The organism is Exiguobacterium acetylicum (assembly GCF_019890935.1).
GTDB classification, from domain to species: domain Bacteria; phylum Bacillota; class Bacilli; order Exiguobacteriales; family Exiguobacteriaceae; genus Exiguobacterium_A; species Exiguobacterium_A abrahamii.
The window spans coordinates 1359585-1473038 of the sequence record NZ_CP082333.1; the positions used below are offsets into that span (position 1 = coordinate 1359585).

Sequence of the window (113454 nt, forward strand, 5' to 3'; positions counted from 1 at the left end):
TGGGAGCGACAGTAGCGCGCCAGGCGTGAAAAATAATACGTCTGGCATTAGCGAAGGTAGTGCGACGAGTATCAAGGAAACGACGAGCGACAGGATGCCGATCGGAACAGCGCGTCGCAAGAAAGTGCTGATCAGTAGTGTCAGACTGACGACGAATAACGTCCAAAGACTAAAATCGAGGATGATACGTAGTGCAAGCATCGGTGAGAGAAATCCGAACCAATAGACGGTCAAACAGTAGGACGTGAGGGCGCCAATCAGCATCCCGAATAAACTAATCATCCCGTGACTGAACCATTTCGACAGGAGATAGACATTCCGAGAGACAGGGCGCGTCAGAATGAAATCCTGCATACCGGTTTGTCGGTCTGAAGCGAGCAGTCCCATGAAGCTCATGATCAGGACGATCAAGCCAAGCTGATTGAATTGCCCATGGATTGTTGCGCTGAAGACGTCAAGTGGTTGTGGAGCAGGACGATTCGGATCAACGATGATTCCGTCCGCGTTTCCGACGTGTGCGAGCAAGACATCCATATACATCAACAGCAACGGTTGTGTCACCCCGAGGGCAATGAAGAACAGCGGTAACCAAACGATCTTCCATTCTCTCCATGCTTCCAACCACTCGGTCCATGTCAGCGTATAAAAGGTCTTCATACGTCTGCCACCATGTCGAGGAACCGTTCCTCGAGTCCGATCGGTTGATAGGCAATCGAGGCAATCGACCATCCCTGTTGAATCAGAGTGATCGCTAACTGTGAGAGATCAAGCGGCTGCTGTGCGGAGAACTGATAGCAGCATGGGTTGATTCGATCAATCTCGATTCGTGGAAATCGTGTAGCAGAAAACGAAGGGGCAGCTGTAAGCGTCTCGACTTGAATCCGGTATTGATCCACGTTGCGTTGATTGTCGAGTGGACCTAACAATTTTCCGTGCTTAATGACGAGGAAGCGATCGCAACACGTCTTTGCGTCTTCTAACAGGTGCGTTGAGACGATGATCGTCATCCGTTTCTTTAAGCGGAGGATCAATTGATTGATATCATGTCGACCACTCGGATCTAGGGCGGAAGCTGGTTCGTCAAGAATCAAAAATGTCGGTTCATGTAAGATCGCTTGGGCGATTCCGAGACGTTGGCGCATGCCGCCGGACAGGCGTTCGACGACTTCTGTTTGTTGGTCGTGGAGTCCAACTTCATGTAGAACAGCTGGAATCCGCTTATTTAACGTTGCGCGATCGAGACCTGACAAGCGACCGAAAAAACGTAGTGATTGTTCGCACGTCATCCAAGACTTGAAATCTGTTTGTTGTGATAAGTAGCCGATCGATTGCTGCTGTTGACGGATAGGGCGCGAAGACATCGTGATCGAACCACGGTCACTCTCAATCATGCCGCTCAGACATTTCAAGAGTGTCGTTTTTCCGGCACCATTCGGACCAATCAGTCCAAGACATTCATGTTCGTGAATCGTGAAGGAAATATCGTCTAGGATAAGACGTCGTTGAAGGGAAAGCTGGAGATGAGAAATCTGAATCATGCTGTCATCCTCCTTCCGAGGACGAAGTAGAGAATCGAGCCAATCGGCTGGACGAGGAGAATGATCAATAACCAAGTAGTCGGTGTCGCGATCCGGTCCTTCCGTCTGAACCAATCGATACAGGCGCAGCTAAGTAGAATCAGGTTGATGAAGATGTAAATCAATAATAGGGGCAGGAATCGTTCCCAGTCGATGTGTGATAAGGCAGAGAAATCTGTGTTCATAAAAACCCTCCTTTTCTATTACCATTATCAATAATGAAAATAGAAAAGTCAACGCCATAGACGAATCATCGTTAGTTCTCAATCAGTTAGAGCTGTGATAAACTTCTCTTATCAAAATTTTCCAAATGCGATTTGAATCAAATCGTGTAGACGAAAGACGAACCATCAAACGAATCATGATGTCGAGGAGGATTATATGCAGATTTATCAATTCAAAAAAGAGATGGGCAAGAAAATCACAAAATTCGATTCGAACTTTGTGATGTCACGGATCATGCAGACGGAAAAAGTGACGCATATCGGATACATCCATTTAGAAAAGGATGGCGTGGTCGGTTATCACCAGGCGGTCGTGCCGCAACTCTTGTTAATCGTAGAGGGTGAAGGATGGGTGAGAGGAGAAACGGATGATTACATAAATGTTCAGCGTGGGGAAGCGGTGTTTTGGAATCAAGGAGAATGGCACGAAACGAAGACGGATACGGGGTTAACAGCGATCGTAATTGAAAGTGAAGAACTCGATACGTCAGCACTCGTTTCCATATGACGAAACCAAGTGGGATACATAAAGAGGCTGACTCAAAAAAAGAATGATTCGTTTTCTCACGCCCTTTCCTCAGGCGAGGCACAAGCCAGCTTTCCTGCTTCATTCAAGCAGGAAAGCGGGTCTTGTTTGTCTCTGACAGCGCAAAAATGCGCTTATTCCTGTAGGAGTGGTGTGTAAAGCCTCATTCTTTTTATCTTTGTAGAGACTAAAGTTTGCGACAGTCTCTACTCTGATTTCGTACACCGACTTTCTAATTCTTCGAGGCATAGATGTAACCGAGCAGTGATCATTTCTCGATTTCCCATCTGTTGCGTTGTTTTATGAGTGAGATGAGGCTGATGTAGAATGTCGAAGTGCTCATACGCTTCTTGCAATACCCATAATGTATATTCATCCAGTAATCGTTGAATTTGAATGGTGCGTTCGTCTCCAACAACGTTAAAACAATATCCGCTTATAAATCCATCAGCTATGTTATTTAGAATATTACTTTTTTCTTGGTACGCTTGATTTATGTATCGTGGAGCATTTGAGAAGGATGGTAACAAAAATTTGTAACAAAAAACAAAGTAAGCCGCGTATTTTAAATCAAAATCCAATCTTGGAAACGGGTCAATGATTGCAATGTGTTCATCAGTTAAAATTAAATTTTCTGGTGTTACATCTTGATTCACGAGCGAGATGTTTTGAACCTGAGTTCGTCTATTCTCAATTAAAGCATGAATATGCTGACCGACTTTTTCTTTATCAAAGCAAAGACTAGAGTGAATGAGCATATTTAATGCGGTTAAGACGTGTTCATTTTCTTCCAGCCATAATTCATCCTCGTTTCTTAAATCACTACCTTGTAAAGTTTCCCCTTGCCAGTGCAGTTCCCCGAAACCAACAATAGAGGTTTTCTGATTGTGTATACGATGAAAAATTTGTCCTAATTTCGTACCGTAAGAATGGGCTTTATTCTGATCGAGTAACAATAAATCTGTTCCACGACCCATGAACGTTTCTACTGTAAATACTGTGCCATCTTCAATAAAATACTGATAAAAGTCAGGACAGACATTTTGGTCACTTGTATTGGCATGTAAATAGTAAGCTTTCGTAGACTCATACTCTGTAGTCAGCTCTTGTTCATCAATCTGTTGCAACTCCCCATAAGCCTCATTCTTTTTTATACGAATCACAAGGTCTTGATCCTCTAACCTAGTTACTCTATAAACAGAGTGCCAAGATCCTTCACCAATCTTTAGAATCTGTTCTGCTTTTATGTTTAACGTATCCCTTACAATTGCATCAAGATTTTCTTTGATCCGTTTCATGGGGTCTATTTTCTCTCCCTCACAATGTTGTCTCGTTTCAGTTTGGTGAAAATACGCTTCTAGAAACGGAGCGTGTTTAGGGCAAGATGACGAGTGAGACGGTCCGTTCAGTTGCCTGGTCTTCTGCCTCCAGGTGATGATATTTTTCGAGCAGTGCCCGCATGTCCTGTTGAAAATCATTGAAGGTTTCATCCGTCAGGTGCAGTTTCGAGATCGAGAACGTCGAGTGGTCCTGACCTTGCGTTTGAACGGTCTGTTCGAAGTACGTCTGGTACTGCTGTAAGACATACATGAAGTAGAACGAGACGAAATTCACTTTTTCGTCGTACGATGCACTGTTCCAGTCCGCCTCGCTGATCTGGTAACCGCTCGTGTTTAAGGCATAGATTTTTTCCTCGACTTTTCCGACGCGCTGGACAGCGACGACCTTCAACAACTGATCGTCCATCATCGCATTGACTTGCCGGTATAAGGTAGATTGCGGTACATCCGTTAAGCGTTGATTCAGTTGCATGATGGATAAGCCGTCTTCGCGATCAATTAATTCAAGTGCAATCTTAAACCGGGCATGATTTTTGAATAAGTTAAAGTTCACGTCGTGTTTCACTCCTTCACTCAATCGATTCTAAAACTATCTTATCATGCTTTTAGAAACATTCTTAAAAATGATAATGCAAAAAGAGGAAATAATAAGTGAGTAGAGAATAGTCTATAATTACACTAATTGGTAAAGGGGCGTTTCTTATGAAAGATTTAAACTACCGCTATGGTACATATGCACTCATTACAAGCTTTTTCTTATTCTTCATCGTTCAGATGTTCCGAGCATATGTGGAATTATCACCGGAATTTGCTGGCGAAGCACTTGAAGAATATCACTTGATGTACTTCCCAATCATTGCTTTAGTCGTCGGACTCGTCCTATTCATCAACGGCTGGTGGAAATCGACGGAAGCGCAGCATAAAGCCTTATCGAATACAGAGCAAAAATAATATATGCACATCAAAAGACCGAAATGATTTAGCCAAACATTATTCCCCTAATCTATTAAAACATCCATTTCAATTCCCATTTAAAGGTTAAAATAGATATATAAACTATAAATAAGGGGAAAATAATATGAGCATTCCTGTTACTAAGAAGCAATCATTAACATTGACAAAAATGTTAGCGAAAACAATAACATTAATAGTAATGCTAACATTATTATTTTCATTAACATTAATGTTACCAAATTCAACAAGTGCAGCATCAAAGGAGTACGAGGTCTACAAGAAAATAAAGCCTGGTATGACGGTTATCGAAGCTGCTAAATTGATTTACGGTAAGACATACAAAAAGCATCTAAAGAAAGAATATGGAGTCACAACTTTTAGCAAAAGACCTTTCTATCGTGATATTTCTAAAACCGGAAAGAACTATGAATTTGGTTTTTATACACATGATCAAAAGAGCAAAAGTATGTATTCTCATAAGATTGGTTTAGGTTTATTTACAAAAAAAGAAAACAAGGAACTTTACGTTGGATGGAAAGCTTACTCTCCAGAAAATCCTTCGGCAAAAAAATTCTACAATGGCAAGAAGCCGAAATATGGTATGACAATTAGTCAAATCGATAAAATTCTTTCCGGTAAAGGACTCGGAGTTTTTGATCACCTTTATTCAGAAGATTTAACAAAGTTTGGATACGTTGATAAGAATGGCAAGAACATTTACCCTGATAAAGCTTCCTGGATTTACTATCTAGCCAAGAGTCACAGTGGAAAAACAGATTACTACATGTTCTTCAACTATGATTACAAAAAGAATATTTATATCTATGCAAAACAATAATTCTAATCACTGACCTTCGGGTTAGTGCTTTTTTATTTATCAAAAAAAAACCTGAATAAAAGGCGATTTTAACATGGAATAAAGTCCATACAATTATTCATTCGTCATGAATTTCAACGTTTATAAAGCCGTAACCAAAAAGAATGTGGCTGAAGTAATCAAAGACATTCAAAGACAAGTCGCTAAGGTGAATCTCATTTTCACCGCTAATGAGAAAAACTTTGAAGTGATTATGAAGTCATGACAGAGGATTTTGAGGACGTAATTGTCAAGCAAACAAAGAAAATCATTACTGTATTCACGTCATCACTAAATGATGCTCGTCTAGAATATTGACAAGCAAAGACCGACAACGCATTTTCGTTGCCGGTCTTTATCGTTTCATGTGTTCAATTGTTTAAAACGCTTAATCGCGAACGGTCCGATCGGTTCGGTCGTCGATCGTTCCATGATCAATTCACTGAGTACTTTTCCGACTAAGCTGCTGAACTTGAATCCGTGACCGGAAAAGCCGGCGGCAATCGCGATATGCGGATAGTCCGGATGTAAATCGATGATGAAGTCCTCGTCTGGCGTCATCGTATAGAGACACGTTTTTCCGTGAGTTAAAGTATCGATCGAGGGCATGAAGGTGTTCGTGAACTGTCGTAAATCAGCCAGATCACCCGTCTCCTGACCAAATGGACGGCGTAGTTGATTTGGATCAACGGGAATCCCACCGTCGTGGCGTCCAATTTTCAGACCGGCTTGAGCGATACTTGGAAAACCGTAATAATAACCGGCGGGTGTATCAAAGGCGAAGGCAGGGAACACCGCGTCATTGAATACCTCTTCCGCTGCTTCGAACCAGGCGAACGTCTTGCGGACCGGGCGAAGCGGTAAGGAGAGACCAATCTGTTCGAGCAACGGACCAGACCAGGCACCGGCTGCGACGATTAAGGCGTCAGCTGAATAGGTGTCTGTTCCGACGGTTACGTCCACACCATGAGCGTGGGCGGTAAGCGTCGTCACTTTCGCATTCGTCCGGATGTCGACACCGTTCGCGACAGCAAGATCACGGTATGCTTCAATACAATCCTCGCACTTCAACACACCGGACGTCGGTTCAAAACAACCGATATACTCGTCGGGCATCGTTAAGCCGGACCAGCGCGTTCTCATTTCTTCAGCCGTCAGGATCTCAAGCGGTAAATCATACTGCGCTGCACTCCTGATGATCGTCTGCATCGCATGGGACGAGCGGTGACCAGCGTTTAAGACTCCGGTGTTCAGGAACAGGCTCCGACCGCTGATCTGTTCCAACTCGTACCATAAGCGTTGCGCGGCTAACGCCAGCGGCACATAAGCTTCACCTTCTCCGTAGGCATGACGAATGATCCGAGTCTCCCCGTGATGGCTCGCTTGATCATGCGGTGGATTGTGAGCGTCTAATAGTAAGATGTTTTGATCGGTTCGTGAGAGATAGTAGCCGGCTGCCATCCCCATGGATCCGGCACCGACGATGATGACATCATAATGGGACATCTGGTTCGACTCCTTCATATGTAAGTTCACACCAGTATAGAGTGAGAACCAGAAAAGAACAAATGAAAGATTAAATCTCGAAGCGACGGGCTTCCTGTTCTAAATGTTCTGTTCGTGCGTTCAAATCGCCGACGAGCGTATGGAGCGTCGTGATCGTCGCAATCATTTGTTCAGACGCAGCGGCAACTTCCTCGTTACTCGCCGTATGCTCTTCCGCGACAGCGGCAATTTCCGTCAAGGCATTGCGGATGAAACGTTCTGCCTGCAAGACGTCTTCCATCTGTTGCGTCATCTGCTGTGTTGCCGTTGAGACGTGCGTGACTTGATCCGTCAACCGTTCGAACGTCGTATCCGTATCGAGAACGATCTGTTCACCGGCTGCTGTTGCTTCGACCGTCGTTTTAAAGCTATGTTGCATCTGCTGCGCACTGGCTTCGATCGACGTGACAATCGTTGCGATCCCACTGACACTGCTAGCGACATGGCTTGAAAGATTCTTGACCTCGGTCGCGACGACAGCGAATCCTTTCCCTTGTTCACCCGCCCGTGCTGCTTCAATCGCGGCATTGAGGGCGAGTAGATTCGTCTGCTCGGAAATACCGCGGATGATGCCGACGAGCGTTTGGATATCTGATGATTGCTGTTTCAGTAGATCAATCTGTTCAGCAGATTGCGTGACGTGCTGATGAATGTGACGCATCTGTTCGACGGAAGCGGACATTTGCTCTCGTCCGACTCGTGTCAGTGTTGCCATCTGCTCCGTCGTTCCTTGAATTTCGACACCAGACTGATTCGTCGTCTCGATCAATGCTGCGAACCGATTCATCTCATCATTCAATGAAAGCGTGACTTGCGTCTGACTTTCGGTCCCGGTCGCGATTTCCGACATCGTATGAGCGATTTGTTCGGAACCGTCGAGTACTTCCGACGTACTTTGATCGATCGATTGACTCGTCGTCGAGACGAGGGTAGCTGTCTGTTTGATGTCGACGATCATCGTCCGCAGCATCTCGTTCATATCACGAATCGAGATCGCAAGCGCATAGATTTCGTCTTTCGAAGCAATCGTCAAATCGGTCAACGTTTGTTTTGCCTGATCCAGTCGTCCGTCGGCAATCAAGGCAGCGACTTTCTGTAACGTCTCGAGCGGACGTAACTTTCGACCGAGTACGATGTAAAGCAAGATAAGGGTTATCGTCAACAGTAGGAGCATCAACCCGATGAAAATCGGAGCGTTTTGTTGCAATAGATCGGTCGTCAGGGCATCGACTTCCTTCGCCGCGATATCGGTTCCAAGGATGCCGATGATTTTCCCGGTCGCATCCTTCAGCGGAACGTAGACACTGATGTACTGTCCATAAATTGGATCATCAATCACGTCCGTCGTATGTGTTTTGCCCTTTAGGACGTCTTGCATATCGGCAACGGTTGCACCACTTGCCGGGGCATTGATTTTCGCAGCCTTATCTTTTGGTAAACCATCGATTAATAATCGAACCTTATTTTGGTCGATGCGTGCTGTGTATGTATATAAGAGTCCATTTTGCTTTCGTAACGTATCGAGTTCTGTTCGTAACGTTTCGTATTGTTCGGACGCGACAGGCGATTGTAGAAATTCGCTGTAAGCTGCCGTATCGAACGTTTTACTGATGCGCAGTGCGTCCTTTTCAGCGGTCGCTTTCAATGTTGAGACTGCCGTTTGTTTCGTATTGAAGTATAAAGCTAGACTACTAAAAACAAAAAAGGCAATCAAAATCAAACTAATCATTACTAAAAGGCGCGTTCGGATGGAATGGTTCTTGGTTGTGTTCTTCACGTTCAACTAGTCCTCTCAACTCATATTTTCTATCTGTAATTCATTTATCGGTCGGTAAAATACATATTAAACAGGACCTTTTGACGATATTTTTATGAAACTGCCTGCGGAAAGATTGATTTTCTTAAAAAAGGATTTGTAGAGAATGATTCAGGGCACATAATAGTTAGAAAAAAATATAAGTTGAGGGAAGAGGGATTGAGATGGAAAGTGAAGTTGATCATCGAATCAAGGCAAGACATGTATATGAAAATGAATTACGAAGACATGCGGTCAGCACGAAAAAAGCAACCTTCCGATTGATGACATGTTTACGTTGCCAATCGAAGATACTGTTGAAACAGGGACATCAAGATAGTCATCAATGTGACGTGAACGTATCTAGCTGATACGTATGAGAGGAGGAGTTGGATGAAACGAGAGCAACATGTCACGCCACATCCTAAAGGTGGCTATCAAGTGAAAGCTGCTGGTGCGACTCGAGCAACCAAACGATTTGCTACACAGAAAGAAGCGATCGCTGAAGGGCGTCGCATTGCGAAAAAACAGAAGACAGAACTCGTGATTCATAACAAAGAAGGGCAGATTCGCGAAAAAGATTCTTACGGACATGATCCATTTCCACCACGAGGTTGAGCTATCATATACGACACGTTCTGATCATCAGAACGTGTTTTTTAATGATCCTCATGTCAAATGTTTTTGACATGAGGATGGAAGTTCATTACAGTAGAGATGTAAAAAGAATTTGACACGTCGTGGAGGAATGAACATGAGAAACCACATCAAAGAGCGACGTCTAGCGGCAAAATTATCGCAACAAGAACTGGCTGACCGCTGTCAGGTCAGTCGGCAGACGATCAATGCGATTGAAAACAACAAGTATGATCCGACTTTACAATTAGCGTTTAATATCGCCAAAGTCTTGCAGACACAAGTCGATCATCTGTTCATTTCAGAATAGGAGGAATGGGATGTCTAAGAAAAAAACGGGTTTATTTTTAGTGACGCTCGTGATAGTGGCGAGTCTTACCATCATTAGTATGATCATCGAAAACAACGTAACGTTCTTCTCCATCGTGCAATTGGCTATTCTGATGATCATGTTCTTCTCGTATTTTACGTGGGCGCGATCAAAAGAAGACGAGCGTCCTGTGCCAGAAGATGAACTCGGCAAAAAGATTACGACGGAAAGCGGGCTCGTTAGCTACAAAATCCTGATTGTCCTGATTTTTGGATTCATCTGTCTCGATTACTTTTTGCATGAATCAGCGAATCTGTTATTGATCGTCTTGTTCGCGATCGGACTGACACTGTTGCCGATCATAGAATTTTTAAAAGCAAGATCTTATCGATAAAACGGTATAAAAGTCGTTTAGACGGATTCACCCATCTAAACGACTTTTGATATTTCACAGATTATCTTTTTAAGACAGACCACTCACTCCGCAAAATCGAGTACATATACAAATCATCGAACTGACCACGCGAGTTTTCATATTGACGAAGCAACCCTTCGCGCTGAAAACCAAGCCGTTCAAGCAATTGGTGTGAAGCAGTATTTGCTGGTAAGACAAGTGCTTCGATACGATTTAAAGAGAGCTCCTCAAACCCATATGCGATGACCGCAAGTGCGGCTTCTTTCGCGATGCCCTGTCCCTGATGAGCTGGACTCAACTCAAACCCGAGTTCTGCCCGCTGATGGCGTGCCGACTGATTTAAGAATCCGCAACTGCCGATGATGACATCGTTTTCTTGTAACGTGATCCCGAACCGGATGCCCGTGCCATCGCGACGAATCGAAGCGTACCAATCAATCTCTTCGAGCGCGTCTGTTTCCGATTGAAAGGCGTCGAGTCCCATCTGTTTGACGACTTGTTCGTCTGATAAATAGGCGAGGACACTCGTAGCATCTTCGGGTAACACTTCGCGTAAGACGAGGCGGTTCGTTTTAAGCGTTGGGAAAGTATGTAACATTCAAAAAACCCCTTTGCAAGAAAATGTAAAAAGCTGTTGTGCAGTCTTTAAGTCATGTGGTAAGATTCTCCACAACAAGAGCATATCATTTCGTTGACGAGAAAGAGTAATGATTGTCCCTCTGCCTTACAGAAAACCGGGATTGCTGAGAGCCGGTAGCCAGATCAATCATGAAGATCCTCTCTGAGAAGTCACGCTGAACCATTCAGTAAGCGTGACCGGGTGTCCACCGTTACATGGAATGCGCATGATAGTGTGCAACTAAGTGCTGTCGAGAATAAGCATTCTCGGCGGAATATGGGTGGTATCGCGGTGAAGTCCGTCCCTGTCAAAGGGGGCGGACTTTTTTGTATTCTCTTAGTTACCGACAAAGGAGCGAACAAGAGATGACGTCACAAAACCAAGCAGAAACCTTACAACAACGCGAAGCGCGTGTCCGCAACAGATGGAAACAAGACCAAGTCTTCGCACGATCGATTGAACAACGCACGGAAGCGGAATTCGTATTCTACGAAGGACCGCCGACTGCGAACGGCTTACCCCACGTCGGTCATGCACTCGGACGAACCGTCAAGGATACCGTCGCCCGTTATAAGACGATGCAAGGATTCCGGGTCGAACGAAAAGCTGGCTGGGATACACATGGACTACCGGTCGAACTCGGGGTCGAGAAACAACTCGGCATCTCCGGCAAACAAGCGATCGAAGACTATGGTGTTGAAGCATTCATCGCCCGCTGTAAGGAAAGTGTCTTCTCCTATGAAACACAGTGGCGTGTCTTCACGGAAAAACTCGGCTACTGGGTCGACATGGATGACCCTTACGTGACGATGGAGGACGAGTATATCGAAAGCGTCTGGCATATCCTTGGGACGATCCATGACAAAGGCTGGTTGACGAAGGGACATCGTGTATCACCGTATTGTCCGAGCTGTCAGACGTCACTCAGTTCCCATGAAGTCGCGCAAGGCTATCAGGACGTGACGGACTTATCGGCTACGGTCAAACTTCCGATCGTCGGTATGGAGCAGACGTTTCTACTTGCGTGGACGACGACACCTTGGACGTTACCGGCAAACGTCGCGGTGGCGGTTCATCCGGAATTGACGTACGTCACGGTAGCGTTTGAAGGAGAGCGATTCATTGTCGCAAAAGCGTTAGTCGCTGAACTGTTCTCAGAATCCGTCGAGGTCGTATCCGAACAGCTTGGTGCGGAACTCGTCGGCTTGCGTTATGAACCACCGTTTGATTTCGTGACGCCAGAGAACGGTCACATGGTCGTCGGGGCGTCCTTCGTTCAAGCGACGAGCGGAACAGGACTTGTCCACCTTGCTCCAGCGTACGGGGAAGAAGATTACCGGGTCGTCCGGGAAAACGGTCTGTCATTCGTTAATGTCGTCGATGCTGCTGGGTGTTACACGGACGCCGTTCCACCACTCGTTGGTCGATTCGTCAAAGAGTCAGACGTCGCGATCATCCAGCTGCTCGCTGAACGGGGACGCTTGTTTGCGAAAAAACGCTATACGCACAGCTATCCGCATTGTTGGCGATGTGACTCGCCACTGCTCTATTACGCACAAGACAACTGGTTCATCGAGACGACGGCCGTCAAGGAACAACTCCTTGCGAACAATGCGTCTGTGACGTGGTATCCCGATCACGTCAAGGAAGGGCGGTTCGGGAAGTTCCTCGAGCAACTCGTCGACTGGAACATCAGTCGCAATCGCTATTGGGGTACACCACTGAACGTCTGGGAGTGTGAAGCGTGTGACACGACGTTCGTTCCAAAAAACAAGGCTGACTTGTTGCACCGGACGACATCGACGGAATCCGTCGAGTTGCATAAACCATACGTCGATGCGTTATCGGTCTCGTGTCCGACGTGTCAGGGAGTGATGCACCGGACACCAGAAGTCATCGATGTCTGGTTTGATAGCGGAGCGATGCCGTTCGCGCAACAGCATTATCCGTCACGGACGCAGACGCTTAACCGCTATCCAGCCGATGTCGTCATCGAAGGCATCGATCAGACGCGGGGCTGGTTCTACAGTTTGCAAGCGATCTCGACACTCTTCACGGGACAGCCTGCCTATAAGCGCGTCCTCGCACTCGGGCACGTCCTCGATGAGAACGGACAGAAGATGTCGAAAAGTCGCGGGAATGCCCTCGACCCGGTGGCGTTAATCGAAGCATATGGTGCTGATAGCTTACGCTGGGCGCTACTCGTCGACAGCAGTCCGTGGAGTGCGAAACGGTTTGCTGAGCGGATCGTCCAAGAAGCAAAATCAAAGCTAGTCGATACACTGGATCACGCCGTCCAGTTTTATCTGACGTATGCCGAACTGGACGGATTTGATGGCTCATGTCCGCAAAAACGGACGCGTCTCGACGAATGGTTGCTCTCGCGTGTCCATCAGACGACGCAAGACGTGACGAATGCGATGGACGATTATCAATTGACTCAAGCAGCGCGGAGTCTTGCGCAACTCGTCGATGAGATCAGTAACTGGTACATCCGCCGTTCGCGGGAACGTTTCTGGCAAGCTGATTGGTCGCAAGAAAAACAAGCCGCGTACAAGACGCTTCACTTCGCACTTTCGACGACGGCACGACTACTCGCACCGTTTACGCCGTACCTTGCCGATGATGTCTATCAGCGATTAACAGGAATGAGCGTACATGTAGCGGATTATCCGGTTGCCGATCAATCGATGCTCCGACCTGATCTGGAATACGAAATGACACAAGTCGTGTCTGTCGTCGAGTTAGGACGACAAGTACGTAATACGCACGCCTTGAAAGTCAAACAACCGCTTGCTAGCTTAAGCGTCCAATCGAGCGAAACCTTTTCGTGGACGGACTATACAGCAATCATCCAAGAGGAACTGAGTGTAAAAGACGTCAAAATCGTTCCGACGACGCAAGCGACGACACGGTTCCGTCTTAAACTGAACTTCCGCGCAGCCGGAGCGAAATTCGCACAGCAAGCGAACGCGATCCACCAATGGCTACAACAATTGTCTGCACAGGAGACTTCCGACTTGCTCGAGACCGGAAAATTGATCTATCAGACCGCTTCAGGCGATGAAGTCGAAGTGCGTCAAGCGGACGTCATCGTCGAACCAATCGTCCAGACGGGTTTTGCTGCTGCGACGAGTGGTGGACTCACCGTGACGCTCGATACGCGGATCACGGAGGCACTGGAGCAGGAACGCTGGATGCGGGAGCTTGTCCGCTATATTCAGTCGCAACGAAAGGCACAAGCGTTATCGCGGGACGCCCGAATCGATCTCGTCTTGTCGGTCGATGCGACGTTCCAACCAATCGTCGAGACGTTTGAGCCTTTGTTATTCAAACACCTTGCCTTATCCTCCGTGCGAACTGAACCGCTACAAGGAACAGGAGATGTTCAGCTAGGCGGACACGATGTCGGTGTCTCGTTCACACCAACGAAAGAATATTGTTAAGGAGAAGAACATGATTGCATTAGAAGCATTAAAAGGTCGACTCGTCGACGGTTTGTTAGAGGTCCAAAAAGAAGAAGGGGAAGTAGCCCGAGAACGTTTCATCTTTAACCGAGGAGCGACGGACGAACAGCTCGCGCTGTTACCTGCGTGGACGGCAGACGACTATCAGACGTTCTTACGTCAACATAACGGTGCGAAGCTCTTTCAACACGAAACGTTATCCTACAACGATGGATTCGAACTCTTTTCAATCGAGGATTGCCTGACGTATAGCGAGATGTGGGAATGTCCCGAAAACTTCTTAGCGATCGGTGCAGGACCAGACGGGGAGTGGATCGTCTACGAGATGAATCGACCGGCAGGAAATCGGATTTGGAGTGGGGAATTTCTAAATTTCGAGGAATGGGAGGAAGACGCGATGCCGTTCGGCTTTGAGCGATGGCTCGACTACTTGATCGTCGCGCAAGGCACGCTATTTTGGGAATGGTTCCGTTAAGAGAGGAAGAGGTTCAGTGGACATTCAATTACAGACAGCGTCTCTTGCAGACGCTGCGAAGCTTCATACGCTTCAAATCGAGGCGTTTTCAGAGACGCTCGAGCGGTATCAAGATTTTGCAACGAATCCGGCGAACGAATCGATCGATCGTGTCATTCACCGGATCACACATCCGAGCAGTACGTTTCATCAAATCATCGTCGACGATGTTGTCGTTGGCGGGATTTGTGTCGTTGCGAAAGCACCGAGTCGCTACGCGATCAGTCCGATGTTCTTAGATCCAGCCCGTCAAGGTGAAGGGATCGCCCAACGCGCGTTACAGCTCGTTGAAGCAGCGTATCCGGCTGCAACGACATGGGAACTGCGGACGATTCGCGAAGAGACACGTAACTGTTATTTCTATGAGAAGATGGGCTATCGATTGACCGGTGTCAGTCAACCGCTCAACGTACGGGCGACACTCGTTTCCTATCAAAAATCGCTTTCGGAATGAGCGGGTTTTGTCGGAAGGAAGAACCACCACAGATTCGTCAAAAGAGCGGCAAGAACGGCAAAGTTAAACAGATAAAGGCAAAAGAAGAAGACGAACTCGCCGATGTCCTCAAGGTTAGCTAACGGATTATCGACCAGGTATGATTCGTGACTAACGCCGAAGATGAACAAAGGAAAGAAGACATAGAAGTATCGTTTCCAAAAGAATGACGCACGACCTGTTTGAGACATAAGAGCACCTCCTGAAGGAATGGCACGCTTCTTCCAGTCAGAAGAAGCGTGTGTTCGTTTACGATAAAGAGGGTGTACCGACGACTTCGACGTGACGCGTGACCGTATCAAACAGACGTGTCCGCGTATCGTTATGAGACAACAGCAACGGTTCACCGGTCTCGTCATAGATGAAGGCAATCGGAATCGTAAAACCACAGTTGCGGTACGAACCATCGGCATGACTCGTTCCGATCATGAGTGCTTGTTGCGCCTGACTTATACTACGTGCTTCACCGGACCACTCAACGTACTGTTCCTCGCTGAACATGCCGACGCCAATCGGGTTGAAGATGAGATCAAGTCCGGATTCCTCGCGTAGTCCGTCTTTTCCTAAGAAGATTTCACGGCAGAGGACGTATCCATAGCGGAACGACCCGTCGTTTGCTGTTGATGGTGTATAAAGCGGTCCAGCTTCTGGTGTTTTGGCGCGATCCAGCAGAATCGTTCCGGTCGCATCGATGATGACAGCGCGATCGAGATTCGCTTCATCCTTGTAACCGAGGACGATGGCTGTTTCGAACTGTTTGGCAAGGTGTTGCACGCGTTCGAGTTCCGTGACCGTACAATAGCCTTCCGGGTAGACAATCAGATCGACTTCAGGATAAGCGGCAATTTCACGTTCGAATTGCTCGAGTCCGGTCTCGCGTTTTGGTTGAGCGATTAATAATTTCATCAAAACATCCTCTCAGGTATAAATATATCTGAAAAATCAGACTTTACGTTCGTCATGATTTTACCATTAGTGGTAAAATAAAGCATATCGCTTTTTGATAAATTTTACTGCAAATGAAGGAAGGTCATCAGCTTGAACATTTCAAAAACCACTCTTGTGACACGCCATCTACAGAAAATGAAGGCTTTTTACATAAACCAGATCGGATTCCCGCTCGTCTCGGAAACGGACGACTCGTTTACGATGCAAATCGGTACCGATCAGCTGACATATCAACAGACGGACGATGTTGATACGCAGTACCATATGGCGTTCAACATTCCGGAAAACGTCTTCCAACAAGGTAAAGCGTGGCTCGTAGAACGGACACCACTCTTGATCGAAGATGGACAGGACGAGATTTATTTTGACTTCACGGACTCGCATTCCTGCTATTTTTATGATCCAGATGAAAATGTCTTGGAGCTGATCGCGCGGCATCAAATCAATCCCTTTAAAGCGGAACCGACGTTTGATGTATCCGACATCCTCGGAATCGGTGAGATGAGTCTGACAGTGAAAGACGTGCTTGAAGTGGGTGCGCAGTTAGCAGAAATCGGCGTTTTCGAGCGACGGGAACGTCCGCTCAACGGCGCGTCACTCAACTTCCTCGGACCGGTCGCGGATGGAACGCATATCTTGCTCGTCCCAGAAGGTCGGACATGGTTGTTCTCACCGAAGACGGCGAAGGTCAGTCCGATCGAGATGGAACTCGACAGCAGACATCGGGTCCGGCTAGATGCAGCGGGCGTATGGCATCAAAGTGCCGTTTCTTCATAATTCATTATTCTAAAAAGTGAGGGAAGTAAGATGAATAAAGCGGTGAATGCGAGTATCGCGTTCGGATTATTGTTGTTCGTATGTGGTTTCTTTTTTCTGTTTGGCTATTTGACCCGGTCGATGCCGATTCAGCAAGGCGGTGACCCGGTCATCTTACCGGTCGCAGCACTCCTCGTTCTCCTACCGTTCGTGATCCGTGAAGGCATGCGCGTTTTGACGTATGTTACGTTGACACGTCGACAGGTCGGCGTACTCATCTTACTTGCAATCAGTGGAATCATACTAAGTAGTTGGATTGAGGTGCAGCAGAATGTTGCCGTAATCGATTTCCGTTCCCTCTTTACGATTCATACGTTCGTACTGTTCGTTTCGGGCATCATCTTGTTGTGTCTCCTATTGACGGGAATTAAACGGATGCGCGTCCGAACGAGAGTGATTTAAATGGAAAAGGACTGAATGACATGGGATACATCACAGAATTACGCAAACTCGTCGGCACACGACCACTCGTCATGGCAGGAGCGTGTGTCATCGTCGTCAACGATAAACAAGAAGTCTTATTACAACTTCGGCAAGATAACGGATGCTGGGGACTCGCTGGTGGAGCGCTTGAGATCGGGGAGACGCTCGTAGAGACGGCAAAACGAGAATTAAGGGAAGAGACCGGTCTTGAAGCAGAGCACCTCGAATTATTGAACGTCTATTCGGGTGATGCGTTTTACTATAAGTATCCGCACGGGGATGAAGTCTATAATGTCATCTCAGCATTTCTGTGTACGGCTTACACGGGTGAAGTGGTTCGGGATCCGTCAGAAGTCGCAGAATTACGCTTTTTCGCTATGGATCAGCTACCAGAAAACCTTAATCCACCGGAACGACCGATCTTGATGGAGTATGTTCAAAAACAACGGACAGCACATCACTTCTCCATTTGAAGAAAAGGGTAAAACAAAAAATCTTGAATGAACTGTTCATTCAAGATTTTTTGTTGCACTGGGACGCGTTTCAGCCTGTAGCATCAAGAGGACACGAAAAGGAGGAAACGCGATGCGATGCTTTGCGATTGATTTAGATGGAACGCTATTGAATAAGGAACACGGGATTTCGGATACCAATCAGGCAGCCATCAAGAGACGGCAAGCCCAAGGAGATATCGTCATCATCGTCACCGGGCGAGCTGCCTTTGATGCGCGACGGATTTTAGCGCAACACGGACTGGATTGTCCGGTCATTGGTGCGAACGGGGCAGAGGTCGAGGTGGGACAAGGTAGACGATATTTTTTGAATCGTTCCAGTAGTCGAACTGTTTGGGAGATCGTGCGATCTACAAACGTATTCATACATGTTTATCTACAAGACAACATCTTGTTACCGCAGTTTTCGCTTGTTGCCCTTCAAGGCGGAGATCGTGCGTTTCAAGAAGCCATTCAGGCTCAATTAACGCAATACGGTGTTGAAGAAGTTGATGAATTCGCAATCGATCAACTGGACGTCATCAAATTCATGTTCGTCTCACCTGACAGATGGCAGCTCGAACACCTCGAACAACAACTTCTGCAGCTGAAGATCTGTTCCGTGACACGTTCAGGTACCTATAACTTAGAAGTCATGGCAAACGGCGTGACAAAAGGGACTGCCCTTCAAGACATTGCGAGAGCGTACGGGATGACACCCGAGGACATCATTGCGATCGGTGACAATCAAAACGATCTACCGATGTTCGAAGTGGCGGGAACATCGATTGCCATGGGAAACGCGGAAGCGTCTGTCAAAAGAAGAGCGACATACCTTACCAGTGATCATGACGAGGACGGTGTAGCGGAGGCATTAAACGACTTAGAACGATGGGAACAAACGAAGGAGGAACAGCATGGCGAACATCTCGGACATCGCTAAACAAGCGGGCGTCTCAAAGTCGACGGTATCCCGTGTCTTAAACGATCATAAGCATGTATCAAAAGAAAAGCGACGGATCATCTTAGACGTGATGGAGCGACTGGAATATAGTCCGAACGGAAATGCGATCAACCTCTCACGCGGTAAGACGAATACGATTGGTGTCCTCGTGCCGCGTGTCGGTCATCCGTTTTTTCATCAATTAATCGAGGGGATCGGTCAAGTGTGCATGGAACGAAACCACACACTCCTTATCATCCAGACGGAACACGATCCAGCAAAAGAAGAAGCGAGTATGCAATACCTTCGCGATAAGCGGATTGACGGATTGATCATTGGCGCCATCAGTCAGCCGCAGTTACTTAAAACGATGCGGACGCTTGGACCAGTCGTTGCCTGCGAAGACTATCAGGATATCGTGCCGTCAATCTCTTTTAATCATGGAAAAGCAATCACGATGTTGCTGCAACATGTAGAAGAACGAGGAGCACAAACAGTCGGTCTCTGTCTTGGAAATCCAGATAGCGGAGTCGGAAGAGTCAGACGGGAGGCGTTCGACCAGTATCTCAAGACGTCTACGCTCCGCCATGGAATTCAATGGTACGCGGATCGGTGCTATTCTTTCAAGGACGGACAAGCACTAGCAGGTCAACTTCTAACGATAGACTTACCAGACGCCATCATCGTCGGCAATGACGAAGTCGCAGCGGGGCTTATCGATCAATTTCGCAAGGATGGCATTCGGGTGCCAGAGGATATCGTGATTACGGGGTTCGATGATGTACCAATTGCCAGAGTGCTTGGATTGACGACGATCCGGCAACCGGTTGTAATGCTTGGCAGACTGGCAGCAGAACAATTATTGAATGACGCGCTGAATCAGAGTGAAAGAGCTAGTTCTTTACTGGAACCTTCTTTGATGATTCGACAAACAACATAAGAGATTGGGGGTTATACAGATGAATAAGGAAAAAACCGGTGCGACCGCTACCGTGATGATGATGTCTGACGAGAGAGTTCGTAAATACTTCCATGAATCGATTGAAATACAACGAATCATACAGGAATTTCGTATGCTCGAAGAACTCGAGCGGACGGTTGTTCCGACACCAGACGTATATGCCGTTGAATTAAAAGATTCGCCGTTCATTGAGATGCAGCGGGTCGACGGTAGCGAAATGTTAGAGTTGTTTGAACCGGAGCGAATAACAGATTTTCTGAACACCTTCGCGACATTACATCAACGGATTCATCAGCAACAATCGCGTGTAGCTCCAGAATGGTACGATGTCACCCAACAAAAAGTGCATCATCTGCCACCTGCGTTGCGCTTGAAGGCGGAACGATTGCTAGAGAAGCTTCACATTCCCCAACAGCAAGGATTGCTCCACGGGGACTTCCATTTCCAGAATATCCTCGTGACAGCAGATGACACGTTCGTCGTCATTGATTGGCATGATGCGACGATAGGACCACCGATCGCGGATGTCGCGCGGACATTGCTCTTACTGCGGACAGCGGGTGAAATAACTGTACCGGACGAGGTGCGACGATACGTCTGTCGAGAATACCTCGACCGCTATCAAGCTGTTTCATCCATTCAGCTATCGAACCTTGCAGACTGGTTACGACTCATGGCCATTCTTAGGACGCTTGAGCAAGTTCCGGATGCTGAACAAGAACGAATTAAGGAACTGATTGAGCATCCGGATCTTGCTGCGTATTTCAGTTGAGAAGTGAGAGGTAGCGATTATTTTTCGACATATCTCATTTCCTCTGATTCCTGAATGCTGGTCGATTTCGCGAAGAGGTGATCCGTTACGATGACGACGACTGAAAGCGTGAGCGCTCGAAGACGCTTACCCGGAGTTGCACATCTATTATGAAAATCCTTATCCATCGTTCAAAAACGAAAAAAGCTCGGATTAGACATCCGTATCGAAGACGGATTCGTTGAGAATCAGCGCCTGTTCATTCAAGCGGAAATCGAACGATTTCGCCATTTTCCCGATGGACACATCATATTAGATCGTGGTCCGGAGGATCTTGAATTCTACACGCTTCATTATCCACAGATACATGGGCATGACTGGGATATGGAATCTCGTTTAAAGACGGAACTTGAAGCATTAAGAGAATGTCGGTCCGACCAGATTCTTTATTTACGCGAGTCAAACCAACTCTTACAAACGCGTCGGGACGCTGATCAGACAAGAACTCGTCAATCTTTTGAACAACATCAACCGCTTTGGGCACTCGAAGAAAACTGGTATAAACAGTTTCCGGTCTATTCGATTGATACGACAGCGAAAACGCCGGAGCAAGTCCGACAAGCAGCGATTCATCAGTTGTCTGTCACTGGAATCTTAGGAAGGGGGAGCGAAATATGAACTTGAAAGAGCTGACGTATCCCCTCATCGAGGGACAAGACGAAAAACAGGTCTACTGGATAGAACAAGGAGAATCGGTTCAGATTGGACAGACCTACGAAACGATTCGGTTAGAAAAAACAGCACATCAATCCATTTTGGTACGGGAGCAAGAATTGGTTTCAGAAAAAATCGGCAATCGAACGATCCGCCTGACGATGGATGCAGGAAATTATGCACCACTCGAATTCGTCGAGTACCAAGCTGGTGTTCAAACTGTGAATGCGTTGTATCGAGCGGATGAAGTCGTGATTACGCGAGGAAATGAGCAGTCTGTCCTGTCGATTCATGCTGAAACTGTTGATCTATTTTCAATCGAAATGTTGTTGCGAGCATTACCGCTAACCGTCGATTCGACGCTCTCGTTCAACAGCTTTAGTGCCGTTTCCGGACGTGAGGTGCCGATTCAGGTGCACCCTTTGCGGAACGAACTATTGACGACTGAGTCAGGCGAACATGTAGAGACGCTTTGCGTTCACGTTACGTTTGGTGAGCGTGTTCAGTATTACTGGATTGATCCAGTCAAGCGGGAGTTGTTAAAACAGTCCTCCCAGATTGCCGACGGGGTCTCATTGGAATTTCGTCGATGAACAAAAGAGCTGACTCAAAAGTTGGTCTCTACAAAGAAAAGGGTGGCAGAATGATGATCTGCCACCCTTTTCTCGTAAAAATGACGCGTCACACGCCACTCCTACAGGAACAAGCGCATATTTGCGCTGTCAGAGACAAACATGACCCGTTTTCCTGCTTAAATGAAGCAGGAAAACTGGCTTGTGGCTCGCCTGAGGGAAGGGCGTGAAAAGACGCGCCATTTTTTTGAGTCAGCTCCATTTGTTATAGCTGAAAATGATGTTGCATCGCTTCGAAAATCCGTTTACTTGCTTTTGTATCGTCAAACGCATAGATATGGCTGAGATGACGTTTGAACTTTTTAGGCATCTTCGATTCGCGTAGTGATTCCATCAAGGCGTCTCTTGTTTCGATGACGTCTCCCGGTAACAAATCCGTCGATTCGCCGGCGTTATCTTCGCCAACTAAGACAGGTGGGCGGTAGTAGATGACCTTTTTGTGCATCAAGGAGAAATCGAGACCGACACTCGAATAATCGGTAATCAACACATGATGATTTTCAAGTAGCTCCTTGACTGTGAACGCATCCTGACTGATGACATCGACGAAGTCCGAGTGGAACAAGTGGCTGAATTTTTGGAAATTGCGATGAAGATAGAACGAGACTTCAGCCTTGTTGTCCATTACTAAGCTTTTCAACCGTTCGTCCGTGATCAACGCTTGAAACTCCTGATAATAGTCGCTTTCCATGAACTGTTCGTCTGGATACGTATCGAGTTTCGGTCGCCACGTCGGCATGATCAACAGCTTTTTCCGGTTTTTATATCGCTTGAGCCAACGTGATCGTTCCGTGATCAATTGATCGAATCGGGCGAGCCCCGTCACGATGATTTCGTCAGGATGAAAACCGTAATCGCGGGCGATGAGTTGTTTCTCCCGCTCCGAGGAGACGACGAATAAGTCGGTAAATGGATGCGGCATCTTTTTCCCATAAATGTGACTGACATCTTTTGACCCGATGACACCGTGTTGCAAGAACAGCTTTTGTTTCGTTTGGATCAATGCTTCCGTGTGATAGGTAGCGAACGGTAAGGCATAGCTTGAAGAATGCGTATGGCAGAGAATATCTGCTGCTTGAACGACCTCGATGTTTTCTGGTGATTTGTAGAACACGATATGGTTCTCATATCCGACAAGATTTTTGAGGTCCGGACTCGACCGACTGATGATGTAGAAGATATTGAAGCGCTTCTGATGCTGGTCGACGAGATACTTGAAGAAAATCATCCCGTTATCTTGTGCTTTATCCGGATATTCAAAACAGATAATCGTCTTCTTATTTGGATCCAGTCCAAGTAACGGTTGAGGGTCCGCGTAATACTCGACGGTCTCGATCGGCACCGGGATTAGACGCATCGCAAGGCGTTCCGACACGGTTGAATAGGGGCGGACCAACACGTCATGTTGCTCATTAAGCGATAACCAGTGCTCATCGTTTAAGAGTTCTGGGTGATTTTTGAAGTGACGAATCCGCGGTGTAAAACCAGAGATCGGCATCTCACGAATCGTAAATCCGAACATGAGGTCATAGATGTTCGCATTGAATGCGTCGTAGTTATACCGGTCACCGAGTAACTGCTCGACGAGTTTTGGTTCGATCACGGCTTCGACCTCTGTCTTGAAGCGACGGGCATCAACTGGTGTGACGATGAAGCGATTAATCGGCAGGGCGATTTTTTGCTCCTGATGTCTGATTTTAATGAAGCAATGTGGCTGTTTCACTTCGAAATACTTTGAGTGAAACGAAAACTTCAATAGAAGGACGTCGTCTTGACGAGTGATGCCCTCAAATAGGATGTCTTGATCATAAAAATTCATGATGGACGGTTTTTTGTTATAGATCAGACTGAGCTCATCGTCTTGGTCGATGAAAATGAAATAGGAATGTTTCCCTTGTTTGATGTAGCTATTCGGTGCGATAACTAGTGGCTCCGAAAGATGTTTGAACGAGATCGGTGTTCCGGATTCATCGACGAATTTAACAGGATGATTCTTTTTTTTGAAGATATCGAGCAATGTATCAATCGATAGCACAAAGGCTGTCTCTATTTTTTGGAGCGGGATCAGTTGTTCATTGATCGCTAACTGTAGGCTTTGGTGCGGAAGATTCTCGATCAAAAACGTATGATCACGACAAGTGATTTTCATTGGTGCATGGCTTCCTTTCATACTCTGATTCAGTCGTTCTTAAACTACATCACTTACCATACAATATCTTCCGATTTCTGCAAAGATGTAGATTGATTGGAAACCACTGCAGTATAGTCTACTGGCTGAAGGATATTGGGAAAAGACAGATGTTACCGCATCTTCGACAGACCATTGGTTGCAGAACCATGACAATGATTGGATATTATGCAAAACCGATTGACTTTGTTCGTAAAAAAGGAGATAAATAGAAACTGTATTGGTAAATGCGGCTAGTATCGCAAGAGGTTTATGAAAAAGCAAAGTCGGCTATATATAGAGGTTGAACTCACAGAAAAAAAACAGGGATCAATCTTGAAGGGTGAAGGGGAGTAATGACAGATGCTGTATACGGTAACATCGACATTACCACCAAAACACGGTGGTAGAACGAAGTCGTTATTGAGTCGAATCGCACTCATGGAACAAGAACTTGGCGCCGGTTCAACAATCGTTACGACGAACTACAATGCCAACTATATGGAAGTCTACGAATTGTTCCGAACAGAAGAGAAGGTCGGTCCGAAAGTACAATTTGAAAATATCTACGATTGGCTATCAGATTACAAATTGTTAAGTATTCCAACGACTCGTTTTCGTAACAAACCGATTATCAAAGAAACGGAGCGCGAAATCGAAGGATTGAAAAGCGTCGAGAAAAAAAACAGTGATGCCGTTCGTTATTATGATGAGGAAGATGAGTATGTCCTCTACCGTAAATTTTACCCGGAAACGCAAGTCGTCGAATTCGAGGATTTCATGACGAACGCTTCCCGTAAAAAAGTCGAGCGCTGGGAATATAACGTCTACGGTCAATTGCACCGGAAGACGATTTATTCGCCGGTCCATCATGGAAAGATGATGGAAGAGCTATATGATTCGGAAGGCAATGTCTATTGTAAGAAGTTCTACAATGAAATGGCGCGCCCGAAGCTCATCTTGATTCAGTTATACCGGAACGGCAGAATGTACAAAGCGTTCAAAAAAGAGAAGGACTTATTTGAGTATTACTTCAATCGATTGTTTAAAGACGGTGATGTCTTGTTCGTCGATGCGCGTTTACTGGACCGCTCGATTCTCAATATCAAAGCAGATGTCAAACGAGTCATGGTCATCCACAACTCGCACTTGGATGGTTCGACCGTCAAAGGATCATATACGACGATGTTCTCGGAATCCGATAAAGTGACACGTTTCATCAGTCTGACGAATCACCAAAAAGAAGACATTTTGGAGCGGTATAACATCCCGGAAGAGAAGATTTCCATCATTCCGCACTTTATCGTCCCAGAACAAACGCAACGACGCGAACAGGTCAAGGATCAATTCTGTTTCATCGGTCGATTCGGTTTGCAAAAACAGATGGATCATTTGATCAAGAGTTATGCGATCTTCAAACAATCCGGTCACGCGACGAAGCTTGTGCTCTACGGCATGGACGAACAAGGGCAACTGGCGATGATGGAGAGTTTGATCGAGGAACTCGGCTTACAGGACGATGTCGAAATCCACGGCTTCACGTCGAATCCGGCAGAAGTGTTCCGGGAATCGAAAGCCTCACTGTTGACGAGCGAATTTGAAGGATTTGGACTGACGGTCATGGAAAGTATTAATGTCGGCTGTCCGGTCATTTCTTATGACGTCAAATACGGACCACGCGAAATCATCGCCCACGGCGAGAACGGCTACCTCGTTCCAGCGAACGACATGGAAGCTTTTGCTGCCGCGATGGTGCAACTCGTCGAACGACCACTCGAGCGCGTTGAGACGAAGCCATCGCTGTACCTCGAGACGGCTGTAAAGAACTACGGACGATTACTAGAAGAATTAAGCAACTAAACCTACTACTTGAACGATGAAGAGGATGAACGTTATGAAGAAAATCACGAAAGCCATTATTCCAGCAGCAGGACTCGGAACACGTTTCTTGCCTGCGACAAAAGCCATGCCAAAAGAGATGTTACCGATTCTCGATAAACCGACGATCCAGTATATCGTCGAAGAAGCGGCAAAAGCCGGCATCGAAGATATCATCATCGTCACGGGGAAACACAAACGGGCGATCGAAGATCATTTCGATAACCAAAAAGAACTCGAGATCACGCTTGAGAACTCCGGAAAGACTGAATTACTCGAGAAGGTTCAATTCTCGACGAACCTCGCGAACATCTTCTATGTCCGCCAAAAAGAACAAAAAGGTCTCGGTCATGCCATTTTGACAGCAAAACAATTCATCGGGAACGAACCGTTCGCAGTCTTACTCGGGGACGATATCGTCGAGTCGGATGATCCGGCAATCAAACAATTGATGGACGTCTACGAGCAGACGGAAAAATCAGTCATCGGTGTACAAGAAGTCCGTCCGGAAGATACGCATCGTTACGGCATCATCGATCCTGTTTCACAAAACGGACGACTGTATGACGTGAAGAAATTCGTCGAAAAACCGGCTCCGGGTACAGCACCATCGAACCTCGCGATCATGGGACGGTACGTGCTGACACCGGATATCTTTGATTATCTAGCGAATCAAGGAGAAGGGGCAGGCGGTGAGATTCAATTAACGGATGCGATTGAGCGATTGAATGCGGATAGCCAAGTCTATGCGTATGATTTCGAGGGTAACCGTTATGACGTCGGAGAGAAACTCGGTTTCGTCAAGACAACGATTGAATATGCGTTGAAAGATGCAGAGATGCGTGACGAGCTGAAAGCTTTCATCAAGACACTAGACATTTAACATGATGGACCACTCTGATATGATTCAGAGTGGTTTTTTTGTAATTCATGAAACCAATCCGTCTAGTCAAAACGTAGAAAAAGGAGAAGAGAGGTGCTACATATGTTAACGTGGCTCGGTGTGAAGGCTGATAAAAAAGCAGAGCGACAATTTTTCGCAGGTGTCGAAAAGAAAACAATTTTCCTAATCTTGCTTCTATCGCTTGCGATCTTGAAGGGGGTGAAGTGGGGAATGACTGTACTTATCCCAACTGCCTTTTTCAGTGATCCGATTGTTTCGGTGTTACCAGGCGTGCTTAGCGTCCTAACAGCAGTCGTTTTCGTGCTTTTGGTAGAGCGCTCCCTGCAGGATAAGTCGAGTGAAAAGTAAGAGATACACGAAAGACCACCTGAAGTTAGTCGATTCAGAATGAAGACAAAGTGTAATTTTTCTCTAATTGAGAAAGATTGCGCTTTTTCGTTCATCTCGAATCATTTTCCAGGGTCAATCTTCTCGCGGCTACTCCTGCTTGTTTTTCTCTAGAAGGCGATTTTGAGCGAAAAAACTTTTGTGATACCTTTTCTCAATTCATCCAAATCAAACGAGAAATTGATGATTTTGTTCCATAATTTGCTTGGGTAGAACGTAATTGTCTCCTCGTTAAAAATAGGATAAATCTTTTTTTAGTTGAATTGGTAAAAAATAAATGTAATTATATAAATATAGTAAAATAAAATTGTGTTACTTCTATAAAAGTAAAATAAAGTATGAAGAATTGAGAGGTGATACAGAAAGATGAAAAATCAAATTTTAGAAAGTATTTTCGCAGCAATGTTTTTTCTTATTTTTCTAATGTTTTTTGAAGGAATGCCGAAGTCGACGGATACATGGGTCGAATATGGAATAAAGTCTGTGGCAATTGCTGTCATTTTCCTAATAACGGAAGGTATTTTTTCTAAAAAATCTCTCAAAAAAAGCACATCAAATCAATAAAGTATTCAATTGTTCTAATGCTGAGTACACGATAGAAACAAAGCCCACATGTGCGTCATAATGTGGGCTTTCTTCAATGCAAAGTGATCGAGTGAAATATATTACGATATGACGGATCTATTATTTTCACGATGTTTATCTATGCTCTGATCATGATTATTTTTATTTTATTCTAACGATCTCCCTAAAATCAATAAATGTCATGAGTGACGAACTGAACTTGGTACAAAAGACATCAGATATTCAAAGGCGTTTTAGCGCATGACAACTGATTGTTGTTGTAAAATGAGGACAACGACGGAACAGGTAAGGGGCGAACGGACATGACGAAGCGATCGATCCAAGATGCTGCTTTTTTGGGCAAACGAAAACAAGTAATGCGCTGCATCGAACGTGGTGACGATCTGAACGAACTGGATGAAGAAGGATTTGCGGCGCTTCATTGGGCGATTCAGGAAGGGTACCTACGGATCGTCGAATTGTTGCTCGATCACGGGGCGGGTGTCAACCTTCCGAATCAGGACGGGATGTCACCATTGCATATTGCGCTTTATGATCAAAAGACCGACATTGCGTTACTTTTGATCAAGCGAGGCGCTCATCTTGATTTAGATGAACACGGATTCTCAGCGCTTCATTTAGTAGCGGGACGGGGCGGCAATAAAAAAGTCTTACGGAAACTAGCACAGAACGTCGAGTTGTTACATCAACGGACCGATGACGGGGAAGGTGTGACACCACTACATTATGCGGCGCAAGAAGGTAAGTCGAAAAAAGTCCAGCTATTACTGGAGGCAGGAGCAGAAGTCGATGCTGTCGGATTAGATGGATTCACGCCGCTGTATCTCGCAGTCGGAAATAATCATCCGAAAGCGGTCAAAGTGCTTCTAAAGGCAGGAGCTGACATCGAAGCGGAAAACGTCGCGGATGGCGATACGGCAGTCCTCGCATTAGCGAGTGCTTACGGCTATGAACGGGTCGTCCGGTTATTGCTCTCTTATGGAGCCGATCCACTGCATCGAAATGAAGACGGACGGACAGCGCGTGATGCGGCACTGGATAATGAACACCATCAGATTGCGGAGATATTGCGCCAAAAAGAGATTGATGCGTTGTCTGAGGAAGAGAATAAGTGAACGATGGACGACAAGACAGGAAACATCTGCGGATGCTTCCTGTCTTTAATTTTTTGAAGGATTTTCAAATTGCTTTGTCAAAATAGAGATTAAGAGAACACTTATTCGTTATAGAAGGGAAGGATGTATCGTGAACGCAATCGATTGGACGGTATGGAATTTAAACGAAGTGAGAAGAAGAAGCATCAAAGTCTGGCAGTCGATTCCTGAAGATAAATTGAACTGGAAACCGGATGAGAACGCCATGACGTGTTTTGAGATGATCCGTCATGTGTTAGACAGCGAATATTATTATTTCTTAGCGTTACAGAATCGAGGCAGTCTACCGTCGTATGAGTCCCCGTTTGAAGGGCGCGACTTCGTATCAGTGCAAGAGGAACTAGACTTTGCGGAAGCCTATCGTGAGGAATTCATGGCATATGTCGAGCAACTAACGGAATCAGATTTAGCGATCGTTGAGATTGATCGTTCGGAATCAGGATATGTGCGTTCGCTCGGTGATATGTTGTTACGAATTGCATATCACGAAGCAGTTCACACAGGACAGTTACTCGATTACTTAAGAACAGCAGATGTTAAGCGTGTACGGGTTTGGGATTAATGTTGGGAGATGAGAAAATAATATCTTTTTAATGAAGATAAAAATAAAGGAGTAAGATGGAATGATCGGAATCAGCATCGCCACCACATGGGAGTTTGACGCGACACTTGCGTATTTTCATGTCTCGCCTGAAGAAAGAATCACCTATCCATATGGTGAATACTTCACGCGTGAGATGAATGGGAAGACACTTCTGTTTTACAGCACGGGCGTTCGAAAAGTAAATGGTATCGGTGCGAATCAATATATGATTCTTCGCTTTTCATTGACGAAGGTCATCGTTGCCGGAACGTGTGCCGGGATTGACCCGAGATACGACGTACTTGACATCTTCGTTCCGGATCGTGCCGTTCAATATGATTGCACGGTCAAAGAGATTGAACCACTGATCAAACCCTCGTTCGCCGTCGATCTCGATGTATCGAAGTATGGTAACGACTTTCATCTCGGAACGATCGGAACAGCAGACCGTGCTGTCGTCATGTGGCGAGACTATATCGAACTGCGGGATAACGGATTGACGATTGCCGATACGGAAGCGGGGGCTATCGCGTACATCTGTCAGAAAAATGCAGTCGAATGTATCATCATCAAAGGCATCTCCGATTTTCCGACCGAAGAGAAAGAAGAAAATGCTGTCGAAGCAAACGTCGAACAGATGCGGATCTATATCGAAAATACGCCGAAAGTCATGACGAAAATTTTTTCTGATTATTTGATACGATTCATATAAAAAATGCAGATATCTCGTTCATCATCGAACGAAAAGTCTGCGTTTTCACATGTAATGTTTTCGTTTGTACAGCTTATCCTCGATTCACGTCCACATCTTCATCATCTTTTCTCGTAAATAGTTTGTTTAAGTACTTCAATAATGAACATTTAAAATGGAAATATATAATAGAAAATGAAATGGATTGATAAGATTCGGAATAAAACGACGTTCGTAAATCCGGGTGTACGGTTAACGAGCTATTTTGTTCCGCCACCTAATCCAACAAAGGTAATAAATATACCTACTGTGATGGCGGTAGCAAGTACGATGTTTTGATAAATACCAGTTGGAAAAAAATCAACGATGAAGAGTAGTAAAAATAGTGATGCGACAATTAGTCGTGCATCTCGTACGGAAGAATCTAATGTACGCCATTTGATGAAAAGTAAGATGTAAGCTAAAGGTGCAAATAAATAAGAAATAATAAAGAAGGGGATTCTTCTTAAATAATAAGGTACTTTTTCTTCCTTATCTTCCATTATTATCACTCCAAAAACTCATTTTTTTGAATTAACTTTATAATACACCAATTAAAAGTCATGCAACGGATATTTGACGACTACTTATACCGGTTTCTAACGTAATCTTTCATCAGTGCACTTCTTTTACATATTTTCCAAGTTTCTTGCGGCAATATAGTTCAGTAGCATTGTATTTTTTGAAATATGTTCTATCATAGTGAATGGAAACGTTTTCTTAAAATGGTGAGTACATACCGAACTGTACAAGAAATGCGCTGCAATCGTCAGGATTCGTAGGTGTAGAAGTAGATGGAGGGACATAGAAGCATGCAGGAATGGAAAGTATCTGGTCATCCGGGTCAGAAACGGATTGATATTGAAAGCCGGTTTCGCCCGGAAATCGAAGGGCTACGCACGGTAGCTGCTTTACTCGTCGCAATCTATCATATTTGGTTCAATCGTGTCTCAGGAGGTGTCGATGTCTTCTTCGTCATTTCGGGTTTTTTGATCACGACATCGATCATCTCGACGATCAACCGGACAGGGGAGTTCAAATTCCTGCCGTACGTGACAAAGTTGCTGAAACGACTCTTGCCATCCGTTTTGTTCATCTTAGGCGTCGTGTTAGTACTAAGCACATTTTTATTACCGGCATCGATTCTCGGGAAAACAATTCGTGAAGTCGTCGCCTCGATGTTCTTTTATCAAAACTGGCAACTCGCCGTCTCGAGTACGGATTACTTGGACGCGACCCAGATGAAGTCACCCGTTGAACATTTTTGGGCGCTATCGATCCAGTGGCAGTTTTATATGATTTGGTTCGTCTTATTCTCGTTCATCTTATGGCTGATGAACAAGTATCAGATCCGGTCGATTAAAGCCGTCCTCAACGGTCTGCTTGGCTTCTTGTTCGTCACGTCACTCGCGTACTCGATCTACCTGACAGAAGTCAATCAGCCGTGGGCGTATTTCATTACGCCGACGCGGGTCTGGGAATTTGCCTTAGGTAGTCTGTTATGTGTGAACTTATCGGCGATTCGTGTTCCGAAGTGGATAGCGACGATCATCGGCTGGGTGGGACTGATCGGCTTGCTAACGACTGGTGTTTTGTTTAACGTCTCGCAAATGTTCCCTGGCTATATCGCACTCTGGCCGATGACGTGCGCTTTGATGATCGTGTTATCAGGAACGCAAGAGACACGATTCGGATTAAAACGATTCCTCGGATCAAAGCCGATGGTCAAGCTCGGAGGGATTGCGTTCGGGATTTACCTTTGGCACTGGGTGTTGCTTGAGTTCTATCGCTACAATGTTCAACAAACGCCAGGTTTGCTCGTCGGTACACTGATTATCGTTGCATCGATCGGTTTATCCTACTTGATGACGGAATGGGTTGAGAAACCGATTCGCACTTCGACCGTCAATCGGACAGCGTTTAAGAAGCTAGGTGCACTGTTGACGGTCAACGTTTTGTTGATTGGATCCTTACTCGGACTCGCTTATCTGGAAGAGCAAGAGCTGAAACAAGCTGTCAGCAAGAATAAGTATCCGGGTGCTTTAGCGATCGAACAGACACTGCCTGTACCGAAGCAAGATCCGTTCCCGTCTTATGCGAACGTCTTCAATGACTTACCGCTCGTCCATACGGATGGTAGCAACCAAGGGCTGCAAAAGACGGAAGCGAAAGTCGGTGTATACGGGAAGACGAAGGATTATAAAGCGACGATTGCGCTCGTCGGAAGCTCGCACTCGGAGCAATGGTTCGGTGCATTACATGAAGCGATCAAAGGAACGGACATCCGTTTACTCAATCTGACGCGGTCAGGAACACGTTTTTCGACCGGCTATGAACCGGACTCCTTAAAAGGAATCTGGAACCAGAACGTCTTGAACTATTTGAAGGATGCCGATGTTGATTTGATCATCTCGCACGTGACTGCAGCGGATGCTTCAAAAGACAGCATCCATCAACAAATGGTCGACCAGATGCAGTTCGTCAAAGACGAGTATGGGATCGATGGTCTAGCACTCCGGGATAATCCACGGTATGACTTCAACGTACTCGAGGCGCTCGAGACGACAAGCATCGCGGATACGACGAAACAGATGAATACGCAACCGAATCAAACGGATGAGGCGTACTGGAAACAGTTCGAAAAAACGAATCAGTCGCTTCATAAGCTGGATTTGACGCGTTACTTCCATGTCAAAGGTGAGTATCGCCCCGTCATCGGCAATGTCGTCATCTATCGTGACAACAGCCATATGACGAATACGTATGCGGAAAGCTTTGCTCCGATGTTTAAGAAAAAGCTCGACGAAGTGCTCGCGGACAAATTAGCGAGTACAACAGCTAACACGAACCAATAGAAATTGAGAGCGTGTCGTGAAGCTTAACGAGGAGGCAATGAAAGAAACCATGGCAAATGTTAAGGCAAAGTTTAATCGGTGTTTAAAACTAATCGAAAAATACCCGCAAGCTTTCATAGTGGGGAATGGGTCAACGGAAAATGAGATTCTTGAAGTCGAACATCGTCTTCAGGTCACGTTTCCGCCAATGTACAAAGAATTTCTAAAAAAGTTTAGTTATCTGGCTACGCATGATGAAGAGATCTGGGGAATCAGTCCATCAAACAACCAGTTAGATCTTGTATTTAGACTTGAAAAATATAACGAGGAACTCCGTAGCAAATCTCAAAATGAAGTTCCTTCACATTTAATCGGAATACAAATGGAAGACTTTAGTTCGTCGCTCATTTGTCTAGACTTACAAGCCTTGACCTACAATGATCAAGAGGCAAAAGTATGTTTTTACCCAAGTGATGACGAACCTTACTATGCAGATTCCTTCACGGAAAGATTATTTGAGGTGTGTGATAGTGCCGTGTCAACGTATTTAGAGGATACAGAGGACGAATCTTCTACTACGATTGAAAAGGTGAGTGCGATCAAGACGGAGCACAAGGATGTTTATTTCGAAGCAAAAGCGTTGATTCATGCACATCCAGAGTTATCTGAGTTTGGAGAAGGGATTTCGGACGCTGAAGTCGAGGTAATTGAAAAAGAGTTAAACGTCACCTTACCTGAAAGTTACGTGACATTCATGAAAGAATTCGGAGGGGGTATCTTTGGAGACAACCAGTTTTTTACGATGTTCAATGATGAATTAGTAAAAACGAATCTCGAATTGTATCATCCAACAGAATTTGAGCATGCTCTTTCAAAACATCTAGTAGCTGTCTATTTTGATGATCTTGAGGAATTTTATGCGTGTCTTGATTTCAAAAATGTAGTGAATGGTGAGCCTAAAGTAGTGTATCGAGAAGTGAACGTACCGGAAGAAGACTATGATGATCGTGATGCATTCAAATCGTTCTCCGATTTTCTCTACTACATTATTCAAGACACCATTGAGGTCAATAGCTAATATCATCCGATCGACTACGTAAATGCTCGATTTTTCCGTCAAACGAATAAGCAACGCAATGAAACGGCTTGAGTCCAGAATTCAAAAGGACTCAAGCCGTTTTCCTATTCTCAGCATGACTTAACGTATGAACCATGCAGAAGGGCTGAACGAAAACACAGAAAAACTCCCTTCAAAATAAACGGTTGAAAGAATGAAACCGTCTGTTTTGAGAGGGAGCGTTTATTCAACAGATTGAAGCATTAAACGGAATAACTGCCATCCGGTTGCTCACGTAATTCGAGTGCTTCAGTGCGAACCTGTGGATTTGTTCCGAAGTACGCATCGACGACGCGGGAAGCGGCGAAGCCGTCCTCCATCGGACCGTATGTCGCACGGAACGTATCGAGTTGCGCTTGATACATTTTCGTCAGACACGGAATGTCCGATAAGGCGTGAAGCAAAGCCTCTTCTGTCTCTAAGATTGGTCCCGGAAGATCGTTGTAGTAATCGAGATAGAATCCGCGTAGCGTGTCCCGATAGAGATCAAGGTCATACGCATAGAACATCATCGGTCGATTCATGTTCGCGAAGTCGAAGAAGACAGAGGAATAGTCCGTGATCAGCAGATCCGTGATCAAATACAATTCCTGAATATCCGGATAGGCTGTCGCATCGATAAATCGTTCCCGGTGCTGTACTGGAATCTTCGGTTTTTTCGTGACAAGCACGTGCGTCCGAATCAAGAAGACGTACTCATCGCCTAACGCTTCCGCGACCCGGTCGAAATCAAACGGATAGTCGAAGTAGAACTTCCCTTTGCCAAGCGATTGATGATCGCGGAAGGTCGGTGCATACAAGATGACTTTTTTGCCTTCCGGCAGTTGCAACTGCGTCCGAATCCGATCGATCGTTGCCTCATCATTTGCTGTAAAGAAGAGGTCATTTCGCGGATAACCAGATTCGACGACAGGACCGCTATACTGGAACGCACTTCTAAAGATATTCGTCGCGTAAGGACTCGGAGACAAGAGGACGCTCCATTGCGCGATCGAATTCGTCACTCGTTCGACGTAGCCTTCATCCCGTCCATGGATCTCATCTAAGTCAAACAACATCTTCTTCAGCGGTGTGCCGTGCCACGTCTGGATGTACGTCGTCTCTTTTCGACGCGTCATGTAGTGCGGGAAGTTCTGATTGTTGACCCAGAACTTCGCCGTTGCCATGTAATAGAAGTAGGCGGGAGACAGGCGTTTGACGACTTTTGCATTCGGATCACTCAGATAGAGCTTTTTGTTATAGATCCAGACGACTTTATAGCCGAGTGCTTGTTTCTTCAGTTCTTCGTAAATATAGCGCGGGCTGTCCGCGTAATGTTTGCCGAGACCGCTCTCGAAGACGACGAGTTTCGGGTCGACCGGTAAGACGCGTTGCATGAGTCGGTATCCTGCCTTCATCGTCGGGAAGTAGAAACGGCTACGACGATAGACCTTAAAGAGGATGTTCGCCGCTTCGTTCGTCTGAATCTTCTCTAAAAGACTCGTCTGCTTCGTATAGTTCGCGATCGTTTGATAGACCTGATCGGAATAGGTCGTATCTGTTTTCGTCAGGAAGACGTCAGCGCGGCGTTTGAATTCGTCATCCATCTCAAAATGACGGCGTGCTGTTGCGTCGAGATCCTCGAACAAGTCATCGATCGTCTTTGAGATCCGACCCGGTAATTCGTTTTCGAGATCGAGATACGAACCGAGCGGACCGATGAAGCGTTTCGGATCGAATTGCAGGTAATGGACCGGTCGCTTCAAGAAACTGAAGTCAAAGGCGACACTCGAGTAGTCGGTGACAAGCAAGAGGCTCTCTTTTAACAACCCTTGGACATCACGTTCGCCCTGATGGATGACCGTGATCGGTAAGTTCTCGAAGTGACTCGAGTATTGCTGCATGTTCGGGTGCAGGCAAAGGACGATATCGAGACGATGTTGTTTTGCGTATGCATGCAGACGCTCACTCGATAGGAACGCTTGGTACTGCTGATAATATTCCGATTCGAAGAACTGGAGTGGCGTCTGTAGCCACGAGCGCCACGTCGGAATGACGAGCATCTGACGTTTGACTGGGACGTCATCATTCAAGAGGGCATCAAAACGAGACAAACCGGTGATTTTGACCTCTCGCTCAGCGTAGCCCATGTCTTGTGTGACAAGTCGTTTCTCACGCTCGGAACTGACGAGGAACAGATCCGTATCGAAGGCAGCGGCAAATTTCCCGTATTGGTCATTCATGTTCTTCGTTCCGAGAACCCCGTGTTGGATGAAGACACGATCCGCCCGCATCTTCCGTTTGAACGGTTCGGACCGGAGCGGATACAAGTATTCCGCATGATGTGTCCCGATGACCTTCTTCGCCATCAACGAGTGATAGATGTGTTCCTTCGATTTGATCGGCAAGACGTTTCCGAGCGGAGCGACTTGTGCGTATTCGTTCGACGTCGGATCGATGACGTAATAGACCGGTCGCTCCGGATAGGTCTCGCGCATGTATTTGAAGAAATGATACCCGTTGTCCTGCGCTTTATACGGGCGTTCTCCGACGAGCCACGTGTTCTTCTCGGCAAACAGCCGGTAGAGCGGGGCGAACGTCATCAGGTGATTCAGATAGGCGTAATTTTCATTCGTAAACTCGGTCATCTCAAATGATAGATTCCGGTGACCGACCGTGTAGTACGGAATGATGTGCATTGTCGACGTATCATCTTTCCCTAACGCTTCCGGTGTCAGTTGACGCGTGATGTACCGGGCGCGACCGAGACGGTGTAATTTTGGCTCCGACCGGTGATAGAAGTCGAGTGCGACGAAGGCGTCATACACCCCTTCTTGTAATTGCGCTGCTTGATGGAGTTGCGACCAGTGGATCGTCGCCGTGTAGTGATAACGATACAATCCGAATTTTTTCGCGCTCGTCTCATTTTGATACAACCAATCGATCGGGACCGGGACTTGATTGCCACTTTCCCGGTGCACGAGGAGCAACCGTCCCGTCTTGATGAACGCGTGACGCGTAAAGGCTTTCCCGCTGATGATTGTTGTCGCTTTCGTCTCATTGTGGACCGCATCAATCTGAATCTTCGGCTTCGTCTGCGGTTCTTTATTCAACAATAGACGGAGGTTGCCTTTTAAATCCGTATACAACTGGACGAATTCGTTGAACGTCTCATCCATCAACGGCGCGAGCGGCGCAGGAATCTGCGTGTCAACGAAACGTCCTAGCAGAATCTCGCGGGTGAAGACGGACGCGTCGAGCGTAGCGTGACTCGGTAAGCCGTCAGATTCCCATTTTTGTATTTGCTCTGGTGTAAGGTGTTCGACTTTTTTCGTGAACGTCAGCCAGAGTGAAAAACGACCGACTGGATAGGCAGTCTCTTGATCGACTTCGACAGACTCGATCTCAGCAAGACCGTCCTCTTCGACCGTCGGAACGTCCGCATCCTGCATCTGAGCAGCATGTTGACTCAGCTGAGAGACGAGCGTATGCGGCAGTTGGAAAGAGAAGCGATGATCGTGCTGTTGGTTCGGCACTTCAAGGACCGTCTCTTGCAATCGATCGCGAATGAGTAAGGACTTGATCGTCAGCAACGGATCGTTTAATTGACCGGATAGCGTATAGGCTGTCGGCGAGGATTGAATCTGTAACGACTCTTTTAACGCCGATCGTTTAAGTTTCTTTGGTTTCTTCGGAAGTACAGTGTGCCCGAATTGGAGCACCCGGAGAACAGATTTAAACAGCATGGAATCAAGGGACCTCCTACTAGGTGATATTTTATGAAAGCGTTATCTTCCATTAGCATTCTATCACAATCAATAGCTAAAACATCCCAAATTTTGAAAAACAATACGGACTTTGGTGGATAGACGAAAAAAACCTTCTCACAGAGGAGAAGGTCAATAACCGATTAGTCGAGCTCACTCAAAAGCGTTAACCAGTTTGTCGTAAAGAGATCATCAGAAAACCGATTGATCGAGTGCAGGGCGGCTTCTCCCATTTGACGGCGTAGAGCGGGCTGCTCCATCAAGCGGATCGCTGCTGCTGCAAAAGCTGACGTGTCACCGGGTGGAACGATATAACCGGTCGTCCCGTGCGCGATGATTTCACGCGGACCATAACAGATGTCATAGGCGATGACCGGAACACCGTGCCCCATACTCTCAAGGATCGCCATCCCGAACCCTTCGGATTGCGACGTGAAGATCGTTGCGACGGCGCCATGATAGGCGTCTTGAATGTTCGTGATGAATCCGTTGAACCGGATCTGTTTCGTCAGTGACAGTTCCTTAACCAACGCGTGAAGATCCTTTTCGAGTTGATCGTTGTAACCGAAGCCATAGAAATCAAGGAAAGCATTCGGATGCTGGTCGACGATCTTCCGCATGATACGGATACTGGCAGCGACATCCTTTTTGATTTGAATGCGCGAGACGACGATGAACCGATTTGGATCAGGTTCAGGAAGAACCGTATAATCCGCTTCCGGCACCGCACCGACACCGTGAGGAATCGCATGGAACGTCTCCGGATGACCGAACTGATCGGTCATATGTGCTTGTTGCCGAGGGGTTGCCGTGATGACTCGATCCCACTCGTCGATGCGACCGAATAACGTATCCCAGACACCGCTGACCGTTGCCGTCTCGTTGAAGGGGGAGACGAAGTGATTGCTGTGTCCGAAGGCGATTTTTTTGATATTCGGATGCTTGATGTCCAAGATGACTGCGTCTAAATTCTTTTTCGGTAGGTTGGCAAGACGATCCCGGTATTCGGACGAGATCAAGACCGCCTCATGCTGACCTAACAGTTTGTTCAATACGAACGTATTAAAGGTTGCCGGATCATTGAACTGTCTTTCCTGACCGGCTTCGAAATGAAACAGATGACTCCAGTCCGCTGAGTTGATTTTGTGCCAAATCGTCAAATAACATGTCCCGTCACTATGGAAGAAGGAACGAGAGACCGGCTTGTTCGATGTAAACGAATACTGGATCGTCTGCACCAACTGCCCGTTATCCAAGTATTCTTCGCGGCGCAGACGATGACGATTCTCTGAAAAATAATCGATGAAGCTAAGCTGACCGTTAGCATCAAACCGGGCGTACTGGACGTATGTACCATTGTCGAACAACCGATACGAATCTTTTTCGGCGCGACTCGCGTCGAGGAACAACGTATACCGTTTTTCCCAGCGTGGAATCAATTCGGCTTTCGAAGAGACGACAGACCGTTTGTCTGCCTGGCGACGTGCTAAAAAATTGATGACATTGACGACCTGGATGCGAGGATCAAGTAACCGTGCCTCGACCATCTCTTGACGAATCGTTTCGAGATTCGGTTGAATCCCTAACGTCACGAGCGTCACGTTTCGCTCCGGATCCGCCGCGATGATCGCGTTCGCTCGTTTAATGACTGCTTTTGATAAACCGCCACGTTGGGTCGCTAACGTATTCAATGTAAAAAACAAATCTCGTTTCATAGGGCATCTCCTTATATAGCGCTTACAATTTTAATGAGCGTCATGAAATGTGAATCTCTTTGGTGAACCTTGCCAATACTATAGCATACAATGTTGGAATAATAAGGAACCTAGGGATGAAATGAAGATGTCCCTAGGCGTATCGTTAAGCTTCATGAATGGGTTGAACGAATGAACGATTGGCTGTGATGTACGTATCCTGAGCCGTTTTTAAGCGTGGGGTGCCTTTGGATGACAGAACGATCTTCTCAATCGAAAGAACCGTACCCGGTGTATTTTTCGTTGGTAGTTCGTTTTTAAAGTCACGATCAGCATACTGTTTACAAGTCTTTAAAATCCGGACTGTTGTCGGAAGATCAGTCAGATACGTCTCGTCATCAATCATAGGCGGAAGATGGACGTATTTTTTGTTTGCCGTGACGTAAGCACCATCAACCGTGACGAGTCGTGGTGTGCCGGCCAGTGTCAACTGAAGATCGGAAATCGCCAGCAATTGCCCGACTTCAAGTGCTGTCTGCTTATGCTCAAATTCCAGATCGTCATACAAGAAAGCCTTCTCGAGTACAACGACTTGCGTCGGTGCATCGACATGATATTTCGTCGCGTCGATTTTCTGTACAGGTGATCTGGATTCCGCTGGACGAAACTCGACTTTAAGTTGCTGGTAATGCAGATGCATCCCATTGACACTACTCGGTAACGTCATCCGGACGACGAACGGATGATAGTCGTCATGGATCAGCATCAATTGGAATGGATATGAATGTCGTTCGAGTCCCTCCGTCGAAATGAATAATTCAGTCCCTTCGATATGGAATGGAACGACGGTTTCCGTTGCTTCATCGTTAGGCGCGATTAAGAGAACTTGATCGACCGAAGCCGTGTCGTCTTTGAGTAATTGTACGACTTCATAGAAGACACCATCAACGAGACGCGTGCCTGCATACGTGGCAAAGAACGGCTCAAGGACAGGTCCGAGATGGTGTAGTGATTCCGGCATTCTATAAAAAAGACGGTTCTCCGATACATAGCGCCGCGCTTTATGTTTTTGAACAAGCAGCGTGATGAAGGTGACGAAGCTGTCGTAATCTTGTTGCTGCAGCAAGGCGTACTGCTTTTGGAAGATGTCATCGAAAATGAAATCGGATGGATCTGCACCATGTCGTTCAAAGATCGCAATCATCTCGCGGAATAAATCAAAGAAGGTCTGGTGTTGCGGATGCTCAAGGAACCGTTTGTTGTTGAACAGACGGGAGAGGAAATCCATCTCGATCAGACGGCTCAAGGCATGAGTCTTGGCGACTGTCGGAATATCCAGTTCAAGCGTTTTCTCAAGCACCTGTAAATTAAATGTCGTCTTCTCGAAGATGCTCGTCTGTCCGACTAACGAGTCATTCATCGCGAATCGATTGACGTGATAGACAGGTGCCGGATTCATCGAAGCCGTTTGACATTTGGAGATGGCTTCGAAGAAGAAGAGTTTATCTTCACCGAACTTCATTGGACTGAACCGGATGTTATGCTCGATCAAGACGGAGCGCTTCAGGATTTTCCCCGGAGGTCCAACCGCGCGAAATACTTTGTCGATTTCATATGGAACAATCTGATTGGCAGTCGTGAACGATGCGAACCGCCCGACTTTTTGTATCGACGTGTCGGTATGTTTGATCGTTTGACCGAATGCGATATCGGCATCGTTTGAAGCGGCTTGCGCGACGAGCTGAGGAAATCCGACCGGATCGAGGCGATCATCAGCATCTAAGAACGTGACGTATCTACCTGTCGCTTCTTCGATTCCGACGTTTCGCGGATGGGCAGGACTTCCCGTATTTTCGGGAATTTCGATGATGCGAATGAAATCCATCGTTTGTGCAGCCGTATGGAGAATCGACAACGATTCATCCGTCGAACCGTCATCAACGAAAATCGCTTCCATCGTTGAATGGTCAAGCGTGAGTGCCTGAATCGACGCGATACACGTCGAGAGATCCGTCGCTTTATTGTATACAGGAATGATAATTGAAACAATTTTTCCCAACATTAATTCCCACCTTAAAGAAAATATTTTAAAAAATACCATTTGAACTGTACCACAAAATGGATGCTCTTAAGCGTAAGAAAGGTGAGAACATACAAAAAAAGGACGATGACCCAATCAAAGAAGGGAGTCATCGACCATTTAAATGCGGTCATAAAAAATTGAAATTACTTGATTCCAATGTTCTCAAGATATTTTTTTTCAGAGTCATCGATTTTACGGCTGATTTGTTTCGTATACGTCTTCCGCGCGTAAGTAGATCCTTTTTTCTGATAAATGGCTCTTTCTCCTCCAGATGATTGGTCGTAATAGATTTCGATTAAATCTTGATCCTCATAGACGATGACGCCCGTTTCTCCAGAATTTCGCTTTAGTTGTCGATCAACCTGTTGTTTCTTCAAGTATTGATTTTCAGATTTAATGACTTGATTGATAGCTGCATCGTATTTCTGTTTTGCTTTCTCGCTTGTCGTATTTCCGTCTTGATCGTAATCGCTACATCCTGCTAGGCAGGTTACCAGAAAGAGCAGTATCGATAAAAGCTTCACTTTCAAATGCGAACACCTCCGAAATACACTTTTGCTTTAACGATAGTGTACATCAAGGCAACGCTTCATATGTAGCGCACTTGAGAAATAGGGAAGTGCTTTAGAGTAGAATAGGCATATTATAGTTCAATCGCATCGATGACGCCTTCAGGATACTCCCAGACGTTTCCTTCGATGAGCCATTGGTGGTGGCAGTTCGGACAAGCGACTTCCGAAGAGAAGTCATACTGGATTTCAACACCTAATCGCCGCTCCTCGTGCGATACACTATGTAAATCTTCAATGAGAATCTTATCCTTGAATTTCTCACTACAACGTGGGCATTTGAATTTCGAATAATGACTGATGACCGTATCCATTCGATTCAACTCCTAAACAAAGAATTAGTATCGTTTACAGTATAATGATAACGCTTACATATAAACGTGTTAATTTTGAATTGTAATCAAAATGGAATATATCAACTGAATTGGATTTTGATATATAGAGATCTCGAAAAAAATTTTAAAAGGAATTACCCTTACTTATACATCCGTTCAATCCAATTGAGGCATATTTTTCGTCTAGATCAGTAAAAAGTGCCTTAAGATATAAGTTGAAACCACCATATCATTACAACTTTTTAGAAAGGTGAAAATCATGTTAGAACTCGAAGTGTTATATATTGAGAAAAATGCAAATAATGAGTTGGATATTAACTATTTTGATCCAAAAAATGAACCATTGATCTTTATGTTTCAAAGGATGTTGAAAAAATTAAAGGTACAATTTCCGAAATACAGTTCGCTTTATGTTATTTTTTATGAAAGTTTAACAGAAGAAGAAAAACTAAAAATCAGAAGTGAAAATGGTGAAGGACGCGAATATTATTTTAAAGAAACTAAGATGGAGGAATTAAAGTCAAAAAAGAATTTAGATTTTTTAAAAGAAACGTTGAGGACTTTATTAGAAGGAATTAGACATTCAATATTCCGAGAATGTATAACCGATGATGAATTAAATAAAATAGAAAATTATGTGTATGAACAGAACTTTATATTCGTACAGAACATATCTAGGAAAAATAACAAAACGAAAACAATGAGAGCTACTCTAAAAGCAAAATTGACACCTGTTAACCTAAATTTGTTTCTAGTGATTACTGATATGAAGTCTCGGAAAAGCCTATATGATGGATGTATATTTGAATTACCGCAATCAGTCATTATACCGTTAAGAAGTATATTGAACCCTATCTCTTTATATGGATATGAATTGTACTGGGAAAATGAGAATACGATCGACATCATCATAAACACGGTGGGAGATAGATTACGAACGAAAATTTACCGGAAGAATGATGACTCTGTTTTGATTAAGCAACAAAAAATAAAGGCTTAAAGAAAGCATCATTTTTTTCCAAGTGATTGCGACATGGAGTCGCTCTTAACATGCAATTCGTTTCTTCTGTTCACTAGATGCTACACTTAAACCAACTATTACACATAAAAGGATGATATGGATGTGGAAGGCACTATTGTTTAATTCTGTTTGGATGGGTATCACATTGCCGATTCTTTTAAGTATTACTTTTACAATTTTACACCCTCTATTCGTTTCTGGTAATAATGGTGTTCTCATGATTGTTGTTGCGTTAATCATTGGTATAATTGATGTTTACCTATCAATTCGGATTTGGACATGGATCGAAGGAAAGTCCTACAAACGAAAACGGTACATGTGAGTGAATCCTAACGGATGAACACTTTAAAAAGTCGCTTTATCTTTTTACATTGCTATGAGATGGCTTCGGTATTGAACCGGAGTCATTTTTGTCGTTTTCAGATGTCACGATACCCTCCATTAGGAAAAAATAAAAAATCCCAAAATTGTATTATGAAATATATAATATATGGTAGAAGATATTTATTGGAAATGACATTTTTTAATGTCATGAAATGAGGATATAAAAATATGAATTACATAGAACACTTAGAAGCCCATTGTGGTGAAAGTACTGGTCACCTTGAGATGGAAGAATTACAAGATCATGCGATTCAAATGTTGCAGTTTCAAAATGCACCGTTTGCGAATGCGAATACCGTGACATCACTTGGATTATTGCATCACCCATTGCAATTCGAGAACGGTTCCGTTGTCCATCAAGAAGTGATGCTATCTGTCATGCAACAAGATGCCGAGTCGGATTTAATTGAATTGATCTATCGCTTGACGCTGGAAGCATTAAAGACTGGACACGCTTATGATTTAGGCGAGTACTTACCAATGCCGGTTGGGTTGTTATCGAAGTACGACTTCGCTGCTCTATACGTGACGACACCGTTCTACTTTGAAGAATCATTTCAAGTCTATAAAGGGAACGCGGCATTCGGGGAACCGGAGACGGTGTTACCAGTCTGGTTCGTACCCATCTTTGCTTCGGAAGTCGCTTACATCGAACAATACGGTACTGAAGAATTTAATGAGATGTTATATGAAACTGAGATGCAGCTGCTTAATTTAAAACGACATCCGCTCGTGGGAGACAATGAAGAAATTGAAGAATCGATTTTTAACAGGGAGGTATTCGTTTGCGAATGCGAAATTACCGGCGCCCTTTTTGAAGACGATATCCAACGACCATTAGTACTAAATGGACCGCTAGCGAAAGCGTATCACGTGAGTGTTGAATCGGGAGAACAAGGCGATACAGATCAAAATGAAACTTTCCTGTTTGATTTTCTAAATCATCAAAATCGTTTTCCGATCTACGCGACCTTTTTTGCTTTTGAAGAGGAAGACAAGCAAAACAAAGCCTTCTTCATGCAGCATAATATGTCGTTCACTTCACATGTCTTGTCTAGGCAGAAACAATCGAACGGTTGGTTACGTGGAAAACGAACATCGACAAGTGAGAGTCATTTTTTCACGGTAAAGATTGAAAATGCTAGGATGCTCGAACTCATCCTTGAACACGCTTATGGAGTTGCATCGATGGACGAACTGTTCATGTTTTCGTATTCCGATCGCTTGTCGATTCAACAAGAGGTCGAAACGACGTACCGAAAAACACGTGTCTTAGAAGATCGGTTCGTTTATCCGGAAGATACGACCGTCGTGATTGTCGGCCATGATGGAACAATGCTTTATCTGCTCTCGAACGAAGAACACTTCGCTTATGATCTTCGGACGGACTGGGCGAAACGACTACGACAACAGTTACCGAACGATACGATCATTCGCCAGCTGAATGGCGAATTGTTCGCAGACCTATAAGAGTGGAGGGAACTTCATGCAACTCATCAAACCAATGAACGGTCAGAATCATTTTTGGCTGTTCGAAAAGGATGGACGGACACTCTACACGTTTCACGGCATCATGGGAGAGAGATTGAAAGAATCAATGAGCGAGCAGAAGTTCTCGCGTTTTTTTAATCTAGATGCCTATATCCGAGAGCTCGTAGCTGAGAAAGAAAAGGACGGATACTCGGTCGTTCAAGAAGCGGATTACCACGAAGTTGTCGTCGAGATCTTTTGTCAGGATACAGAGTATGACGTCATCTTTGAGCGCCGTTCGAGCATTGAAGAAGACCTCAATGAATTTCTTTTTGAAATCGGAAATGGGTATTTTGTTGAAGATGAATATGGTCCAGAAGCGATCGAATTCGTCCTTCATATCTTGGAGCCGTCTTATATCGTTGAACCCGTCATTGATTATTTTAAGGATCAGTTTAATCTGAAGAAAATCCGAATGGGGCAGGCAAAAGTTCATTACGGCAGACGTTTGACCGGACTTTATCCCGCAGGAAAGAATTTTAACCGGAAAAATTGAACGATGACGACACAGATTGGAGATACAGTATGAACGAGCTGACAATCGACGAATATTCTTTTCAGTCGAAGAGTATCCAACATATGCTTCAGACATCCGAAATCAACGTGCTTGGTCCATTGCAAACTATTTACGAAATCATGTGTTATGACCATACAGTAGGTAGCTTTACCAGTGAATTGACGGAGGAAGTATTATATGACACGCTGGTTCGCTTCAATCATTTTCCTTTATATATCACGACTAATTTTGATGAGATTAGAGAAGATGAGATGGACCTCTTAGAGCGTTTAAATTCGCGACCATTCGTATGCCATGAACATCCACGGTACGAAGGCGATCAGCGACGTACCAGTTTTTACTGTTGTATCGAAGTGCTGAATGCGAATGATCTGCGTTTCGTCTTAAAAGAGTCCTTCTTTCGAGCTGCTTATAGTGAAACGTTCCTCATCACGTTTGCACGACATACGTTTGAGTTGAAGACTTCTGGGAGAGGGATCTTTCAAGAAGCGAAATACACGCATGTAGTTGATGCACGTGATGGATTGCCGTTTATCCTTCCATCGCATGATGCGCTCGGTTTCATGTGGTTTTCGAATGGAGATGCCTTTCAAACCGTCGATCAGCTAAAAGCGATCTTACCAACGGATTATCAGATGGATTATGCACTAAATACCTACAAATAATTTAATTTAAGATCAAAGGAGTCATATAGATGACACATCAAATCGGTTTACCAGGCGTTACAGAAGAGAGATTACAAGAGGTGGAAGCAGAACTTGGCTTCGAGCTTCCGAAAGAACTACGAAATAGGTACAAGCACGAAAATAAATTCAGCATCGGCGAATGGGAGTTTCATCCGATCAAGGACGAGCAGTATATCAAGCGGACATGGGACGACCTTGTTCGTGTCAACACGACAGATGCGGAGGACTACCCATCCGGTTTCTTACGAATTGCCAGTGACGGAACAGGTGATGAACTCGGATATCAGCTTCCGGACACAGAGACGATCGTCTTGTGGGACCACGAAGAACAAGAACTATTTCCGGTAGCACCGACGTTAAATGCATTCGTTGAAAAGGAACAACAAATGGAACAGAGTGCTGAACAAGCAGAAGACTTCTTACAGACAGTTCTCGAGACAGGTGCTGTCTATGGTCTATCGAAGTTGGAACAGTCGGGCTGGGCGTACTGTCCGTCGAATCAAGAGGAAACAGACGTCCTATTATTCTTTTCGACGGAAGCGGCGGCAAAAGCACTGCAGACGAAGGAATGGTCAAACTATCATCTGATTCGATTGGATTTGGAATTGTTTATTAACGGTTGGTTACCGAACATGATTGACGACGGACTGTATTGTGGCTTGGATTGGGGACCGGAGCTCGTCGGACTTGAGCTAGATCCAGAAGATGTCCTAGCAGATCTGGAGGGTTAACGTGATTCAGACACTCAGTAAACAGGTGGATGGCATTACGTACTTTTGGTACTTGTATCGTGATGGTCGAACAATCCAGATCTATCACGGTGTCACCGAGCAATGGAAGCTTGATCAAGATGTCAGCGATGAGAAGGAAGAACAGTACTCGACGAGGCGTCAAGCGAAACGACGGATGGAGGAACTGATTGCCGAGAAACAAGCGGAAGGATACAAGCAGGATGATATTTACGGGATACAACCTGGACGAAAGGAACGCGAGAAGTTTCGACGACGGACGTCCTGGTTCGCCTATCTTCTGGTGGGACTTGGTCTGTTTCAGTTCGTGACACCGTTCTCTGTCTTACCAATTGTAGTATTTGGAATGGGTATTCCCTTGATGTTTTTAGCTTTTATCGGTAAAGATTATCTTCCTACATGGCTTCGAATTGTCTGCTTCATTAGTTACTTTTTCATGCACGTGATTCATCAGCAGGAATCGTACATCCCGTATCTTTTCCCGGTTCTTTCGATAGGCACGGGAATACTATTATGGTTTCATCTTCGAAAAACGAGACAACAAATGAAAGTAGAGCAATGACATTTTTAAAAGGAGATGCAACATGTCGCTTCTAGATAAGTTATTACAAGACCCTATCGTTTCTGATCTACCACGTCTTCACACCGCTCTTCTTGCCAAAAATCGTGGCTTACGCAAAGAGTGGTTAGTACATATGGATAGATTCATTGAAGAAGCGAATACGTGGAACTTCGAGCGACAACGGAAGTTTGTGAATTGGTTATTGTCCACCTGTGAAGGAGAGACAGACGCTTCGTTTCTATTGATTCATCCGCTAAAAGAACGTCTTCTAAAACCGACTTTGAAGAAGTGGATGAAAGAGTTGCCGGATGACGTCCGACCGTATCGTTGGTATGGTCTTTTCTTTGATGAAGATGATCGCTTCATCTATTTACAAGAGGCGATTACACGTGGTGGAGGACAAGAGCAGTTAGCGATCGAGAGAATGATTGATCATCACTTGTATGGACTTTGGTATTCTTTCCACCATCTCGATGAAGACTTGTATTTAGGAAAAATAGAGGAAGATGCAGCAACCTTAACAGAAGCTTGGTTACTAATCGAGCAACTCGATGATGCGGTTTTGAAATCGGAATGTATTAACGAATGGCAGAAGATGAATCAAACCTTAACGGATTGGATTTGTTTCCGGCAAGAGCAAACCACCGGATTCATGGAGTGGCGGATGCAACAAGAATTAAAGGGTTGAGTTACAACAATGCAATGACCTCAGCTGTTTAGAAAGGGCGGAAACGCGTGGGATTCATTACTCTCGGAAATCGGCAGATGATGATACAAGCGATGAAAACGATCATGGTGCCGTACTTACGAGCACATGGATTCAAAGGAAGCTATCCTCATTTTAGACGTAAACAAGACTCCTTTCAGGAAATCTTGATGATCTATATAACGAAATATAGTGAAGATTTTTATATGGAAACGAGTATCGTCCCATTGACTGGTTATGTCGATTTTGAAGGGGACACGATTCTCCCAAATAAAGTGAAAGTATCTGATTTAAAAGTAGAAGAACGGTTTGTCGTCGGAGCTGATTTAGTTGAAACGCCTGACGGTGATGGAAAATCTTTCGTGATGAATGGGCTAACGACAAAACAAGAACATGAGGACTTAGCGAAAGACGCATTAACCTACCTGAACATCGAGGATCCGAGTTGGATGAAGAGAACTGTCGCATGGCAGAGAGCGCTCTATCGATCGTTTGATGAAGAGAAAGAATGAGCGACTATCCGTTCCGGTATGATAGAAATCTGTAAGAAAGAGGTATACACCATGAAAAAACTAGGCACGTTTACAAGTCACAAAGGGAATTTGATTGTCTCGGATCCGGCTTTCCTTGAGCCGGATGTAGAATATAACGTGACAATTCCAGTCGAACAAGGTTCGATTTGGACGGTCTTCTATGACGAAGATAAGTTCGAATCAATCAATTTGCTTTACCTAACAATGAATCAAGAAACGAAGATGGATCCATCCAATTTCGAACCGTTATCCGATCTAGTCGTCGTCGATTCAGCGCAGCTCGTCGTCATGAACACAGCGGATTACGGGAGACGGGAAGCCATCGATTGGGAGATTCGAAATACGCTAGAGTTCGACGAAGAAATCGACCCGTTCTATATCGCGATCTCAGACGAAATGATGGAAGACGAGATATTCCTGTTTCCGTTCGGTGTCGCCGTTCAGTTAATGGGGGACGGACACTATGAAGTCCTTGTCCGACGAGAAGACGGTAACGTGACAGGGATCGCAATCCTCCTCGGAGAACATGAGGCTTTTGAAGAACACGATGACGAGGAAGACGTGTCATTAGAAGACGTTGAAATGCCAATCATCAAGAAAGAAAGAAATCCATCAGGAGCTGATGATAGGTTTCTGGCGAATGTACTAGCTTCCATGGAGAGATTTTATGGAAAAGACCACAAAAAACTAAAATACAGTATTCCAATCAAGGGGCAAAAGGTAAGTCACGAGCTTTGTTTGTATGATCGCTTACCAAAAATTCAAAGCTACCGAGTGTCCGTGGAGAGTCCTTGTCCGGAAGCCCGTATTCAAGCATTCGAGACCGATCATTTCGCGATTCCGGAGTGGTATAAAGAGATTTTGAGAGTCTGTAACGGTATGCGTTTTTCCGAAGAGTTGAACTTATACGGTATACCGCTGACGAGCTGGAACGGGTTATCGCATGAGATCCAATACAATCTCTCGGTTAGTCTTGATGAATACGCGTTAACCGATTTCGATGCGATCCGCGACAAATACTTCTTTTTTGGTTCGTCGTTTAAACAGGACGAATACTATGCGGTATTGAAAGAGCGTCCGGACGAAGCCGTCTATCGCTTCGATTATAGAACGTTAAAACTCAAACCGAAGGCAACGACTTTCCAAGATATCGTCCGTGATGCATGGCGCGCGTGTAATCTGAAAGCACTCCATAAAAGAATGTGAGGATGATCTCATGAAAATAATCTATTCCCATGAAGACTTACTCGCTCTCGAAGATCCCTTTGAATATGAAGTGGGTCTGCCGATTCGCATCAGAGAACTGCCGGCTTCCGTCATCGAAGAGGAGCTTCCGGATAGCCGCGAACAACTGAACCATCTTCTGAAAGACGGCTATACCTTGGTCATTCAGAAACCGCGAATTCCGAACCTTCCCGTATTTGCGGGGTTACCCGTGATAGCGGAGAATACGGTCATGAAATTATATGTCTACGAGACGAATCATTGTGAGGAAGCGTTATGGGAGGCTCTCTCCGAGAATGAATACGATTGGCACTGGGCATCCTTTTTACTGAAAAAAATCGAAAGTGTCAGATTCGAATTGCCTTATACGCATGAAGCTCAAAGTTCGCTGAAACTGTCTAATCTCAAAACAAATGAACTCGTACATCTACGATTTGAAACCAATCAAAGCGTAACGTGTCAATGGGAATGAAAAAGGAGATGCTTCATGAAAACGTATCTTGAAGAGCATAGCGATACGACCCGCGTCTACCCTTGACTTGCGGATGCGAGTTCATCAATTCGCTGACTATGTGTGGTCGGTGAGATGCTTTTGTTTCCAGAAGATATCGTCCAGTTCAAACAAATCAGTAGTGAGATGTTCCGTAACGAGCTAACGCAAAAGCATGCGCTAAGCACGTATCGCTTTTATGTAGTAGTGTGTGTCAGAAATGAGTTTCAGTCCAAAAGAATCTTTGATTATTACAAGCTGTGGCGTCTACTCGAACGAGAAGAGACGCTCGAGGGCTTCACCTCTCGAAAGAAGTACTGGTCCAAGTGGGGAAAGAACCGTACTACGTTGGGATTGCTGAATTTGGCATCGAACAGCTCACAACAGCCATCGAGATGATTAGTGATTCTCCAGCTATGTATACCATTATTTGTGCAAATCATGATCGACCGTCACACTGTCAGGAGTTACTTGATCAGGTGCTCGACATCGGCTTAACAGGAAGTGGAGGTTTGCCAGTCGTCGAGATGGTCACGACACTGACCGCACAAGGTTATGCCGTCTGCACGTGGGGAAGTTCGAGTGAAGAACAGGAACTACAGTGTTTTTATACGGCAGCCTTCTTATAACAATGTAGAAAGAAGGAATTCGATGAGTCTGCGTGGCGTATCGTTTAAAATCCCGAATGAACCGGGACGTGTCTTGCTCGACATATTAAGTGCGATCGAGATGAACGCGTATGACTGGTTTCTTCGTAACTTTGATTTTCCGATCCAAACCATGGATGGGGACTTGTATGACAGTTTAGAAGAGTTTTCAATCGATCGGAAAGCGACAGGACATGAACTAGCGAAATGGCTAAGGGGACCAAGCAATTACCTGATCTTTGCTGAATTGTTTGCATTTCAAAGTGGTCAGACTGAAGAAGTGGGAACGACGTATGAGTGGTTTCAGGAAAGCAATTGTCAAATCGCGATTTTGGTGTACGACTGCACGTACGTCGATATCTATTGTAAGGAGCAGCACGTATCTGAAGCGTTTTATGAGAATGCGAAGAAACGTGGGTATACCGGAATCAAGTGGGTGACCGATGATAATGATCCTCGGACTCGTTTGTCGGTATGGGCAGAATAAGACACTGTTCAGACGAATAGATGTAATCGGTAAGCGTTCAAGATGAGAGGTATGAACTACGAACTGTTGATAAAAGGAGAGAAAAATCATGAATCAAGAGATGGAAGAGTTTGTTCAAGCGGTCCATCGGACGGTCGTTCAGGACGGTATGGCAGATTATAAGGACATCTATGAAGAAGAAGTCGATCCAAACGTCAATGACTATACGGCCTGCATCGCGTTTTACCAACAGTCGAGCGAAGCGGATCAAAAACGAATGAGACAGATGATTGAACAGACGATCATCGATACGGTTTCCCATGTATTTAGTATCATTGATGGGAGTTCAGGACTAAATGGATCTGCGCTTGAAGCGAAACTGGCACTTGTCCGAGTCGACGAAGCAGGAGATCCGGTCGATACCGTAGAGACAGATGGTGCATTGCAAGATACGTTTTTAGGCTACATAGAAGATCGTGACTTGAACGCATTGTGATGGAGGGAGCGAAACCACTCATGATCCAACTGACAAAACAAGGCGAATCCGGTACGTTTTACCAAACAATCTATACGGAGGGACGCCTCATCGTTCAACATCAAGGAATCGTTGGAGCATGGGTGAGAGCGGAAGACGTAAGACAGATGCGTGTCTCGCGCTTCAAACGATTAGGTGTACAGATTTTGCAGCTGATCGAGAAGTTTGAACGTCAAGGCTATCGCGAGCTGAACGAGACCGATTATACAGAACTGGTTGTCCAGTTTTCTTATGACGAGGGTCAGGCAGAAGCAGCACTCGAGCGACGTCACATGATGGAAGAAGTAATCAATGATGGTTTGCTTCATACGGGGAACGGCTACTGCGAAGGGGGAGATATTGGTAGTGGTACGACGAATATCTTTTACCATGTCCTTGATGTCGAAGCAGCCGTCTCATTGATCTTTGAAGAAATAAAAGCACGCGATGTACAGGACGAACTGAAAATCGCAGTACAAGAAGGAGAAAAATACACCGTTCTGCATCCTGAAGGAGCGACGTTCGAACTGATTGGCGAGGGGAAACCGTGGAGCTGGATTCCGATGACGCAAGAGGAGGACGAGAAGGTATGGCACGTCATCGATCAACAATTTCAGTTCGCACCCAGTACAACGGTTTTCCCCTCATACCATGCCCCGAGTCCGTTCATCACATACGAAGTGGATTACGAGAAACGCGAAGAGATCGAGCAAACGTTAAAGCGTATTCTGACCGACCTGACCGTTGAAGGAGAACGCGTCATGGCACTCGATTGGAATCATCAAGGATACTGGATCGACCCAAGACGTCCGTTTCTTCGCAATGAAGAAGGAGACTGGATGATTCCAGCAGTTCCAGATGGCGATTACTCCTTTTTCATCGCTCGTGATTTTCGCTGGGGATATCTCGGTCATCCCTGGGAGGGTAGCATCACGTTGTTTGGAGAAGACATGATCTCTGCGTTTCAAAGAACGGAGAGTTTTTCGAATGAAATCCGAAGAGGATAAAAGGAGGACCGGAAGTGAGAACACCATACGACGAGTATCACGGAACCGCATTATGGCAGGTCATCTCGGAGACAATCAATGAATTAGTCGACAATGATGATCTTGAAGAACGGACGACGCATGAACATATCGTGGGCTATCTTTGTAGCAAACTAGAAGGTCGGATGAAAGATGAAAAATAAGAATAGGATGCTACTTGACCGAAACGACTGGATCGATGTGTTCCGGGAACTGCTATCACGCGATGATTGGCAAGACCTCGTTCGTCTTCAAGTAAGTCAGCATTCGTATCCATTTGAAGTAAAGTTACTGGAACGACCAATCAAGCAGAATCCAAACATCGACGGTTTTTCAGATTGGACGGTCCGATCTCATATGATTATGACCGACGACTCACAGCTTGAAAGATTTCTCGAACACCTTGTCATCGAACAGCAGGAAATGGCGACTAAAGCACAAGTGACGCTCATTATCCAAAAACAAGGACAAGGAATCGTCCGGGTCACGAACGATTGTGTCTCGATGTATGGAGTCGCGTATGAGGAACTTGATGACGTTGGAACAGAGTATGAGAACTTTTTCGATGCAGTTTTACCGAATGCCTCGTTTCCGGTCGAGGTCGTCTTTTGTTGTCGGGATGTTCTAGATAATGACGATTCGATTCACGTGATGACGTTGCACGATTCCAATTGGCAAGCGGTATTTGAAGAGCAATTATTGCATTTACTGAATCGAGGAGAAATAACGACAGGATTATTTTCGAAAGATGCACGTCCCACGCAGCAAACGCTTGAGGACTTCATGTCTGAATTCTCGTTATTGATGCCCTATAACTTCATCGTGACCCGCGATGCAACAGATCGATTTGGCATGCTCGATCACTTTTGTACGAATGGAAAGATCGCGCATTTTGGAAAGATGAACAATGGAAAGACGTCTTTCAACTACCGATGAAAACATCACACATAAGGAGGAAGCACAATGAGCTTAGCATCATATATTTGTATGGAAAGACAAATTCCTGAACAGTATCTCAATTTAGATGAAAAAGATGAAACTGTTCCTTTATATATCGGTCCCTGTTTTGCGGATGAAGACTGTCTGTATGAAGTAAAAACGAAGCATTTTCATAAATGGTATGTATATGAAATTTCGAGTCACTGGGGCATCGAGATTGTTGAACCTTTTGATTCCGAAATTGCACTGGAATCGAAAGAAAAGCTGCGTTATCTGTTTACGTTCATGAATGACTTCTTAGACGAGGGTGAATCGTTCGAATTGTATACTTGTTGGATTGGGGAAGAATCCGATCCGCAAGTGAAAAGTATGACGTTATCATTGGCACTTGATCAGTTAGAAGACATTGAGATTCCTGAAAGAACGCATATTTTGATCACGAAACAGAGTAAAAACTAAAAAGCCGCTGCTTCACAGCGGCTTCAGTTTATTTGGTTCACTCTTGTGCATAGACGATGTCTGCGATGGCATGGACCTGAGCAAGCGTCATTTCGGAATAGAATTCGATCGACAAAGGATGATCCGTCGGCTCGAGTTCAAAGAAAGGGAGTTGACCGGTTCCTTCATCATGAACCATCACTTTTAAGTTGACGGTATCCGGGTAAGCGGGTAGATCGCTTGAAAACCAGCCGAACATCGGCTCCTCGATGCGAGGACGTTTCTTCTCGATGAAGCGAGCGAAGTTTTCGGGGCTCAGGCTAACCCATGTAATCCACCAGAAGGGTTCGTCTTGTCCAGCAATCGGAAGTTCAAGAATGCCCTTCACGAAATAATGCGGACCGTTCAGTTCTAAGACACACCACGTATCATGCATCTCGCTTTTCGTTTCTTGCTCTTTCTCAGACATTTGTTCGTAGTAGACCGGTCCGAGTGTTTCATATTCAGTAGGGAGTTCGTCGTGGCGTTCGCCACAGATGGCGCAAGGCATAAGTTTTTTCACTGGAATCACCTCTAAGTTGAGTTATGTATGTCTCGTTATCGAACGTTAGTAGAGAGCATACTTGTAGTGTAACACCCGTTAGTAGAGAATCCTGATGGAGACCGTGACAATCCAGAGAAAGTGAGGGGATTAGGGTGCATATTTACATCGAAGAACAGCAAAATCATGCGAAGACGATTAAAGAATATCATCTGACAGTGAAAGGACAAGACCGAATCACATCCATTTTTTCTTTCGAGTATTATGACGATGATTCAAAAGAAGATGAAGTCATCTCTTACGAAATAGTGTTAACCCAGTTATTCTCGCGGTTAAATCGTTTTCCAATCTATCTCTCTTTTGGATTCCATGAACTGACTGATTTAGAAAAAGAAGATTTGCTGTCTACGGTTAAGCACAAACAATTACCATATACAGAGATCCTAATCACTAAGCGTGAAAGATACATGACCATCGAAGTGAATCAACCGACTGACTTATTGCAAATACTAGCGAAGACCATTTCATTGGCTTGGAACAACGGTTACTATTTGATTGCTTTCACTGATGTATTGAAGTTTGAAACGAGGAGAGTAAGACGCTGGTTGATCAAAAAAGAGAGAGTAGTGCCAGTAATCGATACGACGAAACCGACGACATTTTTTAAAACCGGCTTTGATTTCGAGAATGTCCTGATCTTTTCGAATGAAACAGATTTCGATACGTTAGAAAAAATAGAAGCACTGTTTCCAGAAGATGAAATCGAGCGGTAATAAAGTGATTGAGAGAGGAGTGGAATCGTGTTATATGTCTATTTTGAGAAGCATATGAATCACGCACAAGTGTTCAAAGACAGATACTTGTACGTTGATCGACCGGAACGTATCGATTTCATCTATTCGATGGGGTGTCTACCGGATATGGAAACTAAAAGAGACTATCAAGGCGATTCAAATCGAGTCTTAAAACAATTTTTGACGCGTCTCAATCGCTACCCGATTTTCATCACGTTCGGTGGAGGTTTTACGGACGAGGAGGTCGAGCCGTACTTTCAAAAGCATGATCTATCGTATACAAAGGTTCGACCAAACAAGAACCTATACTATCACGTTCAAGTGCATGACGCGACCGAACTGGAGTTGTTGCTAGATGAGACCTATTGGTATGGGGCTGTGAACGAAGACTTTTTTATATCGTTTACGAATCTCCTGACATTTGAGCGGAGAATGGTCAAAGGATGGTTTTTCAAAAAAGAACGTACCGTGCCCGTCATTCGTGTGAAAAAAGAAATGTCGTTCATCACTATGGAACATGATTTCATGGGCTATTACCTGTTTTCGAATGAACCCTGTTTTAATACCGAGGACAAGGTGAAAGCCATCTTTCCTGACGACGGTACCATTGAATTCTATTGATGAAACCAGCAACTCGATTTAGTTGGATGATGTAGATGGATCAAGCAGAATACGTGGAGGGATTTCCATGTTATACATCGATCTCGAAGAACATACGAATCATGCAAAAGTGATCAAAGACCGTAATCTCGATATTGATCAACCAGGTGCTATTAAGTCGATTTATTCGATGGGATGTCTTCCGAATGACGAGAAACGCGACTATCAACATGATTCCAATGAAGTACTGAAGCATTTTTTGACGCGTCTAAATCGCTTTCCAATATTCGTCACGTTCGGGGGTGGTTTTACGAATGAAGAAGTGGAACCGTTTTTTCATAAGGAAAACCTATGCTATACAAAGATTCAACCAGATAAGAGCAGTCTTTTTTATAGCGTTCAAGTGAACGATGCGAGCGAACTTGAGCGTCTGCTGGATGAAACGTATTGGTATGCGGCAGTAAACGATTTTTATTTCCTATCCTTTACGAATCTCCTGACGTTTGAGCGGAAAATGGTCAAAGGGTGGTTTTTCAAAAAAGAACGTATCGTTCCAGTCATTCGTGCGACGAAAGAGATGTCGTTCATCACGATGGAGCATGATTTCATGGGCTATTATCTGTTTTCGAATGAAGCTTGTTTTGATAGTGAAGACAAGGTAAAAGCATTTCTTCCAAAAGGAGAAGGCATCGACTACTATGATTGACATTCATAGGAACGATATAAAGGAGGACGATCATGTTTGGGATTAGTACGAGTTTAAAAGAAGTGCCAGAAAACGAAAAAGAGATTCTCCCATTTCCGAGTCACGTCCAACGCTTTTTAAGAGAAAAATTCTCAAGTACCTCCAATCGCTGTGACCTCTTGATTGATCTCGATCCTTACGGCGATAAGTTGTTTAGAGCGAGAGAAGTAAATGAGTTGATTGGAATTTGCGAGTTGCTTATTCAACGCTATTGCACACCGAAGGAAGCGTGGATGATGAATCAAGCGAATCATTATGCGAATGAGCCGTGGACGATGCATCAGTCAGATAAACGAATGATGGAATTACATCAATTTTTAGAATTGTTGAAGCGGATGTGCATCGCGTCTGTCGAACAGAATACGTTGGTTTGTTTTTGGGGCGACTAAACGATTGAATGTTGAAGAATATATAAAAATTGGAGTTTTGAAAAGTGAGAAAAAAACTGAAGATAACGGGAATCATAGCAGGTGTAAGTCTTTCGATATATGTCGTGTGGACGATCTATCGACTATTTTTCTTGGTTGATATCAATGTTGTACCAAAAGAAGACTATATCTCAAAAAGCACCTCGCCCGATCAGGCGTACACGATTCGCTTTTACCGCGCGAATGGTGGCGCGACGGTGGATTATGCGATGCTCGGCATTATCGAGAATAAGAACGGAGAAAAGCGCAGGATGTACTGGGAGTATCCTTGTCGCGAAATAAAAGAAGTGAAGTGGACGAAGGATACGGTGACGATCAATGGCACTAAAATCAAGATATGGAGTCAAGTGTATGACTTCAGAGAGGGCATATACGAAGCAGACTAAGAGGAACATGAGGATGATGATATGCATTCAGCAAATTTTGGCGTACGACCACGTGACGTAGTTGTTAGAAACCAAGCATGCAAGGATGAAGATTAACGATTGCTTGGTTTCTTCAACAAATAGCGAGGTGGTGGACCGAAAGATTGCTCCGCTTCGAAATACGCCAATTCGCCTGGAATACAAGAAATGATCGAGGCGAATCCAAAGCCGATGGCGTGTTCGAGTGCCTCACGGAGAGGTAACGTTTTCCCGCTGATCAGCTCGTTTTCTGATAGACAATAGCACGTATCCGGTGCACCATATTGTTTCAACAAATCATACGTATCGTCTGGCCATGAATTAGGTGGTTTGATTTCAATCAAATAATCATTCTTCAGCATGCTTAAATACCGGTGATCTAACCGCTGAAGCGCCATATCTCGTTTTTTTGGCGTGAACAATTCATGTAGAACGCGCTCTTGAACGCGCTTGACAAAAAATGATTGGACGAGCACTCTTTCTTGTTCTTTATCCATGTTTTCAGTTCCTTTCTACTCAATTTAGCGAATCAAATCCATTACATACACTCATTGAATTCATTTTACATGACAAGGAGCCAATTTATGAGCTACCTATCTGCGGGATACTATCTTATTCTGCCAACTCCTCGAAAAGAATACATGGACAAGGCTGTTGTTCATGAGTCCGTTCTATCCGTAAGTGAATGCATCTGTACACACTATCCTGACATCAGTATCTTATGGGGAAACTCGGAATTAAAGAAAGACCGTTATATGGAGCAACTTGGTCTCTCACTTACCACCTTTCAGTTACTCGAACAATGGATAGAAGAACATCGGAAGACAGGAGATATGTTGTTTCCTCAAGTGTTCTCTAACTTAAATGTTGCGCAAACGTTCGTAGATCGTTTTTTGAATCATCTTCCTGAAATACGTATCATTAGCATCGGTTTGCCTGAGCAGTATAAAGTGGATTTTCTGGAAGATGTAGCGGCTTTTAGTAGTAAAAATTCAGAGCCTTATGGAGTAGAAAAAATGGTATCACAACATCTCAGCCCTGACACGGACGGTGCCAAAAAAATCGGGTACGAAGTCTTAGGATTTGATTCGGGATCATTTCATTCGTATTTGTGTAACGGACTGGAACGCGATTTCAGTCACCATTTCAACTTATCACTAAACAGCCATGGTTTGATCCATACGTTCGAAGAAGTGAATCGTTACTCAGACTATTGTAATGAATTAGGCGAGGCGACAGAAAAAGTCTTATGGCTGCCGTGGGCGATTTTTGAATATGAACGCAGTAATTAGAAGTAAAGATGCTACTAATCAAGTAACAATCTTTAGCGTAATGGATCAGGAGGATAAAAAACAATGGAATCGACCGAACAATTAGAACAGCATGTAAATCAATTAAGAAATACACTTTATGAATTCGAAAAGAAGATGGAACGCAAATTTTCGATTGAGGAATGGCGGTACCTTCTGGAGAACGGATTAAATAGTCTTTTGAGCACACGTGAAGACACACAGCAAATGATTTCAAAGCTCTCCATTCGAACGAAAAAAAGGCCTATTCGTTGGAATCTAACATCTGGAGTTGTCTATGCTATTCCGTTACCTCGACTTGGAGGATACGGATATGCAGAGATGAGAATTTCGCAAGATGAGAATCATGAGACTGGAAAGATAGAGTCTATGGATTACATTCAATACTATAATCTTAGAACAGAAAGAATTCTTTCGCTCCAGGAGTTAGACCAAAAGAATCCTGAGACTTGTATCATCATAGATACGGGGTATTACGGGATTACAGAGGGAGAATGGATCGTACTTGGAAAACGGCATCGAGAAAAAGAAACGTTTGAGACGCCATTACTATTTGGTAGTGTACCTAGTTTAAATTCTGATGGGGAAAACTACTATGTTACTCGAGGTATCAATGGAGAAAGAATGTTTGTGGAAGAAGAAAAGGCACGAGAGGTGATAAATCCTTCTGCAACCTGTGGTGATTTATCTGCTGTATACAAATATGAAGAACGATTAAAAATAATGAATGATTTTAAGAATTCATAATAAGTTAACGGGGATACAAAACATTGAAAAATAAAGAGCAATTAGAACTGTATGTAAATCAATTAAGAAATACACTTCAAGAATTCGAAAAGAAGATGGATAACGAATTTTCTGTTGAAGAGTGGTGTTACCTGCTCGAACATGGACTAAATAGCTTATTGAGTACACGGAAAGATGAACAACAAGTGATTTCAAGCGTCTCGATTCGTATGAAAGAGAAACCTTCGCGATGGAATTTATCATCAGGAGTTGTCTATGCGATTCCTTTACCTCGACTTGGAGGGTATGGATATGCAGAAATGAGAATCTCTAAAGATGAGAACCATGAGACTGGAAAACTAGAGTCTATGGATTACATCCAATACTATAATCTTAGAACAGAAAGAATTCTTTCACTTCATGAGTTAAATAAAAAAAATCCTGAACCTTGTATAGTCATTAGAACGGGTCACTATGGTATAAAAAATCGGGAATGGATTGTACTTGGAAGACGCCATCGAGAAGAAGGAACATTTTCAACTCCGTTGTTATTTGACACTTTAGAATCGAATGATGAAGAGTATTTCATCACGAAAGGCTTATGGGGAGAGAAAATTTTTGTGGATGAAAAAGAGGCTAAGGCAGTCGTAAATCCATATGGTTCAAGTGGGGATATAGCTGCTGTTTGCAAATACGAAGAACGATTAAAAGAAATCAATGACAATTTGAAATGACTATTTATGTTGGGATCACAGATTGGTTTAGAAGTATTAAAACGATACTCAAACGGAGGTTGATTTAATGAATTATCTTGATCATTTAGAACAGCATTGCGGAGAATTCACGGAAGCATTTCCAATTGAGGAACTTGAACAAAAGAACGTCCAAATCTTGAAATTCAAAGATGCACCATTTAAGGAAACCTATACGATTGCATCCCTTGGATTACTTTTTCATCCACTCAAAATGGAAGACGGTTCACTGATGCATCAAGAAATAATGATGTCAGCGAAACAACCAGACGTTCAGGACGAGATCATTTATTTACTCTGGCAATTGGCTGAGTACGCTATGAGAACAGGACATGCATTTATTGCAGCAGAATATTATCCACTCCCTGAAGGAATATTTGAAAAGTATCAGTTCTCCTCTGTTTATGTTACAAGTCCTGTGTACTTTGATGAATCCTTCTTCCTATTTGAAACAGATTCTAATGTTGGGAATGAGCCAGATACCGTATTGCCAGTCTGGTTCGTACCGATTTTTGAATCTGAGGAGAAATATATTGAAAAGTATGGAGCAGATCGATTCGAAGATCTTTTGTTCGAGACAGATGAGTTAGTAGATTTTAACCGTAAGCCTTTAATCTAAAGAAAGTAGAGATGCAAAACACCTCTGATGTTAGTACTTTTTTTAAAGTGTACTATTCAAGAGGTGTTTCGTATTTCCTCAAAATTTAAGACTAGATCACTTTAAACGTACGTAAGTTCTAGTCATCTTATTTATAGATATCCCTACGATGTCCGATTTCAAGAATCAAGATTATGACTTTTTCATCTTGGATGTCAGCAATCAGACGATAGTCTCCGATGCGATACCGCCATTCACCTGAGCGATTCGAAACGAGTCCTTTACCATGACGACGCGGATCATCCGTCCCGACCAGATTCTTCTTGATCCAGGACATGATGATCCGCGCTTGTTGGGGATCCATTTTCTTGAGAGATTTTTGAGCCCCGCGCTCGAACTCTACATTATAAGCTGTCATTCTAAATCAAGTTCCTTCATCATGTCGTCGAAAGAGATCGCTTCTGATTTTTTACGGTGTTCTGCCATGGAATCATGATAGAGTTGTAAATCGATTTCGTCTTCGATACGGTCGAGGACGGCATCGCGAACGAGTGTAGAAATCGTGATGTTCTTTGCCTTCGCATATTCCTTGATGAGTCGTGTATCCTGATCATCCAGACGTACAGAAATGGTGCTCATAATTATCAGCTCCTTTGTAATACATTGTAATACAAAATGAGGTTTTAGTACATAGGATTGAGCGATAATCCTAAATAAAGATTCTTTGAAGTGCTGAAATTCGATTTGTAAATATCCTAGATGAGTACGATTGAGTCTAAAAAAGTGAATGAAATTATGTTCAAATTAAAGTAAATATAGTCATTTATCTTCAATTTGACCATGTTTAGGAAGGTGATGATCATGATAAGTTCTTTCATTCTCCTCGTTTGTGAAAACAGGATATGCATCAGACGACGCCGTGTATCTATTACAAGAAAACAAAAAGTGTTTTAAATTGAAGAAAGATCAAGGTACAGATCTGTTTAAAGCAACTGTATCTTGATCTTTTTTGTCATAGATATTGGTCCATATTAAGATGTTATTGAGCTCGCTAGAGAAATTTCCTTACTACACGTAAGCTGTTCTTGTTATTTCATCTGTCTGTTTTTTTGGAATGTATCAAAAATATACTTTTCTCACTGAAGTAACTTTTGGTATTTGTACCCTTTTAAAAGATCAGCTTCATTTTTGAAAGACCATTCCTCTATTTTAGAATCTGGGTGTAACTTAAAATAATGGTCGAGGATATCGTGTCCTAAATTGTAGTTACTCCACCGGGGGATGTCTTTTTGAGGACTACCGCCTACAAGGTCCTCGTAAGTAGCTTCACCAGTTTGAATCAACTTTGCGACATGTTTGATTGTCGTATCATCCATGGGTTCATCCCACGGGGCCTTCACATTTTTTAAGACTCGATCAGCAAAAGCATCTGCTTTTCCCTCAACAATGACCGAATCGAGTAATTTATTCATCTGATATTCTGGTCTATCTTGAAGGATTAAATGATGGTATTCATGTGCAACGGTATAGGCGAGAGCATCCTTATCGAAATCTTCCGCCAGATAGAGCACGACCGCATCTTTGTACGTTCCTGCTGCTACTCCACCCATCGGTTCGGTCATCATCGTATATTCCGAGTTGATCGGTACGATGAAAATCGTACTCTTTTTCTTTGGAAGGACTTTATGCGCAGCAGTGTAGTTTTTTGTGATGATTTTTATAATCTCGTCTTGTCGTTCTTCCAGAGCATCGATTCGATCAAGCAGTGCTTGCTGATAAGCAGTCGATTGCAGCATGAAGAAACCTTTTAAAGAAGTAGTATCAAAATCTTCTTTTTCACCCGTTTTATCGATATCGTTTAGAACATATTTTATGTAATTTTGTTTACTCACTTCAATATCATTATTTTTTAGTGAAGCTTTTAAGTATTTTTGATAGGGGGAGTAAAGAGGAACGATATTCACTTCACTGTCATTGTTGATTTCAATGGACTCCGATTTAAATTTTTCGCTTTGACTTTCTTCTGAACATGCGGTTAAAACGACTAAAGGAACACATAAAAAAGGTACAAGTATTCTTTTCAACATAAAATCATCCCTTCAATACATAAATGAATATCCTGGAATATTATTTAAAAAATAAATAATTGCTGTAATTAAGATAACATTCTGTCTCTTTATAGTCAAAATATGTAATTTTAGAGTCGAAAATACATGTGTTATGTTTCTATATACTAAGTGAAGGGATAAGAACTATTACTACTTGTCTTAGACAGGATGGCTATCTCTTCGACCTTCATGTAAGTAAAAAAGCCACCTTGTACGGTGACTTTTTTACTTACATCTACAGCTTTATGAATGTGGATCACTCAACTCTTCTGCTCTTCGTTAAAAAATCTTCGTGGATACCTGTGACACCGTTTTGCGCCCAATTTCCTGGGGGCATTTCTCGAATAAGAATCAATATCTTATCTCCCGGTGCATGGGTGAAAAGCGAGAGAACTTCAGTTAACTTATTCACCCAAGCATCTTTTGTTTCTTGATCGAACGTATCCCACACATCGATCGTCAAGATAGCCATTCCTGCGACCAGAGCGGCGTCAGTTGCATAAGACGTTCGTGTCTGCCAATTTGTTATGCGACTATCGGAAGAAAAGGTTGGGTCGGATGCCATAGCACCCGCTTTTCCAAAGTTTTCTGGTTCTTGTTCGTGAATCAAGACTTGAATCTTGTCAGGAATCATGTTCAATGTCTCGACCGTTGTATTCGTCAGTTGATGGATGAGTTGTCGTTTCGTATCACGTGACATCGCTGGCCAAGTATTTAGAGAAAGTAATGGCATCAATGCACCTCCCGTTCGTTTAGATAAGTACGCAACGCATTTACTACGATCGTATGATCTTCTTCAGGAGTTAACCCTGAAACTGTGATCATTCCAACAATTAGTTCACCATCCAGTATGATCGGGAAAGAACCACCAAAAGCAGCAAAGCTTGAGTCTAGTCGATGTTCTTCGTTATACGTCATCTCACTAAGTGCAGATCCTAACTGCATGAAGTAAGAACTGTGAAGGTGATAGTCGACGACTCGTTTTTTTCGTTCGATCCATTCCTCGTTGATGCGGGTCGTACCTGGCATCTTATAATGGAACATCGACGTACCATTGACGGTAATATCAATGGCGATGGATACGTTGTTTTTCTGTGCTTCTTGTATCAAAGTCAATCCTAACGGAAAGATATCATCGTGTGTGAATCGCTTAAAACGTAAAGTATGTTCTTCGTGTTGTGTTTGTTGTAGCAAGTCTTCGATCGACATCGGTAAGCTCCTTTTCAGATTGGATAAAGTGTCCATGTTGATTAAAAGTCAAACGTATCTGGATCCGGTCCACTCCGAAGATTTTCATTCAATTGGTTTAATCGTTCCATATCATCTGGAAGGATTTCGAAATCAGTAATGCGTAGATTTTCTTGCATCCGTGAAGGCGTCATGGACTTAGGAATCGTGATGATATCCTGCTGAATATCCCATCGTAGAATGATTTGAGCAGCTGATTTCTTGTATTGTGTAGCGAGCTCCTGAACGACCTCATTTTCTAGAAGTTCCGCATTCATAAGCGGTGACCAGGCTTCAATTTGAATCCCATGTTCGCTACAGAATTGACGTAACTCTAACTGAGTTAGCTTCGGATGGAGTTCGATTTGATTGACGACTGGTATGATGGATGCATGTTGCAGTAAGTCCTCGAGATGGTTGATTTGAAAATTACTCACACCAATCGCGCGGACCTTGTCCGTTTGAACCAATTCTTCAAGTGCTTTCCAAGGAGCTTGATACTTGGCTTTCCCTGGCCAATGGATCAAGTAGAGATCGAGGTACTCCAACTGCATTTTTTCTAAGGATTCTGCGTAAGCATCAAGTGTTTCTTCATATGATCCATGTGCATTCCAGACTTTTGATGTCACGAATAGTTCTTCGCGTGTTACGAGTCCTTCTTCGATAGCTTTCGCAATGCCTCTTCCAACACTTTGTTCGTTACCATAGATGGCTGCAGTATCGATACTACGATAGCCTTCGCGAATCGCAGTCACGACCGCTTGCTCGAGATTCGCACCGTCCTCTACACGAAATACGCCATATCCGACTTGTGGCATGTCCACACCATTGTTTAACCGTACTGTAGAGATTTTCATATTCATCTAGCTCCTTTATCAAAATTACAGCAAAAAAATTATGCTGTATGTGTGACATCATCATAGCGGGAGCAATCAGAAATAAGAAGACGGCACTTTAAAGTTCCATAGTCACCAAAAAGTGACTTTTCCTAAATCACAAGGACGAGGGAAGTAAAAAAAATCAAACAGCAAACAGCCCTGCATTCGAAAATGCAGGGCTGTTTAGGGAAGTACGGAAACATTAACAGCTATTCTTCAAGTGTTCATTTTGGAGATGCTGCTCTCCCCAGTCACATAAGACATCCATGGTCGATTTTAACGATCGTCCATAGTCCGTTAACTCATATTCGACCTTAGGTGGAGCTTGGTGATAGATGACCCGTCGAATGACACCGTCCTGTTCTAATTCTCTTAATTGCTGGACCAGCATTTTTTGAGAGACATTCGGCATGAGACGTTTTAACTCACTTGTCCGGTACTTATCTTTAAACAAGTGGCACAAGATGACGACTTTCCATTTCCCGCCGATTACTTTTAAAGCAGCTTCGACAGGGATGCTAAATTTACTCAACACGATAACTCCTTCATCCATAAAATTAAAATACAAAGACTGATTCCTTCGTTAAAAGAATTACCAAAACGAAATATAGCATAAGTTGTACTCTATTCAAAAGAAGTGAACTCGTATGACTATATCAACTAGTACTGAGCATTACTCGTGTTGTAAAGCAGGACGTTAGCAAAATATCCGATGTAGTAGCTGTACGTTATTTTATTTTGTTGCCTCTGCTTCATACTTCTCTAAAAATTCATCAACAGAGACCTTCTCATTTACTTCACTCGTTGATTTACTCGAGGAAATGGTGTGAGATGATCCTTTCAAATCATCTGGACTTGATTGGATTTCAAGCACTACTGTATCACCTAAACCCGTTTCAAGCCCACTTCCGAAGTTAAAAGTTCGTGTTACATAAGCTTCAGCATAATTTCGTTGATTTTCAGAGTACACTTTTACGTTAGAAATCTTATAACTAAATGAATGTAGCTGTTGCTTATCCACTTTTGTACTAGAGAGAAAAATTAATACAGCCTCGTCGCGAGAAGATAATCTCGATTGATTGGTGTGTGCTAACGGCGTATTGTTTAAAAAATCCGCTTTTTGTTGTTCCAGGACGTTCGTGAAAAAAGTAAAGGCTTGCTCCTTTGAAATCGCGCTTTCAGATCTTTCCTGTGAAATATTAGAAGTCGCTATTGCGTTACTGATCAAAAAGCCAGAAGATAGAAGTACACCTAAAGAGAGTGATAATAAAATAGTTTTCTTCAATATCAAAACCTCTTTCTGTTGTATGGATAATGTTACTATATAACAAAAAAAGCCAATAAAGGAAAGGTTGAAAAAGATGGGTAAATCGAATTCTAAGAAAAAGAACAGAAAGAAAATAGTCCTGATATGTTTCGGAACGCTAGCCATCATCGTATTACTCATGCCGATCCTATCACCGGTTCTGTTTACGGATGCTTCGCCGAGAGGTGCTCTAAGACACGAACTTTATAAAGAAGGCTATTTCTATCAAAGTTACTTTGCAATCATTACGGAACAAGATCCACAAGCGGAGCGTTACCATATGTTTTGGTACCATTGGAAAAGTGAAACAGGCGGAACTCCTTTTGTCTGTTATTCGAAGAAAGTGAGTGAAGAAAAGTACGCGGTCTCTTGTGGTACAGGTCCATGACCTGATTTTTCGGAGAAAAATCTTACATAAGAAAAGTAGATACATCATGCGAAATAGGAGTGCAGACTGGTGCGATGGAAGCGTACATAGTTCTGCACTCCTTTTGTAAAAAAGAAGATGTAAAAGAAAAAATCATACATATAAAATTTTTCAATGAAACTTAATAAAGGAAAATATCGTAATTATTAGTTGTATAATAGCTTCATGAAATAAACATATTCAAAGAATACATATGTCGGAGGAGACGTCTATGGTAATATCGTTTCTTGGACTTGGTGTCGGGATATTCTTGTTGACGTTAGGCATCTATTTCATACGCTCAAAGCATGCGAAAAAGACACCGTTAGAAGGACACGGGGATAGTGTCGACACGGTAGATTCATTCGTACTCGGTATCATTTTGTCAATTGGCGTCATCCTATTTTGTTCGTTGACCGTCAGACATTATGGTTACGTCTGTGTTCTAGGTGGACTATTCATACTATACATGGTCAGCGCAGCATGGTGAGATCTGTAGGTATTTAGAAAGCAAGATAGAGGGAGCTCAAATCATGATTCAATTAGTGAAACAAGTCGACGATCGTGTGCATCACATCGTCTTTCACCAAGAGGGGCGTACTTTATTCTGCCGGGAAGGTGTTGCCCGAAAAGAGCAGGCAATCGATAGCGAGGATATGATGGAAAGGAATGAAGAGTCCGCAACGAAGCGGATTGTTTTTAAAAATCCGTTCCTCGCGTATCGTCAGAAAAAAACGTGGGTTCGTGAAAAATTAGACGATGGTTACATCCGGTCACCTTTTGCTCTGTCTGAAGCGATGGATTTTCGAGCCGACCGACGCATCATAAAGTTGCGTATGTTTAGCGCTTTATTGATCTTGTTCAGTGGATTACTGACGCTGACAGGTAGATTACCGATTCCAGGATACATAACACTCGTCGTTCTGATGATTTTCTGGCCGATGCATCTCGAAGGAAAATCTGCCCGTACTCGCATGTATCGCTGGTCAGGAACACTTTTCATGTTCGCCTTAGCGGGCTCATCAAAAAACTATCTATCACCAATCAATCTCTCGATTAACGGAGCGGTCTGTCTCATCTCAGGATTCATTCTCCTGTTGTATGCGTCAGAACAATTACAGGAACTTGCGACGAAAGGAATCACATATCATGACGAATCAAAAAGCCAAGGTGATTGAACTCAAGCGTAATAATGGTCAAACGACCGACTACTGGGTCAGTTACCGGATGGGACGCACGCTGTATCAGGTATCCGTGCAAGAACAAGCGGATGGTCAAACGGATGAAGGGGAGGTCGTCAAAGAACGTTTTCCGTTTTATTTCGGGATGAAGAAACGAATGCTTGAGTTAGCGGAAGCGAAAGAAGCCCTTGGTTTTCGACCGTTGACTGAAGCGGAGAAAGCAGTGCCCGTCATCGAGGAAGAGGAAGCGCAGCTCGATCCTGCTTTCTTTAAGCCTGCAATCCGATACGCTTGGTTGATGCTCGGTCTCGGCATCCTTCTATTTCTCCTGCCTTCGCCGATCCTGAACGGTCTCGCGTTCGGACTTGGCTTATACGTCTGGTATGAGACGTTCGGTCAGCCGGGAATGCCGCGCAACTATCAGCGATATTTTCACGGCATGCTTGCGGGATTGACGATCTTACAGGTGCTATCAGCGTTAGAGTTCGAGCGCGTCGCGCAACCGTACTATGCGACGATTTGTGTGATTTCCGCGATCGTGTTAGTGTTGCTCGTCGTTCAGCACCGCTTGAAAGAGACCGATCAAATCGGTCAGGAGGAAAGTGTTCGGGTTAGGAAAATGAAAGACATCGATCTCGATCGTTTAGATGATTGAACACGAGTAAACAGGAATCGTTGGATGAACGAAAGCAGGCAGAGCGATTCGCCTGCTTTTTTCTTTGTGTTGAAACAAGTCTATTTGTTTAGTAAAATGAGTTCACATTTTACTATTGTTCAGAGGAGTGAGGAAACATGGCAAGTATTCGAGAGGTGGCAAAATTAGCTGGTGTGTCGATTGCGACGGTTTCGCGTGTGTTGAATGCGGATGAGAAGTTATCAGTCAGTCCAGAAACCAGAGATAAGGTATTGCAAACGGCAAAACAATTGAACTATAGTCCGCGGCAAAAAAAATCGTATAACCAGCGGATTGCGACCGTTGGCTTAGTGACGACGGTCAACGAAATGCAAGAAATCGATGATCCTTATTTCAGGTCAATTCGTCGCGGCATCGAAAGTGAAGCAGAACGCCAAAAAGTAAATGTTAATAAGGTCATTCGTCTATCTGAAAAAAAGGCGGACCTCGAAGGATTGAATCATCTAGGAGCGATTTTAGTTCTAGGTACCGTTGCGCCAGACATGTTAGAAGTCTTATATCAAAAAAATCCGAACATCATCGTGATTGATGACTCCCAAGCAGATGCACGGTTTGATGCCGTCTATTCTGATTTTAAAAGTGCGACGATTGCGAGTCTCGAGTACTTTTATGAGCTCGGTCATCGGCAGATCGCGTTCATCGGTGGCCATCGTGTCATCATGAATCAGAACGGTGAGTCGTTCATGAGTGAAGAAGAGGATCGCTATCAGACGTACGTCTCTTGGATGAAACAAAAAGAGTTGTCTGAGCATATACATGGGCTGCTTGGGGAATGGAAGACACTCGAAGGACTTCGTCTAGGGGAGCAGCTGGCTGAACACCAGGAGGTCACCGCGGTACTCGTCGCCAGTGATCCGATGGCAGTCGGTGTGTACCGAGCATTCCAGCGGAACGGTCACCAGATACCGGAAGACATCTCCATCTCGAGCTTTGATGATATCGAAATCGCCGAATTTTTAACACCTTCCTTGACGACAGTGAAGGTTGAAACAGAAGAGTTAGGAAAGTTCGCCATTAAAATGGCTTTGGAACGAATTCGTGGCGAACGTCATCTGCCCATCCGTCTCATGATTCCCGCACAACTAATCAAACGAGAAAGTGTATCTCCTAAAAATTGAAAATAGTGTTGACAAAGTGTTTACTAAACTTTAAGTTATAGATATGTTTAGTAAACGCTTTTTTCTTTTGTTTCAAAATGAAAGCGTCATCAATTGAGGGGGTTGGGTTTTGGAACTGATTCATGTTAACGAAACAGAAGGTATATTTCACTTAACAAATCGTCATTACAGCTATATCCTTCGGATCGAAGAAGGACAGATCGTCGCCCAGGAGTATTTCGGTCAACCCATCAAAACGTATCATGGAGCACGAAAATACCCACGGATTGATCGATCGTTTTCACCTAACTTTCCGGATGCTACGGATCGATTGTTCTCGCTCGATACGCTTCTGCAAGAGTATCCCGGTTATGGGACGGGGGATTATCGTTCACCAGCGCAACAGATCAAACACGAAGATGGGTCAGATGTAACAGACTTTCGCTATCGCTCATACGAACGAATCAACGGAAAACCGAAGCTGGATGGTCTTCCCGCCACCTATGTCGAAATGGAGGAAGAGGCGGAGACGCTTGTCTTGATATTAGAAGATGCAAAGGAAGAACTCGAGTTGCGTCTAGCATATACCGTCTTTCAAGATCGACCGATCTTATCGCGATCCGTTCAGTTGCATAACGTCGGTACGAAAACACATGACATCCAAAAACTGATGAGTCTGTCACTGGATCTCCCGTCTCAACAATTGGAATGTCTGACGTTGAATGGTACGTGGGGACGCGAGCGGATGATAGAGCGAGAGACGATCACACGAGGCATCAAAGTGTTTGACAGTAAACGTGGTTCGAGTAGTCATCAAATGAATCCATTTCTCGCGATCGTCTCACCAGAGGCGACGGAGTACAGCGGGGAAGTCGTCGGGTTCAGCTTGGTCTATAGCGGGAGTCATCAAATGACGGTCGAGAAGGATCCTTATGGACAGACGCGGATTCAACTCGGGATCAATCCATTCGGTTTCCAGTGGCAACTGAATCCAGGCGAGTGTTTTCAAGCGCCCGAAGTCAACATCTCCTACAGCCAACACGGCATGATGCAGATGTCACACGCCTTTCACGCACTGTATCGCGAGCGCTTGGCGCGAGGAAACTTCCGTGACACTGATCGTCCGGTTCTGATCAATAACTGGGAAGCGACGTACTTTGATTTTGATGAAACGAAAATCAAGCAAATCATGGAGGAGAGCGCGGCTCTCGGCATCGAATTGTTCGTGCTGGATGACGGCTGGTTCGGACGACGAGATGACGATTATTCCTCACTCGGAGATTGGTTCGAATATCAAGAAAAGATACCGAACGGGCTGAAACATCTCGCGGATCATGCCCATGCTCAAGGGATGCAATTCGGATTATGGTTCGAGCCGGAAATGATTTCAAGAAGCAGTCAACTTTTCAGAAATCATCCGGACTGGACGATCCATATTCCAGGTCGTGGACGATCCAAAGGACGAGATCAGTACGTCCTGGATTTCAGTCGAAAAGAGGTGCGAGACAATATCATCGAACAGATGACGGCTGTGCTTGATGAAGTCGAGATTGATTACATCAAATGGGACTTCAACCGGAACGTCACGGAAGTCTTTTCGACCACGTTACCAAGCGAGTTGCAAGGCGAACTGTTGCATCGCTATGTACTCGGACTCTATGAAGTACTAGAGTTCTTGACTGCGCGTTATCCGCATATTCTGTTCGAGAGTTGTTCCGGCGGTGGCGGTCGTTTTGATCCCGGGATGTTGTATTACATGCCGCAAACATGGACGAGTGACAACACGGACGCCGTCGCGCGTCTGAAGATCCAGCACGGAACGAGCATGGTCTATCCAATCTCGTCGATGGGCGCTCATGTCTCTGCGATCCCGAATCATCAAACGCATCGCAAGACGAGTCTTGAAATGCGAGGTCACGTTGCGATGGCGGGTGTATTCGGATATGAACTTGATGCGACACGGTTATCGGAACAGGAGAAGACAATCGTCAAACAGCAAATCGCGTTTTACAAAACGCATCGGCGTACGCTTCAATACGGAACGTTTTATCGGTTGGAGAGTGCGTTCACGAGCAATCATCCAGCTTGGATGTTCGTCTCACAGGAGCAAGATAAGATCATCGTCTGTGATGTCACCGTCTTGAGTGAAGCTGCTGCACCGATCCGGACACTAAAATTGAACGGTCTCGATCCTCAAGCGATCTACGAATTAGAAGGAACTCGTTACGGCGGAGATGAGCTCATGTACATCGGGTTGTATGTGCCACCAACCGTCAACGGAGATTTTGACAGCCGGTTATATGTCTTAAAAAAAATACAAGAACATTCAGGAGGCAATCATGATGAATAAGTCGATGAAATTAGGAATGGCAGGCATTCTCTCGTCTTCGTTATTGTTTGGAGCAGGCTGTACGATGGGAGCGAATTCGGATCAGACCGAGATTGAGTTCTTTTCACAAAAAGTCGAGATGAAGGCAACGTTAGATCAAATCATCAAGGATTTCGAGAAGAAGAATCCCGACATCGATGTGAAGCTGACGAGCGTCAGCAATGCCGGTACCGTTTTAAAAACGCGGATTGCTGGTGGTGATGTCCCGGACATCGTTCATACCTATCCACAAAACGCGGATTTCAAAGGGTGGGCAGCAGACGGGAAGTTCGTTGATTTATCGAAGGAGTCGTTTTTAGGAAATCTCAAGGACGGTGCTGCCGAGTCGTATGCTGTTGATGGAAAAGTCTACTCGTTACCGCTGAACTCGAACGCTTGGGGCTTCTTCTACAATAAGACGAAATTCGATGAGCTCGGTCTACAGCCACCTAAAACGTGGGATGAGATGAAGGAAGTCGTCGCAAAAATCAAAGACGCGGGAGAGACACCATTTGCGAGCGCATTGACGACAGAGGACTCGTGGACAGTGAACGGATATCATCAACTTGCCTGGGCGACGGTCACAGGTGGATTCGAACAAACACAGGATGCACTCAAGAACAGCCCGAAAAATGGCATCAAAGTCGGAGATCCGAACTTTGAAGCAGTCGCGAACGAACTGAGTCTCGTCAGCGGAAATACGCAAAAGAATGCGAACGGTGCTTCGTATAGCGATGCGGTCGCTGTATTTGCGAATCAAGAAGCGTTGATCTTCCCGAACGGCATCTGGGCACTTCCAGTCATTCGGGACCAACAGCCTGATTTCGAAGTCAGTATGTTCGCATACCCGGGAAAACAAGCAGGTGAAGAGATGACGGTCGGAGCAGCCGACTTGGCGTTATCCGTCTCAGCATCAGGATCGAAAAAAGAGCAGGCAGCTTCGAAGAAGTTCTTGTCGTACTTAACGGAAGGGGACGTCATGCAGAAATACTATGATAAGGATGGCTCTCCAACGTCCGTCAAAGCCGTGAAAGCAGACGGATCCTTCAAAGAAACAAAAGCCGTCTCGGATCTCGTCTTCTCGGATAAACAAATCATCTGGCTGCATTCCGAGTGGCCGTCGGAAGAAGAGTTTTGGCATTTGACGGTGGATTATATGAACAAAGGGGATAAGAAGAAGCTTTCGAATGATCTCAACACGTTCTTCAATGAAATGAAATAATCGAAAGGGAGTTGCCTCCATGAAAGAAAAAGGATTCGTCAACCGCTACTGGCCCTATCTCTTCATCATCGTGCCGCTCTTACTTCAAATCATATTTTTCTTCATTCCCTTGGTGCAAGGTGTCATCTTCAGCTTCACCGACTGGACAGGGCTGACTAGCTCCTATCACTTCATCGGGATCGATAATTATATCTCGATTTTATCAGACACACGTTTCCGGGATAGCATCGGCTTTACATTACTCTTTACGATTGGTCTCGTCGCTGGTCAAATCGTGCTCGGCATCGCGATTGCTAAATTATTGAACCGTAAGATCAAAGGAGTCGGGCTGTTTCGGACAGCCTACTTCTTTCCTGCGGTCATCAGCACCGTGACGCTCGGCTTGATTTTTAAGCAGTTCTTCAACTACGGTCTCGTACCGCTCGGTGAATACTTACAGATTGAATGGCTGTCGCAAAGCTTGATCGCAAACGAAGGAACTGCCTTCTGGGGTCTACTCTTCGTTGCGCTTTGGCAAGGGGTCGCGATTCCTGTCGTCATCTTCTTAGCGAATCTTCAAAGCATTCCAAACGAGATTCGTGAAGCGGCGTCCATTGACGGAGCAAATGCATGGCAGACATTTAAAAAAATTGAACTACCTTTTCTATCGCCAGCGATCAGCATCGTCTTGATCCTTGCCATGAAGGCGGGTTTGACGGCGTTTGATTTAATCTACGCGTTAACGGGTGGAGGACCAAGTGGCTCGACGACATCTCTCGGACTACTCGTCTACAACTATGCGTTCAAAAATAACCAGTTCGGTTATGCCAGTGCGATTGCGATCGTACTGTTCATCATCATCGCGATCGTTTCGGTCATTCAAATCAATTCGTCCAAACGGTTCGAAGTTTAAGGAGGGCATCATGAAAAAAGATCGCATTCATATTCCGACCTATCTATTTTTATCCATCGGACTCGTATTGATTGCTCTACCGATGTATCTGACGATTTTAAATTCCTTCAAAGAAACGCGTCAAATCACCGGCGGATTCTTTGAATGGCCAGATCCATTCACGTTCAATAACTTCCAGCGTTTATGGGAGGATGGTGTCGTTCAGTACTTCGCGAACTCGATGCTCATCACGACTTCAGCGATCGCGTTGATCATCCTGATTGTGCCGATGGCTGCTTTTGCGTTGGCACGTACGATGGATCGGAGCCGTGTGTTTCAAGGCATCTACATCTTTTTAATCATCGGGATTTTCGTTCCGTTTCAAGTCATCATGATTCCAATTACTTCGATGATGTCAGGACTCGGATTATCTAGTAAATTCGGCTTGATTCTGTTGTATTTGACGTACGCGGTACCACAATCGCTGTTCCTTTACGCAGGATATGTAAAAACCGTCATTCCGAAAGAACTCGATGAAGCGGCAGCGATTGACGGGAGCGGGAAGTTCAATACGTACTTCAAGATCATCTTCCCGATGATGAAACCAATGCACGCGACTGTGTTGATCTTGAATGCACTCTGGATTTGGAACGATTTCCTCTTACCGTTGCTTCTGCTGAACCGCGATGAGTCAACTTGGACCTTACCTTTGTTCCAATTCAACTATCAGGGTCAGTACTTTAGTGATTTTGGTCCTTCGTTCGCGTCGTATGTGGTCGGCATCGTATCGATCCTCGTCGTGTATCTCTTTTTCCAGCGCCATATCATTGATGGGATGGCAAACGGATCAATTAAATAAGGAACTAGGGAAGCATGTATTTGACGCGCAAGTCGAATACATGCTTTTTGTATGAGGAAATAAAAGGAAAACAGAATTAGAATGAAGAATAGATTACGTGTTATAGAAGCGAAACCACAAAACATTGAAAAGAGGAAAAAGAGACATGGAAGTACAGTGGAACGATAAGACTATCCTTGAACTCATACTCATCGTCTGGGTGATCGGTGCCATCATCATCATCGTGAGTCAGGCGCGGAGTAAGAAAAGTTTGAAAGCCAGCTTGATTAGCGGAACGATCATCAATCTTCTTTATACGACGGGCATTTCATTACTGTGGTTTTACACAATTGCTGTCGATGGGATCAGTCAGGTGTTAGTCGTCTATTTCTTCGTCGGCATCTTTACGGTCCTTGAGTTTCTGTTTGTGATCGTTCTTTTGATCGTCAAACGCAAAAAATCGACTGTCTCTTGAGGAGTACAGTCAACACTCATAAATAAAGATTTAGTTTACATAATGAAGTAGAAGGAGGCATGTGTCTTCTTCTACTTTTTTTGTAATTATGCAATCGATTGCATTCGTATGCTCACTTAACATCCAGGAAAAGGAATCATATTTCTTGCAAAAAACTAGTTTTTATTTCACACGATTTATGCAAAAATAGAACACAACAAACTGCGAGAATTTTTAGAAAAGTGAATGACTAGACTATTCATCCTTTTGAGTAGAAGAGAGAAGTCATCGTTTTTCGAATTCTAAATAACTTATTTTTCGAAAGCCTGGAGGGGAATGTATGAAATTGTTGAAGATGTGGAACCAAATCAGTTTAGTGAAACAAATCGCGATTGGCTTGATCGTAGGGATTGTTTTAGCCGTCACGATTCCTGAAGTAGCGAGTTCTTTGACCATCTTTGGAACATTATTTGTTTCCTCACTAAAGGCAGTCGCGCCGATTTTGGTCTTTTTCCTAGTTATGGCTTCGATTGTGCAACACAAAAAAGGTCAGCAAACGAACATGAAATCCATCGTCTTCTTATATCTACTCGGTACATTCTTAGCGGGTGCGATTGCGGTCGTCGTCAGTTTCTTGTTCCCAGTGACGATTACACTGACAGAAGGCGCAGAGAAGCTGTCAGCTCCTGGAAACGCCATCGAAGTCCTTAAGAAACTTGTCTTGAACATGGTCGACAACCCCGTCAATGCGCTCATTCAAGCGAACTACATCGGAATTCTGACATGGGCGATCGTCTTAGGACTCGCATTAAAAAATGCTTCCGACACGACAAAAACGTTCATCTCGAATTTCTCAGACGGTATCGCTAAGATGGTCGGCTGGATCATCAAACTAGCACCCCTCGGAATCATGGGTCTCGTCATCGGTTCAGTCACAGAGAATGGAATTGGTTCTCTCGGTAAGTATGTAGGATTATTGGGCGTATTGATTGGTACGATGCTTATCGTCGCACTCATTGTTAATCCATTGATCGTATTCATCAACGTCCGTCAAAATCCATATCCGCTCGTCTTTAAATGTCTACGTGAAAGTGGCATCACGGCTTTCTTCACACGCAGTTCGGCAGCGAACATCCCCGTCAACATGGAATTGTGTAAGAAGCTCGGTCTCGATAAAGAGACATACGGCATCTCGATTCCGCTCGGTGCCACGATCAACATGGCGGGGGCGGCGATTACGATTACGGTTCTGACACTTGCTGCCGTCAATACGCTCGGGATTCAAGTCGATATTCCGACAGCCATCATCTTGAGTGTACTTGCTGCGATCTGTGCATGTGGAGCGTCAGGTGTCGCTGGCGGATCACTTCTCTTGATTCCACTTGCATGTAGCTTATTCGGGATTCCGAACGATGTCGCGATGCAAGTCGTTGCCGTTGGTTTCATCATTGGAGTGTTGCAAGATTCATTTGAAACAGGACTCAACTCTTCGACAGATGTTCTGTTCACAGCTACAGCGGAATATCGCAAACGCTTGAAAGAAGGCGAACGACTTTCGATTAATCGTCAGTCGATGAATGAAGAAGTAGCTGAAAAGGTCGTCAACGGCTGAGTAACTTCTCAACCATCATCATAATGTAAATAAGAAAAGGCATCCTTAGCTGAGGATGCCTTTTCTTATAGACAAATTAACCCTCTCCTAAAGCAACGTACTTTTTTAATTTCCCTTTGAAGCTGACTAGCAGAATTTCCTTTCTTTCCTTAGTGGAGTATAGGACGGTACCCTTAGAGAGTTTCGTAGCAGTCCCATTATCAAAATCGTCTCTATCCGAACTTCTTCTTTTAATTTCTCCGACTTTTTCCTTCTGAGTGACTTCGGTTTTTTCTGCCCATGCTACATCTGATTGGTAGATCGTATCATTGAATTGAAAAATGTCTGCTTTAGCATCTTCGCTCAATACTTCGGATGCCGTCGGTTTTTCACTAGTACTTTGCATTATCTCTTCATTATTACAACCAACTAATATCCACACAGCCATAATCGAGAAAGCACAAGTTAAAACGACTTTTTTCATGACACGACCTCTTTCCCATTTTGTATGTTATTCCATGCCGATACACGTTAACGTCAACTGCTTTTCACGGTCGCCATCCCATTGAATAGTGGTTTCCTTTAGTCTAGCAAATTCAAATGTTTTTCTTAGTCAGGAATCTTAACAAAAAGGGAATCCATTTTTATGGGATCCAGCGTCCGATCTGCTCCCCCATCTTGACGCGACGTTCAATGCCTGGTGCGAGTTCGACGGTGTCCGGTGGCAAGACGAGGATGACGGTCGAACCGAACGAGAAGTAGCCGAACTCTGCACCACGCTCCAGCAGGCGTCCTTGATGTGTCTGAACGATCGTATTGACGTTCAGCGCACCGACCATGACGTGCTCGATCGCTCGGTGATCGACTTGCAGACGCGTGACCCGACGATAGTTGCGTGTCAGCGGACGTTTGCTGAATCGTAGCCCCAGGTCATTGACGGGTGCCGATTCTCGCCCCAGTGTATAACTCGTCGTGATTTCGCCCGTGACTGGCGAGTGGACACGGTGGTAGTCGGTCGGACTCAAATAGAAAATTAAGGCGACTCCGTTCGCGTAATCCTGGGCGCGTTCGCTTGAGCCGATCAGCTCAGCAACGGTATAGTCTTGTCCTTTGATCGTAAACCGACTATCTTGCGTTAACGCCGGGACGATGGAGAGGACGGCGTCACTTGGACTGACGAAGGCATCCGGCGCGGTTGCGATTGGTCGCATACCAGGACGTAACTTGCGTACGAAACAATCGTGCAGCGAGGTAAACGAATCAACGGACTTCAGCGCTTGATCCGTCTGAATGTGATAGGTGCGAATGAAAGGTCGGATGAGTAGTTTACTAAAGCGACTCATTGCAAACCGTTTTAGTGCGTTCGCAACAACTGGTCGAGCATTTAAGTGGACGATCGTATCAAAGATGGCCTTCTTCATGAGGTAAAACTCCTTTAATGTGTAATCTACCTCTTAGGATACGGTCGAATTCTGTTGATAGACGGAGTCTTTTTCTTAAGTTTGTCTTAAGAAAAACACGTACCGAAGAGGCGGCACGTGTCAGAACGTCATGATTTTCGAGTCAACAAATAGAGTAGAGGTCCGAACGCACCAATTGCGAGGGTGATGATTGCCCAAAGCGGAAAACTTCGTCCGGTACGACGTGTATCATGACGGAGCCAAACGATGATGAAGAGGGCGCAGAGAATCAGGTCGACGAAAATCTGGAGCGTCGCCGTGTTTTGTGTCGCTTCCGCAAAGATGCCAAGTACACCAAAGTCAATGATCGAAAACGCAGTTAAAACAGCGAATGCGATCGTAATGATGAGCAATAAAGGTTTCGGGATGGTGTCTACAAATGAAACTTGAGATTCTTTCATGAAGGATCCTCCTTATAAATGTAGTGTTTACTACAAATAAATGTAGCATGTACTACAATCGAACGTCAATCGAGGATGTGTAGAAGGAAAGTTATTACCCTGATCCGTCAAATAACGAAATGTGATGCTGTTGAATTTGGTATAATACGGAAAAAGGAACGTTGGATGATGAGAAGGGACGGAGCGAACATATGAAGGTAAAGCGATTGCGAACAATCTTCGCCTGTAGTGCGGCTGTAGCCGTATTGATGAGTGGAGCGAGTATCGGAAGTGGAAGCAGTCTTGTCGAAGCAAAAGTGGTCCAGACGAAAAAAGCGTTCGATTATAAAAAATACCGTGCCGATCAATTGAAGGTCATCACGAAGTACGGCAACATCTTATCAGATCTTAGCTCCAAATCCCCAATCAAAATTCCTTCTTATTATCAAAACGAAGCATATCGGACTGCGGTCGAGCAGTATAATCCGAAAGTAGAAAAATACGATTCAGATAACGTGAAGGAGTCAAGAAACATCAGAGCGATGCGAGTCGATCTAAAAGCAGTCGATACATCGTCTGAGAAAAAAGCGTTCGATAAACGAATGGTCGCAATGAAAAAAGAAGTCAAACGACTCGTCAAGGTCGAGCAGGCATTAGCGAAGGAAAGCAAACCACTCTATCAAGAAGTCATGGATTACGAGCGACATCAAATGGAAGCATTCGTCGCCCAATATGGACCGATTGATCCAGCTTTGACGTTGATTAAATCACTTCCATACGTACAGGAACTCGAGCGAAAACTGATCAAGAAAAAAATCAGTAAGCAAGACCGGATCGAGCGCGTGGATCAAGCAGCAGAGGCGATGGTACGAGAACGTGAGACGTCGAGTGGGCGCGTCGGACCGGAGCGAGGGAAAATGACGATCTTGATTTACGAGAATAAATTCGAGGAAGCAGCAGCTGTCTTTGAAGAAGCGAAACAGCTGACGAAAGACGAGAACGTCCGACTGGATCTTGCTTTTAAGAAGATCATCAATCGCTATTTAAAATAGAGCATCCCTCGTGGATGCTTTTTTGCGTAGTGCCCGTTTCTTAAAATCGAGTATGATGGAAAGGGAAGGAGTCGATCGGATATGGATAAGTTTGAACAGAAGCGACAGGATTATACGCATCAGATCGCAAAAGCGACGTTAGCATCAAGCATCAAGGAGATGAGTCTGAAGAAGATGGCGACCGCTGCCGGGACGAGTGACCGGATGCTGATGCATTATTTCAAGGATAAACAAGACATCGAGACCTCAGTGTTGACTGCGATCAGTCAAGAACTGATTGATTTACTGCAGCAACCAGATTTAAAACTCGAGTTCACGGCATTCGTCCGCTTTCTACGTCAAGCAATCGATGAGCCACGAATCAAGCCATATTTGAATCTTTGGTTCGAGATCACCCACCTCGCAACGAGTCAGGGGGAACCGTATACGTCCATCACGCGGACAATCGGGGAGTCGTTCGACGATTGGATTAAACAAATATACGTGCCAACAGAGGGGGAAGATGTCGATCAGCAGACTGCGTTGCTCTTTGTCTTTACTGAGGGGCTCGTCGTCTTGAATAAAATTGGCTTACAAGAGCGGATGGATGCAGCGGTTGAAGCGATGGTCACACTGTACGATTCGCGACAATGAGTCGTGTGAGTGAAGCAACATCTGTATTTGATGAAATGAAACAGGCTCTCTATCGACACGAACAATTGCGTCGATAGAGAGCCTGTTTATATAGCAGCATCTTTTCTAGTCAGACATTACGATCGAGTTGGATGTTACCCCATTTTGCTAACTCTTGAACGGCAATCGAAAGTCCCATTCCATTCTCCGTCAACGAATATTCGACGCGAGGAGGGATGACATTATACTGAACACGGTTGATGACCAAATCCCGTTCCAGTTCTTTTAGAGACTGGGAAAGCATCATGTCCGTAATGCCAGGGATTTCACGTTTTAGTTCGTTGTACCGGACGACTCCGTTTAAAAATAGGGTTCTAATAATGTATGGCTTCCATTTTCCACCGATGATGTCCAAGCTCGTTTTGACTGGACAAATCTTTAATTCTTTTAATGGTTCATTCGTTGGCATGACGACGTTTTTCACTCCTTACTCAGTTTTTTCTAAGTGACTCATAAAAAACTGCATTCTTGTCGACGTTCTTTTTCGGTACTAGGATTATAGCATACACCGACGCCAATCGAAGATTACCGGTGATCGAAAAGGAGGCAACACCATGAACGCTATGGACGCAATCATAAAAAGAAAAAGCATACGTCATTTTACGACCGAGCAAATCAAAGAAGAAGAATTGAAGCAATTGATTCATGCAGCAAATGCAGCACCAATCAGTGGAGGAGGGCTGTCGGATTCGGATTCAGCCCGGCATATCACAGTCATTCAAAATCCAGCATTACTGGATACCTTATCAACCGCTGTTTCGAGCATAATACCCGTTCCGCAGCCGTTCTATGGAGCACCCACCTTGTTGATTGTCTCGGCACCGCAAAACAAATACCAAGCAGAGCAATTGGACGCAGCATTAGCACTTCAAAACATGTCGATTGCTGCGACGAGTATAGGACTGAACTCCGTCACGATGAACGGTGTCATCTACGCCTTGAATGCGACAGCATCTCTACGACAAGACCTTGATATCCCTGAAAATTATTCACCATTCATTGCCCTGGCGGTTGGATACACGGATGACCCATCTGTCAAAGAACGACATTTCCATGACGACAATGTGAGTTACCTTTAATTAATCAAATCTAACAAAAAAGGGGACGAAAAATATGCCACTCATTACAATCGAAATCGGACCGGTCACGAAAGAACAAAAAGCAGCGTTAGTCAAAGAACTTGTTACGAAAGCGAGTGAAATCACGAAAGCACCGGAGGAGAGCTTCTTGACCTTCATCAAGGAAAATCCATTCGATAATGTCGGAAACGGAACTCGATTACTTTCGGAAATCATGAACGAACGAAACTAAACACCGAATCATCCACGAGGATGCTTTTAGAGTGTATGAAAAGGACCGCGATTTCTTTCACTAAGAAATCGCGGTCCTTTTAGCGGATATCTCGATTAAAAGATCGTGATGGCTGAATACAAAATCAACGTACACATGATGACGCGAAACGCGACATCGTACTTTTGAAATAACGAACGAAACAGAGAGCCACTTCCTGCCCAAAGCAATAAGGCAATCCAACCGAGAATGATGGCATACGAAGTGTATTGAACGATTTCTATAGTAGACGTGCTATGCGGCAGAATGAACGTCGATAAAGCAGTTAAGAAAAAGAGGATACTCTTGACGTTGATGAGTTGGAACAACAGACCGGATAAAAATGTCGCTGGCACGGTATCGACCTGACTTGCTGTCTGTTTTGGGAAACCAATCTTATAGGCAAGGTAGACGAGGTATGCGGCACCGAGCCACTGAAGAATCGGTTCGATCATAGGTAAGGCCGCTTGTAATACTGTCGTCCCTAATGCGCTGATCAACCCGAGTATCATGAACCCCAGTAAGATTCCGGTATTAAATCGCCAAGCACCACGAAAACCGAAGTGGCTCGATTCATGCATGACTAACAGATTACTTGGTCCAGGTGTAATGGACGTAATGATGACATAAGATAAAAGAGCAACAATATTCATAAGAAAACTCCTTTTCTTGAAGATCATTGAGACAGGGAGTTATACGGCAGCTGCGAGTGAACTTGGCTACACGCAATCGACAATCACGTCCCATATGCAATTGCTCGAGCAAGAAGTAGGCGGTGCTTTGTTTTTCTATGCCAATCGTACACTTCAGCTTACACCTTTAGGTCAGGAAATCATCCCGTTAGCTGAAGACTTACTAGCGACACATGAGAAAATTAAGTCGATTCAACAACAGGATTCCTTTGAAGGCGTCTTGAAAATCGCTGCGCCAGAGTCACTGACGATCTCTCGTCTTGGTTCCGTCTTACAGACGTTCATGACAGCATATCCGAATATCAACATCATCTTATCGAATGGAACTTGTAAGGAAAATCAAGACGAACTCTTACATGGACGGGTCGATGTCGCCTTGATGCTGTATCCAATGTTTTCCGCTGAACGTTGTACGCATGATGTTTTGACAGAAGAGAAGATCGTCATCATTGGTCATCCGACGATGCCGGATCATTTTGACGCGATTCGATCTTCCGCGGACACATACGTCTATCTGACGAATGAAGACGGATGCAGTTACCGAATGATGTTTGAGGCGTGCGTCAGCAACCAAGACATCTCGTTTCAGACACAGGAATTGTGGAGTATCGGGGCAATCAAGAAGATGGTGATGAACGGTCTGGGTTTTGCTGTGTTACCGTATGTGACGGTAGCAGATGAAGTGGAAGCAGGTGCGATAAAAATCATTCAACATGATGAGACGTTTGAACCGATGTATGCCCATCTGCTTACGAAACAGTCGAAGTGGGGCTCACCCGTGACACGCGCGTTTCAGGAAATCGTCCTCGACCAATTCATGAAGTCAAAATGAATCGAGTATCTCGACCCAAACTTGATAATAGATTTCTTCATCGAGGTGAACCGTTGCCGACCGTACACGATAGTCTGGGTTTTCCGCTAAATAAAAAGCAAGAATCGTCGCGACTTTAAAGTCAGGGGTGCAATATCCGGTGATTGAACGACCATGAATCTCATTCGTGATCGAGTCCGCCCAAACTTCGGCTTCACGAAATGTCTCGAACTGAATCATCTCTTCCTTCCAACGAATCGCCATCTGCATGTCCTCCTCTACTGTAGTTAATGTTAGTATATGGAAGAAATAGTGTGTTACTCAAGGGGGAACGTCAGACATGAGTCGTTTTGGAATACATCAGGAAGTAATCAATCCGCCGCTCGGTGCCGCCTTCATCGGTTATCACCGAGAAGAAGGTGTCGCGAGCATACACGATCCGCTATATGTCACAGCGAGCATCTTTGAGAGCGAGCAGACGACATCGGTTTTCGTCAGCATCGATAACATCGGGTTGCTCGTCGCAGATACCAATATCATCCGTGAAGGCATCGCGGACCGGCTAGACGTGTCGAAGGAACAGGTCACGGTCGTCTACACGCATACGCATTCGGGACCAGCGACAGCGGGAACTGAACCGTTGACCGTCGCCTATAAAACGATCTTGACGCAACAAGTGATCGTTTCTGCCGTCAAAGCAAGCGAAGCGATGCAACCGGTCGAGATGGGTTGGGGTGTGACGTCCGGAAAACTCGGCGTCAACCGACGAGAGAAAAGGAATGGTCACGCGGTGATGGGGACGGATCCGCTTGGGATGACGGATGACCGAATCGGCACACTGTTGGTTCGCCGTGCCGATGATGCGAGTCTCGTCGGAGCCTTCGTTTTCTGTACAGCGCATCCGAACGTCTTGAAATCAGACAGTATCGTCTTATCCGGTGATTACCCGGGCGTCGCTCGAACGATCCTCGAACAGGCACTCGGTTGTCCAGTCGTGATCATCCAAGGGGCGACGGGAAACGTCAATGCGAAATATCGCGGTGACCTAGCAAGTCTACAGAAGATGGCGTTTGCTTTAAGTGGATACGTCTTGACGACGATTCCAGACGTATCGTTTCAACCGTTAACGCAACACCGGATTCAGTCTGTGATTTATCCGATGCGCTTAACCAAAGTACCGGTTGCGGACGTATTGCAAGACATGGCGACTTACGCTGAACAGACATGGGGCGTCAGCGCAGCACGCTGGTTGGCGTACGTTCAAGAGCAATCGGGAACAAGACTCACCATCCCTGTCGAAGTTCAATTGTTTGAACTAAATGAGGGTTCGTTCTCAGGCATCCCGATGGAGCCGTTCTGTGAGACAGCGCTACAGATTCAACAGATGCGTCAAACGGAACTCGCATTCTTCGGAGGATATACGAACGGTTACATCGGTTACTTGCCGACTGCGGAAGAACACCCGTATGGTGGGTACGAGGTGGCAATCAATCCCGTCGTCTACGGTCCTGTGACGGGTCTATGGATGCCACCTGTACCGGAAACGGCAAACGGCATCGTGAGTCACATCCGACAACTCTATGAAACGAACAACAACCCGGCTTCTCTCGTCTGAGAGACCGGGTTGTTATGATTACGATTTGATTTTTCTGATGATCCAGAATAAAGCGAAAGCGATTCCGCATGTTAGGAAGATGAATAAAAAGAGCAGAATGAGTAAGTTAGACATTTGTAACATCAAAAACCTCCGTGAATAGGTATAACATTATTTTCGAACGAGTCGAATGATATTAGGGTAACATACCATTTATGGAAAAAACGGCTTACAAAAACGGTTTTGCAGATTTTTCTAAAAAATGGGTATGTTCGAAAGACCTATGAGCGATTTAGATGGAACTCTGACCGAACCGTTTGAAGTGCATGCTGATAGAGTTCCGTTAACGAACAGTCGAGATGACGACGCACCAATCGCTCCATCATCAAGGTGCCACCGTCGCGTAATAGCGCAGGTAATACCGATTCCGTCACTGACTTGGAATCGATCGACTGGATGCCAAGGGCGAGGAGATATCCGAACGTATACGGAAAATTATAGAATGGTAAATCGGTCACGTAATAATGCGGAGTCCATATCCAGGCGCTACGCGGATGGTGCAACTGGAGTCCACCGAATACTTCATCATAGGTATTCACCATCAAAAGAGAGAAATCGATGTCCTGTTGTTTTTGGTGCGCCTCATATAGCTGCTGCTCAAATAAATAACGGACATCAAGAATCAAAACGTTCATCATGCTGCGGCGAATCCGTTGGTTGCGAACATCTTCTTGCAAAGCAGCGTCCCCAATCTGATCGAGATGATCAAGGACAAGTAACTCGGCGAACGTCGATGCTGTCTCAGCGATTGACATCGGATAACTACGCAAGAGGGATGGAGCACCGTGCAACACTTGATTGTGATAGGCGTGTCCTAGTTCATGGGCGAGCGCAAGTAACGAAACGAGACTCTCGTCATAGGCGATCAAGATGCGAGATGCTTTGGAAGTTGGAAACGAAGCGCAAAAGGAAACACCATGTTCTTGATCTGGAATGACTTGGATCCATTGTTTCTCGAAGCACGATGTCGCGAATGAAGCCATCTCGATACTCGTAGAAGCAAAACTATCGATGATAAGACGACAAGCGGTTTCCCATGAAAACCGTTCTGTACTCTTTTGATGCCACACATCATAACTGTTCCAGGATGTCGCTTGCGTCAGCTGTTGCATGGCAGAGTGAAGTGACTGACGTTCTTGTCGTACAGTCGTCCACATTTCTTGTAAATCCTCGACCTGTAGATGATTCGCTGTTGCTGCGACATGCAGCAATCCCTCCGTCGTCGGTGCGAGCTGTTGAAATCGGATCGAAGCGATTTCACGATAGAGTTTTTCGAATTCATCTTGCTGAAGTCGACATGCTTCCTCCAATCCGTCAAATCCAGCTCGACGAATCACCGGATCAGCATGACTTCTCAATTGAATTGCCTCTGATAGCGACAGTGGTTCCTCGCGTTCTTCAATATGTACTTTTAATCGTTGTGTTGCAGCTGCGTATCGTTGTCGCAGTGGTAAAAGATCTGCGACAACTTCAAGCGGTGGTATGTTTCGCCAAAAGTGAAACAGTTCGCTTAAAGAAGCATCTGTCACATCAAGTAGGATCTTGTCGAAGACATCGATGGAAGCTTCGTGTAAGTAGCGGTGAAACGCATCTTTAGCTTTCATAAAACGTTTTTTATAGTCATGAAGTTTCTGTAAGGGCCATTCTACCGAAGGAGAATCGACACATGTGATGTACGAATCGAGTTCAGAGCAGAGAGCGAGTCCATCTCCTACTAATGTACAGCGAAGAAGCGGATATTGATGAAGTTCAAATGTATCAAGTCGATACAGCATTTCGTCCATCTGTTCGAACTCATCGTTAAATCCATTTGAAGGGGTGACAGGCGTTAAATCCCAAGTGAGGGGAAGTGACATGTGCAATGCATTCCTTTCTAAACAAATTGACGTATCCAAATCAGTTTTTTTCCTTATAATGGTAGTATAACCTAGTGCTGAAAAGTATGAAAACGAATCCTACAAAGCATGAATAACCAGTGATGAGTGAGGTAGAGGCGAATGAAGAAACTGATCGGAACAATCGTGACGGTGTATCTCCTGTTGAGTGTACCCTCGCTGTTAGGAATCGGACGCGTCATTGATTGGGTACCTGAAGCAACAATATTGTAGATCATTCATATGACGGTCGTGGAAGCTTTAACAGAGGACTTCTTCCTGAAAAGTATGATCTCAATCACGATTAGTCTCTTTATCCGAACCTTTTTAATCAAGCGAACATACACATGATGCCATCATCTTTACCTTGTCACATGGCGTTATTCGTTCGTATACTTAGTTCAACTACATATCAATTGGTTTTCTAGGGTTCCGTAGCTATCAGCTGGACTGGTCCGAGAGAAAACGTATGATTTTCGAATCATATACACGGAAGGAGAAAAGCCTGGGAGATGTCTTCACGACGTCCCTCGGGCTTTTCTCATGAAGAGGAGGAATAAAACATGAAAGTTTATGAACAAGGAGCAGTAACCATTTACCAGAGCGCACTTTGGAAAACGACGAGCACGATCTACGAGGGTGAACAATTCATTCTGCTTGTCGATCCGACATGGTTGCCACAAGAGGTCGAGGAGATTCGAAGCCATGTCGAGCGAATCCGCCGAGAACGGCCATTGTATCTTTTATTCACTCACGGCGACTTTGATCATATCATCGGCTACGGTGCTTTTCCGGATGCTCAGGTCATTGGAAGTGAGAAGATGCAGCATCATCCGAAAAAAGACTATAAGTTAGGGTTGATTGCTGACTTCGATCGCGAATATTATATCGATCGCTCGTATCCGATCACGTTTCCGACGATTGATCATGTCATTTCAAGGAATGGTCAACAGTTGATGATCGGAGAGACGACATTAACGTTCTACTTGGCGCCTGGGCACACCCCAGACGGGCTCTTTACTGTCATTGAACCAGCAGGTGTCTGGATTACAGGTGATTATCTATCGGATTTTGAACTACCCTATTTATTTGATAGTGCCAAAGCGTATCTGAAGACACTGGACCAAGCAGAGGAAATCGTTGATCGTCATGGCATCACTTTACTGATTCCCGGTCATGGTGCCTGGACGACGAATCTGAATGAGATGAGAGAACGGACACAGCAAGGGCGCGCTTATCTAACGCGATTAATCGAAGCCGTACGGATCGACGATGCCTTGATGATGGAGCAAATCGGGCAAGAAATGGACTATCCGTCATCCTTTACAAGAGAATGTCATCAAGAAAATATCGCAATCATTAAGAAGGAACTAGCATTCCTGTAAGATAGGGGGAAATTTCCATTGAAATGTGAAACTTTTAAAAAATGATTACGTTTATTAGGTATAATTGGTCTACTAAAAGGAGAAGGTATGATGAGAACGGGAACGGGGACAATTGCTCTAGTGAGCGGCATGTTGATACTCGGAGGTTGCGGAACAGCGGCAACACAAACCGATGTATTTGATCAACAAGGTACATATTTAGGAGATAACAGTAACGTACGAGACATCGTCCAACAGCTACCTCATGGCGATCAGTTAAAGAAAATGGAACTGTCGACGAAGGATAAACCGTATCAACTCACGTTACGTTATGCTGGATACGAAGAAGGACAGGTCGAACAAAAAAGTAATCGTACGGCAATCTACAATGCAACAGCACTGTTCACATTGATTCCGAATGTCGACCACGTCAACATGACGATCGAGGATGCTTCGTATCACTTTACGAAACAACAGCTGCGCGATTGGTATGGAAAAGACTTTACGGCGTACGATAATGAGAAAACACTTAAGGCGTTCACGAAGCCTTTTATCGAAGATTCAAAGAAAGTAAACGACTTATTGAACTAAACCGACTGGGCACGCTCTTAAACAGGAGCGTGCTTTTTGTTGATTCATTCCCATAAGTTGTAAAAAGTACTTTGCATTACAGAGTAATTCAGTTTATCGTTAAGGTGCTGATACATCCAGAATAAGGAAGGGGTTGGACGGGATCGAGATTGATAAAGAGTTATTAAAGGGGCATGTCGACACGATCATCTTGTCGTTGCTGAACGAACAAGACCGATACGGGTATGAAATTGCGAAGACGATCCGGCAAACGTCAGACGAGCAGTTCGAACTGAAAGAGGCGACACTCTATTTGTCACTCAAGCGACTCGAGAAAAAAGGGTTCGTCACATCCTATTGGAGTGACGAAGCAGCGGGCGGCGGACGGCGTAAATATTATACGCTGACGCCTGAAGGAAAAATCCTTCTTGCGAAAAAGCGACGCGAATGGCGTTTTCTGAAGCAACTACTCCCGAAGTTTCTTGAAGAGGGAGACGGTGCGCTTGAATAAACTCGATCATTTCGTCCGTGACTTGTATCAAGATGCGGATGTGACGGATCCGGAAATCATCGACGTCATGGAAGAGGCGCGAAGCCATCTCGAACAATCGATGCGAGACTTGATGATTCAAGGTTACTCAGAAGAAGAAGCGACGAAGCTTGCCATGTATCGCTACGGTAGCAAGGAACATGTCGATCAGCTCTTGACGTGGGTCTATCGAAAAGAGCGGACGTTCGCTTCGTGGTTGCTCCGCATCGGAATCAGCATCGCCGCTGCGACGATATTGTTCTTTATCGGCACGATGATATTGAGCCAGCATCAGTCGCTCGCCTATGCGGATGCCTTTTATGGCAATGAACGCTCAATCGAAGCGTATGAACGTCTTCTAGAAGATCATCTGTTGCTGGTATCGATTTCCGGACAAGACGCGGCGTCATCACGTGATTTCACCATTCATAAATCGATATGGTTACCGGAGTTGTTCATTTCACACGGCATGTATCTGATTGACGAACAGCACCTGACGACGACAGAAAGCTTTGACGTCACGAAATTCGGTGCCGTGCTCGCGCTGATCGGCATGACGATCTATCTCGTGACATCGGTCATTTGGAGCATCATCAAGCTCCATCATGCAGGACGATTGCATCTATTAAGTATCGTCTCAGTCGTATTCTTTAACGTCCTGGGTTATTGGTTTTGGGCATTACGAAAATAGGAGGGGTCATATGTTGCAGCAAATCAAGCTCATTTGGTCGCAAGCATTCACGGTGAAACGATGCGTGTTATATCTTCTGATCATTCTCGGGTTACCGGTGCTTCAATTCAGTTTCATTTATGAAGGCTATCAGTTCTTCTTACCGATCGAAGTGTTCGAGGAGACGCTATCAGGAACGATCCCGATGCTGTTTCCGGTACTAGCGGTCTTAATTTTCTTGCCAATCTTCATCGCTGAATACAAGGATAACTATCTGACATATGTCCGAACGCGTGCGAGTCTAAAGGATTATCTTCTTGCGGTCGGTTTCGTCAATGCGATGCTGACAGGAATCGTATTCTTTTTAATGACAATCGTGACGTTCGTTCTCATTCATTATGTCGAACCAATCATCGGTCTCGTTGACTATTGGTCTCTCAGCGAAAAGACGTATGAGACCTCAAATGCATTTTCGTTCTTGGCGGACATTCATCCGTTACTCTATGCCGTCCTCTATGCTGCTTGGATTGGACTCAACGGAGCCGCGTATGCGACGCTTGCTTATCTGTTGATTTTGGCGCTCGAACAAGTCTATCTCGCAATTTCGTTACCGTTCGTCGCTTATCATATCTTTAATTTCGTTGCGGGTATCATGCAAGCACCACAGTTCTCGCCCATCAGTACGGTCTTTCCGTTCAATATCACGGAACAACCGCTTTGGACGGTGTTCGTGCCGTTTGCTATTTTGATCGTCGTTAACATCACGCTCTATCTAACGATGATTCGACCGAAACCGGAGTGGATCTTCCAATCATGAAGAGGACACGAAACATTTCGATTGTACTTAACAGTCTATTCCTCCTCGTGATCAGCTACGTCGCATGGTATAGACGACAAGAAGTTCTGTCTGAGGCACAAGAATTCGGCAAAGACGTCAACGCGTGGGACATCACATTTGCGATTCAAAATGATATGTACCTAATCCTCTTTTTCCTGATGCCGTTACTGCTGTTCCTCTCGTTTCGAACGATTGAACAGCAGTATGAACCGACGATTTTGATTCGGGTTGGCTCATTTCGGAACTGGGTGTACTACTCGACAAAACGGTATGTACGCGCTGTTCTGACACTGTTCGGATTCGTCTTGTTGCTGAGTCTTCTTAGTGCTAGCGATCAACCGTTTACGTTGCAGTGGAGTCCATACAGTCAACTCGCAACAAGTGGTAACATCAGTCATTATCTCATTACGACTTTCCATTCGCCCCTGTCAGTGATTTTATTACAACCGATTTTGTGGTTGCTTACGAGCATTGTCCTACATGGATTGATGTGTCTTATGTTTCTGTTGCACGAAAAGCGTAATGGCTTGTTGCTACAGGCGGCAGGAGTAGTGATTTGGTGTATCATCGGTTTCAAATCATCGTTTGGAATCGGGATGTTCTTGTCACCCGCCACGTACTTCTCTGTCGGGGCTATATCCTTCAGGATGCAACCCTGGGTGGCACTCGTTGGTCTCAGTCTTGCGATCGCACTGATCTATCTACTGGCACAATGGATTCAATCGCTCCGTCAACTATTGACTTTGCGAAAGGAGTTATTACCGTATCTCGTCTATGCGATGCTTGCTAGTCTGTACATCTTCCTCAGTAGTAGTCGAGCGTCAACTGAGCTGCAAACGATTGGTGATTTGTTCGTCGTCGTGTTTTACGGTGTCAGTGCGGAGGACAGTTCGTTTCTCCAACTCGTGTCGCATCTGATCCTTTTCTTCGGACTCGCTTACTTAAGTCAATTGCGTCTGCAGGATCAAATGACGGCAATCGGACCATACACGTGGATGCGTTACCAACGCCTCGAGAAATGGGCACTGCATGTCTTCGTAAGGGAAGGGCGTTTTTATCTACTTGCTCTCTCACTTCTGATCCTCGGAACGATTGTAATCGGAATGCTGCAAGGCGTATCGCTATCGCTTTCGACTAGCCTTTTATCGATTTCAACGATGCAATTGTTGCTGCAACTGATTGGCATCTCGATGTTACAATTAATGCTTTATTCTCTTTTCAGCTTCATCTTGCTGTGGCAATTCCCAGATGGATACGCGATGCTCGGTTTGTTCGGCGTCTTATCGGTTTTCTTACTGCCCAATTTCAATCAGTATGGCATCTTTCCGTCCGGATTGAATGGATTCGCCCAGTTGCAGTCGTTTAGTCTGACACATCTCTTGATCGTTTTGTTGATCTATGTTGGGCTTTCACTTGTCTGGTTATATGTTCTGTTTCAAAAAAGCATACGAATATAAGGAGGACGTATCATGGAAATGATCAAGCTCGAGCAGGTCACGAAAGGGTATCAAGGTAATCTGCTATTCGCAGACGTCGATTTGACGATTCAAAAAGGAGACATCGTCGGCATCACGGGACCGAACGGTTCAGGAAAATCCGTCTTATTCAAGATGATTTGCGGCTTTATCCATCCGGACGCGGGAACGATCACCGTCCGGAATGAACAGCTCGGTCCGACACGACGCTTTCCGGAAAACGTCGGCGTCATCATTGATCGTCCGGGTTATATCGCCCATAAATCAGGGTTTGAGAACTTAAAGCAACTCGCAGCGATCCGAAAAGTGATCACAGATGCTGACATCGAACAAGCGATGCGGACCGTCGGCTTACAGCCTGGCAATCGTCAGAAGGTCAAACAATATTCGCTCGGAATGAAACAAAAGCTCGCAATCGCGCAAGCCATCATGGAACAGCAGGACATTTTGATCTTGGATGAGGCATTCAATGCACTCGATCACGATAGTGTCTTGCGTCTGCGGGAACTTTTGTTGTCGTTCAAAAAAGAAGGGAAGACGATCATCTTGACGAGTCACAATCAACAGGACATCGATGTACTTTGTGACTCTGTCTACCGGATCAATCAAGGTCGGCTCGAACAGGTCGGCTAACACAAACAGGGAGTGGATCAACGGATCCACTCCCTGTTGCATTACGATTGATTATTTTCCTGGCTTCGTCTTGTAGAAGCTGTAGAAGACGCTGATCAAGATGACGAGGACGATCGTACCGAGTGACATCCAGATCGGCATTTTGTAGACATCACCGAGAATCATCTTCGCTCCGATAAAGACGAGCATGAAGCTAAGACCGTGTTTCAAATAGTAGAAACGATCGATCAAGTTCGCGAGGACGAAGTAGAGACTACGGAGTCCGAGGATCGCCATGATGTTCGCATAGAAGATGATGAACGGATCACGCGAGTACGCGAAGCTTGCTGCAACGGAGTCGACGGCGAAGACGATATCCGATACTTCAATGAAGAGTAGAGCAATCAAGAGCGGCGTGAAGAACAGTTTCCCATCAATTCGTTTTGCGAACTTACCAGACGAGATGTCTTGCGTGATCGGTAAACGTTTCTCTAGCCAACGAATCGTTTTGTTTTCTTCGAGCGACGTCTCTTGACCGATGTTTTTATACATCATCCAACCCGTGTAGACGAGGAACGCTCCGAAGATGTAGTAGACCCAAGCGAAGTTCTCAAGCAACGAAACACCAGCGACGATGAAGATGACGCGGAAGAAGATTGCACCAAGAATACCCCAGAATAAGACTTTGTGCTGGTACTTCAATGGAATCGCGAAGTATGCGAAGACGAGTGAGAAGACGAAGACGTTATCAATCGCGAGAGCCTTCTCGATGAAATAAACGCTCGTATATTCGATCGCAGCGGAACTTCCTTGATCGAAGTAGAGCCAGCCACCGAAGGCGACGGCAATCGCGATCCAGACGAACGTCCACGTCCAGGCCTCCCGAAGCGAAACTTCATGTGCCTTACGATGGAAGACTCCAAGGTCAAGGGCGAGCATGATGAAAACGATGGCTAGAAAAGCAATGAGTAGTGTCAACAGCGCTTCCTCCTTTAAGGTAATTGTTATCTTGAATTTATTATAAGGTCATAAGAACTCAAAAGTAAAGAGATAAATGTTCGGAATGTGCAATTGGTTAAAAAACAATCCCCGAAAGTGGACGAATGTATTCGACGTGATGTGCAAAGAAACGACATGAAACCCAGTTCCGAAAAGGGACTGGGTTTCATGTATATTACTTTTAATTATAAAGTGATTTTTAAGGCATCATGATAAGGGAGGAAAATGCGGCAAGACGTACGTTCCGAGTTCATCGATGACATCTTCCGCTGATCGCTCACCGTCGAATAGGGCGAAGAACAGATGATTGACGCCAAGCTCACGATACAATTCCAGCAACTCGATCAGTCGATGGCGTCCGATCCGAAAACCGAGTCGAATCGGTGTCGCTTCTTCATTTGGATCCGCGGATAAATCAAGATGCATCGGCATCGAAAACGGACGAAACGTTGTATTACCGGCTGCTTGACTCGCTGCACGCCATTGTTCGATGGCACGTGCTTGTTCGAACGGTCCTTGCGGATAATACATCCAGCCGTCGCCGTTTTTTGCGAGCCAGTCCATATCCTGCTGTGCGAAACCCGTGATCATCGTCGGGATTTTTTTCTTTGGTCGTGGCACGAGTGTCGCGCCACGGACTTCCCCATACGTCGAATCGATTTGCGGATAATCTTCATATAAAGCTTGCTCCATCACTTGCAGTGCTTCCTTGAACTGAGCACCACGGCTCGGATGATCGACACCGAGTCCATGGAAGTCGGCTTGCCGGTCACCGGACGAGACACCGAGAATCAAACGTTCCGGGAACAACGCATCAATCGTCGCGACTTCCTTCGCAGAGCGTAACGGATGACGGAGCGGCAGGACGAGTGCTGACGTTCCGAGGGCGATCTGTTTCGTTTGGCTGAGGAGATGCGTCCCGTATATCAGCATGTCATGAATCTGTCCGACAGCCGGATCAAGAAAATAAGGATCCTTTAATAAAACGTCGCGTAACCAGAGGGTCGTAAAACCATAGTTCTCTGCTTTTTGTGCGAGCTCGACTTGATTGGCAAGCGTCGGTGTTCGCATCTTGAAATTCTCGAGCGGGACGTGGAGACCGAGCGTGAGCTCGCCCTCCCGGTACATCCGCTGATAACTTTTATGATCGTAAAACATAGTAGTCCTCCTTATTGATGTTCGAGACGACGCGAGACACCTGTCAAGATGACGGCAAGAATGACCATGATCCCGCCGACCCATGGCGTGTGGACGAGACCGATCGTATCGGTGACGAGACCACCAATCGTTGCTCCGAGTGCGATCCCGATGTTGAAGGCTGCGATATTCAAGGCAGATGCCACATCGACTGCTGCTGGGACATATTTTTCAGCCAACTGAACGATATAGAGCTGGAGTCCAGGGACGTTCATGAACGCAAGGAGTCCCATTAAGATGATACCGATGATACCGGCGACCTTGAACGGAATCATGAACGAGAGGGCGATCATGACGATGGCATGGATGATGAACATATAGAACAACGCTTTGATCGGATTACCGTTCGCGAGTTTCCCACCGACCGTGTTCCCGATTGCGACCGCAATTCCGTAGACGAGCAGAATGATACTGATCAAGCTCGGACTGATTTTCGTGACGTCCTGCATGATCGGTGTCAAGTACGTAAAGGCGACGAACGTTCCACCGTAACCGAGGGCAGTGATCAAGAAGCCAAGCATCAAGCGTCCGTTCGTCAACAATTTGAACATGTCGGAGAACTTAGCAGGTGGTGATTCTTTCAAGTCTTTTGGAATCAAGAAGAAGCTTGCGATGATCGCAATGATACCGAGTGCAGCAACCGCGAAGAACGTCGCGCGCCAGCCGAATGATTGACCGATGAATGTTCCGAGTGGTACACCTGTGACCGTTGCGACTGTCAGACCCGTGAACATCAAGGCGATGGCACTCGCTTTTTTATGCTCCGGTACGAGCTGGACGGCAATCGTCGCACCGATTGAGAAGAAAACACCGTGCGAGAAGGCGGTGATGAAACGAGCGACGATCAACAATTCAAACGTCGGTGAAATCGCGGACACGAGGTTACCAGCGATGAAGACGACCATCAATGCCATCAGTAACGTTTTCCGATTCATCCGGTTCGTTAGTGCTGTCAAAATCGGAGCACCGACGGCGACACCGATCGCGTAACCAGAGATGATGAGACCAGCGAGTGTGATACCGATATTTAAGTCACCAGCGATTGCTGCGAGCAGTCCGACGGGAACGAATTCCGTCGTACCGATACCAAATGCGCTGATTGCTAAGGCAAGTAGGGCAAGTCCGCCGTTTCTTGGGACCTGTTCCTCCTGGATCTGTGAGTTTAATTGATTCATGGGGATTCCTCCTAAAGATGATTTCAGTGGGGATCGTGTCCGGTGGGCCCGACCAAACATGATCCGATTGACATGAACCCAGCATAACCGGGGTGTTTTATTTCGGGAAGTACGTACTTTAAAGTGCGATAGGCACTAAAAAGTACCCTACTCCTTTATTTAGATACAAGGTCTAAAAGGAGGTTGTACTTTCCGTTGACAATTGCTATCATATAGCCAGCTAATCTGTTTGGGAAGTACGCACTTTCAAGTACGATAGGCACTAAAAAGTACCTATGCCCTTAACGGAATCACGAAAGGATGGAACATATATGCCATACAATATCCCGGTCGAAGCAACACTTGAAGTCATCGGTGGAAAGTGGAAGGTCGTCATCATGTGTCATTTGATCAAAGGCGAGCGTCGGACGAGTGAGCTCCGCAAGCTGATGCCGACAATCACTCAAAAAATGCTGACGCAACAATTGCGCGAGTTAGAAGAAGACGGCGTCATCATCCGGACGGTCTTTGAACAAGTCCCACCGAAAGTCGTCTATTCGTTATCCGAGTACGGCTGGTCGCTGAAGCCGATTCTTGACGCGATGTGCGCATGGGGAGAAGGACATATCGATTTGACGGGTGGAGAAGTCGTCTCGTCATGACGAACAAAAGTGAGTCTCGCTCGAGGCTCACTTTTTTGAATACATATACAAGGTGGGGAAAAAAGATGGAGCAATCAATCGTTCAGTTCGATTCGATTACAGTCAGTTTTGAGGATAAAGCCGGCAGGCGCCAGTCAATCGAGGAGTTTGCACAAGGATTCGAGCATGGCATCTTATTTTTCGGTCATCCGCCGGAAACCAATAATATCAAAGTCGTCCTTGATTTGAAGACGAACTTTGGTGAACGGACGTTTCGATTTAACTTTTGCCGGATGGACCGGGCAATCGGCCATTATCTAATCGATGGGTTGGTCTGGAAATGGGTCATCTTGTGGGAATGGTATTACCAGGAGAGTTATCAAACGGGTGAGTCCTACCATATCAATCGTCCAAAGGAAGGACTTCGTGATTTTTATCGACAAATCGATGTACAAAATGAGACCTGTTCGAATGATTATTTAGAGTCAGGCATTCACGAGGAGGACGTATCGTGTACGGATAGTTATACAAATTTTGAGAACCTAGATTGGGTCACCGAAGGAGATCCGATTAATACATTAGAACGGATGCGGAACCAAGGTGTCTTTTTCGAGTATTATTTTAAAACCTGGATTGATTTAGAGCATTCATTGCCCGCGATTCGACGCGTCATGGATGAATTGTATGCACATACACCTGAATAATGCTTAATCAAATAAGCACCGCTCCCTCTGTCATTGACAGAAGGAGCGGTGTTTTGGTTAGAACGCTTTACGTTGACCTTTTAGAATCGTCTGTTGCAGAGGACCAAAGTCTCCTGGAACCGTCCGTTCCATGAACAGGTACGGTTTACCATCGACGATAAATTTTCGATCTCCAAGATACTCGAAGTGGCGACCGTCATCCTTTAATCTTCGCTTAACAGCTTGAATATGGTCTTCATGATGGATGAACCGCTCGTTAAACGTCATGACGATATTTCCTTTTTTGAATCCGAGTAAGAAGACATAGTAGAACCAATATCCAACGAGACAAATACCAACGGCCAATAACAAATCAAACATGTGTGTCGAGCTCCTTTCGTGTATACAGATTTTTACGAAACACTCTGTAAAAAGATTCAATCAATTTCAATTAAAAGTAAAAAAGTATTCATCCGAAGATGAATACTCGTTATTTTTGAGCGATATATCTCTTTTGATCGAAATCATATTTAAATTCAACGATCATCCAATCATCACCCGTTGGATTTCGATACGAGTAAAAGAGTGATGTCTGTTTTTCTGGATATTCGACTGTATTGTCATCATAGGCTTTTCCGATCTTAGAGTAATCTTCTGTGCGGTGAGCCGTCATGACACCGAGCCCTTTACCTGAAAGAATATGATCGAATTCAGCTATCGTCATGCCTGGTTTAAATTTCTTTCCTGGCAAGAGTCGTTTTTTCGAAGGCGTTTTAGGGGTGTATTCCTTTTGCACAAGATATAACGTGTGACCTTTTTGTTTCGTTTTGAAGATCAGATGCATGCGCTGTAAAGACCAATGATCATTTTTTTTATCGTAAGGATAAAATGAGAAAGCGTATAAAGCATAGTCGTCTTTGATTTCACTCAATACTACATCATGATTGAGTGTCGTGACGCCATGTTCTTTCTTTATGTATTTCTTATATGATTTTCCGTAGAGCGATTTTGCGACGTCTGTCGCGGTCATGCCGAGTTTTAGCTTTTTGTAAGATGTATACTCCTTAGTCACTGCATCGACAGAATGAGGTGCGAAAACAGCACCAATCATCGAGAGCGTGATCAGAAGCGCGAAGAGTACCTTCTGAATAAGGTGTAATTTTTTCGTACGTGCCATCATGATTGTGTCTCCTTTGACAAACTTATTAAAAACCGTGCGATTCTTTTCGTTTGAGATACCAGAGTAGTCCTAGGGTAATACAAAAACCAATCGCACCTATAATTCCGATGAAAAACAAACCGGTGATTTCATCACCATAACTTCTTTGAAAAAAATAGGATGAACCGAAGATGAGGCTCATGCTCATGAAAATATTGCGTAGATGGCGGAGTATTGGAACAATCATGGATAATCCCTCTTTCTTATTTTTTCGTTCGACGGATCTCGGTTGCGACAATCGAGTCCTTTGCAAACGTCACTTGAATCGTATCACCCGTTTGAATGGCAGACGTGTTATCCGTTTTGCCATAGACGATCGTGTCCGTTGTGACGCGAATCTCTGTCAATGCATACTGCTCGTCCGGATGTTGTTCACTTGGAGCAACGAATAACGTATCCCCTGTAACTTTCTCGACGATACGTGCATCATTCTCGTGTGTACAGGCACTAAGCGGTATACAAAGGAATAGAATAAAAGCAAAAAGCCAACGACATGTCGGCATGAACCAGGCACCTGCTTTCGTCTGTTAATAGGGTTAGATGAAATCGTATTATTATATAAATTTTACCAGTTTCAAAACCGATTGATGTAAAACAAAAAAATCTTTCTTACTCCAAAATAACAGGAATTCAGATTGAAATCAGCGTATGATTAAAGGAAAACCATCATCTCGATCAGAGGAGGAAATACGATGAAGGCAGCCATCTGTACCCGCTACGGACCCCCTGACGTCTTGCACATCACAGAGGTACCACGCCCGGTTCCAAAATCAAACGATCTACTCATTAAAGTACATGCATCTGCCGTCCATTCCGGAGATCGTCGCATGCGTTCGCTCGATGTTCCACTGTTGGGGAAGCTTCCAATGCGTCTGGCTGTCGGCTTCAAGCGACCGAGACAACCGATCCTTGGCGTCGTTCTTGCCGGTGAAGTCGTCGAAGTCGGTCAGGACGTCAAGCAGTTTCAAGTCGGAGACCGCATTCATGCCTTGACCGGATTTGGCTTCGGTGGATACGCCGAATATGCGTGCGTGTCTGAGAAACGTTGCATTGCAAAAATACCGCAGCACGCATCGTACACGGAAGCGGTCTGTCTCCCGTTCGGTGGTACGACGTCGCTTCATTTCTTCCGGAAACTCCAAATCGATCAGATGAAGACAATCTTGATTTACGGTGCGTCGGGCGCTGTCGGGACGGCTGCCGTTCAGATCGCCAAAGCAAAAGGGTTGCAGGTGACGGCTGTCTGTAGTGGACGAAACGCGGAGCGGGTCAAAGCGCTCGGTGCCGATCACGTCATCGATTATACAAAGGACGGCTACGATGGATTGTTGCTGAAGTACGATGCCGTCTTCGATGCGTCCGGAAAGATCAATAAGACGCAAGCGAAACGGCACGTCAAACAAAACGGTGCCTTTGCATCCGTCGCAGGGCAGGGTGTAGCGAGGGAACGGAAAGAGGATCTACACTATTTAAATGAACAGTTTGAAGCGGGACGGTTTAAAGCCGTCATCGACCATATCTATTCGCTTGATGAGATCGTCGAAGCCCATCGTTACGTTGACTCCGGACAAAAATTCGGTAACGTCGTCGTGTTAATAGCAAACGAATGATTCATCGAACCACCTGGGTCAGGTGGTTTTTTGTGTTTATCCAATATATGTTAAAATAAAATAGGCTATTTTAAGGATGGGGGATATAGCGATGATGAAACAGATTCATGCGTTTGAGACAAAAACGGACTATGATAAATACGAGGCGGTCACGCATCGCTTTCAAGCACGGTTAGACGAGTATCAAACGATCTTACAAGAGACGTATCAACTGATCGACGTGCCGAAAGGAATTGTTTGGACGTCAGCGGAACTCGCGACGACCGTCTTCTCGGACATTCCGATTCCAGCATTTACGAATAAGGACTTGATTTACATATCACCAGACGTTGCAGAATGGCGAACGTTATTTTTGTCTCAACTCGACGGAAAGGACGTACCGCATATTCGAGCATTCTACGAAACGCTTGCGGAAGATCACGTCTTGACGATTGCTGGTCATGAACTGACGCATCACTTGGATTTGTTCGTTGATGAATTCGACGATGAGAGAGCAGACGGGATCTGGTTCGAAGAGGGAATGTGTGAGTATCTACCCCGAAAGCATTTGTTGTCGGACGAAGCATTCAAGCGAATTACGACAATTGAGACAGAATTGGTCGAGCTCTTTCAGGAGGAGTATGGAGCGCGCTCGATTGATCAATTTGGGAGTGCCTCCTATGCCGGTAGTCTGTCGAGTATCATGTTTGATTATTGGCGGAGCTTTCTCGCAATCCACCATCTTATCGAGGAACGGTATGACGGGGACGTCTTACGTGTTTTTGAAGCATATCGGAACTGGCATGAACAGGGGCGAATCGTGCCACTATCGGAATACTTTAATCTTCAGACGGTAAGACGCTAAGCTGTGTTTGTAGTGGAGGAGGGCTTATGAATCGTTACAGTATTCTTTCGTTATCTGCATTCATCTGTTTTTGTTTCTTATTTTTCCTGATGAAGAGCGGAGTCAGTCTGAAAGGGTTTGGAACTGTCTATATCCTGCTTCTGTTTATCGTTCCGTTAGTCGGCGTATACACAGGGTACAAAACGAAGCATCGAATACTCAAGTGGGGATTCGTCGGCATCCATCTTATTACGTTGTGCATGATGTCCTATTTACTGTTACTGGCTTACAGTATTTCTGAGCCTTAAAAAGGTTAAACGAAAAGGTCAGTTGATTCCGAGTAAAAAAGAATCTTCTGACCTTTCGTGATATGTAGTGTGAAATTAGAAAGCATCACGTGATTTAGTTTCGCTTGGGCAAACTGGTCGTCGTGCCCATCTCGACGACGTGATCATCTTGAAGACGATACAAGAAATATTCCTCTTTTTGAAGTCCTTGCCCCTGTACTTTTACGGCAATCTTATAGCGTTTCTCTTTATCGCGGTGTTTGTCGTCATAAGCAGAGTGGAGTGAGACGACATGAGCTGGACCGTATTTTTTCGCGACATAGGTTTCGACTTTTGTGCTGACGTGCTGCTCGAATCGTTCATCGTATCGGACGTCTAAGTAAAACAGCAGTCCTCCTAATAGGAGTAAGGCAACCAAAACGTTCATTCCGACTTTTTTCAATTCATCACTTCCGATCGTTCCATAGCATTAAACCTAGAAAAGCTGTTACAGATGATCGGAAGACGATACATCATAACAGCGATTGAATCATTGATTTGAAAATCTACATCATTTGATTGATTGCTTTAGAGATCGACTCCAACTAATTTAAGAATGATGACGATTGTGATAGCTGAGAGCGCAAAAGAACTGGCAAAAGCAAGCTGTTTTTTCAAAAGTATCTCCTCCTCATGAAAAGGTTACCATTATTATGCCATTAAGTAAGATGTCTGTAAAATTAATTCCAATTAGAACCTTGGATTTTCATCATAAAATTTTAGGAATAGATGACAACATCCCCACTCCTCGTTTTGTCAAGAGAGCAGGGATTTTTCATATTTCCTACATTCTACTTTATTAATAGTCGATGAATCGCCCTTGCCTCAGCATATGTCGATTCCTGTCCGAACCAACGATAAGTGAGAGTTGATAATGGCGAAGTTCCAGTGTCATTCAATAAAGCGATGGATAAATTATTCTTCCGATCAACGATTAAAAACTGTCCGCCTGATCCCACTCCCCATAACAGAGGATTTTTAGCATTTGATTCTAACCACCAAAGATATCCATATCCTGAAAAACGATCGACGTCCGAAATCTTAGAGTAAGCCATTGTACTCTCCTCAACCCACTTGATTGGAATAACGGATCGTCCTTTCCACTTACCATCTTGGGCATAAAGCGCACCAAATCGGGCAAGGTTTTCGGCAGACATATAAAATCGATACATCGGAATGGATGTTTCTTCATTCTTTTCATAAGTGACATGAGAAGGGCTAAATGTTTTCATGCCAACAGGCTTGGCGATCCATTGTTCAAAAGCATCTCCGATTTTCATTTTCGTCTCTTTCTCAAGAATAAGACCCAACATGTTAAAATCCCAATTGTTATAGTAATAAAAACTTCCTGGAGTATGACTTTCACGTTTTGGACGTAAATCTTTCATTCGTTGTGATTCACCCAATGCGTTTAAGTAGATACCTGATCGTGCTTGTAATAAGTCCCGAATTGTTGCGGATTTCTCTTGTTTCGTTAAGGGTTGCTTAGAATCATCGACAGAGAGTTGTCCCAATGTCATATCCAAGTCTACTAACCTTTTTTCCTCTGCAATCCCAAATAGTGCACTGATGATGCTTTTACGAATAGAAGCAACATTATACAATTCGTTCGAAGAGCCGATGGATGCCACTTGTTGGGTATCCTGAATTGCATATAATGCGTCCGACTCATTGTGTTTCATCTGCTGTTGAAGACTTATCTTCAACTGTTCAGTATCTGTTTTACTTTGAAGTGAAATATTTTCATTATCTGTTTCGTTTTGTACGAAAGGGCGGGTAAGATAGACGAAAAGACTCCCAGTTACTATTAGAGATAAAAATAAAAGAGTACGTTTCCTTCTTGACTTCATAGTTCAGTTCTCCTTCAATCAATGTTGTGATGACACTGATTGATTATCAACCTTCAAGTAACTTTAAGGTCAAGCTTTCTATAAAATATAGTTTAAAAGGAGAGATAACTTGAGTTTATTTAAAATTGGAGAGGCTGCAAAACAAAGTGGGATACCTGCATCGACACTACGATATTATGATCAGATTGGTCTGATCCGTTCGCGTCAAATCGATCCACATAGTAAGTATCGATATTACACACAACACGACATCACACATATGAAAATCGTCCAGCATCTGCGCAGGATGAATTTTTCTCTTGAAGAAGTTCAACTTTTTTTAAACGAAAGAGATATGAATCTTCAACTTGGATTGTTAGATAAGAAGAAACAAGAAATTAAGTTAAAGCGGTTGGCACTTCTTCAGACTGAGAAGGAAGTGCATCGCCGAATCGAATCTATAGAAAAGGAATTAATTTCGTCAACAATCACGAAAAAGGATAGTTGGGAAATAGTAGTGAAACATTTTGATGAACGACCTATTCTATCGAAGCGAAAGATTTTCGACAGAGGGGGAATTGATATCTATCAAGACGCCTTTATACAGTTACTCAAAGAAAATTCGTTTGAGGATGTACCCGTTACATCGCTCGTGTTACAGCATCATCATATTCAGCTAAATAAAGAATTTTCTCACTTCGAAAGACATCTTCCAGAAATCGATTTAGAGGTAGGCATGCTTCTTCCTTCCATGACATCCCCGTTTCAGAATGCGACTTTGCCTAGTGGTAGTTATGCTTGTATTGTGAGTAGAGGTATGGCGGGGAAGGAACGATTTCGTAAATTATATTCATTTCTACAAGAATGGCTTCAAGAAAATAACTATAAAGTCGAAGGACCATTAATTGACATCGTCTTAACAGACCTCACTCAGTTAACTGCGATTGATTATTCGGAAGATATACTTTCTGAAACTCAATTTCGTATTACACCAAATAATGCGTAGTGTGAAAGCAGCGTTCATCATGTAGTTAAATTATATATTTGTAAAATTAATTCTAAAATTAATTCTAAAATTAATTCTAAAATAAATCGCAATTTCTTATCGCAACGTTTCATAAAGAAAATGACAACATCCCTACTCCTTGGTTTGTCAAGGCAGTAGGGATGTTATTTTCATGTCCACCAATCCGGTGGAGTATATCTCGTTAAAAGATCTTTCTCGACGAGTCGCTGATTCACATAAGACGTGACGCTTGGAAGTAACGCATCCATGTTGGCAGGGTGCACCATGACCTCAACGGATGAACCTGGTGTGATTGAATCAAGTGTCGCAAACGAAACGCCCTCTCCATAAAACCGCTCATCGAAGCGATTCGTCAGCCAGAGATCCCGGTGCTTCTTGTTCCCCGCAGCACGGAACGTCGTTTGATATTCGTTAGCGAGCTCGACGATGACGGAGTCGATCGCGGACCAGCTGTGGATATGATGGTGACTGTCTAAGTGGTGCAACGACAGCCCGGTAGCAAGAAAAGCTTCAATCTGGGCTTTCCATTCCAAGTAGACGCCTTCAGGATCCGGTGGTTCTTCTTTCAAAAAGCGACTCGTGAAACGAAACGTTCCGTCCGCCTTCGTTAACGACTGACTTGTCGACGCAAGGGGTTTTCCCCAAGAGAGCACGAGATGTACGCCGACATGCAGGTCCGGATGTTGCTGAGAAAGTCGAACAGCTTCTTCAACCGCATGTCCGTTCATCATCAGTGTCGTCGAATTGACGGGACCGAAAAGATGACTCTCGATGATCCCTTGGTTAATACCCGTCGTCAAACCGAAATCATCAGCATTGACGATCACACGTGTTTTACGCATGCGCCGTTCCAGTCAGCGAGAGTGCCTGATCAAGCACTTGATCGCCCTTCATCAATCCGTATGCCATGTTGTCGATCACAGCAACCGGCACGTTAACTGCTGAACGAATCTTGTTCTCGAGGTAGCGGACTTGCGGACCAATCAAGATGACGTCCATCGTCGTATGTTCCTTTAGTCGTGATTCGGGTACTGCTTCGATCGTTGCGTCAAGCCCTCGCGCTATGGCTTCCGTCCGCATTTTTTCTAGTAGGATTGAAGTGGACATGCCTGCTGAGCAGACGAGTAAGATGTTCATTTCGTTTCCTCCAGTCGATTGATTTTCGTGATCAGGTCGATCATCTCGGTCGCCAGTTCCTTGACCGTCATCGCCGTCATCAGATGATCTTGAGCATGGACAAGTAGGACACTCATCTCGTTGCTCGTTCCTCGTGCTTCTTCTTGCAAAAGTTCCGTTTGAAGTTTGTGTGCCTCAAGAAACGAAGTCTCTGCTTCCTCGAGTTTCGCTTGGACAAGTGCTTCGTCACTGCGTTTGGCAGCAGCAAGCGCCTCAAAAGCACTCGAGCGTGCATTTCCGGCATGTAAGATAATCATGAACGATAGTTGTTGGATCGATTCTGTCTTCAACTGATTTTCTCTCCTTCGTGGATACTGTCTTTGTTTCGATTGATTTCGGCAGTCATGGCGCGTGCTCCTGCTACGACGAACGGGATGTAAATCAGCGTCGCGAGCGTCAAGTTGAACACCTGAAGCAGGACACCGCGGATGCTACCACCGGTGACAAGGTAACCGCTGATGATTGGTGGTGTCGTCCATGGTACGATGGCGACCGTCTTTGGAACCATTCCGGTTGATAGTGCAACATATGAGACGACCGTCAAGACGACCGGTGCGAGGATGAACGGGATCAGCATGACCGGATTCAGAACGATCGGCATGCCGAAGATGACCGGTTCGTTGATGTTGAATAGACCAGCGGGTGCTGATAGCTTAGCGACTTGATGATAAGGATGATTGCGTTGTTTCCGGACGACGATGAAGATCGCAAGTAGGAGTGACAATGTCGTACCGGAGCCACCCATGAAGACGAACGCATCGAGGAACGGTTTCGTTACCGTATATGGCACGTCATAGGCGGAAGCACCAGCTTGGAAGGCAGCTAAGTTCTGTTCAATCAGCGGTAAGTAGATCGGCTCGATGACCGACCCGATGATGTTCGTGCCGTGTAGACCGAAGAACCAGAGGACATGGTTCAACAGGGCGATGATCAGGCCAGCAGCGAGCGAATCACCGAAGCCTTGAAGCGGTTGCTGGATTGCCTTGAAGATGACCTCAAAGATACTGAGCTCGAGTTTCACTTGGATGAACAACTGGATCGCAGCAACGACTGTCAAGATGATCATCGAAGGAATCAACGCTTGGAACGATCGGGTGACACCACCGGGCACACCCTCCGGCATCCGGATCGTCAGCTTCGTATGGATGAGAAGGCGGAATGCTTCCGTCACGAGGAGCGAGACAATGATGGCAACGAATAACCCTTGGGCACCGAGCCAAGCGAAGCTAAGTCCCCAGTCTTTCGTGACTGGAACAAGCATGACGTAAGACGCAATTGACAGGATACCAGCGGCGAGACCATCGATATCGTAGGACCGTGCCAAGTTATAGGCAATCGAGAAAGCGACCAATAAACCGAGAATCGCGAAGGAGGCATTCCAAATGTTGCCGCCAAGCCGTTGCCAACTGCCTTCACCAAAAGCATTGTTCATCGAGCCGACGAAATCGAGTGACCAGTTACCGAGCTGGATGGCAGGAAAGTTATTGATTAGAATCGCGAGTGAACCGACGATGATGAGCGGCATGACGGAGACGAAGCCGTCACGGATGGCGACAAGATGGCGCTGGGAACCGATCCGTCCGGCAATTTCAATGAACTTATTCATGAGAGAACCTCCTTAAGCTGGAATTGGGGTAAGTATGCCTGATGCGCGCGGAACAGTTCTTCAAGTAAGGAATCGATCCGTTTTTCGTCTTGGATCAATGGATTCATCAGGGCAGCGAGATAAGCGCCCTCGTAATTCCCAGATACGGCTGCTTGAATCGTCAGTTCCTCGAACGTCTTCAAGTTCGTGATCAGTCCACGGACGGGGAATGGTAAGCTACCGATCGATAGCGGACGAGGTCCGGCTTTTGTGATGACGGCGTTGACCTCGATGACGACATCTTCAGGTAAGTCACGAATCGTTCCTTGATTCAGCGTATTGACGGTCTGGATATCACCACGGTCGTTATAGAGCGAGTCCATTAAGTTACACGCCGCATCCGAATAATAGGCTCCACCGCGTTGTTCGAGCTCTTTCGGTTTCACGTCGAGTGACACGTCTCGGTACTGCTCAAATAGTCGGCGTTCGACTTCTTGAACGACTTCAGCGCGTGTCCCGTTCTCTTCGTAAGCTTGTCGATCTTTTGCGAGCACGTCACGCGTTTGGAAATAATATTGATGGTACGGGTTCGGCAACATCTTGATCGAATTCAGAAACGACTCGGACCAACCAAGTCCGACGATATTCGCTGGTGAGTAGTCGTTCCCTTGACTCAATGCGGAAAGAACGTCTTCTGTGCGGTCGACACCATTCACCGTGACTTGTCGACCAAAGATGAAGTGATTCAACCCGATAAATTCGATCGAGACGTGCTCGACGGGGGCATGTAGGATTTCAGCGACGGAGTTCCGCATGTTGAACGGGATGTTACAGACACCAATCACCTTCTGATGCTTGGAATGTTTTAGAAGTGCCTCGGTCACGATCCCTGCAGGATTGGTGAAATTAATTAACCAGGCGTCGGGACAGAGTTCCGCCATCTCGTCAGCGAGCTCAAGTAAGACGGGAATCGTCCGAAACGCCTTGAACATACCGCCAGCACCATTCGTCTCTTGACCGATGAAGCCGTGCTTCAGTGGGATGCGCTCATCAAGCGCACGGGCCGCAAGACCACCGACCCGAATTTGCGTCGAAACGAAGTCGGCTCCACGGAGCGCTTCTCTTCGATCGAGTGTCCAACGAAGTGCGATCTTCACGTTAGACTTGTCAATCATCCGTTGTGCGAGTTTGCCAACGGTTTCGAGCTTTTCTTTTCCGTCTTCGATATCGACAAGCACGACCTCGTCGACCGGAAAGGAATGGTGACGCAAGATGAAGCCTTCGATGATTTCCGGTGTATAGCTGGAGCCTCCACCGATGATGACGACCTTGAGTGGCATGTTGTGAATTCCTCCTCATGAAAGCGATTTCTTTTTGTTGTAACAAATGTAACAAATAATACAACTTAGAGCAATATAAAAATACAAATAAAACAAATTATGATTTGTATTTGCATTTGTATGATGTCTGTATCACAATAAAGGCACAAAGGATTAGAGGAAGAGGTGGGGGTATGTCGCAATCGACGTTACAGACGGCAATCAAGGAAGAGTTACTGTCGCGAATCAAGAGAGGTTATTACGAAGAAGGGAAGAAGTTCCCGACGGAGTATGTACTTTGTGAAGAGTTCGATGTCAGTCGGACGACCGTTCGAGGTGCGTTGAACCAGTTGACGCTTGAAGGGTATCTGATTCGACAGCAAGGACGTGGGACGTTCGTCGCCGGTAAAAAAGTTCGGCAGACATTGTCGCATACACCGAACAACTACGCCGCTCAGTTAGCGGTGCAGGGAAAGCGGGGCGAGGTGTCGTTGATACAATTATCCGTCGTCTCAGCGACCGACGTCCTAACGGAAGTCTTTCCTGTAGAAGAGCAAGCGCCCATCCAGAAGATTGAACGGATTCGTCATGCAGATGGTGAACCGACACAATATGAAATCTCATTCATCCCCTGGTCGATTGCTCCAGGGATTACGAAGGAACAAGCGGAGCATTCGTTGTTCGATACATTAGCAAAAGTTTTCGACATTCAGGTAGCGAAAACGACAGAGTCACTCGAAATCGTCCTAGCGGATGAAGTGATCAGTAGTCATCTGAAATGTCCAGTCAATGCGCCATGTTTCTACATCGAAACAGTAACGGAGGATCAGGAAGGTCGAATCATCGAGTATTCACGATCCTACTTCCGCGGGGATAAGACAAACTTCGTGATTGAACGTTCGTATCGTTAAATGGAATAGCGCTGTTGTTGAGAAGCGCGAAAAGAGGTTGAATCCATTCAGATATCGGAATGGATTCAACCTCTTTTGACGTCATCATTTTGTTTCAACTTACATCATGCTAAGTAATAGTTGAGGCTGTTGGGAGAGTAAATAATCGTTTTCGACGTAGCGATGATAGGACAATGATGAATCGTTCATATGAAAGAGCGTCAACTGTCGACTCTCGAAGTCGACTTCTTCTATGTAGACAAGTTCTGTAATGCCACAGGAATGATGGGGAGGAAGCAGTTTTAAGGATAATCTCTCCCGTAAAGCGATGAATAATATGACTTCCATTTTATAAGCCGTAGAAACGGAAGAATCAATAATGGATGAATCGATGGAGAGGCAAATAAGCGGATTCATAGTGGATAACGACAACGAATGAGTCATTTCTTTTTGAAGGTGCTGCATGATGGACCTCCTCATAATAAGAACGTATGTTCATATTATGAGGGATGAATCCATTTTTTGCAATCCTATTTAACGTCAAGAGTCTCAGGATGTTTCTTCTACAATCGTTCGAGCTCTACTGCGAGATAGCGAAATATACTTTTCGAAAAGAATGCTGAAATTCTTATATGTCTTGGGATAATCGAATCATATCCGTGCAACGGATTCCGTTTTCGATGATCTCCTCTTCATAGTGTCTCAAGAAGAAGTTCATATCAACTCCAACAATTCTGAATCCACATTTTTGGTAAAGTGCTAGCTGTCCAATGCTTGAATTGCCCGTTCCGATTTCAATGGTCGTATACCCCAGTACTTTCGCTGTACAAATCGCATGTCGTAAAAGATCTTTTCCGATACCTTGTTTTTGATGCGACTCATCTACTGAGATATTTACGATTTCAATCGTTTGGGGTCTTGTCGGGAGAAGTACATATACACCAATCCACTTGTCATTCCTTTCAGCGACGAAACAATAACTTCTTTTTATATAGCTTTCGACTAACTTTTGAGACGGGTCTGCTGATAGCAAAAGCTCCATCGGTGGATCTTCATGGACGGACAATTGTCGGATGTTCATATTCATTCTCCTCACGGATCGATTGAGATACGTTTGTCTTAGACTTTAGTTTCACTCTGCTGCCTCAATAGCTGATGTAGAAGCGTTATGAAAGAACTTGTTAGTCTCTGTTCTTCTTAAGAATACAAAAGAGCATTTAAGAAAGAAAGTCGTCATCCGTACAGAGTACCGGAAAACGACTTTCTTTCGTTAGATTAAGATCACGATCATGATCGTTTAATTAGACGGGAGAAGCTTTACGACATGCAACGCAGATTTTTTTCCGTTCGTGATGGAGTAAGTGAGTTTTCCATCTTGCAGTAGAGGAGGGGATACCAACTCTTCAAAGTCCGTTAAAGGAGCGACGGTCTTCGCTTTTAAGTCCGCATACATCAACTGATGGATGCCTTCGCGGAAGACGACTTGTGTGTTTGAGAGGAACTGAATGCCGTCGACCGTCGTCTGGACACTCGAAGCGGAATAGTTTAGCGTCCTTTCGTCCGATCTGATCGGCTGGAACATGGCGTCGCCTTCTGTTCCAAGAGCGAGATAAGTACCGCTGCGACTGAAATCAATCAATCCGGATATTTCTTTTTTGTAGGTACCGTCCAAGGTCTCAAGCACACGGACGTTCTTTCCGTTGTTAAAGTGAGACGTGAATAAGGTTACGCCGTCATCGCTATCGCGGTGCTCGTATGTGAATAGACCGTCTCGTACCTTTCCTGTTTTTAAGATGAAGGACTGGAGTGGTGTGATCTTTCCGGTTTTTAAGGAATACGTTTTTATCGTGGAGACCGTTTTTTGTGCAGTCGCTTCTTGCGTGATCCAGGACGCACGAGTTGACGTGACATCGATTTGCGGAGGGGATGTATCAAAGCGACTTTCGCCAGTATCCAGCGTCGTCACCTGATTCGTCGTAATGTTTAGTTGACGAATCGACCATTTGACTCCGGATTTTGTCGGCTGTTCCGTTTCGACCCATAGTAAAAACGCACCTGTACCTGTGATCATCGGGATTGCATGCTTCGTCGCATGGACGATTTTGTTGTGCTGTCGTTTCGTATCGTATGTATAAATGGTGGTCTTATTTTCTTGTAGGTCAAAGTAGAAGATCTGGTTTTGATAGAAATACTGCGGATCAATCGAGATACGGTGTTTGCTTAATAAGGAAGAAAGGTCGTACGTTTTCGTTTGACCTAACGTGACGCGCTCCGTTTGCTTCTCTAATTCGATTGCTTGTTGATTCTTGGAGTCGGTCGTTGCTTTCTTCAAGGAAGTATTTACTTGTTCAGGTGACGCGACATTTTTTTGTGCTACACGCGGTGTTGCTTGTTCTTCCATCATGGTACAACCCGCTGTTGTCCAAACGATGGTCGAAAGACAAAAAACGGCTGCGAATCGCTGTACTTTCATATCAGGTAGCTCCTTCAAAGGTTTTCGGAAATGTAATTCTTTGCTGTACCTCATGTGAAGAGGGACTCGGACGACGGGTATGAAGAAAGACGAGATACCACCACTTTAATGTGTAGGCGAATAAGAAGACACACATCCATGCCCACGGTCGCAGTGTCGTCAATCCTTCGTAAAAATGTCTAAATTCTGTAATGTCAAGACGGTACAAAGAGTTCCAAATGAATAATGCATACAG

General features: G+C 44.8%; 134 protein-coding genes, 1 riboswitch and 1 other annotated feature (2 of these 136 running past the window's edge). Of the genes, 83 read left to right on the forward strand and 51 right to left on the reverse strand.

Features of this window, described 5'->3' with window-relative positions; translation table 11 throughout:
- The 3 genes in view from K7G97_RS06955 to K7G97_RS06965 are tightly spaced (each overlapping or abutting the next) and all read right to left on the reverse strand, a layout consistent with a single transcriptional unit that may run on beyond the window.
- On the reverse strand, positions 1-657 hold the 5' portion of the coding sequence (locus K7G97_RS06955; RefSeq protein ID WP_223041735.1) for an ABC transporter permease. Its footprint begins 114 nt before the window's first position; the window shows 657 of its 771 coding nt (coding positions 1-657); the start codon lies at positions 655-657; its stop codon lies beyond the left edge, outside the window.
- Entirely contained in the window at positions 654-1538 is an 885-nt protein-coding gene (locus K7G97_RS06960) for an ABC transporter ATP-binding protein (RefSeq protein ID WP_223041736.1), read from the reverse strand. Before K7G97_RS06960 ends, K7G97_RS06955 begins: the two co-directional genes overlap by 4 nt.
- Positions 1535-1762 carry a PLDc N-terminal domain-containing protein gene (locus K7G97_RS06965; protein WP_223041737.1) on the reverse strand — a complete coding sequence of 76 codons (228 nt, stop codon included), beginning with the start codon at positions 1760-1762 and terminating at the stop codon, positions 1535-1537. The genes K7G97_RS06960 and K7G97_RS06965 overlap by 4 nt, the downstream gene beginning before the upstream one ends.
- 196 nt (positions 1763-1958) lie before the next feature.
- Between K7G97_RS06965 and K7G97_RS06970 the strand changes: the two genes are divergently transcribed.
- Positions 1959-2309 carry a cupin domain-containing protein gene (locus K7G97_RS06970; RefSeq protein WP_223041738.1) on the forward strand — a complete coding sequence of 117 codons (351 nt, stop codon included), beginning with the start codon at positions 1959-1961 and terminating at the stop codon, positions 2307-2309.
- 224 nt (positions 2310-2533) lie between these two features.
- Here K7G97_RS06970 and K7G97_RS06975 read toward each other — a convergent pair whose 3' ends face one another.
- Positions 2534-3625, reverse strand: a complete 1092-nt coding sequence (locus tag K7G97_RS06975; RefSeq protein ID WP_223041739.1) for a hypothetical protein — start codon at positions 3623-3625, stop codon at positions 2534-2536.
- A 76-nt stretch (positions 3626-3701) separates the two neighbouring features.
- The gene (locus K7G97_RS06980) at positions 3702-4220 is read right to left on the reverse strand and encodes a helix-turn-helix domain-containing protein (RefSeq protein ID WP_223041740.1); all 519 of its coding nucleotides are present in this window, start codon (positions 4218-4220) and stop codon (positions 3702-3704) included.
- A gap of 149 nt (positions 4221-4369) precedes the next feature.
- Here K7G97_RS06980 and K7G97_RS06985 point away from each other — a divergent pair, with 149 nt between their 5' ends.
- Positions 4370-4618, forward strand: a complete 249-nt coding sequence (locus tag K7G97_RS06985) for a hypothetical protein (protein ID WP_223041741.1) — start codon at positions 4370-4372, stop codon at positions 4616-4618.
- A gap of 127 nt (positions 4619-4745) precedes the next feature.
- Entirely contained in the window at positions 4746-5459 is a 714-nt protein-coding gene (locus K7G97_RS06990) for a hypothetical protein (protein WP_223041742.1), read from the forward strand.
- 381 nt (positions 5460-5840) lie between these two features.
- Here the strand turns inward: K7G97_RS06990 and solA are convergent, their stop codons facing one another.
- Positions 5841-6983, reverse strand: coding sequence for an N-methyl-L-tryptophan oxidase (gene solA, locus K7G97_RS06995; RefSeq protein ID WP_223041743.1), 1143 nt, complete (start codon positions 6981-6983; stop codon positions 5841-5843).
- A 70-nt stretch (positions 6984-7053) separates the two neighbouring features.
- Positions 7054-8751: a methyl-accepting chemotaxis protein gene (locus K7G97_RS07000; RefSeq protein ID WP_223041744.1), complete on the reverse strand. Its 1698-nt coding sequence runs from the start codon at positions 8749-8751 to the stop codon at positions 7054-7056.
- 459 nt (positions 8752-9210) lie between these two features.
- Between K7G97_RS07000 and K7G97_RS07005 the strand changes: the two genes are divergently transcribed.
- The 3 genes from K7G97_RS07005 to K7G97_RS07015 all read left to right on the forward strand — a co-directional run bounded on the left by K7G97_RS07005 (position 9211) and on the right by K7G97_RS07015 (position 10157).
- Positions 9211-9435, forward strand: coding sequence for a DUF2188 domain-containing protein (locus K7G97_RS07005; RefSeq protein ID WP_058265324.1), 225 nt, complete (start codon positions 9211-9213; stop codon positions 9433-9435).
- 136 nt (positions 9436-9571) lie between these two features.
- Entirely contained in the window at positions 9572-9763 is a 192-nt protein-coding gene (locus tag K7G97_RS07010) for a helix-turn-helix transcriptional regulator (protein ID WP_223041745.1), read from the forward strand.
- Positions 9764-9773: 10 nt separating this feature from the next.
- Positions 9774-10157: a hypothetical protein gene (locus K7G97_RS07015; protein ID WP_223041746.1), complete on the forward strand. Its 384-nt coding sequence runs from the start codon at positions 9774-9776 to the stop codon at positions 10155-10157.
- Positions 10158-10218: 61 nt separating this feature from the next.
- Here K7G97_RS07015 and K7G97_RS07020 read toward each other — a convergent pair whose 3' ends face one another.
- Entirely contained in the window at positions 10219-10776 is a 558-nt protein-coding gene (locus K7G97_RS07020; RefSeq protein ID WP_223041747.1) for a GNAT family N-acetyltransferase, read from the reverse strand.
- Between the two features lie 84 nt (positions 10777-10860).
- Positions 10861-11106: a binding site (T-box leader), on the forward strand.
- 56 nt (positions 11107-11162) lie between these two features.
- Between K7G97_RS07020 and ileS the strand changes: the two genes are divergently transcribed.
- From ileS to K7G97_RS07035, 3 genes are read left to right on the forward strand one after another with little or no spacing between them, the layout of a single operon-like run.
- Entirely contained in the window at positions 11163-14243 is a 3081-nt protein-coding gene (gene ileS, locus K7G97_RS07025) for an isoleucine--tRNA ligase (protein WP_223041748.1), read from the forward strand.
- Between the two features lie 10 nt (positions 14244-14253).
- On the forward strand, positions 14254-14739 hold the full coding sequence (locus tag K7G97_RS07030) for an SMI1/KNR4 family protein (protein ID WP_223041749.1): 486 nt from the start codon (positions 14254-14256) through the stop codon (positions 14737-14739).
- Between the two features lie 16 nt (positions 14740-14755).
- Positions 14756-15232, forward strand: coding sequence for a GNAT family N-acetyltransferase (locus K7G97_RS07035; RefSeq protein ID WP_223041750.1), 477 nt, complete (start codon positions 14756-14758; stop codon positions 15230-15232).
- On the opposite strand, the gene K7G97_RS07040 is transcribed toward K7G97_RS07035, so the two are convergent.
- Both K7G97_RS07040 and K7G97_RS07045 read right to left on the reverse strand, forming a co-directional pair.
- Positions 15211-15462 carry a hypothetical protein gene (locus K7G97_RS07040; RefSeq protein WP_223041751.1) on the reverse strand — a complete coding sequence of 84 codons (252 nt, stop codon included), beginning with the start codon at positions 15460-15462 and terminating at the stop codon, positions 15211-15213. The two genes, K7G97_RS07035 and K7G97_RS07040, sit on opposite strands and share 22 nt — an antisense overlap.
- A gap of 58 nt (positions 15463-15520) precedes the next feature.
- On the reverse strand, positions 15521-16177 hold the full coding sequence (locus K7G97_RS07045; RefSeq protein ID WP_223041752.1) for a carbon-nitrogen hydrolase family protein: 657 nt from the start codon (positions 16175-16177) through the stop codon (positions 15521-15523).
- 132 nt (positions 16178-16309) lie between these two features.
- Between K7G97_RS07045 and K7G97_RS07050 the strand changes: the two genes are divergently transcribed.
- From K7G97_RS07050 to K7G97_RS07085, 8 genes are all read left to right on the forward strand, one after another.
- Positions 16310-16996, forward strand: coding sequence for a VOC family protein (locus tag K7G97_RS07050; protein WP_223041753.1), 687 nt, complete (start codon positions 16310-16312; stop codon positions 16994-16996).
- Between the two features lie 30 nt (positions 16997-17026).
- On the forward strand, positions 17027-17437 hold the full coding sequence (locus K7G97_RS07055) for a hypothetical protein (protein WP_223041754.1): 411 nt from the start codon (positions 17027-17029) through the stop codon (positions 17435-17437).
- A 20-nt stretch (positions 17438-17457) separates the two neighbouring features.
- Positions 17458-17931, forward strand: a complete 474-nt coding sequence (locus tag K7G97_RS07060; protein ID WP_223041755.1) for an NUDIX hydrolase — start codon at positions 17458-17460, stop codon at positions 17929-17931.
- A 112-nt stretch (positions 17932-18043) separates the two neighbouring features.
- Positions 18044-18892 carry a Cof-type HAD-IIB family hydrolase gene (locus tag K7G97_RS07065; RefSeq protein ID WP_223041756.1) on the forward strand — a complete coding sequence of 283 codons (849 nt, stop codon included), beginning with the start codon at positions 18044-18046 and terminating at the stop codon, positions 18890-18892.
- Positions 18867-19832 carry a LacI family DNA-binding transcriptional regulator gene (locus tag K7G97_RS07070; RefSeq protein WP_223041757.1) on the forward strand — a complete coding sequence of 322 codons (966 nt, stop codon included), beginning with the start codon at positions 18867-18869 and terminating at the stop codon, positions 19830-19832. Before K7G97_RS07065 ends, K7G97_RS07070 begins: the two co-directional genes overlap by 26 nt.
- A 19-nt stretch (positions 19833-19851) precedes the next feature.
- Positions 19852-20625 carry a phosphotransferase family protein gene (locus K7G97_RS07075; protein WP_223041758.1) on the forward strand — a complete coding sequence of 258 codons (774 nt, stop codon included), beginning with the start codon at positions 19852-19854 and terminating at the stop codon, positions 20623-20625.
- Between the two features lie 363 nt (positions 20626-20988).
- Complete coding sequence (locus K7G97_RS07080; protein WP_223041759.1) at positions 20989-21282, forward strand: hypothetical protein; 294 nt, start codon at positions 20989-20991, stop codon at positions 21280-21282.
- A complete protein-coding gene (locus K7G97_RS07085) occupies positions 21279-21911 on the forward strand; it encodes a DUF3108 domain-containing protein (RefSeq protein WP_223041760.1) in 633 nt (210 codons plus the stop codon). The genes K7G97_RS07080 and K7G97_RS07085 overlap by 4 nt, the downstream gene beginning before the upstream one ends.
- 244 nt (positions 21912-22155) lie before the next feature.
- Here K7G97_RS07085 and K7G97_RS07090 read toward each other — a convergent pair whose 3' ends face one another.
- Complete coding sequence (locus K7G97_RS07090; protein ID WP_223041761.1) at positions 22156-24099, reverse strand: CDP-glycerol glycerophosphotransferase family protein; 1944 nt, start codon at positions 24097-24099, stop codon at positions 22156-22158.
- Positions 24100-24480: 381 nt separating this feature from the next.
- On the opposite strand from K7G97_RS07090, the gene K7G97_RS07095 reads away from it, so the two are divergent.
- The 7 genes from K7G97_RS07095 to K7G97_RS07125 all read left to right on the forward strand — a co-directional run bounded on the left by K7G97_RS07095 (position 24481) and on the right by K7G97_RS07125 (position 30320).
- Positions 24481-25977 carry a glycosyltransferase gene (locus tag K7G97_RS07095; protein WP_223041762.1) on the forward strand — a complete coding sequence of 499 codons (1497 nt, stop codon included), beginning with the start codon at positions 24481-24483 and terminating at the stop codon, positions 25975-25977.
- A 34-nt stretch (positions 25978-26011) separates the two neighbouring features.
- Positions 26012-26878 (forward strand): UTP--glucose-1-phosphate uridylyltransferase GalU, encoded by an 867-nt coding sequence (gene galU / locus K7G97_RS07100; protein WP_064300048.1) that lies wholly within the window; start codon positions 26012-26014, stop codon positions 26876-26878.
- A 93-nt stretch (positions 26879-26971) separates the two neighbouring features.
- A complete protein-coding gene (locus tag K7G97_RS07105; RefSeq protein WP_223041763.1) occupies positions 26972-27247 on the forward strand; it encodes a hypothetical protein in 276 nt (91 codons plus the stop codon).
- Between the two features lie 405 nt (positions 27248-27652).
- A complete protein-coding gene (locus K7G97_RS07110; protein ID WP_223041764.1) occupies positions 27653-27850 on the forward strand; it encodes a hypothetical protein in 198 nt (65 codons plus the stop codon).
- A 323-nt stretch (positions 27851-28173) separates the two neighbouring features.
- On the forward strand, positions 28174-28986 hold the full coding sequence (locus tag K7G97_RS07115) for an ankyrin repeat domain-containing protein (protein ID WP_223041765.1): 813 nt from the start codon (positions 28174-28176) through the stop codon (positions 28984-28986).
- 130 nt (positions 28987-29116) lie between these two features.
- Positions 29117-29587 (forward strand): DinB family protein, encoded by a 471-nt coding sequence (locus tag K7G97_RS07120; RefSeq protein ID WP_223041766.1) that lies wholly within the window; start codon positions 29117-29119, stop codon positions 29585-29587.
- 61 nt (positions 29588-29648) lie between these two features.
- Complete coding sequence (locus K7G97_RS07125) at positions 29649-30320, forward strand: 5'-methylthioadenosine/S-adenosylhomocysteine nucleosidase family protein (RefSeq protein WP_223041767.1); 672 nt, start codon at positions 29649-29651, stop codon at positions 30318-30320.
- 239 nt (positions 30321-30559) lie between these two features.
- On the opposite strand, the gene K7G97_RS07130 is transcribed toward K7G97_RS07125, so the two are convergent.
- A complete protein-coding gene (locus K7G97_RS07130; protein WP_223041768.1) occupies positions 30560-30841 on the reverse strand; it encodes a hypothetical protein in 282 nt (93 codons plus the stop codon).
- A gap of 309 nt (positions 30842-31150) precedes the next feature.
- On the opposite strand from K7G97_RS07130, the gene K7G97_RS07135 reads away from it, so the two are divergent.
- Together K7G97_RS07135 and K7G97_RS07140 are read left to right on the forward strand one after the other, a co-directional pair.
- Positions 31151-33193, forward strand: a complete 2043-nt coding sequence (locus K7G97_RS07135; RefSeq protein WP_223041769.1) for an acyltransferase family protein — start codon at positions 31151-31153, stop codon at positions 33191-33193.
- A 37-nt stretch (positions 33194-33230) separates the two neighbouring features.
- Positions 33231-34250 (forward strand): SMI1/KNR4 family protein, encoded by a 1020-nt coding sequence (locus K7G97_RS07140; RefSeq protein WP_223041770.1) that lies wholly within the window; start codon positions 33231-33233, stop codon positions 34248-34250.
- Positions 34251-34492: 242 nt separating this feature from the next.
- Here the strand turns inward: K7G97_RS07140 and K7G97_RS07145 are convergent, their stop codons facing one another.
- From K7G97_RS07145 to K7G97_RS07165, 5 genes are all read right to left on the reverse strand, one after another.
- A complete protein-coding gene (locus K7G97_RS07145; RefSeq protein WP_223041771.1) occupies positions 34493-38014 on the reverse strand; it encodes a CDP-glycerol glycerophosphotransferase family protein in 3522 nt (1173 codons plus the stop codon).
- A 164-nt stretch (positions 38015-38178) separates the two neighbouring features.
- On the reverse strand, positions 38179-39750 hold the full coding sequence (locus K7G97_RS07150) for a glycosyltransferase (RefSeq protein ID WP_223041772.1): 1572 nt from the start codon (positions 39748-39750) through the stop codon (positions 38179-38181).
- A gap of 145 nt (positions 39751-39895) precedes the next feature.
- Positions 39896-41791 carry a DUF5776 domain-containing protein gene (locus K7G97_RS07155; RefSeq protein WP_223041773.1) on the reverse strand — a complete coding sequence of 632 codons (1896 nt, stop codon included), beginning with the start codon at positions 41789-41791 and terminating at the stop codon, positions 39896-39898.
- A gap of 164 nt (positions 41792-41955) precedes the next feature.
- The gene (locus K7G97_RS07160) at positions 41956-42342 is read right to left on the reverse strand and encodes a hypothetical protein (RefSeq protein ID WP_223041774.1); all 387 of its coding nucleotides are present in this window, start codon (positions 42340-42342) and stop codon (positions 41956-41958) included.
- 113 nt (positions 42343-42455) lie between these two features.
- Positions 42456-42695 (reverse strand): hypothetical protein, encoded by a 240-nt coding sequence (locus K7G97_RS07165; protein ID WP_223041775.1) that lies wholly within the window; start codon positions 42693-42695, stop codon positions 42456-42458.
- Between the two features lie 280 nt (positions 42696-42975).
- On the opposite strand from K7G97_RS07165, the gene K7G97_RS07170 reads away from it, so the two are divergent.
- From K7G97_RS07170 to K7G97_RS07250, 17 genes are all read left to right on the forward strand, one after another.
- On the forward strand, positions 42976-43716 hold the full coding sequence (locus K7G97_RS07170) for a hypothetical protein (protein WP_223041776.1): 741 nt from the start codon (positions 42976-42978) through the stop codon (positions 43714-43716).
- A gap of 573 nt (positions 43717-44289) precedes the next feature.
- A complete protein-coding gene (locus K7G97_RS07175) occupies positions 44290-45591 on the forward strand; it encodes a suppressor of fused domain protein (protein WP_223041777.1) in 1302 nt (433 codons plus the stop codon).
- A 16-nt stretch (positions 45592-45607) separates the two neighbouring features.
- Entirely contained in the window at positions 45608-46147 is a 540-nt protein-coding gene (locus K7G97_RS07180; protein ID WP_223041778.1) for a hypothetical protein, read from the forward strand.
- Positions 46148-46176: 29 nt separating this feature from the next.
- Positions 46177-46833: a hypothetical protein gene (locus K7G97_RS07185; RefSeq protein WP_223041779.1), complete on the forward strand. Its 657-nt coding sequence runs from the start codon at positions 46177-46179 to the stop codon at positions 46831-46833.
- Positions 46834-46862: 29 nt separating this feature from the next.
- Complete coding sequence (locus K7G97_RS07190; protein ID WP_223041780.1) at positions 46863-47585, forward strand: DUF2750 domain-containing protein; 723 nt, start codon at positions 46863-46865, stop codon at positions 47583-47585.
- A 1-nt stretch (position 47586) separates the two neighbouring features.
- Complete coding sequence (locus tag K7G97_RS07195) at positions 47587-48165, forward strand: hypothetical protein (RefSeq protein WP_223041781.1); 579 nt, start codon at positions 47587-47589, stop codon at positions 48163-48165.
- A gap of 133 nt (positions 48166-48298) precedes the next feature.
- Positions 48299-48853 (forward strand): hypothetical protein, encoded by a 555-nt coding sequence (locus tag K7G97_RS07200; protein ID WP_223041782.1) that lies wholly within the window; start codon positions 48299-48301, stop codon positions 48851-48853.
- Positions 48854-48900: 47 nt separating this feature from the next.
- The gene (locus tag K7G97_RS07205; RefSeq protein ID WP_223041783.1) at positions 48901-49383 is read left to right on the forward strand and encodes a DUF4304 domain-containing protein; all 483 of its coding nucleotides are present in this window, start codon (positions 48901-48903) and stop codon (positions 49381-49383) included.
- Between the two features lie 51 nt (positions 49384-49434).
- A complete protein-coding gene (locus tag K7G97_RS07210) occupies positions 49435-50610 on the forward strand; it encodes an SMI1/KNR4 family protein (protein WP_223041784.1) in 1176 nt (391 codons plus the stop codon).
- A 10-nt stretch (positions 50611-50620) separates the two neighbouring features.
- Complete coding sequence (locus K7G97_RS07215) at positions 50621-51100, forward strand: hypothetical protein (RefSeq protein ID WP_223041785.1); 480 nt, start codon at positions 50621-50623, stop codon at positions 51098-51100.
- Positions 51101-51444: 344 nt separating this feature from the next.
- The gene (locus K7G97_RS07220; protein WP_223041786.1) at positions 51445-51747 is read left to right on the forward strand and encodes a hypothetical protein; all 303 of its coding nucleotides are present in this window, start codon (positions 51445-51447) and stop codon (positions 51745-51747) included.
- Between the two features lie 22 nt (positions 51748-51769).
- Positions 51770-52252, forward strand: coding sequence for a DUF2691 family protein (locus K7G97_RS07225; RefSeq protein WP_223041787.1), 483 nt, complete (start codon positions 51770-51772; stop codon positions 52250-52252).
- Between the two features lie 88 nt (positions 52253-52340).
- A complete protein-coding gene (locus tag K7G97_RS07230) occupies positions 52341-52727 on the forward strand; it encodes a hypothetical protein (protein WP_058705264.1) in 387 nt (128 codons plus the stop codon).
- Positions 52728-52747: 20 nt separating this feature from the next.
- Complete coding sequence (locus tag K7G97_RS17455) at positions 52748-53752, forward strand: DUF2716 domain-containing protein (RefSeq protein ID WP_262415812.1); 1005 nt, start codon at positions 52748-52750, stop codon at positions 53750-53752.
- A 14-nt stretch (positions 53753-53766) separates the two neighbouring features.
- A complete protein-coding gene (locus K7G97_RS07240; RefSeq protein WP_167368361.1) occupies positions 53767-53934 on the forward strand; it encodes a hypothetical protein in 168 nt (55 codons plus the stop codon).
- A gap of 7 nt (positions 53935-53941) precedes the next feature.
- A complete protein-coding gene (locus tag K7G97_RS07245; protein ID WP_223041788.1) occupies positions 53942-54706 on the forward strand; it encodes a hypothetical protein in 765 nt (254 codons plus the stop codon).
- 27 nt (positions 54707-54733) lie between these two features.
- Positions 54734-55168, forward strand: a complete 435-nt coding sequence (locus K7G97_RS07250) for a hypothetical protein (RefSeq protein WP_069940513.1) — start codon at positions 54734-54736, stop codon at positions 55166-55168.
- Positions 55169-55205: 37 nt separating this feature from the next.
- Here the strand turns inward: K7G97_RS07250 and K7G97_RS07255 are convergent, their stop codons facing one another.
- Positions 55206-55709, reverse strand: a complete 504-nt coding sequence (locus K7G97_RS07255; protein WP_223041789.1) for a DUF2199 domain-containing protein — start codon at positions 55707-55709, stop codon at positions 55206-55208.
- A 134-nt stretch (positions 55710-55843) separates the two neighbouring features.
- Between K7G97_RS07255 and K7G97_RS07260 the strand changes: the two genes are divergently transcribed.
- From K7G97_RS07260 to K7G97_RS07280, 5 genes are all read left to right on the forward strand, one after another.
- Positions 55844-56461 (forward strand): hypothetical protein, encoded by a 618-nt coding sequence (locus tag K7G97_RS07260; RefSeq protein ID WP_223041790.1) that lies wholly within the window; start codon positions 55844-55846, stop codon positions 56459-56461.
- Between the two features lie 27 nt (positions 56462-56488).
- Positions 56489-57103: a hypothetical protein gene (locus K7G97_RS07265; RefSeq protein ID WP_223041791.1), complete on the forward strand. Its 615-nt coding sequence runs from the start codon at positions 56489-56491 to the stop codon at positions 57101-57103.
- Between the two features lie 67 nt (positions 57104-57170).
- Entirely contained in the window at positions 57171-57788 is a 618-nt protein-coding gene (locus K7G97_RS07270) for a hypothetical protein (RefSeq protein ID WP_223041792.1), read from the forward strand.
- Between the two features lie 32 nt (positions 57789-57820).
- Entirely contained in the window at positions 57821-58216 is a 396-nt protein-coding gene (locus tag K7G97_RS07275) for a hypothetical protein (RefSeq protein ID WP_223041793.1), read from the forward strand.
- Positions 58217-58260: 44 nt separating this feature from the next.
- On the forward strand, positions 58261-58641 hold the full coding sequence (locus K7G97_RS07280; protein WP_223041794.1) for a DUF5412 family protein: 381 nt from the start codon (positions 58261-58263) through the stop codon (positions 58639-58641).
- 92 nt (positions 58642-58733) lie between these two features.
- Here the strand turns inward: K7G97_RS07280 and K7G97_RS07285 are convergent, their stop codons facing one another.
- Positions 58734-59156 (reverse strand): hypothetical protein, encoded by a 423-nt coding sequence (locus K7G97_RS07285; RefSeq protein ID WP_023468065.1) that lies wholly within the window; start codon positions 59154-59156, stop codon positions 58734-58736.
- Positions 59157-59243: 87 nt separating this feature from the next.
- On the opposite strand from K7G97_RS07285, the gene K7G97_RS07290 reads away from it, so the two are divergent.
- The 4 genes from K7G97_RS07290 to K7G97_RS07305 all read left to right on the forward strand — a co-directional run bounded on the left by K7G97_RS07290 (position 59244) and on the right by K7G97_RS07305 (position 62066).
- On the forward strand, positions 59244-59951 hold the full coding sequence (locus K7G97_RS07290) for a hypothetical protein (RefSeq protein WP_262415813.1): 708 nt from the start codon (positions 59244-59246) through the stop codon (positions 59949-59951).
- 63 nt (positions 59952-60014) lie between these two features.
- Positions 60015-60716: a hypothetical protein gene (locus tag K7G97_RS07295; protein ID WP_223041795.1), complete on the forward strand. Its 702-nt coding sequence runs from the start codon at positions 60015-60017 to the stop codon at positions 60714-60716.
- Positions 60717-60739: 23 nt separating this feature from the next.
- The gene (locus K7G97_RS07300) at positions 60740-61429 is read left to right on the forward strand and encodes a hypothetical protein (protein ID WP_223041796.1); all 690 of its coding nucleotides are present in this window, start codon (positions 60740-60742) and stop codon (positions 61427-61429) included.
- A 67-nt stretch (positions 61430-61496) separates the two neighbouring features.
- Positions 61497-62066 carry a suppressor of fused domain protein gene (locus K7G97_RS07305; protein WP_223041797.1) on the forward strand — a complete coding sequence of 190 codons (570 nt, stop codon included), beginning with the start codon at positions 61497-61499 and terminating at the stop codon, positions 62064-62066.
- 127 nt (positions 62067-62193) lie between these two features.
- Here the strand turns inward: K7G97_RS07305 and K7G97_RS07310 are convergent, their stop codons facing one another.
- From K7G97_RS07310 to K7G97_RS07345, 8 genes are all read right to left on the reverse strand, one after another.
- Positions 62194-62463 (reverse strand): type II toxin-antitoxin system RelE family toxin, encoded by a 270-nt coding sequence (locus K7G97_RS07310; protein WP_223041798.1) that lies wholly within the window; start codon positions 62461-62463, stop codon positions 62194-62196.
- Positions 62460-62684: a type II toxin-antitoxin system RelB family antitoxin gene (gene relB, locus K7G97_RS07315; RefSeq protein WP_223041799.1), complete on the reverse strand. Its 225-nt coding sequence runs from the start codon at positions 62682-62684 to the stop codon at positions 62460-62462. Before relB ends, K7G97_RS07310 begins: the two co-directional genes overlap by 4 nt.
- A gap of 497 nt (positions 62685-63181) precedes the next feature.
- On the reverse strand, positions 63182-64132 hold the full coding sequence (locus K7G97_RS07320) for a DUF2268 domain-containing putative Zn-dependent protease (protein WP_223041800.1): 951 nt from the start codon (positions 64130-64132) through the stop codon (positions 63182-63184).
- Between the two features lie 277 nt (positions 64133-64409).
- Positions 64410-64886, reverse strand: a complete 477-nt coding sequence (locus K7G97_RS07325) for a tautomerase family protein (protein ID WP_223041801.1) — start codon at positions 64884-64886, stop codon at positions 64410-64412.
- Entirely contained in the window at positions 64886-65362 is a 477-nt protein-coding gene (locus K7G97_RS07330) for a heme-degrading domain-containing protein (RefSeq protein ID WP_262415814.1), read from the reverse strand. The genes K7G97_RS07325 and K7G97_RS07330 overlap by 1 nt, the downstream gene beginning before the upstream one ends.
- Before the next feature lie 41 nt (positions 65363-65403).
- Entirely contained in the window at positions 65404-66243 is an 840-nt protein-coding gene (locus K7G97_RS07335; protein WP_223041803.1) for an aldo/keto reductase, read from the reverse strand.
- Positions 66244-66460: 217 nt separating this feature from the next.
- Positions 66461-66790, reverse strand: coding sequence for a winged helix-turn-helix transcriptional regulator (locus K7G97_RS07340; RefSeq protein WP_035397757.1), 330 nt, complete (start codon positions 66788-66790; stop codon positions 66461-66463).
- A gap of 201 nt (positions 66791-66991) precedes the next feature.
- Complete coding sequence (locus tag K7G97_RS07345) at positions 66992-67543, reverse strand: hypothetical protein (RefSeq protein WP_223041804.1); 552 nt, start codon at positions 67541-67543, stop codon at positions 66992-66994.
- A 76-nt stretch (positions 67544-67619) separates the two neighbouring features.
- Here K7G97_RS07345 and K7G97_RS07350 point away from each other — a divergent pair, with 76 nt between their 5' ends.
- From K7G97_RS07350 to sstT, 11 genes are all read left to right on the forward strand, one after another.
- Positions 67620-67952, forward strand: coding sequence for a hypothetical protein (locus tag K7G97_RS07350; protein WP_023468073.1), 333 nt, complete (start codon positions 67620-67622; stop codon positions 67950-67952).
- A gap of 250 nt (positions 67953-68202) precedes the next feature.
- Positions 68203-68460 (forward strand): hypothetical protein, encoded by a 258-nt coding sequence (locus tag K7G97_RS07355; protein WP_223041805.1) that lies wholly within the window; start codon positions 68203-68205, stop codon positions 68458-68460.
- A gap of 43 nt (positions 68461-68503) precedes the next feature.
- Positions 68504-69148, forward strand: a complete 645-nt coding sequence (locus K7G97_RS07360; protein ID WP_223041806.1) for a hypothetical protein — start codon at positions 68504-68506, stop codon at positions 69146-69148.
- Positions 69120-69806 (forward strand): hypothetical protein, encoded by a 687-nt coding sequence (locus tag K7G97_RS07365; protein WP_223041807.1) that lies wholly within the window; start codon positions 69120-69122, stop codon positions 69804-69806. Before K7G97_RS07360 ends, K7G97_RS07365 begins: the two co-directional genes overlap by 29 nt.
- A 137-nt stretch (positions 69807-69943) precedes the next feature.
- Positions 69944-70963 carry a LacI family DNA-binding transcriptional regulator gene (locus K7G97_RS07370; protein WP_223041808.1) on the forward strand — a complete coding sequence of 340 codons (1020 nt, stop codon included), beginning with the start codon at positions 69944-69946 and terminating at the stop codon, positions 70961-70963.
- A 115-nt stretch (positions 70964-71078) separates the two neighbouring features.
- The gene (locus K7G97_RS07375) at positions 71079-73292 is read left to right on the forward strand and encodes an alpha-galactosidase (RefSeq protein WP_223042002.1); all 2214 of its coding nucleotides are present in this window, start codon (positions 71079-71081) and stop codon (positions 73290-73292) included.
- Positions 73285-74532 (forward strand): extracellular solute-binding protein, encoded by a 1248-nt coding sequence (locus tag K7G97_RS07380; RefSeq protein ID WP_223041809.1) that lies wholly within the window; start codon positions 73285-73287, stop codon positions 74530-74532. Before K7G97_RS07375 ends, K7G97_RS07380 begins: the two co-directional genes overlap by 8 nt.
- 19 nt (positions 74533-74551) lie before the next feature.
- A complete protein-coding gene (locus tag K7G97_RS07385) occupies positions 74552-75424 on the forward strand; it encodes a carbohydrate ABC transporter permease (protein ID WP_029341502.1) in 873 nt (290 codons plus the stop codon).
- 10 nt (positions 75425-75434) lie between these two features.
- Positions 75435-76262 carry a carbohydrate ABC transporter permease gene (locus K7G97_RS07390; protein WP_058705285.1) on the forward strand — a complete coding sequence of 276 codons (828 nt, stop codon included), beginning with the start codon at positions 75435-75437 and terminating at the stop codon, positions 76260-76262.
- Positions 76263-76407: 145 nt separating this feature from the next.
- Entirely contained in the window at positions 76408-76716 is a 309-nt protein-coding gene (locus tag K7G97_RS07395) for a hypothetical protein (protein ID WP_223041810.1), read from the forward strand.
- Positions 76717-77035: 319 nt separating this feature from the next.
- Complete coding sequence (gene sstT, locus K7G97_RS07400; protein WP_223041811.1) at positions 77036-78307, forward strand: serine/threonine transporter SstT; 1272 nt, start codon at positions 77036-77038, stop codon at positions 78305-78307.
- Between the two features lie 76 nt (positions 78308-78383).
- On the opposite strand, the gene K7G97_RS07405 is transcribed toward sstT, so the two are convergent.
- The 3 genes from K7G97_RS07405 to K7G97_RS07415 all read right to left on the reverse strand — a co-directional run bounded on the left by K7G97_RS07405 (position 78384) and on the right by K7G97_RS07415 (position 80147).
- Positions 78384-78770 carry a hypothetical protein gene (locus tag K7G97_RS07405; RefSeq protein ID WP_223041812.1) on the reverse strand — a complete coding sequence of 129 codons (387 nt, stop codon included), beginning with the start codon at positions 78768-78770 and terminating at the stop codon, positions 78384-78386.
- Between the two features lie 160 nt (positions 78771-78930).
- Positions 78931-79707: a phosphatidylserine decarboxylase gene (locus K7G97_RS07410; RefSeq protein WP_223041813.1), complete on the reverse strand. Its 777-nt coding sequence runs from the start codon at positions 79705-79707 to the stop codon at positions 78931-78933.
- Between the two features lie 128 nt (positions 79708-79835).
- Positions 79836-80147 carry a DUF2834 domain-containing protein gene (locus K7G97_RS07415; RefSeq protein ID WP_223041814.1) on the reverse strand — a complete coding sequence of 104 codons (312 nt, stop codon included), beginning with the start codon at positions 80145-80147 and terminating at the stop codon, positions 79836-79838.
- 191 nt (positions 80148-80338) lie between these two features.
- On the opposite strand from K7G97_RS07415, the gene K7G97_RS07420 reads away from it, so the two are divergent.
- Together K7G97_RS07420 and K7G97_RS07425 are read left to right on the forward strand one after the other, a co-directional pair.
- Positions 80339-81178, forward strand: a complete 840-nt coding sequence (locus tag K7G97_RS07420) for a hypothetical protein (protein WP_223041815.1) — start codon at positions 80339-80341, stop codon at positions 81176-81178.
- 81 nt (positions 81179-81259) lie between these two features.
- Positions 81260-81811, forward strand: a complete 552-nt coding sequence (locus tag K7G97_RS07425; RefSeq protein ID WP_223041816.1) for a TetR/AcrR family transcriptional regulator — start codon at positions 81260-81262, stop codon at positions 81809-81811.
- 109 nt (positions 81812-81920) lie between these two features.
- Here K7G97_RS07425 and K7G97_RS07430 read toward each other — a convergent pair whose 3' ends face one another.
- Complete coding sequence (locus K7G97_RS07430) at positions 81921-82259, reverse strand: winged helix-turn-helix transcriptional regulator (RefSeq protein WP_223041817.1); 339 nt, start codon at positions 82257-82259, stop codon at positions 81921-81923.
- A gap of 145 nt (positions 82260-82404) precedes the next feature.
- Between K7G97_RS07430 and K7G97_RS07435 the strand changes: the two genes are divergently transcribed.
- Complete coding sequence (locus K7G97_RS07435; RefSeq protein WP_223041818.1) at positions 82405-82929, forward strand: nitroreductase family protein; 525 nt, start codon at positions 82405-82407, stop codon at positions 82927-82929.
- A gap of 34 nt (positions 82930-82963) precedes the next feature.
- Positions 82964-83161: a 4-oxalocrotonate tautomerase DmpI gene (gene dmpI, locus K7G97_RS07440; RefSeq protein ID WP_223041819.1), complete on the forward strand. Its 198-nt coding sequence runs from the start codon at positions 82964-82966 to the stop codon at positions 83159-83161.
- Between the two features lie 95 nt (positions 83162-83256).
- On the opposite strand, the gene K7G97_RS07445 is transcribed toward dmpI, so the two are convergent.
- Positions 83257-83832: a LysE family transporter gene (locus tag K7G97_RS07445; protein ID WP_223041820.1), complete on the reverse strand. Its 576-nt coding sequence runs from the start codon at positions 83830-83832 to the stop codon at positions 83257-83259.
- Between K7G97_RS07445 and K7G97_RS07450 the strand changes: the two genes are divergently transcribed.
- A complete protein-coding gene (locus K7G97_RS07450; RefSeq protein ID WP_223042003.1) occupies positions 83825-84703 on the forward strand; it encodes a LysR family transcriptional regulator in 879 nt (292 codons plus the stop codon). The two genes, K7G97_RS07445 and K7G97_RS07450, sit on opposite strands and share 8 nt — an antisense overlap.
- On the opposite strand, the gene K7G97_RS07455 is transcribed toward K7G97_RS07450, so the two are convergent.
- Positions 84695-84946 (reverse strand): hypothetical protein, encoded by a 252-nt coding sequence (locus K7G97_RS07455; RefSeq protein WP_396133873.1) that lies wholly within the window; start codon positions 84944-84946, stop codon positions 84695-84697. The genes K7G97_RS07450 and K7G97_RS07455 overlap by 9 nt on opposite strands.
- 76 nt (positions 84947-85022) lie before the next feature.
- Here K7G97_RS07455 and K7G97_RS07460 point away from each other — a divergent pair, with 76 nt between their 5' ends.
- Positions 85023-86297, forward strand: a complete 1275-nt coding sequence (locus tag K7G97_RS07460; protein WP_223041821.1) for an alkaline ceramidase — start codon at positions 85023-85025, stop codon at positions 86295-86297.
- Positions 86298-86557: 260 nt separating this feature from the next.
- Here the strand turns inward: K7G97_RS07460 and K7G97_RS07465 are convergent, their stop codons facing one another.
- A complete protein-coding gene (locus K7G97_RS07465; RefSeq protein ID WP_223041822.1) occupies positions 86558-88192 on the reverse strand; it encodes a gluzincin family metallopeptidase in 1635 nt (544 codons plus the stop codon).
- Positions 88193-88623: 431 nt separating this feature from the next.
- Positions 88624-88724, forward strand: a riboswitch (guanidine-I (ykkC/yxkD leader).
- A 49-nt stretch (positions 88725-88773) separates the two neighbouring features.
- On the opposite strand from K7G97_RS07465, the gene K7G97_RS07470 reads away from it, so the two are divergent.
- The 7 genes from K7G97_RS07470 (at position 88774) to K7G97_RS07500 (ending at position 94289) form a co-directional block, all read left to right on the forward strand.
- Positions 88774-89595, forward strand: coding sequence for an MBL fold metallo-hydrolase (locus tag K7G97_RS07470; protein ID WP_223041823.1), 822 nt, complete (start codon positions 88774-88776; stop codon positions 89593-89595).
- 90 nt (positions 89596-89685) lie between these two features.
- On the forward strand, positions 89686-90165 hold the full coding sequence (locus tag K7G97_RS07475) for a DUF4825 domain-containing protein (RefSeq protein WP_223041824.1): 480 nt from the start codon (positions 89686-89688) through the stop codon (positions 90163-90165).
- A 142-nt stretch (positions 90166-90307) separates the two neighbouring features.
- Positions 90308-90655, forward strand: a complete 348-nt coding sequence (locus K7G97_RS07480; protein ID WP_050677757.1) for a PadR family transcriptional regulator — start codon at positions 90308-90310, stop codon at positions 90653-90655.
- On the forward strand, positions 90642-91364 hold the full coding sequence (locus K7G97_RS07485) for a permease prefix domain 1-containing protein (protein ID WP_223041825.1): 723 nt from the start codon (positions 90642-90644) through the stop codon (positions 91362-91364). Before K7G97_RS07480 ends, K7G97_RS07485 begins: the two co-directional genes overlap by 14 nt.
- Positions 91365-91374: 10 nt before the next feature.
- Positions 91375-92160 carry an ABC transporter permease gene (locus tag K7G97_RS07490; protein WP_223041826.1) on the forward strand — a complete coding sequence of 262 codons (786 nt, stop codon included), beginning with the start codon at positions 91375-91377 and terminating at the stop codon, positions 92158-92160.
- Positions 92157-93638, forward strand: a complete 1482-nt coding sequence (locus K7G97_RS07495; RefSeq protein WP_223041827.1) for a hypothetical protein — start codon at positions 92157-92159, stop codon at positions 93636-93638. Before K7G97_RS07490 ends, K7G97_RS07495 begins: the two co-directional genes overlap by 4 nt.
- Before the next feature lie 12 nt (positions 93639-93650).
- Positions 93651-94289, forward strand: coding sequence for an ATP-binding cassette domain-containing protein (locus K7G97_RS07500; RefSeq protein ID WP_223041828.1), 639 nt, complete (start codon positions 93651-93653; stop codon positions 94287-94289).
- 51 nt (positions 94290-94340) lie between these two features.
- Here the strand turns inward: K7G97_RS07500 and K7G97_RS07505 are convergent, their stop codons facing one another.
- The 3 genes from K7G97_RS07505 to K7G97_RS07515 form a co-directional block, all read right to left on the reverse strand.
- Positions 94341-95246, reverse strand: a complete 906-nt coding sequence (locus tag K7G97_RS07505) for a TerC family protein (protein ID WP_023468093.1) — start codon at positions 95244-95246, stop codon at positions 94341-94343.
- Between the two features lie 228 nt (positions 95247-95474).
- Entirely contained in the window at positions 95475-96425 is a 951-nt protein-coding gene (locus tag K7G97_RS07510; protein ID WP_223041829.1) for a TIGR03571 family LLM class oxidoreductase, read from the reverse strand.
- A gap of 11 nt (positions 96426-96436) precedes the next feature.
- Complete coding sequence (locus K7G97_RS07515) at positions 96437-97639, reverse strand: MFS transporter (RefSeq protein WP_223041830.1); 1203 nt, start codon at positions 97637-97639, stop codon at positions 96437-96439.
- Between the two features lie 311 nt (positions 97640-97950).
- Between K7G97_RS07515 and K7G97_RS07520 the strand changes: the two genes are divergently transcribed.
- Together K7G97_RS07520 and K7G97_RS07525 are read left to right on the forward strand one after the other, a co-directional pair.
- Complete coding sequence (locus K7G97_RS07520) at positions 97951-98280, forward strand: winged helix-turn-helix transcriptional regulator (protein WP_023468096.1); 330 nt, start codon at positions 97951-97953, stop codon at positions 98278-98280.
- Positions 98281-98345: 65 nt separating this feature from the next.
- Complete coding sequence (locus tag K7G97_RS07525) at positions 98346-98963, forward strand: hypothetical protein (protein WP_223041831.1); 618 nt, start codon at positions 98346-98348, stop codon at positions 98961-98963.
- A gap of 57 nt (positions 98964-99020) precedes the next feature.
- Here K7G97_RS07525 and K7G97_RS07530 read toward each other — a convergent pair whose 3' ends face one another.
- The 3 genes from K7G97_RS07530 to K7G97_RS07540 all read right to left on the reverse strand — a co-directional run bounded on the left by K7G97_RS07530 (position 99021) and on the right by K7G97_RS07540 (position 100664).
- Entirely contained in the window at positions 99021-99323 is a 303-nt protein-coding gene (locus K7G97_RS07530; protein WP_174316223.1) for a hypothetical protein, read from the reverse strand.
- Between the two features lie 109 nt (positions 99324-99432).
- Positions 99433-100122, reverse strand: a complete 690-nt coding sequence (locus K7G97_RS07535; protein ID WP_223041832.1) for a hypothetical protein — start codon at positions 100120-100122, stop codon at positions 99433-99435.
- Between the two features lie 242 nt (positions 100123-100364).
- Positions 100365-100664, reverse strand: coding sequence for a hypothetical protein (locus K7G97_RS07540; RefSeq protein ID WP_223041833.1), 300 nt, complete (start codon positions 100662-100664; stop codon positions 100365-100367).
- Between the two features lie 189 nt (positions 100665-100853).
- Between K7G97_RS07540 and K7G97_RS07545 the strand changes: the two genes are divergently transcribed.
- The 3 genes from K7G97_RS07545 (at position 100854) to K7G97_RS07555 (ending at position 102902) form a co-directional block, all read left to right on the forward strand.
- Positions 100854-101771: an NAD(P)-dependent alcohol dehydrogenase gene (locus K7G97_RS07545; RefSeq protein WP_223041834.1), complete on the forward strand. Its 918-nt coding sequence runs from the start codon at positions 100854-100856 to the stop codon at positions 101769-101771.
- Between the two features lie 91 nt (positions 101772-101862).
- Entirely contained in the window at positions 101863-102615 is a 753-nt protein-coding gene (locus K7G97_RS07550; RefSeq protein WP_262415815.1) for a collagenase, read from the forward strand.
- Between the two features lie 26 nt (positions 102616-102641).
- A complete protein-coding gene (locus K7G97_RS07555) occupies positions 102642-102902 on the forward strand; it encodes a hypothetical protein (RefSeq protein ID WP_223041835.1) in 261 nt (86 codons plus the stop codon).
- Between the two features lie 94 nt (positions 102903-102996).
- Here K7G97_RS07555 and K7G97_RS07560 read toward each other — a convergent pair whose 3' ends face one another.
- Together K7G97_RS07560 and K7G97_RS07565 are read right to left on the reverse strand one after the other, a co-directional pair.
- Positions 102997-103308: a hypothetical protein gene (locus tag K7G97_RS07560; RefSeq protein WP_223041836.1), complete on the reverse strand. Its 312-nt coding sequence runs from the start codon at positions 103306-103308 to the stop codon at positions 102997-102999.
- 403 nt (positions 103309-103711) lie between these two features.
- Entirely contained in the window at positions 103712-104770 is a 1059-nt protein-coding gene (locus K7G97_RS07565; RefSeq protein ID WP_223041837.1) for a serine hydrolase domain-containing protein, read from the reverse strand.
- Positions 104771-104879: 109 nt separating this feature from the next.
- On the opposite strand from K7G97_RS07565, the gene K7G97_RS07570 reads away from it, so the two are divergent.
- Positions 104880-105755, forward strand: a complete 876-nt coding sequence (locus tag K7G97_RS07570) for a MerR family transcriptional regulator (RefSeq protein ID WP_223041838.1) — start codon at positions 104880-104882, stop codon at positions 105753-105755.
- A gap of 170 nt (positions 105756-105925) precedes the next feature.
- Here K7G97_RS07570 and chbG read toward each other — a convergent pair whose 3' ends face one another.
- The 5 genes from chbG to K7G97_RS07595 are packed head-to-tail and all read right to left on the reverse strand — an operon-like array spanning position 105926 to position 109877.
- Complete coding sequence (gene chbG, locus K7G97_RS07575; protein WP_223041839.1) at positions 105926-106618, reverse strand: chitin disaccharide deacetylase; 693 nt, start codon at positions 106616-106618, stop codon at positions 105926-105928.
- A complete protein-coding gene (locus K7G97_RS07580; RefSeq protein ID WP_223041840.1) occupies positions 106611-106913 on the reverse strand; it encodes a PTS sugar transporter subunit IIB in 303 nt (100 codons plus the stop codon). The genes chbG and K7G97_RS07580 overlap by 8 nt, the downstream gene beginning before the upstream one ends.
- Positions 106910-107209 (reverse strand): PTS sugar transporter subunit IIA, encoded by a 300-nt coding sequence (locus tag K7G97_RS07585; RefSeq protein ID WP_223042005.1) that lies wholly within the window; start codon positions 107207-107209, stop codon positions 106910-106912. Before K7G97_RS07585 ends, K7G97_RS07580 begins: the two co-directional genes overlap by 4 nt.
- 29 nt (positions 107210-107238) lie before the next feature.
- Positions 107239-108558 (reverse strand): PTS cellobiose transporter subunit IIC, encoded by a 1320-nt coding sequence (celB, locus tag K7G97_RS07590; RefSeq protein ID WP_223041841.1) that lies wholly within the window; start codon positions 108556-108558, stop codon positions 107239-107241.
- Entirely contained in the window at positions 108555-109877 is a 1323-nt protein-coding gene (locus K7G97_RS07595) for a 6-phospho-beta-glucosidase (protein ID WP_223041842.1), read from the reverse strand. The genes celB and K7G97_RS07595 overlap by 4 nt, the downstream gene beginning before the upstream one ends.
- A 173-nt stretch (positions 109878-110050) precedes the next feature.
- On the opposite strand from K7G97_RS07595, the gene K7G97_RS07600 reads away from it, so the two are divergent.
- On the forward strand, positions 110051-110767 hold the full coding sequence (locus K7G97_RS07600) for a GntR family transcriptional regulator (protein WP_223041843.1): 717 nt from the start codon (positions 110051-110053) through the stop codon (positions 110765-110767).
- 99 nt (positions 110768-110866) lie between these two features.
- Here K7G97_RS07600 and K7G97_RS07605 read toward each other — a convergent pair whose 3' ends face one another.
- From K7G97_RS07605 to K7G97_RS07620, 4 genes are all read right to left on the reverse strand, one after another.
- Positions 110867-111211, reverse strand: a complete 345-nt coding sequence (locus K7G97_RS07605; protein ID WP_223041844.1) for a hypothetical protein — start codon at positions 111209-111211, stop codon at positions 110867-110869.
- A 163-nt stretch (positions 111212-111374) separates the two neighbouring features.
- Positions 111375-111827, reverse strand: a complete 453-nt coding sequence (locus K7G97_RS07610) for a GNAT family N-acetyltransferase (protein ID WP_223041845.1) — start codon at positions 111825-111827, stop codon at positions 111375-111377.
- A 216-nt stretch (positions 111828-112043) separates the two neighbouring features.
- Positions 112044-113219 carry a hypothetical protein gene (locus K7G97_RS07615; RefSeq protein WP_223041846.1) on the reverse strand — a complete coding sequence of 392 codons (1176 nt, stop codon included), beginning with the start codon at positions 113217-113219 and terminating at the stop codon, positions 112044-112046.
- A gap of 1 nt (position 113220) precedes the next feature.
- Positions 113221-113454, reverse strand: partial view of a hypothetical protein gene (locus K7G97_RS07620; protein ID WP_223041847.1) — the 3' portion only. It continues 141 nt past the right edge of the window; 234 of the gene's 375 nt are visible here — the last part of the coding sequence; the start codon falls outside the window, past its right edge — the gene reads right to left on this strand; the stop codon is at positions 113221-113223.

Bases quoted from the DNA above. Each gene is read 5' to 3' on its own strand.
- K7G97_RS07535 (WP_223041832.1), bottom strand. From the start codon at position 100,122: ATGATGGCACGTACGAAAAAATTACACCTTATTCAGAAGGTACTCTTC.
- K7G97_RS07390 (WP_058705285.1), top strand. From the start codon at position 75,435: ATGAAAAAAGATCGCATTCATATTCCGACCTATCTATTTTTATCCATC.
- K7G97_RS07125 (WP_223041767.1), top strand. From the start codon at position 29,649: ATGATCGGAATCAGCATCGCCACCACATGGGAGTTTGACGCGACACTT.
- K7G97_RS07430 (WP_223041817.1), bottom strand. From the start codon at position 82,259: ATGCCAACGAATGAACCATTAAAAGAATTAAAGATTTGTCCAGTCAAA.
- K7G97_RS07030 (WP_223041749.1), top strand. From the start codon at position 14,254: ATGATTGCATTAGAAGCATTAAAAGGTCGACTCGTCGACGGTTTGTTA.
- K7G97_RS07305 (WP_223041797.1), top strand. From the start codon at position 61,497: ATGAATTATCTTGATCATTTAGAACAGCATTGCGGAGAATTCACGGAA.
- K7G97_RS07165 (WP_223041775.1), bottom strand. From the start codon at position 42,695: ATGGATACGGTCATCAGTCATTATTCGAAATTCAAATGCCCACGTTGT.
- K7G97_RS07085 (WP_223041760.1), top strand. From the start codon at position 21,279: ATGAACTTGAAAGAGCTGACGTATCCCCTCATCGAGGGACAAGACGAA.
- K7G97_RS07005 (WP_058265324.1), top strand. From the start codon at position 9,211: ATGAAACGAGAGCAACATGTCACGCCACATCCTAAAGGTGGCTATCAA.
- galU (WP_064300048.1), top strand. From the start codon at position 26,012: ATGAAGAAAATCACGAAAGCCATTATTCCAGCAGCAGGACTCGGAACA.
- K7G97_RS07020 (WP_223041747.1), bottom strand. From the start codon at position 10,776: ATGTTACATACTTTCCCAACGCTTAAAACGAACCGCCTCGTCTTACGC.
- K7G97_RS07470 (WP_223041823.1), top strand. From the start codon at position 88,774: ATGAAAGTTTATGAACAAGGAGCAGTAACCATTTACCAGAGCGCACTT.
- K7G97_RS07095 (WP_223041762.1), top strand. From the start codon at position 24,481: ATGCTGTATACGGTAACATCGACATTACCACCAAAACACGGTGGTAGA.
- K7G97_RS07140 (WP_223041770.1), top strand. From the start codon at position 33,231: ATGAAAGAAACCATGGCAAATGTTAAGGCAAAGTTTAATCGGTGTTTA.
- K7G97_RS07330 (WP_262415814.1), bottom strand. From the start codon at position 65,362: ATGTCGATCGAAGACTTGCTACAACAAACACAACACGAAGAACATACT.
- K7G97_RS07550 (WP_262415815.1), top strand. From the start codon at position 101,863: ATGATGAAACAGATTCATGCGTTTGAGACAAAAACGGACTATGATAAA.
- K7G97_RS07225 (WP_223041787.1), top strand. From the start codon at position 51,770: ATGAGTCTGCGTGGCGTATCGTTTAAAATCCCGAATGAACCGGGACGT.
- K7G97_RS07335 (WP_223041803.1), bottom strand. From the start codon at position 66,243: ATGAATATGAAAATCTCTACAGTACGGTTAAACAATGGTGTGGACATG.
- K7G97_RS07070 (WP_223041757.1), top strand. From the start codon at position 18,867: ATGGCGAACATCTCGGACATCGCTAAACAAGCGGGCGTCTCAAAGTCG.
- ileS (WP_223041748.1), top strand. From the start codon at position 11,163: ATGACGTCACAAAACCAAGCAGAAACCTTACAACAACGCGAAGCGCGT.
- K7G97_RS07190 (WP_223041780.1), top strand. From the start codon at position 46,863: ATGACACATCAAATCGGTTTACCAGGCGTTACAGAAGAGAGATTACAA.
- K7G97_RS07565 (WP_223041837.1), bottom strand. From the start codon at position 104,770: ATGAAGTCAAGAAGGAAACGTACTCTTTTATTTTTATCTCTAATAGTA.
- K7G97_RS07170 (WP_223041776.1), top strand. From the start codon at position 42,976: ATGTTAGAACTCGAAGTGTTATATATTGAGAAAAATGCAAATAATGAG.
- K7G97_RS07595 (WP_223041842.1), bottom strand. From the start codon at position 109,877: ATGCCACTCAAGGTCGTCATCATCGGTGGAGGCTCCAGCTATACACCG.
- K7G97_RS07310 (WP_223041798.1), bottom strand. From the start codon at position 62,463: ATGACAGCTTATAATGTAGAGTTCGAGCGCGGGGCTCAAAAATCTCTC.
- K7G97_RS07110 (WP_223041764.1), top strand. From the start codon at position 27,653: ATGAAAAATCAAATTTTAGAAAGTATTTTCGCAGCAATGTTTTTTCTT.
- K7G97_RS07200 (WP_223041782.1), top strand. From the start codon at position 48,299: ATGGATAGATTCATTGAAGAAGCGAATACGTGGAACTTCGAGCGACAA.
- K7G97_RS07175 (WP_223041777.1), top strand. From the start codon at position 44,290: ATGAATTACATAGAACACTTAGAAGCCCATTGTGGTGAAAGTACTGGT.
- K7G97_RS07425 (WP_223041816.1), top strand. From the start codon at position 81,260: ATGGATAAGTTTGAACAGAAGCGACAGGATTATACGCATCAGATCGCA.
- K7G97_RS07475 (WP_223041824.1), top strand. From the start codon at position 89,686: ATGAGAACGGGAACGGGGACAATTGCTCTAGTGAGCGGCATGTTGATA.
- K7G97_RS07045 (WP_223041752.1), bottom strand. From the start codon at position 16,177: ATGAAATTATTAATCGCTCAACCAAAACGCGAGACCGGACTCGAGCAA.
- K7G97_RS07415 (WP_223041814.1), bottom strand. From the start codon at position 80,147: ATGAAAGAATCTCAAGTTTCATTTGTAGACACCATCCCGAAACCTTTA.
- K7G97_RS07185 (WP_223041779.1), top strand. From the start codon at position 46,177: ATGAACGAGCTGACAATCGACGAATATTCTTTTCAGTCGAAGAGTATC.
- celB (WP_223041841.1), bottom strand. From the start codon at position 108,558: ATGAATAAGTTCATTGAAATTGCCGGACGGATCGGTTCCCAGCGCCAT.
- K7G97_RS07610 (WP_223041845.1), bottom strand. From the start codon at position 111,827: ATGAACATCCGACAATTGTCCGTCCATGAAGATCCACCGATGGAGCTT.
- K7G97_RS07000 (WP_223041744.1), bottom strand. From the start codon at position 8,751: ATGATTAGTTTGATTTTGATTGCCTTTTTTGTTTTTAGTAGTCTAGCT.
- K7G97_RS07250 (WP_069940513.1), top strand. From the start codon at position 54,734: ATGAGCTTAGCATCATATATTTGTATGGAAAGACAAATTCCTGAACAG.
- K7G97_RS07455 (WP_396133873.1), bottom strand. From the start codon at position 84,946: ATGGCGATTCGTTGGAAGGAAGAGATGATTCAGTTCGAGACATTTCGT.
- K7G97_RS07135 (WP_223041769.1), top strand. From the start codon at position 31,151: ATGCAGGAATGGAAAGTATCTGGTCATCCGGGTCAGAAACGGATTGAT.
- K7G97_RS07150 (WP_223041772.1), bottom strand. From the start codon at position 39,750: ATGAAACGAGATTTGTTTTTTACATTGAATACGTTAGCGACCCAACGT.
- K7G97_RS07355 (WP_223041805.1), top strand. From the start codon at position 68,203: ATGGTAATATCGTTTCTTGGACTTGGTGTCGGGATATTCTTGTTGACG.
- K7G97_RS07520 (WP_023468096.1), top strand. From the start codon at position 97,951: ATGCCATACAATATCCCGGTCGAAGCAACACTTGAAGTCATCGGTGGA.
- K7G97_RS07545 (WP_223041834.1), top strand. From the start codon at position 100,854: ATGAAGGCAGCCATCTGTACCCGCTACGGACCCCCTGACGTCTTGCAC.
- K7G97_RS07370 (WP_223041808.1), top strand. From the start codon at position 69,944: ATGGCAAGTATTCGAGAGGTGGCAAAATTAGCTGGTGTGTCGATTGCG.
- K7G97_RS07350 (WP_023468073.1), top strand. From the start codon at position 67,620: ATGGGTAAATCGAATTCTAAGAAAAAGAACAGAAAGAAAATAGTCCTG.
- K7G97_RS07525 (WP_223041831.1), top strand. From the start codon at position 98,346: ATGGAGCAATCAATCGTTCAGTTCGATTCGATTACAGTCAGTTTTGAG.
- K7G97_RS07270 (WP_223041792.1), top strand. From the start codon at position 57,171: ATGTTATACATCGATCTCGAAGAACATACGAATCATGCAAAAGTGATC.
- K7G97_RS07435 (WP_223041818.1), top strand. From the start codon at position 82,405: ATGAACGCTATGGACGCAATCATAAAAAGAAAAAGCATACGTCATTTT.
- relB (WP_223041799.1), bottom strand. From the start codon at position 62,684: ATGAGCACCATTTCTGTACGTCTGGATGATCAGGATACACGACTCATC.
- K7G97_RS07180 (WP_223041778.1), top strand. From the start codon at position 45,608: ATGCAACTCATCAAACCAATGAACGGTCAGAATCATTTTTGGCTGTTC.
- K7G97_RS07090 (WP_223041761.1), bottom strand. From the start codon at position 24,099: ATGAAAATCACTTGTCGTGATCATACGTTTTTGATCGAGAATCTTCCG.
- K7G97_RS07500 (WP_223041828.1), top strand. From the start codon at position 93,651: ATGGAAATGATCAAGCTCGAGCAGGTCACGAAAGGGTATCAAGGTAAT.
- K7G97_RS07380 (WP_223041809.1), top strand. From the start codon at position 73,285: ATGAATAAGTCGATGAAATTAGGAATGGCAGGCATTCTCTCGTCTTCG.
- K7G97_RS07580 (WP_223041840.1), bottom strand. From the start codon at position 106,913: ATGAACATCTTACTCGTCTGCTCAGCAGGCATGTCCACTTCAATCCTA.
- K7G97_RS07395 (WP_223041810.1), top strand. From the start codon at position 76,408: ATGGAAGTACAGTGGAACGATAAGACTATCCTTGAACTCATACTCATC.
- K7G97_RS07215 (WP_223041785.1), top strand. From the start codon at position 50,621: ATGAAAATAATCTATTCCCATGAAGACTTACTCGCTCTCGAAGATCCC.
- K7G97_RS07365 (WP_223041807.1), top strand. From the start codon at position 69,120: ATGACGAATCAAAAAGCCAAGGTGATTGAACTCAAGCGTAATAATGGT.
- K7G97_RS07460 (WP_223041821.1), top strand. From the start codon at position 85,023: ATGAGTCGTTTTGGAATACATCAGGAAGTAATCAATCCGCCGCTCGGT.
- K7G97_RS07560 (WP_223041836.1), bottom strand. From the start codon at position 103,308: ATGAACGTTTTGGTTGCCTTACTCCTATTAGGAGGACTGCTGTTTTAC.
- chbG (WP_223041839.1), bottom strand. From the start codon at position 106,618: ATGCGTAAAACACGTGTGATCGTCAATGCTGATGATTTCGGTTTGACG.
- K7G97_RS07600 (WP_223041843.1), top strand. From the start codon at position 110,051: ATGTCGCAATCGACGTTACAGACGGCAATCAAGGAAGAGTTACTGTCG.
- K7G97_RS07295 (WP_223041795.1), top strand. From the start codon at position 60,015: ATGGAATCGACCGAACAATTAGAACAGCATGTAAATCAATTAAGAAAT.
- K7G97_RS07385 (WP_029341502.1), top strand. From the start codon at position 74,552: ATGAAAGAAAAAGGATTCGTCAACCGCTACTGGCCCTATCTCTTCATC.
- K7G97_RS07065 (WP_223041756.1), top strand. From the start codon at position 18,044: ATGCGATGCTTTGCGATTGATTTAGATGGAACGCTATTGAATAAGGAA.
- K7G97_RS07510 (WP_223041829.1), bottom strand. From the start codon at position 96,425: ATGTTTTACGATCATAAAAGTTATCAGCGGATGTACCGGGAGGGCGAG.
- K7G97_RS07010 (WP_223041745.1), top strand. From the start codon at position 9,572: ATGAGAAACCACATCAAAGAGCGACGTCTAGCGGCAAAATTATCGCAA.
- K7G97_RS07130 (WP_223041768.1), bottom strand. From the start codon at position 30,841: ATGGAAGATAAGGAAGAAAAAGTACCTTATTATTTAAGAAGAATCCCC.
- K7G97_RS07155 (WP_223041773.1), bottom strand. From the start codon at position 41,791: ATGTTGGGAAAAATTGTTTCAATTATCATTCCTGTATACAATAAAGCG.
- solA (WP_223041743.1), bottom strand. From the start codon at position 6,983: ATGTCCCATTATGATGTCATCATCGTCGGTGCCGGATCCATGGGGATG.
- K7G97_RS07230 (WP_058705264.1), top strand. From the start codon at position 52,341: ATGAATCAAGAGATGGAAGAGTTTGTTCAAGCGGTCCATCGGACGGTC.
- K7G97_RS07605 (WP_223041844.1), bottom strand. From the start codon at position 111,211: ATGCAGCACCTTCAAAAAGAAATGACTCATTCGTTGTCGTTATCCACT.
- K7G97_RS07015 (WP_223041746.1), top strand. From the start codon at position 9,774: ATGTCTAAGAAAAAAACGGGTTTATTTTTAGTGACGCTCGTGATAGTG.
- K7G97_RS07290 (WP_262415813.1), top strand. From the start codon at position 59,244: ATGAGCTACCTATCTGCGGGATACTATCTTATTCTGCCAACTCCTCGA.
- K7G97_RS07060 (WP_223041755.1), top strand. From the start codon at position 17,458: ATGGGATACATCACAGAATTACGCAAACTCGTCGGCACACGACCACTC.
- K7G97_RS06970 (WP_223041738.1), top strand. From the start codon at position 1,959: ATGCAGATTTATCAATTCAAAAAAGAGATGGGCAAGAAAATCACAAAA.
- dmpI (WP_223041819.1), top strand. From the start codon at position 82,964: ATGCCACTCATTACAATCGAAATCGGACCGGTCACGAAAGAACAAAAA.
- K7G97_RS07325 (WP_223041801.1), bottom strand. From the start codon at position 64,886: ATGCCATTACTTTCTCTAAATACTTGGCCAGCGATGTCACGTGATACG.
- K7G97_RS07410 (WP_223041813.1), bottom strand. From the start codon at position 79,707: ATGAAGAAGGCCATCTTTGATACGATCGTCCACTTAAATGCTCGACCA.
- K7G97_RS07420 (WP_223041815.1), top strand. From the start codon at position 80,339: ATGAAGGTAAAGCGATTGCGAACAATCTTCGCCTGTAGTGCGGCTGTA.
- K7G97_RS07145 (WP_223041771.1), bottom strand. From the start codon at position 38,014: ATGCTGTTTAAATCTGTTCTCCGGGTGCTCCAATTCGGGCACACTGTA.
- K7G97_RS07405 (WP_223041812.1), bottom strand. From the start codon at position 78,770: ATGAAAAAAGTCGTTTTAACTTGTGCTTTCTCGATTATGGCTGTGTGG.
- K7G97_RS06965 (WP_223041737.1), bottom strand. From the start codon at position 1,762: ATGAACACAGATTTCTCTGCCTTATCACACATCGACTGGGAACGATTC.
- K7G97_RS07040 (WP_223041751.1), bottom strand. From the start codon at position 15,462: ATGTCTCAAACAGGTCGTGCGTCATTCTTTTGGAAACGATACTTCTAT.
- K7G97_RS06985 (WP_223041741.1), top strand. From the start codon at position 4,370: ATGAAAGATTTAAACTACCGCTATGGTACATATGCACTCATTACAAGC.
- K7G97_RS07275 (WP_223041793.1), top strand. From the start codon at position 57,821: ATGTTTGGGATTAGTACGAGTTTAAAAGAAGTGCCAGAAAACGAAAAA.
- K7G97_RS07210 (WP_223041784.1), top strand. From the start codon at position 49,435: ATGAAAAAACTAGGCACGTTTACAAGTCACAAAGGGAATTTGATTGTC.
- K7G97_RS07055 (WP_223041754.1), top strand. From the start codon at position 17,027: ATGAATAAAGCGGTGAATGCGAGTATCGCGTTCGGATTATTGTTGTTC.
- K7G97_RS07075 (WP_223041758.1), top strand. From the start codon at position 19,852: ATGAATAAGGAAAAAACCGGTGCGACCGCTACCGTGATGATGATGTCT.
- K7G97_RS07585 (WP_223042005.1), bottom strand. From the start codon at position 107,209: ATGATTATCTTACATGCCGGAAATGCACGCTCGAGTGCTTTTGAGGCG.
- K7G97_RS07080 (WP_223041759.1), top strand. From the start codon at position 20,989: ATGGAATCTCGTTTAAAGACGGAACTTGAAGCATTAAGAGAATGTCGG.
- K7G97_RS17455 (WP_262415812.1), top strand. From the start codon at position 52,748: ATGATCCAACTGACAAAACAAGGCGAATCCGGTACGTTTTACCAAACA.
- K7G97_RS06975 (WP_223041739.1), bottom strand. From the start codon at position 3,625: ATGAAACGGATCAAAGAAAATCTTGATGCAATTGTAAGGGATACGTTA.
- K7G97_RS07320 (WP_223041800.1), bottom strand. From the start codon at position 64,132: ATGTTGAAAAGAATACTTGTACCTTTTTTATGTGTTCCTTTAGTCGTT.
- K7G97_RS07615 (WP_223041846.1), bottom strand. From the start codon at position 113,219: ATGAAAGTACAGCGATTCGCAGCCGTTTTTTGTCTTTCGACCATCGTT.
- K7G97_RS07245 (WP_223041788.1), top strand. From the start codon at position 53,942: ATGCTACTTGACCGAAACGACTGGATCGATGTGTTCCGGGAACTGCTA.
- K7G97_RS07115 (WP_223041765.1), top strand. From the start codon at position 28,174: ATGACGAAGCGATCGATCCAAGATGCTGCTTTTTTGGGCAAACGAAAA.
- K7G97_RS07530 (WP_174316223.1), bottom strand. From the start codon at position 99,323: ATGTTTGATTTGTTATTGGCCGTTGGTATTTGTCTCGTTGGATATTGG.
- K7G97_RS07465 (WP_223041822.1), bottom strand. From the start codon at position 88,192: ATGTCACTTCCCCTCACTTGGGATTTAACGCCTGTCACCCCTTCAAAT.
- K7G97_RS07555 (WP_223041835.1), top strand. From the start codon at position 102,642: ATGAATCGTTACAGTATTCTTTCGTTATCTGCATTCATCTGTTTTTGT.
- K7G97_RS06990 (WP_223041742.1), top strand. From the start codon at position 4,746: ATGAGCATTCCTGTTACTAAGAAGCAATCATTAACATTGACAAAAATG.
- K7G97_RS07445 (WP_223041820.1), bottom strand. From the start codon at position 83,832: ATGAATATTGTTGCTCTTTTATCTTATGTCATCATTACGTCCATTACA.
- K7G97_RS07490 (WP_223041826.1), top strand. From the start codon at position 91,375: ATGTTGCAGCAAATCAAGCTCATTTGGTCGCAAGCATTCACGGTGAAA.
- K7G97_RS07540 (WP_223041833.1), bottom strand. From the start codon at position 100,664: ATGCCGACATGTCGTTGGCTTTTTGCTTTTATTCTATTCCTTTGTATA.
- K7G97_RS06960 (WP_223041736.1), bottom strand. From the start codon at position 1,538: ATGATTCAGATTTCTCATCTCCAGCTTTCCCTTCAACGACGTCTTATC.
- sstT (WP_223041811.1), top strand. From the start codon at position 77,036: ATGAAATTGTTGAAGATGTGGAACCAAATCAGTTTAGTGAAACAAATC.
- K7G97_RS07285 (WP_023468065.1), bottom strand. From the start codon at position 59,156: ATGGATAAAGAACAAGAAAGAGTGCTCGTCCAATCATTTTTTGTCAAG.
- K7G97_RS07495 (WP_223041827.1), top strand. From the start codon at position 92,157: ATGAAGAGGACACGAAACATTTCGATTGTACTTAACAGTCTATTCCTC.
- K7G97_RS07360 (WP_223041806.1), top strand. From the start codon at position 68,504: ATGATTCAATTAGTGAAACAAGTCGACGATCGTGTGCATCACATCGTC.
- K7G97_RS07515 (WP_223041830.1), bottom strand. From the start codon at position 97,639: ATGAATCAATTAAACTCACAGATCCAGGAGGAACAGGTCCCAAGAAAC.